Below are 112,108 nucleotides of genomic sequence, written 5' to 3' on the forward strand. Positions count from 1 at the left end.
AGATCCGCCATCGCCAAAAGCGTGGCCTGTTGTTCGGCATCGACCCTGTCCGCAGGCAGCATGGTGAGCATCGCGCGGGCTTCTGCGCCAAACCCAAAATAGAGATACAACTTGGCCAGGGCGCGCACACCCGCCGGATTTACGTCGTCAAATTCGCGCACCAGCGCCCCACGCAGGGGACCAAGCTGATCGGCAAAGGAGCTTTCGTCATTGCCCCATTTTTGAATGGAGATCCGGCGATCCGGGATACAGTGGTCGTCCACATTGCTGTCCGATACCGACCGCGCAATCAGCCCCGTCTCGCGGTCGATAGCCGAGGTCACCGAAATATTGTCCAGCGGATTCAAAGGACGGTCCGCCCGACCCAATAGGTCGAGAGGCCGGGATCCTTCGCCCTCCCGGTCAGATTGCACCACATCCAGCAGACCCTGGTTAGCGGCGCGACCAATTTGCTGCAGCAGGCGATGCTCTGAGGCATTCACCGTTGCCGCCCGCGCGGTCTCATCCATGTTGAGCAACAGGTTGACCTCGGGCAATTCTTGATCGACCTCCGCTGTTTCCTGCTCAGTCACCTCCGCCTCTTGTGCCACTTCCGGCTTCAGAGGAGAGGGGCGCGGGGTCAGGCCAAGTTCAGCCTCCAACCCGGCCGCCAGTACTGCCGCCCCACGCGACCCCAGCTGTGCGGGTTCCGCCAGGCGGGAGGCTTCTGCAGCCATCTGCTGGGAGGTCGGAGCAGGGTCGTGCTCTTGCACCGGCTCGGCCTGCGATCGGCTGACCTGGCCACCCCGATCAGCGTTGATCGCGTTCTTCAGGTCCAAAGCCATACGGGCATCAGCAATGGCACCCTGCGACAGGTTAAAGCGGTAGCCAGAGGTCGCTGGGGCCACGGATGGCTCAGCGGCAGCGGTTTCAACTGGTGACCCAAGCGTCAGGCCACCAAAATTGCCCTGAATAGGATTGGAGGGCGCTGCCGCGCTGCGATTGTCTGTGATGTCGACAACCAGATAGCCATCACTTTGCAGATAGGATTGGATTTCACACTCACAGCCCAGCTCCATCCGCAGGGGCTGACCGGGGCCGCTTTGCGTCAGGCGTTCCAACCGATCACGTGGGATCAGGTCAAAAACTCGCGAGGTGTCAAATACAGCGGTAGACGAATTAATTTTTAGGCTTGCGGCACGCCCAGATTGGTTGAGCGTCCATTGAGCCCCCTCAGGCAGGCGCATGACCAGGCGCGAGAAGCCATCATGCTCACCGGAGCGGGCGACGATGGTCTCGGCCTGGGCAGAGGAGCCCGCCGCCAACGCTGTGGCGGCTATCGCAAATGCGCGCCAAATCATGCTGCGTCCTGTTTTACCGATCTAAGGGCTTCTTCCAGTTCAGAGAAACCGGGGCGAATATGCGAAGGCGTGTTCTGGCGACCAACTTCGATGCAGATGGCGGCCGCGTGGTTATGCAGATTCGCAACCAGCACTTCGCGGATCAATTTGTAGAAATGTGAGTCTTCCTCGGTGATGGTTTTCACCTTGTCGGCAAAGGGGCCGACCAGACCATAGGCCAGGAAAACGCCCAGGAAGGTCCCAACCAGAGCACCACCAATCATCTTACCCAAAACTTCTGGTGGCTGGTCGATCGAAGCCATGGTTTTGATAACACCCAGAACAGCCGCAACAATCCCCAGAGCCGGAAGACCATCCGCCATGGTTTGCAGGGCATGGCTGGAGTGCAGCGCATGGTGGTGATTGGCCTCCATGCGTTTCTCCAGCACCTCTTCGACCTGATGCGGGTCATCATAGTTCATCGAGGCAGAGCGCATGGTGTCGCAGATCAGGTTCACCGCTTCGCTATCCGCCAGGATTTTGGGGTATTTGTTAAAAACGGAGGAGTTCTCCGGGTCCTCGATATGCTGTTCCACTTCGACCGGGTTGGCTCGGGCGATTCGGATCAGCGAGAACAACAGGCACAAAAGGTCCCGATAATCATCGGACTTCCACTTGGCCCCTTTAAAGACCTTACCGAGGTCTTTCAGCGTGTGTTTGATGCCGCCCATATCGTTGCTGATCAGAAAGGCCCCAACCGCGGCTCCACCGATCATCATCATCTCAAAAGGAAGCGATTTAAGGATAATACCCATTTTGCCGCCGGCCAGTAGATACCCACCGAACACCATGACAAAAATTACCAGGATGCCTGCTATTCCGACCATAGGGTCACTCCAAATTTCGTTGCTTTATCTGAGCTTAGGCGAGTCGCATTAAGAAAGCCTGAGCGCGGGTCCCAAGTTATTCCTTGGGAACGCCGCTGTTACGACCAGCCATGACAACGCTGATTGTATAGGCCGCTTCCGGGCTCAGACCGGCCATAATGCCAGCCGCAGCCTCGGGCCGCATACGGGCCAGGAAACCGGCGGCAAAATTGGGATCCATCTCTTCAAACAGAGCTGCTGATTCTTTTGGCTTCATCTGTTCATAAACCGTGGTGAGACGATCTACATCCGCCTCTGTGGCGCCATCGGCCATAGCCAATGTGGTGCGCAGCTCTTCCTCGGCCAATTCCAGTGCCGCCAATTTTCGATCAATGGCTTCATCCGCGATTTCCAGGGCCTTCATGCGATCTTCGATCTCGGCTTCACGCGCTTCCAGGGCCGTTTCGCGTTCCTGAAAAGCCGCCAACATGGCCTGCAATTCCGCAGAAGAGGGCATACCCTCTGTTTGCATCCGCCCTGAATGATTGGGGGCTTCGCCCTCACCGTTTTGCAGGTTGGAGACTTCCCGCGCGATCGCAGGTCCGGCTTCCATGCCCAAACGCACCAGCGCAGAGCCAATCAAGAGCAGCGACAACAAGAGCAAGGCACGGCTGCGGCTGCGACCTGGCTTCTTTTCTTTTTTTGCCTTTGGGTTTTTTGCAGTCATCACGCCACCCGATTCTTGTCGCGGTTATGGCGGACAAACATCACACCCGCCGATTTGTTTGGGTCTTCGACCTGAACTTCGGGCTCGGGGGCTGCTTCGGTCTCATAGGCGACCGCCAGCGCATCGCTTTCCTCTGCGCGTGTGACAGCTGCGCGTGGAGGTTGTGCTGCTTCTGGCGCCACCTCCGGCAGGTCATGCATCGAGGCCATCATCAGTTCCAGTCGCTGCGCCACCGATTCGGCCCGCCCGGTGAGCTGATCCAGCGCCTGGCTGGAGCCCTCTGTGATTTGCCGTGCCGAGGCAAAAGATTTGTTCAGATCCTCAACCTGCGAGGAAAGCACGGCAACGGCTCCGCCGACGCCTTTCTCCAGGTCGTTGAACCGTTTCAGGCGCCGCGAAAGCACCAAACAATAAAAACCAGCCCCGAGGGCCCCTGCTGCAAGCAGGATATCAGCAATAAGGTCCATCCCGTTCTCCTAGTTCAGTACGAATTCCATAATCAGCAAATCACGCACACGCCCCTGACCGGTGGCTATGTTGATTCGCCGCAGCATCTGTGCGCGCAGTTTTGGAAGCGCCATGGGATCAGACAGATCCTCAATTTCCAAAGCGCGAAGATAGCTATTCAGAACATCGACCACACGCGGGAGAACTTTCTCGACCTCGGCCTGGTGGATTTGATCCACCTCGAGGTTTGCGCTGAACCGAAGATGTTTAATGCCGCTGGCTTTGCGCAGCGAAATAACAATCGGTTCCATTTCGATGAAGGCAAGCCCAGCGATATCCTCCGCCGACTCACCACTACCTACGCCTTCTGGCGCTACTTCAGCCGCATGAGTCTCTTCGGACTCTGCGGTTTGACTAAAGGGCAGAAGCCCTGACGAGACTGCAAAAAAACCGCCGCCGCCGCCTGCAATTGCAAGGACGACCCCAATGATGAGGGGCAGTTTGCTTTTTTTGACCGGTGCGTCTTCTTCCGCATTCACTACAGCGTCTGTCATGGCTTTCCCTAAAACGTCGTGCAAAGCCTTCATAACCCCTGAGGAACTAACCGAATGTTAAGGCCCCTCCGTCAAAAAGGGATCACGCCGGACAGAATGCCGGTGCGACGGAGGTTAAAGTGCAGCAGATCAAGAATGTCTGGACCGGGTTGGATATGCGGAAGCGACTCGTTGTGGTTGGCGCCACAGTGGCGGTCATCGCAAGTATCCTTGCCATGTCACATGTGGCGAGCAAGCCAACGATGAAATTACTCTATGCAGGGCTCGAAAGCGGCTCCGCTGGAGATGTTGTGCGGTCATTGGAACAGACCGGCACACAGTATGAAGTGCGGGGCGGTTCTATTTATGTACCGGCTGACCGGCGCGATGAGCTCAGAATGACCCTGGCAAGCGAAGGCCTGCCCGCCAATGGCGGTCGTGGCTATGAGCTGCTCGATTCGCTGACCGGTTTTGGCACAACATCGCAGATGTTTGACGCCGCATACTGGCGCGCCAAAGAAGGAGAGCTGGCCCGGACCATCGTTGCCAGCCCTCATATCAGCCAGGCGCGTGTCCATATCGCCAATACTGGCGCCAATCCTTTTCAACGCACGGTGGACCCAACAGCCTCCGTATCCGTCGTGCCTTTGGGATCCCCAATTACCCCAGCGCAGGCCAACGCGATTCGCTTCCTGGTTGCCTCCGCTGTCACCGGCCTGGCGGTGGATAATGTCGCCGTCATCGACGCCAATGGGGCGCTGATCGGATCTCCAGAAGCTGCAGCTGCTGCCGGCGCTGGATCTGATGATCGTTCGCAGTCAATTCGGGATCGGGTCATGCGCCTGGTCGAGGCCCGCGTCGGTCACGGCAATGCTGTGGTCGAAGTCAGCGTCGACACCGTCACCGACACCGAATCGATCCGCGAAAAGCATGTGGATCCGGCCAGTCGGGTCGCCATCAGTACCGATGTCGAGGAACGCGCCGATGTTTCCAGCAACCAATCCGGCGAGGTCACCGTTGCCTCAAACATTCCGGATGGGGATGCGGCCTCAGGTCAGGGGTCCAAGAACAACACCACCGCGACCCGCGAACGGGTGAACTATGAAATCTCGGAAACCGAGAAAGAAATCATTCGCGGCCCCGGAGCCATCAAACGCCTGACCGTTGCGGTCTTGATCAATGGTCAGACCGTCACCAATGACGCCGGAGAATCGGTTTTTGAACCGCGCCCCGAAGAAGAGCTTGGCGCTCTGCGTGAATTGATCTCGGCGGCCATCGGGTTTGATGAAACCCGTGGCGATGTCATCACTCTGAAGTCAATGGATCTTCCCACCATCGAACCTGCGGGAACCGAGGCCAGCTCGTCCTTCATGGACAATATCTACTTTGATGCCATGGGGCTTATTCAGATGGCGGCCCTGGCCATTGTAACCTTGGTGCTTGGCCTCTTTGTTGTGCGCCCCATCCTGTCTGGCAACAGCGAAGGCATGCCTGCCCTTGCGGCGCCAGGTTCGGGCGATATGCCAAGCTTGCCTGATCTGCCAGCCATGGGCACGGCACCTGGCATGGGTGACTTTATGATGAACCCGGATCTTGGCTCCAACATCGCTCTGGATGGTGAAATCCAGGATGGCGGCGGCCAGTTTGGCGGCATGGGTGACATGGGCGGCATGGGCGACATGGGTGGCCTGCCGGCCCTCGGCGCCGGTGGCGGTGAGAATCCGGTCGACCGTCTGCGAGAGATGATCGGCGAACGCCAAGAAGAAACTGTCCAGATCCTGCGGGGCTGGCTGGAAGAAAATGAGGAGCGGGCCTGATGGGCATTACACACCTGCTAGAAGATTTTGGGCCAGCGACAATTGTCCCGGCGGCCTCTTTTCCGGAAGTCTCGGAAGAGGTGATGGAAGAAGAACGTGCTGTCTCGTTTGAAAAGGGATACAGCGCCGGCTGGGATGATGCCGTGACCGCCAAGGACAAGGAATCAGCCCATATTTCAGCAACCTTGACCAGTTCGCTGGAGGATCTGAACTTTACCTACAAAGAAGCGCAGTCGCAGCTGATCGAATCCCTTGATCCAATGTTCAAGGTTCTGACCAGTGCGGTGCTACCTGATGCCATGGCGGCTACCTTTGGCCACCATATCGTCGATCAGATGACGGATATGGCCCGCACCCACACCGATGACCCGATGACCATCTTTGTGGCTCCCGGGGAAGGCTCCGCAGTGCGTTCGCTCTTGCCCGATTCTTTTGCCACTCCGGTTCAGGTGCAGGAAGACGAAGGCCTCACACCGGGCCAAGCCTATCTGCGCGCCGGCAATTCGGAGCGCGAAATCAACAGTTCCGGCCTGGTTGAATCCATTCAGGATTCGATTGACGCCTTCACCTACCACATCAGAGAGGAGAGCCAGTATGGATGATGCTGAGGATCTCAACATGAAAGCCACCGACACCAGCAACCCCTTTGTCTCCGTTCCGGTGGAGGTGGTTGTCTCGGTTGGCAAAGCCCGCCCGCTGGTCCGCGACCTTGTGGGGCTGAGTGAAAATTCGATCCTGTCGCTGGACAAGCGGGTAGAAGATCCTGTGGATCTCTATGTCGGGGACCGTCTTGTCGCCCGTGGCCAGCTGGAAGAAATGGAAGGCGATCAGGCCGGTCAACTGGCGGTTCGCCTGACCGAGATTGCCGATTTGCAAAACGGCCTGGGATGACACGCACAGCCTTTATCTTCACACTTGTTGTCTCCTGCGCGGCGCTGATGCTGCCGCAGGCGGCAATGGCGCAGGAGTTGAGCCTGTCGCTGGCCGAGGGGCAATCCATCTCGGCCCGCTCAATCCAGCTGATTTTGCTGATCACCGTGCTCAGCCTGGCGCCCGGCCTGCTGATCATGATTACCTGTTTCCCTTTTCTGGTGACGGTTCTGTCGATCCTGCGCCAGGGTCTGGGCCTACAACAGGCGCCGCCAAACATGATGATGATCAGCCTGGCGCTGTTTCTCACCTATTTTGTGATGGAGCCGGTTTTTGTCGAGGCCTGGCAGGTGGGCATCAGCCCCCTGATCGAGGAACAGATCGACATCGAAACTGGGATCATGCGAGGTCTGGAACCCTTCCGCGCCTTTATGGCCAATCGCCTGGATCCCGATACCTTCTATGCGATTTCTGATCTACGCCCTGAAATGGAGGCGATGAACCCCAGCCCCGAAGCCCCGCTTTCGGTGCTGATTCCCAGCTTCCTGCTGTCTGAAATCGCCCGCGCTTTTCAGATCGGCTTTCTGGTCTTCCTGCCGTTCCTGGTGATCGACCTGGTGGTGGCAGCGGTGCTGATGTCGATGGGTATGATGATGGTGCCGCCGGCGGTGGTCTCATTGCCGTTCAAACTGGCCTTCTTTGTGGTTGCTGATGGCTGGAGCCTGATCGCCACCGCCTTGGTGCGCAGCTATTATCCCTAGCCGCTAAAATATGACATAAATTCAGGCAATCCCCGCGCGGATCATGAGCAAGCCCCGGCCCAACGCCGGGGCTTTTTTGTTCTGCATTTAGGCTGACCCCAGCCCCTGACCTGCGGTGCGCGGGGTGAAATTCTTCTTGCGTTAAGTTATATCATAACATTACTAACATTCCCTAAGAATCTCCGCCACTCCCAGATATCCAAGGATCAAACCCATGCGCGACTCTGCCCCTGATGACGCCCGCCTCCCCGTAACCGTGCTTTCCGGTTTTCTGGGAGCAGGCAAGACCACGCTGTTGAACCGTGTCCTGAACAACCGTGACGGGCGGCGCGTGGCTGTGATTGTCAACGATATGTCCGAAGTAAACATCGATGCCGATCTGGTCCGCGAGGGCACTGAGTTGTCGCGCTCCGAGGAAACCCTCGTCGAGATGTCCAACGGCTGCATCTGCTGCACCCTGCGCGATGACCTGCTCAAGGAGGTTCGTCAGCTGTCAGAAGAAGGTCGGTTCGACTATCTGTTGATCGAATCCACCGGTATTTCCGAACCCCTGCCTGTGGCTGCCACCTTTGATTTCCGCGATGAAGAGGGCCAGAGCCTGTCTGACGTAGCGCGTTTGGATACCATGGTCACAGTTGTGGATGCTGTGAATCTGCTGGAGGATTTCTCCAGCCACGATTTCCTGACAGATCGCGGTGAATCCCTGGGCGAGGGCGACGACCGCAGCCTTGTCAGCCTGCTCACAGAACAGATTGAATTTGCCGATGTGGTGATCCTCAACAAGATCGCGGACGCAGGCCCCCAGCGTACAGAAAACGCCCGCAAGATCATCCGCGCCCTGAACGGTGACGCCAAGATCATCGAGACAAATCATTCCGAGGTGCCCGCCGAAACCATCCTCGATACCGGCCTTTTTGACTTTGACACCGCACATGAGCACCCAATGTGGGCCAAGGAGCTCTATGGCTTTGCCAACCACACGCCCGAGGACGAGGAATACGGCATTGAATCCTTTGCCTATCACGCCCGCGCACCTTTTGATCCGCAGAAGCTGCACGCCGTTCTGAATGGCACCCTCCCCGGTGTGATCCGCGCCAAGGGTCATTTCTGGATCGCAACCCGTCCTGACTGGGCCGCAGAATTCAGCCTGGCCGGTGCCCTGTCCTCTATCGCGCCCCTGGGACGTTGGTGGGCCTCGGTACCCGAAGACCGCCTGCCTACCCATCCGCAGGCGCAGGCTGAAATTGCCCGCAACTGGGTCGAGCCCTGGGGCGATCGTCGGCAAGAGCTGGTCTTTATCGGCTCCGGGCTGGAGCGCGAGGTAATCTGCGAACGCTTGAATTCCGCGCTGGTCAATGCCGATGAGTTCCTGCCCTGGGCCTGGGCCGATATGGCCGACCCCTTCCCCCAATGGGGACAGCGCTGATGCCGGATACCCTTCTTCGGAACACGCTGCAGCAGGTGCCTGCAGGTGTCAGTGTTGTAGAGCAGGCTGAGGATCTGTCGGTGATCCATCTCCCTGACTGCGCTGCTGCGATTTGGAACAAGGCACCCCTGCCAGGCTGCGAAGCCTGGCTCGATGCGTTGAACCCGAAGCAGCTGCCGCGGGCCCGCCTGATCCTGCGGCCAGATGCGGTAGAGCGCAGCATAATCCATCTGTTTGAAGGGGCAGAGATTCCAGCCTGCCCGGAACAGGACCTGCTGACAGCGGATATCGCTGCATTGGCAGAGCAGTTTTCGCAGATGATGACAGTAGACTATATCCGGCTGCGACTGGATGTGGTGCAAACCAATGCCTGCAGAAAGTTCCATGTGGATGCGGTGCAGGCCCGTCTGGTCTGCACCTATCGCGGCACCGGAACCCAATTGGGCATGCAGGACCAAAACAATGAACCACGGTGTTTGCTAACGGTCCCCACCGGCGCGCCTATTGTTCTGCGCGGCACAAAATGGCCGGAGTCCCCGCGCTCAGGCCTGTTGCACCGATCTCCGCCAATCGAGGGCACCGGCGAGACCCGGCTGGTTGTTGTCATTGACCCGGTAATAGATCCAGAAATGGAAATCTAACAGCAAATGAAAAACCCCGGACCAGAACTCAGGTCCGGGGTGCTTTTTTAGTCTGCCGTTTGTGCATTGATAGCCGGATCAGCGCACCACAAATTCAGCGTGTAGCGCCCCTGCGGCCTTCAGGCTTTTGAGGATATCGATCATATCGCGCGGCGACACGCCCAGCGCGTTCAAGCCCGCCACAACCTCAGAAAGGGATGTGGTTTCGCGCACCTCTGCCAGCTGGATGCCTTCTTCTTCGTCGATGGCAGCGACGGTCCGCGGCACCACAACGGTTTCGCCATCGGTAAAGGGGCTGGGCTGCGACACCAGCGGGGCTTCTTCGATGCGCAGGGTCAGATTGCCCTGAGCGACAGCCACGCGAGAGATGCGCACATCGCTGCCCATGACAATAGTGCCGGATCGTTGATCCACCACCACACGGGCCTTGCGCTGCGGCTCTACCCGCAGGTTTTCCATCCGCCCAACCGCATGGGCTGTTGAGCGCGTATTGGTGCGGGTGATGTCGATCTCGACGGTGCCGGAATCCCGCATCAGGGCAACGCCCCGACCAAACTCATCATTCACCGCACGTTCGATCCGCTCGGCCGTGGTGAAATCCGGCTCACGCAGGGCCAGTCGCATGGTGCTCAGAGAGGAGAGATCAAAGTCGATCTCGCGCTCAACCCGGGCTCCCGCAGGAATTCCCCCTGAGGTCGGAACCCCCTGGGTAACGGTGGCTCCGTCGCCCTCGGCCACGGCGCCACCTGCCAGAATGGTGCCCTGGGCCACCGCATAGATCTGACCATCCGCTGCGTTCAGGGGCGTCATCACCAGGGTGCCGCCCAGCAGACTTTTGGAATCACCAATGGCGGAAACCGTGACATCCACGGTTCCGCCAACCCGCGCGAAAGGCGGCAGGGTTGCGGTCACGATAACCGCGGCCACGTTTTTGGGCCGGAACTGTTCGCCGGTCACATTGACCCCAAGCCGCTCCAGAATATTGGACATGATCTCTTCGGTGAAGGGCGAGTTGCGCAACCCGTCCCCGGTGCCGTTGAGACCGACCACAAGGCCATATCCCACCAGATCATTGCCACGCACCCCGTCGAACTCGACAAGATCCTTGAGACGGATTGCATTGGCCTGGGCCAGGGTTGGCAACAGCAGGCAGGCGATCAGAAGGCGAAAGAATTTCATCATCACATGTGCTTCACAAGGCTGAGTTGGGCGCTGCGCGCAGTCACCGTATAAAGGATCTCCAGCTGGGTCTCGGTGGTCTTCATCTTGGCGGAGACCTCGTACTGATCGGCCAAAACGATGTCATTAAAGGCAAGGCTGAGAGCCGTTTTGCTGGCCAGATTTCGGGCGCTTACCCGTTCCAGCTGGGCCTCCATAAAGCCAATGTCAGCCTGGGCCGTGATCAGGCGTTCCGTGCTATCCGCCAATTCCCCACCTCCCTTATAGGTCAGGTCGGTTTTAGTATCCGCGGACAGTCCAAGAGCCGGTTCATCGAGCAGAGCAATGATAGCATAGCTTTGCAATGCGCTCTTCAGATTGTCGTCGTCAGCCCGCAAACTCAGCGACACTTTCTCCCCCGCGCCCACTTCAACCGGTGCGATATCCGTGGTGGATCCGTTGTACATTGCGGTGTCAAACCCTGTCGGATCCGCAAACCAATCCTTTACCGCCTGGATAATGTCATCGGCATCCGTCAGGCCGGAAACCTCTCCGATGAGTTCCGTCATCAGGGTGTCAGCACTGTTCAACGGGCTGGTTCCCGTGGCGGTTCCGGCAAAAAGGCTGCGCCCACCGGCCCAACCGTTAAAGGAACCGATAGCGGCTTCCAGCTTGCGCTCCGCCTCTTTGGCAAACTGCGTTGCATCGTTTTCAGTCAGGGCGGGTGAGACGGAATAGATGTCATCCCGCAACTGCTGTGTTCCTTCCTGCACACGCGCCAAGCTGTCCTGAATGCTGAGCGCGAACAGTTTGGTCTCACCAGTAGCAACTGTCTGGCTTTCGATCCGCTTCAGGCTGTTCTCAATATCTGCCAGATAAGAGAAGTCGCCGCCCAACTCCTCGGTCAGGTTGGATTTTTTGCCAGTCGAGACCTCTTCGGACAGAGTGGCAAGATCCAGCTTCAGCTCCGCATTGCGATTGCGCAGGAAGCTATGCGTGGTCAGGTCACCGTAGGAATTATAGATCATTCATTACATCCTCAAAAGAGTTTGCATCATCTCATCAATAGCTGAGAGCATTTTTGCATTTGCTGCATAGGCATTCTCGATGAGCATCATGTTTTGGAGTTCGGCGTCCGAATCCACACCAAGGGCCAGCTCTGCCTGGGCCAGCTCGGTGTAGCTGGTGGCGGCATAGCTCAGTGAATTGTTGGCGCTATCGCTGTCGCGGGCAAAACGCGACATCAGAGAGGCGCTGAGCGTGTTGAGATCCGACGAAATGGTGCCCAACTTGGTTGTCGAAACGGTCCGGTTTTCGCTGATGGCTTCTGAATAGGCGATCAATTGGCTGGCGTCACCGGGATCCCCCTGAGCCGCAGCATAAAGACCGTCGCGCAGGCGCCAGGTTTCCGCTTGCCCGTCCAATGAAACCAGATCATTCAACTGCAGCCGCGCAGACAGGCCAACTGTGTCAGCTGGATCAAACGCGCCGCCGCCGTCGGTAAAGATCCCGGCATCCGTGGCACCAATTGTGGCGTCCAGTGCCGGATCCTGAAACCTCTCGACCAGATCACGGGCCATGGCATCCAGATCAGTCTGCGCCTCAACAGCAACATTGTCGCGGATATCAAAGGCCGCGACCAGAGTTCCGCCTCGCAAAGGTCCGGATGCAGAGGTATCCATTGCCAGGCCATTGATTTCCAAACCGGACAACAGCCCGTTGGCCTGGGTCATCTGTGGCTCAATCGTGCGTTTGGCATCAAAAGTCAGCTCAGCAGCTTTCCCATCCAGCAGGGCAACACCGCCAACCGTATAGAGGGCAACGCGCCCCTGATCACGCTGAACGACATTTACCGGAATCGACTGGTTTACCGAATCAATCAGCTTATCCCGCTGATCTTCCATCGCTGTGGTGCTGCTGCCCGCCGCTTTGGACACCACAATACGCGCATTGATTTTTTCCAGTTCTTTCAACTGATTGTTCAGTTGATTGACCTGCACATCAATGGAAGATTCAGCCGCTTCGCGTTGCTTGTTCAATCCTTCAGCCGCGTCCGTGATGGATTGAACAATCAGACCCGCCTTTACCGAGAGATCATGCAATCGCTCTGTTGAATCCGGACGCGAGGTTGCTTCAACCAGGGCTGCATCAAAATTCGAGATCTGAGCCGAGATCGAAGTACTGTCGTCAACGGTCCCTACATAGCCGGACATTCGGGCGTAGAAATCCGAATAGACTCCAACCTTGGCATGTTCTGCTTGAGCCTTGCGAGTGGTGGATTGCAAGGCCGGGTCGACATTGCGTTCCACGTCCCCGATCCTGACACCAGCCGCATATTGGCTGGTGGACAGGTTCAGCTTTTGAGAGGAGTAGCCAGGCGTCAACGCATTGGCGAGGTTCTCCGAGGTCACTTGGGACAGCCGCGCATTCGCAGTCAGTCCGGTCATCGCGGAGTTAAGTGCACTTGTGATGGACATATCAGGCGCTCTTTCTAAGCCGGTGTCAAAAAATCAGCGGTGATTACCGCTTGATGTTGGTGGTTTCCTGAAGCATCTCATCGACGGTCTGGATCACTTTGGCATTAGAAGAATAGGCCCGCTGCGTCTTAATCATATCCGTCAGTTCGGTGGCCACGTCGGTGGCAGATTCTTCCTGCGCATAAGAGGCAACTTCGCCAGTTGGTCCATCACCCGCATCCCACAGGAAATAGGATCCGCTGTCCGATGATGGCAGATAAGTCTGATTATCCAATGACTTAAGGCCGTTCAGATTGGGAACATCCACCAGTGGAACCTTGAAGATGACGCGGCTGGCACCGGAATCATAATTGGCGCGGACATAGCCCTGCGGGTCAACTTCGACGCCAACCATAGTGCCAACTTCAGAACCATCTTTGGTCACAGAGGCCGGCGCAAAGGTATCAGAAAGCTGCGTAAACCCATCGCTTTCGCCAATCATGCCCAGATTGATTTCCATCGGACCGCCATCCACGTTCACCACAACGCTGCCGGTTGTAGCATCATAGGCGCCACCTGAAACGGCGGTCACAGAGGCCAACGAGCCGCCCGCAGTCCGGGAATCATTGAACGTCATGGTGTATTCACCAATCACAGCACCGCCAGAGGCGCTATCAGTGATCTGCATTGTCCATTCATTCGAAGTCCCGGTCCCAGGTACGGTAGGGGTATAGGTGATCCCCAATGTCTGCGAGCTGCCGAGGTTGTCATAGTATTCAACCGTCATGTTGCGCACTGTGCCGGCACTACCGGCCTCGGTGTCGGTGGCAGGCAGGTTTACCCCAAGCGACACTGTGGTTGTCGGCTCGCCGGTCAGCTGGTTCATGTTGTACTGAACAGGCTCAAGACCTTCGGCGGTGTCGCGTGGGCCATCAGAAACCGTGCCATCCGGGTTGGCAGGCCAGCCGAGCAGAACCAAACCCGAGCTTGTGGTCAGATAGCCTTCCGCATTGGTGCGGAACGACCCGGTCGAGGTCATCATCATGGTCGGAGAACCATTGTTGCCTTCGATTTCGGTCAGCGAAGCCACTGGCAGCATGCCCCGGCCACTGACAGCCAGGTCAGTCGAGTTATTGGTGCCAACCAGTGGGCCGCGCTGGTCAATCAAACGCATATTGCTGGCGGACACACCGCCGGCAGAGTATCGGCCACCAGAAGAGCCAACCACCATGGACTGGAAGTCGGTCTCTACACGTTTGTATCCGCTGGTAGAAGAATTCGCGATATTGTCCGAAATTGCGGCCAATGAACTCGCATTTGCGCTCAATCCGGAAACACCGGCATTCAGGGCGGAAGAAATGGTCATGTTGCGCCTTTCTGCTGCAATAAGTCGTTCTTGGAGCAACAGCTAGCGCATCAGCACTTAACGGGCGGCTAACAGATAAAATGCAATTCATCTGCGCCGCCCGAGGGTGGTAATTTATGGGGTTATTCGCGCAATAGGATGATTTCCACCCGGTTATTGCGAACCGCCATCGGGTTGGTAACGGCGAGTTTTCGATCCGCATGCCCGGTCACGCGATGGACGCGGCTGGATCTCATGCCGCCCGATTCGAGCAGGGTCCGGGTTACATTTGCGCGCGCATGGGACATCTCCCAAACTGGGTTCTGCGCCAATACAACCGGATGCGATTGAATGTGACCGCTGATCGCGATGTTATTCGTCACACTGCCGCTAACGCGCGCCACCATACGGACCAGATCCCGGAAAAGCGGCGTTGGCTCAGCCTCACCCGAGGCAAAGAGATTAACCCCATCCGTCTCGAACAATTCGATGATCAGCCCTTCGTCAGTGACACGGGTAATGATGTGGCGCGACATCTCGACCGAGACCATGCTTTCCCCGCCACGACCCTGTAGCTGTTCTTCGATGGCGCGGAATTTGCTGTCTTCCTCGGCCTTTTCGGCATCACTCACACCCGTCTCGCCCTGGGCTTTCTGCGTATCCATCGGATTGATGTCAGAAGCACCTGTACCTGACTGCGGTTGAATGTCTTCGGTGAACATGCTGTCGCCCTGGAAGGCGCCATTGCCGCCACCGGAAATCCGGCTCAGCGGGATCGATGGCGAGAAATAGTCCGCCAGACCTTTACGTTGTTTCTCAGTTGTTGCGTTCAACAGCCACATCAACAAGAAGAACGCCATCATGGCTGTCACAAAGTCCGCATAGGCCACCTTCCAGGCGCCCCCGTGGTGGCCACCGCCACCGCTGACTTTTTTCCTCTTGATGATAATGGGCGCCATTCCGTTTTGTGCGCTCATATCCACCACCACTAATTTTCACCCACTATTGGGATATCAGTTGGGGTGTTAATTGGCCCTTAACAGTTAAATTTGCCGGCAGTTAAGACCTGTAAAGAGCGGGTTTCACCTGCGCCACGACCAGTAACGGGCCAAAACCAGCTCCAGAATGGGGGAGCCGTGGTAAAGGGAGAGTGAACATCCTGCGCCCCAACTGCAAAACAGCGGGGCGCAGAACGGTTTAGTTGTCTTCGAGCAGAATCGAGCCAAAGGATTCGCGCAGTTTGTTTTTCAAAACCTTGCCGGTCCCGCCCAGAGGCAGATCGGTGACAAAAACCACCTTGTCAGGGATCTGCCAGCTGGCCACCTTGCCCTCATAATGCGTCAGCAGCTCTTCTTCGGTGAGTGCGCTATCAGATTTTATGGCAATCACCACTGGGCGCTCGTCCCATTTTGGATGCTGCGCCGCGATGGCAGCCGCCTGTGCCACCTGCGGGTGCGACATAGCGATATCTTCCAGCTCAACAGTCGAAATCCATTCGCCACCGGATTTGATGATGTCCTTGGAGCGGTCACGGATGATCATATAGCCGTCGCCATCAATAGTGGCGACATCTCCGGTATCAAACCAGCCATCCATGGTCAGGGCGCTGTCTTCCTGGCCAAAGTAGGTGTCGATGATCCAGTGTCCACGGATTTGCAGCTCACCCTGGGTCTCTCCATCATGGGGCAGCACATGGCCAGACTCATCAACAATGCGCAGCTCAACGCCATAGGGCGGACGGCCCTGGCCTTCGCGAATGGCGCCTTTTTCGGTATCAGACAGATCCTGGTGCTTTTGCAGCAAATGGTTCAGCGTCCCCAGCGGACTGGTTTCGGTCATGCCCCAGGCATGGATCAGCTCGACGCCGTATTTGTCGCGGAAGGCCGGGATCATCACGGTTGGCAGCGCCGAGCCACCCACAACCGTGCGTGTCAGGCTTTCGGCCTTGCTGCCGGTTTTCTCCAGCGCCTGCAGCAGCCCCATCCAGATGGTGGGAACGCCCAGCGCCAATGTCACCTGCTCACCGTCGATCAGACGCACCAGGCTTTCACCGTCCAGATTTGGCCCCGGCAACACCAGCTTGGCGCCGACACCGGCAGCGATATAGGGCACGCCCCAGGCATTGACGTGGAACATCGGGACCACTGCCATGACGGTATCACGCGCCGAAATCGCCAGGCCATCCGGCTGGTTGCCACCCAGCGAATGAAGCACTGTGGTCCGGTGGGTATATTGCACACCCTTTGGATTGCCGGTGGTGCCCGAGGTATAGCACAGGCTAGAGGGCATATTCTCATCCAGCACGGGCCAGCTATAGTCGTCAGCCTCAGCGCCAATCAGCTCGTCATAGAACAGGATACCCGGCACCGCCTCGGTCGCGGCCTCATCGCGGGGACCCATCAGAACGATATGTTTGATGGTCTTGAAGTGTTCTTTCAACTGGCCCACAGCGGGTACAAAAGTGGCATCAATGAACAAGACCTGATCTGCAGCATGATTGATGATGTAGATCAGCTGCTCAGGCTTCAGGCGCGGATTGATCGTGTGGCAGATCATGCCTGCCCCTGCGACACCAAAATAGATCTCCAAGTGGCGACGATTGTTCCAGGCAATGGTCCCGCAACGCTCCCCTTGGGCCACACCCAGACGCTCCAGCGCGGCGGCCAGTTTTCGGGCGTTGGCCTCGATCTCACCCCAGCTGGAATGCACCACCTCACCCGAGGTCTCTACCGACGTCACTGTGGTTTCGCCGTGATAACGACCCGCATGTTCAACCAGAGAACTGATTGTCAGCGGCTTGTGCATCATTTTACCAAGCATTTCGCCTGTCTCCTCATATTTATTCTGCAGCCAACGCCGCATGGCCACGGATCATATCCGCAGCCTTTTCAGCAATCATAATGGTGGGCGCGTTGGTATTGCCCCCAATCAGCCGTGGCATGACAGAGGCATCGACAACACGCAGCCCCGCCAGGCCCCGCACCTTCAATTCCGGATCGACAACAGCCATGTCATCCTGCCCCATCTTGCAGGTTCCCACCGGATGATAAATCGTATCCGAGCGCGCCCGGATGTGCTGCTCCAACGCTGCGTCATCCGGCTCTTCTTTGATAAAGAGTTCTTTATGAATATAACCCGCCAATGGTGCAGTCTGCATCAGCTGCCGCGTTTTGCGCGCGCCCTTCATCAGCACCGCCAGATCTTCGGGATCCGACAGGAACTGCGGGTCAATGCGTGGCGGTGCCATCGGATCAGCCGAGCTCAGCCCCACCGAGCCCCGCGATTTTGGTCTGAGCACACAGACATGACAACTGAAGCCATGGCCCATGTGCAGTTTGCGTGCATGATCATCGACAATTGAGATGACAAAATGCAGCTGGATATCAGCGCGTTCTAGGTGGCTTTCGGTTTTGAGGAAGGCCGCCCCTTCGGCAAAGGGCGTAGAAAGCATACCCGTTCCAGATTTGCGCCAATCGGCCATATGTTTCAGCAGAGACACACTGCCTGGCAGCGAGATGCCAAAATTGTCGCGATCTTTGCTTTTGTAGGCCAGGGTGAAATCCAAATGGTCCTGCAGATTCTGGCCAACGCCGGGCAGCTCATGCACCAACGTGATGCCATGGGGCTCGATATCCTCGGCCCGGCCAACACCGGAGAGTTGCAACAATTGTGGCGAATTAAATGCTCCGCCACATAGGATCACCTCACGCTTTGCTGTGACCTGCTTCTCCTGGCCGCCCTGGCGATAGGCAACGCCCGTGGCGCGCTTTCCCTCAAGCAACACGCGGGTTGCATGGGCCTTGGTCAATACGGTCAGATTAGGACGGTCCATCACCGGATGCAGATAGGCCGCCGCCGCCGAGCATCGCTCACCATTCCTATCCTTGGCGTGGAACTGAGTGACCTGATATTCGCCAATGCCTTCGTTGTCGCCGCTGTTGAAATCCGCAACCTCGCGGATCTGCAACGCCTGCCCAGCCTCGACAAAGGCCCGGGTTATAGGGCGTGGGGATTTCTGATTGCTGACCTGTAGCGGACCACTGCCCCCATGGGCATCATCACCGCCGCGCTCGTTGTTTTCCGCCCGTTTAAAATAGGGCAACACCGCGTCCCAGTTCCAGCCGTCACAGCCCAGATCGGCCCATTCGTCATAGTCCTTGGCGTGGCCACGCACATAGAGCATGGCGTTTATGGCACTGGAGCCGCCCAGCGCCTTGCCGCGCGGCTGATAGCCTTTGCGCCCGTTTAACCCCGGTTGCGGCACCGTTTCAAAAGCCCAGTTGTTGATCTTGGGGCGCCCAGGCAGCATGGCAACAACCGCAGCAGGGGCACGGACCAGAATACTGTCGCCCTTGCCGCCTGCCTCAATCAGGCAAACCGTGGTGGCAGAATCCTCGCTCAGACGCGCGGCCAATGTGGACCCCGCTGAGCCGCCTCCGACAATCACATAGTCAAACTGCATTGCTTCTCTCCCCCTACAACCCTTTGGGGATGAGCAGAGCCAAGCCGACAGGCTCTGTCCAGACTTACACAGCGTAATTCGGCAGCTGAGCACAGAGGGATGTGCCAAAAAATGGAGCCGCACCAAAGGAAAGGGCCGCAGCGGCTAAGATTTGCCCGCTGCGGCCCTTTCGCTTAACTCAGTTAAGCCTTCGCTTCGCTGCTGTCTTCTGAACGTGAGCTTTCAGAGGTTGGATCGCTCTCGCTTATGTCATCGAGCTCTTCGGCGTCGATGACATCTTGCACCACCACAGCATCAGAAGCACTCGACGCGCCAGTAATCAGCGGCAGCATATGCACGCCTGTGGCGCTGGCCACCTCTGGGGTTTCAGGCCGCTGCCAGCTTAGGGTGTCAAAGCTGGTGCAATGTTCACAGACTGGCGCCCATTCCGCGTGGATATGGTTGCAATTGGTGCAGAGCCACTGTGGCCCGCGTGGTGCTGTCAGCGCCCGGGCCAGCCAGGCCTGGGTCACCGCATTATCCGCGCCCTCGCCCTTCTCGATTGCTGCCATCAGGGTCAGCACCCGTGCATCCGGCGCCCGTTCGACCAGATCCCCCAGAACTCGACGCGCTTCGGGGAAGTCTTCGGCAACGATATGCAGCTCGGCCATGACCAACCGGGTTTCGTCATCCTGGGGCTTGAGCCGCGCCAGTTGATCAAAACGTTTCACCCGCTGCGGGGCGGTTTCTTCTGGCTCAACCTCAGCAAAGACATGGGCCAGATCCGGGTGCGGCTGCGCCTCCCAGGCTTTTTTCAGCACCTTGATGGCATTGCGTTTCTTGCCCTGCTCCAGATAGGCGCGCGCTGCCATAGCCGCCGCCGGAACCAGATCAGGCGAAAGTCGGTTGGCTTCAATCGCCTGTTCGCGCTGCTCTATAGTGGCTGCCTCATCTGCAACTTCGCGCGAGGCCGACAGGGCCAGCACCGCATCGCGCCGCTTAAAGACATCGCGCGGCAGTGAGCCGGATTTCAGCTTGGCCGACAGGGTCTTGCGCGCACCTGCCCAATCCTCGGCCTGGGCTTGCAGCTGCAACAGGGTGTCCTGAACCTCTTCGTGTTTGGGACGCAGGGCCAAGGCCTTTTCAGCCAGTTGCAGCGCCGTGTCCTTGTCCCCTTCTGAGAGTTTTTGCTTCATAATGCCACGCACGCCAACAAAGCGGGTGCTCTGATCGCTCAGCAAGCGTTTGTAGGCCTCGGCAGCTTTATGAGTATCCCCGGCCATCTCTGCGGCCTGGGCGGTCAACAGATCAGTGAGTTGCGGATTATCAAGATAGCGCGCCGCTTTTGACGCCTTGGTCAGCGCTAGGCGCCCCTCGCCGGAGGCCAGCGCCATCATGCCGTCAGACAGCGCCTGATAGCCCTTGCGCTCGCGCCCCTTGTCAAAATAGCGCGACATCGCCGTCTCATCGCCATTGAGGAACTTGAGCGTCGCCACCAGCAGCGTCAGCAGCTTGAGGAAGATCCAGACTGACAGCACCAACAGGCCCAGCGCCAGCACCGATTGCAGCGCCCCAAGGGTGTATTCGGTGCCCGCAACGGTGATCTGCACCCCGCCTGCGGTTTCCATCAAAATACCCGCCCCAAAGGCGATCAGCGCCACCAGGGCAACAAAAACCAGAATTTTCAACAATGACCAGAGCATGGCGGCTTCCTTATTTGGCGTTCAGGCTTTGGGCCAGGTGATCAACAGCCGCAATGGCTGCCAGACGTGTTTGGGCGGAGGCCTGCCAAGCGGCAAAAGCCGCTTGGGCCGCCTCGGGCAGGGTCTCTATCTCTGCGAGCGCATCGGCAATTGCGCCAGACTGAACTGCGGCCTCAGCGCGGGACAAAACCGCATCAGCGCCGTCGCCCTCTTGTCGTGTCACCGAACGGGCGCCAAGGTGACGATTGACATAATCCATCAGACCACCGCTGCCCTTGGTTTCCTGCCGCGCCAGCGCCAATGCCTCACGCGCGAGCGGCGCATAGCCGGCTTGCAGGCCAGACAGCGTGGCAACACCAGCCTCGCCACTTCCGGACAGATCCTGAGGAACAACAACCTGCAGGCTGTGCAGCTCCGCCAGAGGTTCGGCAAAGCTGCCGCCTGTATCCAGAGAGATACGGATTTTTGCCAGTGCCAGTTGGGCTGCAGCGATGCGTGCCGCCTCCAGACTTGCCTTCTCCGTGAGACGGGCCTCGGCCAGCATCTCTTCAACCTCAGAACGCTGGGTTGCCAAGCTTTGCTGCAACTTGGCCAATTCGCCCTCAAAGGCGGCAACCGCCTCGGGAGAAGCCGCATCGGTCAGCGGGCGTGCCTCTATCTGTTCCAGCCGGGCATTTAGATCCGTGATCTCGGCAGAGCTTGCAGAACCCGGCGCCGGAGCATCACGCAGGGCTGATACGGCAGATTCGAGCACATCAAGACGTGTATTCAAAGGCGCAACATCTGGCAGATCAATACTACCAAGTTGCCCCTGAAGTCCGGCAATCTGTTCTTTCAAGGCTGCTTGTTCCTTGGCATTGGCTGCCATATCGGCCTCATAAGCCGCCTGGTCTATGCCGCCAGTGCCCAGAAGGCTGGCAGGCATAACCGAGTTGAGGAACCCGCCCTGGCCAACAACAAAACCAAGCACAGCAGCCACGGCGCCGCCGAGCACAGCCGAACCAAACCCACCGCGTTTTTCGATGATGCGTTCCACTTCTGGCTGGGGGGCAGGTGGTACTGACGCTTCTTCGACTGCGTCACGCTTTTCAGCAGTCTCAGTCTCAGTCTCAGTCTCAGTCTCAGTCTCAGTCTCAGTCTCAGTCTCAGTCTCAGTCTCAGAGGGGGCCTCAGCCTCAACCTCTTCTTGGTCAAGCACCTCGGCTTCGATTTGATCCTCGGTCAGCTCCTCAGTGGCCAAGCTCTCGGTCTCAGAGGATGGCGCATCCTTTGCCCCAAGGTCCTGCGTGTCAGCCTCTGGCTTGATCACATCATCCGCAGTTGTCTTGTCAGCCACACTGGCCTCCCCTTGATTCTCAAATCACTTAAACTCAGCACAACGCCCTGACCCTACTGCGCCGGATTGCCACCCTCAAGGTGCGCCAACCGAACTGCGGCATCACGGACCATCACAGCCATATTGCGAGCATCCGGCATCTTACTTACCTGCAAGTCCTTGTAGTGCAAGCCCTTCACCTCTGTTGCCACGGCGTGACTTAACGCAATCAAAGTCAAATTGGCTTGATCCAACCCCAGACTGGCAAAATGCCGCGCAGTGCGTGGTGAAAAAAGCGGCGCAATGATCCTGTCCTGCGCCCGGATTTTTTGCAGGATCTCATCTGTTGGCGTCACAAGCTGCTGCTCATAGATTGCCTGCGCCTCGCAGGGCAGGCCAGCGGCCGCCAGGTTTCGCGCAATATCGCCACGGGTATGACGCCCGTGCATATGTAACAGGGGTACGGCTGGTCTGGCATCCCTAAGATACGCAATCAGCTCGGCTGCTGTGGCTCCGCAACATTGCGCGCGCCACCCAGCCTGTTCTGCGGCTCTGGTTGTACGCTGCCCAACACAAAAGGCTGGCAAGGAGGTCGGCGCCTGACCTGCCGCCAGAACTCCATTGCTGGAAGAGAAAACCACTCCTTTGTGTCCGTCAATAGCAACCGGCACATCAAGCGCCCGTATCCGCATTAAAGGGGCGTAAATCACATCCAGCTGTGCTTGCAGTTCAGCCGGCAGCTGCGCCACAAATCCCTGCGATGCTTCGAGTGGTCGTGTCATCAACAGGGCAATCTTGGTGGGTTCAGCACGGCGTTCAGAGACCGGGGCGTTGGTCATGCTTTGGGCTCCTGGGATTGTTTGCCTGCCCTATAGGTGCTAGCTCCACCAGCAATCTGATGCAACGGGTAGACCATGACACAAAGCCTGACACTTTTGGGGCTGGAAAGCAGCTGTGACGATACTGCCGCCGCCGTGGTGCGGCAAGAGCCAGGCCAGCGCGCCGAGGTGCTTTCGTCGATCGTCTTTGGCCAGACCGAATTGCACAGCGCCTTTGGCGGTGTCGTTCCGGAAATCGCCGCCCGTGCCCATGCGGAGAAACTCGACCACTGCGTTGTGGATGCGCTGGCCGCTGCCGGGGTGACCCTACAGGATCTGGATGCCATTGCAGTCACCGCCGGGCCGGGATTGATTGGCGGGGTAATGTCTGGGGTGATGTGTGCCAAGGGCATTGCTGCCGCAACCGACCTGCCGCTGGTCGGCGTCAACCATCTGGCGGGTCATGCGCTGACGCCTCGGCTGACCGATGATGTGGCCTACCCCTATCTGATGCTGCTGGTCTCTGGTGGTCACTGCCAATATCTGATCGCCCGTGGGCCTGAAGATTTCACCCGCCTGGGCGGCACCATAGACGACGCCCCGGGCGAGGCCTTTGACAAGACGGCGCGCCTGCTGGGTCTGCCACAGCCTGGCGGACCTTCGGTGCAGAAAGAGGCCGAGAACGGCGATCCCAAGCGATTCCGCTTTCCCCGACCGTTGATCCAGCGCGCAGATTGCAACCTGTCCTTTTCCGGTCTGAAAACCGCACTGATGCGAATGCGCGATCAGATCGTAGATGAAAAATCGGGCCTGACGCGGCAAGACCGCGCCGATCTTTGCGCCGGGTTTCAGGCGGCTGTGGCGGATGTTCTGGCCTCCAAAACCCGCCGCGCCCTGGCGATCTATCTGGCTGAAACCCCCGCCACACCGACTTTGGCTGTGGCAGGGGGCGTGGCTGCAAATACGGCCATTCGCGCTGCATTAGAGACTGTTTGTGCAGAATTGGACACTCAGTTTGTGGCCCCACCTTTGGCGCTGTGTACGGATAATGCCGCGATGATTGCCTATGCTGGTCTCGAGCGTTTCAAAGCAGGTGCCCGCGACGGAATGGATCTAACCGCCCGCCCCCGCTGGCCCCTGGATCAAAGCAGCCCGGCGATGCTGGGATCAGGACGCAAAGGAGCCAAGGCATGAGCCTCTCTGTGCTTGGTGCCGGCGCCTTTGGCACTGCTCTGGCGATTTCATTGGCCAAACAAGCGCCAGTCACCCTGTGGGCCAGAGACGCCCGGCATGCCGCTCAGATGCAGGAAAACCGCTGCAACGCCGCCCGACTACCGGATGTTACCCTGCCGGAAGCTTTGACGCCCACCAGCGATTTCCACCTGGCTGCCAGTGCCGAGGTGCTGCTGCTGGCGGTGCCCATGCAGAAACTGCGTTCGGTTTTGGAGGCCAACCGCGAAGCATTGGACGGCAAAGTTCTGGTGGCCTGCTGCAAAGGCATTGAGCTGAAAACCGGGCTGGGCCCAATTGCAGTGATCTCTGAGGTGCTGCCAGATGCCAGATCCGCCCTGCTGACCGGCCCCAGTTTTGCCGCCGATATTGCCCGTGGCCTGCCCACAGCTCTCACCCTAGCCTGCGCCGATGCGGATCTGTGCCGCCGCTTGCAGGAACAACTGACCACCAAAAACCTGCGCCTGTATCGCACTACGGATACCTGTGGCGCCGAATTGGGCGGGGCGCTGAAAAATGTCATCGCCATAGCCTGTGGCGCCGTGATTGGCGCCGGACTGGGCGATAGCGCCCGAGCGGCGCTCATGACGCGTGGCTATGCTGAAATGCAGCGTATGGCGCTGGCCTGTGGGGCAAAGCCAGAAACCCTGGCCGGTCTCTCCGGCTTTGGCGACCTGACCCTCACCTGCAGCTCAACCCTGTCGCGCAATTACCAATTGGGCCTGTCCATCGGACGTGGTGACGGGTTTGACCCCACGGTCACCGTCGAAGGGGCCGCCACTGCGCGTGCCACCGCAGCCAAGGCCAAAACCATGGGCCTGGACATGCCCCTGACCAAGACCGTCGTCGGATTACTGAATGGTGACTTGACGATTGCTACCGCCAGCGCTCAACTGCTGGCACGCCCTTTGAAAGAGGAATGAAATGCTGATTGCCCTGATCGCCCGTGACAAGCCCGGCCACCTGCAAACCCGTGTGGACAACCGCGCGGCGCACCTTGCCTATATCGAAGAGACCGGCGTTGTGGCCCAGGCCGGCCCTTTGCTGGATCAGGATGGTGAGATGGCCGGCTCTTTGGTCATTCTCGACGTCGAAGACATGGCCGCCGGTGAAGCCTGGGCCGCTGCGGACCCCTATAACAAGGCCGGTTTGTTTGAGGCGGTTGAGCTGATCACCTGGAAGAAGGTTATCGGCTGATGCGCTACTGGCTGTTCAAATCGGAACCCTCCACCTGGGGATGGCCGGATCAGGTCGCCAAAGGTGAAACGGGCGAGGAATGGGACGGCGTGCGCAATTATCAGGCGCGCAACTTCATGCGCGAAATGCGCCTTGGCGATCGCGGCTTCTTCTATCACTCGCAAAAGGAAAAATCGGTGGTGGGTATTGTCGAGGTCTGCGCCGAATCGCATCCCGACAGCACCACCGCGGATGACCGCTGGGACTGTGTGGATATCAAAGCCCTGCGCGCATTTACCCAGCCAGTAAGCCTAGACCAGATCAAGGCAGATCCCCGGCTGGATGAGATGATCCTAGTGCGGAACTCGCGCCTGTCGGTGCAACCGGTGACAGAGGCCGAATGGCGTGCGATCTGCGCATTGGGGCAGACAGAGGCGGATTGATCTGCCAATCTTTTCACCAAACGAATTTGTTTGGGAGGAGATGAACCTTGGAAATTCTGAACGTTCTGGTGGCCGCTGCAGCAGGTTTTGTCCTGGGCGCGGTCTATTACGGCATCTTGGCAGAGCCCTGGATGGTAGCCGCCGGGATCAAGCGAGGCACCGATGGCAAGCCGGAGAGCGGCCAGACCCCGATGATCTTTGCCCTTAGCTTTGTGCTGCAATTGGTGGTGGCCGGAATGATGCGCCACGTCTTCGCCCTGTCGGGGGTCACCACATCGGGTGCTGGCTTGATTGCAGGCCTCGGGGTTGGGTTGTTTTTCATCAGCCCCTGGATTGCGCTCAACAACCTATACGCGGGGCGGCCGATCAAACTGACCTTGATTGATGCGGGTTATGCCAGTCTGGCCTGCGCTGCAATGGGATTGGTTTTGTCACTGTTTTAACGCCGTGCCTCGGCAGCAATACCAGCGTGAAAAATCGCCTTTAGCTAAGGTCTTGAACGAAAAAAGGGAAGATCCTGCCAAACCGGTAGGATCTTCCCTTCCACCCCGCGTGCTCCACAGTCCACCACACGCGTATGAAAATTCCGTCCTAGCCGTCCTGGCTGGTCCTTTGTAGATAGCCCACTTCTGGTTGTCTTTGCAAATCATATGCTTGGACAATACCATTCAAATGCAAAACACCTGGCGACCAGGCCAGGTGTTTCACAAAGGCCCAGTACTGGGCTAGATCAGTAACTTTTTGGACTTAGCCGTAAACAGCTTCTTTGCCAAAATGTTTGGTCAGCATGTAATAGACCACGGCGCGATACTTGTTGCGCTCGGATTTCCCATAGATTTCAACAACTTTGTTGATTGCTTCCATCAGTTCCGGCCCATCAGAGAGACCCAGCTTCTTGATCAGGAAGTTCTGTTTCACGGTGTCCAGCTCGCTTTCCTGGCTGGAGGCCACTGTGGAGGCATCTGCATTGTAGATCGCCGGACCACAACCAATGGTAACCTTGGTCAGCAGGTCCATATCTGCGTCCATGCCGCATTTGTTTTTCAGATCGTCAGCATATTGCGCGATCAGATCGTCTCTCTTACCCATAAACGTTCTCCAGCTACTGTGTTGTGGTCGGCCAAAATCAAGAAATTGCAGAGGCTTAACGAAAGACTAACGCCAGACCGAGAAGAGACAAAGGAAAAGTTTTGCCAGCTTTTCCCCGCTGAAGATATTCTGAGGCTCTTATGATGGGCGGCAAGGATCGGACGGAGACCAACCATGACAGCAAGCAACAGAGACATCGCAATCTCATATTTGGACATGGAAGCTGCTGAGGATGTCGCTTGGGTAAAACAACGCGTTCAAAAAGCGTTGAAAACGAAGAGCAACGCTGAGCTGCCATTTAACACTTTTTCTTTGGAATTAGACTCCAAAAAGCAGACAGTCACCCTCCACCAAGACTGGTTCGACTGTCAGCCAGAAGTCTTTTCTGCCGACGAGTTTTTCAACCTGGTTAGCACCAGTCGTTCTCGAAGAAAGAATGCATAGAGAGAAGCGCTTCGGGACAGTGCAAAAGCGCTGAAAACCCAAACGCCACCCAAGGTCTCCCCTGGATGGCGCCATTTTTCAGATCTGGATCAGATCTTAGTAGCGGTAATGCTCTGGCTTGAACGGACCTTCTGGGGTCACACCGATATAGGCGGCCTGCTCAGGGGTCAGGCTCGACAGTTTCACGCCGATGCGCTCCAGGTGCAGACGAGCCACTTTCTCATCCAGGTGCTTGGGCAGGATGTAGACCTCGTTCTTGTACTCATCGCCGCGCAGCCACAGCTCGATCTGAGCCAGAACCTGGTTGGTAAACGACGCCGACATCACAAACGACGGGTGACCGGTGGCGTTGCCAAGGTTCAGCAGACGGCCCTCAGAGAGCAGGATCAGACGGTTGCCCGAAGGCATCTCGATCATGTCGACCTGTTCTTTGATGTTGGTCCATTTGTGGTTCTTCAGGTTTGCGACCTGAATTTCGTTGTCGAAGTGACCGATGTTGCCAACGATGGCCATGTCCTTCATCTCGCGCATGTGCTCGATGCGGATCACGTCCTTGTTGCCGGTGGTGGTGATGAAGACATCAGCGCTGTCGACAACGTCTTCCAGACGCACAACTTCAAAACCGTCCATGGCGGCCTGCAGGGCGCAGATCGGATCAACTTCGGTGACTTTGACGCGGGCACCAGCACCGGCCAACGAGGCAGCCGAACCTTTGCCGACATCGCCGTAACCACAAACAACGGCAACCTTGCCGGCCATCATGGTGTCGGTGGCGCGGCGAATACCGTCAACCAGCGATTCCTTGCAGCCGTATTTGTTGTCAAACTTCGACTTGGTGACCGAATCGTTCACGTTGATCGCAGGGAAGGGCAGCTGGCCGTTTTTCTGCAGCTCATACAGGCGGTGCACGCCGGTGGTTGTTTCCTCGGACACACCCAGGATGGCTTCGCGGGTCTTGGTGAACCAGCCGGGGCTTGCCGCCATACGCTTTTTGATCTGCGCAAAGATGGCTTCTTCTTCTTCCGAAGTTGGCACTTCGATCAGATCGGTCTCACCGGCCTCAACACGGGCACCCAGCAACACATAGAGGGTCGCGTCACCACCATCATCAAGGATCAGGTTGGCTCCTTCGGGGAACATGAAGGATTTATCCAGGTAATCCCAATGCTCTACCAGGGTCTGGCCCTTGATCGCAAAAACCGGAACGCCGGCTTCAGCGATGGCAGCGGCGGCGTGGTCTTGGGTCGAGAAGATGTTGCAGGAGGCCCAGCGCACATCCGCGCCCAGCGCGACCAGTGTTTCAATCAGAACAGCCGTCTGAATGGTCATGTGCAGCGAGCCAACGATGCGCGCGCCCTTCAGCGGCTTTTCTTCACCGTATTCCGCGCGCAGTGACATCAGGCCCGGCATTTCGGTTTCCGCGATGTCCAATTCCTTGCGACCGAATTCAGCCAGCGCAATGTCTTTTACAATGTAGTCCTCGGCCATAGTCCGCTCCGTTCTGGTTACGAGTTATCTTGCTGCCGCAGGTAGCACTGCAATAGTTTATAAGCAACGAAGATGGGCGCATTGCGCAGGCAGAAGCCAACTATGGCCGAGGTAAGCGGCCAGTTGCCAACGGATCAGCTCGGCAAACCGGGCAAATTGGCCGGGGTGGCCACTTCGAAATAGTGTTCACCGGCGGCAACAATGCAGCTGATTCCCGTTGGATGGGTCACCAGCACCGTAAAGCTGCCGGTTTCCGCCGAGGACCAAACCTCTACCACTGTGTTGACCGACTGGGACTGTTGCAATCCCCCTGCGGTGAGGTTTTCGGAATAGGTCTGTTGCAGCCGTTCCACCACTCCGTCGCGGGGAGCACAGCTGGCAGCAAAGGCCGGCGGGGCTATGGCCGCCATTCCAAAGATCAATGCAGACGAGAGAAGACGTTTAAACATGACAGACTCCTTTTTTGTTGAGCGTCGTCTCATAAAAAGGGCCATGCCAATTGGGCGTCTTGGGCCCCTGAGGTCATATAAATATTGGGTCTGAGCGCCCTGGTTTCAATCTCACGGCTGTTCAACTTCCCTTGGGCGGTAGGCCCGAGGTAGCAACCGGATCGGTGAAACGCAGCGCAAAACTGCTTTTGCCCGCAGCTCTGAAGGGCTAGGCAGAAGCAAGTTGAATTCACTGGACCGACCGCAATGCCCACCAAACCCGCCCGCGCCTGGCAACGTATGCTCTCTGGCCGCCGACTTGATCTATTGGACCCAACGCCGATGGATATTGAAATCAGCGACATCGCCCATGGGCTGGCTTTTGTGGCCCGCTGGAACGGGCAGACGCGAGGGGAGTTTGCCTATTCGGTGGCTGAGCATTCGCTCTTGGTCGAAGAGCTCTATTCGCGGCTTTACCCCAAGGCTCCGGTGAAATGGAAATTGGCCGCTCTGCTGCACGATGCGCCGGAATATGTCATTGGTGATATGATCTCCCCGGTGAAAGCCGCCGTGGGGCCGGGCTACGAAGATCTGGACCAGCGCCTGACGGCCGCCATTCACATCAAGTTTGGCCTGCCCGCTCTGCTGCCCAAGACCATCAAAGCCCAGATCAAACGGGCCGACAAAATCAGCGCCTGGATGGAGGCGGTACAGATCGCCGGATTTTCCGAAACGGAAGCCAATAAGCTATTTGGGCGGCCAAGAAGCGAAGTGATCGACGGTCTGGCCATTGATCTGCGCCCACCTTTGCAGGTGCGTCAGGCCTTTGTGGCGCGTCATGCGGATCTGCTGCAGCGCCTGTAACCGTCACTCCAAAGACGCCCCGCGCAGAACGCAGTAAAACCCAAACGGTTTAGGAAACCATTTTGTTGCGTTTACGCTTTGGCTTGGCTTCGACAAACCCATCCGGGCCGCCCAGACCCTTTTTCTCCAGGATCACAGCCCGTTCATCCTCGGACAGGGAAATCCAATCGCCGGTGCCTTTGATGAATCCCAGGCTCGACAGGGTTTCGCCGATGATCTGGTGGTTCAACTCGCCAAAGCTCAGCCGGTTGGATTTTGCACCCTCTTCCGGCACCCATTCGGCGCGCAGCCCGTCAATCACCACCGGATTGCATTTGCAAAAGCTTTCAACGTGTTTGGCCAGCAGGTTGTTGGCACCGGAACTGCGGCGCAGGATCATCGCCACCTCCTGTTCCGGACGGCCCACCATGGCAAAGAGATGCAGCGCCGAACCATCGGCAGCAATCACGTGTTTGGCCGCTTTGTAGCGGGCCACCTGAACCGTCAGGCTGTGTTCTTGCGGATGGAAAATCTCATAGCCCTCTGCCTCGAGCAGGGCCTCCATCTTTTCCTCCCCCAACAGACCGCCTTTGCCAAGGCCCAGTTTGGAGCGCGAAATATAGATTTTATCCGGGCCTTCTGGCGCCACATGAGTGGCAAAACGGTCGTGCACAGCCTGGCGGAACTTGCGCGTGCCCACGGTGATCTTGCCCAGGCCAAAGCCCTGCCCGGGAATCACCAACTCTTCGACGCAGGTGGGCTGATCCACCACCTGAATGGGCAGGTCCGTGCCAAAGAGCGACAGATACTCGCGCTGAAACCCACGCACTTCTTTGCCTACCTTTGGACGTTTGGGCATGAACAAAACGCCCCTGATGTCCTCTTCTACGTCAGGCAAGGCCCAGAGGCGCGACGAGCTTTCGACCAGGAAATGTCCAAAATGCGCCCAGAGCACCCCGCCCCAGAGCCAACGACCCTCGAGGGTTTCCACCACCTTTTTGGGCCGTTCCGGTTCGATGGTGATGGGGCGGAATTTGCGCCAGAGCGCCGCCTCGGGACAATAGCTGCCATCGGCGTAGAACACCCCTGCGGGTTGTACCAAAGCACTGATCCTGGGTGGCACGACGCAGGCATCCCCAAGCGTCAGAATTTCTTCGGACCATCCGCCTGTGGGCATAGGCTGATCATCTGGATCAATCTCCAGGCCGCTTGCGTCTTTTGACATGACGATCCCTACCGAGGACTGCGTTTCGCCAGAATGCGCTGCAGCGTCCGACGGTGCATATTGAGCCGCCGCGCTGTCTCTGAAACATTGCGGTCACAGAGCTCGTAGATACGCTGGATATGTTCCCAGCGCACCCGGTCTGCGCTCATTGGATTTTCCGGGGGTGGCGGCAGCTCGTCATCACCGCTCAGCAGTGCATTCATGATATCCGCCGCATCAGCGGGTTTTGACAGGTAATCGGTTGCGCCAATTTTCACTGCAGCTACGGCGGTGGCAATGGCGCCATAGCCAGTCAACACCACAACCCGGCTGTCGGGACGTTTTTCGCGCAGGATTTCGACAACATCCAGCCCATTGCCATCCTCGAGCCGCAGATCCACCACCGCAAAGGCTGGGGGACGGGCTGTGGCAATGGCGCTGCCGCCAGCAACTGAGCCTGCAGTTTCAACTTCAAAACCGCGTTTTTCCATTGCCTTGGCCAGGCGTCGCAGAAAGGGCTCATCATCGTCGACAAGCAAGAGTGACTTATCTGGTCCAATTTCCTGCATTGCATTATCGGCCATGCCCGGTCCTCCGCCTGGTTCCGCGTATAGTTATACGCACGTTCTTGAATTTGATACTAGCGACCCGACCGGGAAGGTCAAACAGCTCGTCCTTGCTGCATGTTTTCCTATCACATGTTTTCGACAAAACAGCTGACTTTATCTGCAACCTGTTCAGGGGTCTCATCCCGGCGGAAAAAGTCGACAAAACCGATTTCAGGCAGCACCAGATAGGCAAAGGTCGAATGATCGACCAGATAGTAATCATCATCACCAGGCTGGCGCTTGAAATAGGTCTTATAGGCCCGGCTCGCCGCCTTGACCTGCTCCAGAGAGCCGGTCAGGCCGATCATCTTTTCATGCATGTTGAAAGCAAAATCGCCGACAACTTCCGGAGTGTCACGTTCGGGGTCGATCGAAACAAACAGTGGTGTAGCGCTAATGCCGCGCTCAGCCAGAACATCAATCGCTTCTGCATTGCGCGACACATCCAACGGGCAGACATCCGGGCAGAAGGTATAGCCAAAGTACAGGATCGTCGGTTCGGTAAAGACATCCGCGTCGGTCACGGTTTCACCCTTGCTGTTTACCAACTCAAACGGGCCGCCAATTGTATCCCCGCCGCTGGCGATCGAACTGCCGCGACACTGGGCGAACTGATCCGCGTCGCCGCCGCGTGTTAAAAACCAGGTACCACCGGCCAGGGCGGCGACAAAGACGACAGCAAGGATTGAATAGAGGCGAGCCATGTGATCACACTTTATGTTGCAGGAGGAGAGTTGATCGTTTTCACCGCCAGACCTATCAAGAAACGCGGGCAATGCAAGCCGACCACATGGTCACAGGCCTGTGAACCGGGCACCACTTACCCCAAGCTCCAGGAGCTTTAGCATGAGCGACACACAATTTGGTCTGATGCAGGGCGAAGACCGCAGCCATTGGATCCGCCTGCGCACCCTGATTATGTTGCGCTGGGTAGCCATCGCGGGCCAATTGGTGGCAATCACCGTGGCGCAGTCGCTGTATAACCTGCAACTGGAGCTCGGTCTGTGTATTCTGGCTGTTGGCGTTTCAGTGATCAGTAACCTTCTGGCGATTTTTGTTTTCCCGGAAAACAAACGCCTGTCGGAGTTTGAAAACTTCCTGATGGTGCTGTTTGACCTGCTGCAACTTGGGTTCCTGCTCTATCTGACCGGCGGGCTGCACAACCCCTTTGCCTTGCTGGTGTTGGCCCCGGTGACTATTTCTGCTGCCATGATGGGATTGCGGTCGACCCTGATCATTGGCGGCACCGCCATCATCCTGGTCACCTTGATGGCCGAATTCCATATGCCGCTGCGCACAGCACAGGGGTTTATCCTGCGCATTCCGGATGTGTTCATCTTTGGCAACTGGACCGCCATCGTCATCGCCATCGTGTTTATCGGAGCCAATTCCTTTCGCATTAGCACCGAGATGCGGCGCATGTCCGATGCGGTCTCTGCCACCCAGCTGGCCCTGTCGCGGGAACAAAAGCTCACCGATCTGGGCGGCGTGGTGGCTGCCGCGGCCCATGAGCTGGGCACCCCGCTGGCAACGATCAAATTGGCCAGCGGCGAGCTGATCGACGAATTGGAAGAGCAGCCGGATTTGCGCGAAGACGCTGAACTCATTCGCGAACAGGCCGAACGCTGCCGCCATATCCTGCGCGACATGGGCCGCGCCGGAAAAGACGACCTGCATCTGCGCCAGGCACCGCTTTCGACCGTCATTCACGAAGCCGCTGAGCCCCATCTCAACCGCGGCAAGGAAATCCAGTTTGACGAAGGACCGCTGGAAGACGGCAGCTTTCAGCACCCGACCATTTTGCGCAAACCCGAGATCATTCACGGCCTGCGCAATCTGGTGCAGAATGCCGTCGACTTTTCCCGTTCAACCGTCTGGATCGATGCCGCCTGGAATGATGAACAGATCTGCCTCACCATCTATGATGACGGTCGCGGCTTCCCGCCACATCTGATCGGGCGCATCGGAGATCCCTTTATGCGTAAACGCCGCAGTGAAAATGATCGCAAGCAACGGCCCGAGTACCAAGGCATGGGTTTGGGATTGTTCATCGCCAAAACCCTGCTAGAGCGTACTGGCGCCGAGCTGACCTTTACCAATGGCACCGGAAAGCCTCTGCCGCACCCTCAGGAACGGCGCGGAGCCATCGTTGGGGTGGTCTGGCCCAGAGACCAAATTGACGCATTGGTCGGAGAAAATGCCGTGCCAACCGGGGAAAATAAATGGATAGAAGTTTAACTATTCACTTTTAGGTAATTAATTAAACTACAGTTAACCATTTACGCGTCATCATGGGGAAAACAAGGACTGACTAGAGGCAGGACATTATGCAGAATATCATCTCGATCGAGTGGTTGATGCTGGCCACACTTTGCTGCGCCACGGCAGCCGTAGCCGTTTGGTGGCTCTCGCCTGAGCAGCGCTCCAAAGGCATGGAACAGGATCTTTTGGTTGGCGATGGCCGCACCGATGCGGTGTTTCTGTTTGATGACACCAATCTTATCGGCTGGTCCTCTGGCGCGCGCAAATTCATCGGCGAACATGCCGAGCATTTCAGCTGGAACATGCTGCGGGACCAATTGGCCCGCAACTACCCCGGCCTGCCGCAAAGCCCCGGTTTTCTCAAAGACGTTGGTCCATTGGTTCTGTCCGGCACTGCCTCTGCCGAAAGCCGCGAAGCCCATTGCGAATGGATTGATGGCATCACCCGGGTGCAGCTGCGCCGCAGCACTCTGGAAGAGCAGAACAAGAGCCTGGATCAGGAGCTCACCACCCTGCGGGCCGCCGTACATCAGGCGCCCTACCCTGTTTGGCTGCAATCGGATGAGGGCGCGGTGACCTGGTCGAACCTCGCCTATGATGATCTCAGCCACAAGATCCGCGGACGTGATGCGGAATTCTCTGATCCCCTGTTTGAAAACCTGGACGAGCCAAAATCCAGCGGCAAGGCCGAGCGGATCTCGATCCCGATGCCCGAAAGCACCAAGCGCCTGTGGTACAATATCTCCACCACTGAGACCGAGGCCGGCTGGCTGTGTCACGCTGTGGATGTGAATGCGGTGGTTGACGCCGAAGTGGCCCAGCGCAATTTTGTGCAAACCCTGGCCAAGACCTTTGCCCAGCTCTCCATTGGTCTGGCGATCTTTGACCGCAACCGTCAGCTGGTGCTGTTTAACCCGGTGTTGATTGATCTCACCGCTCTGCCGGCGGGCTTTCTCAGCTCGCGCCCAACCCTGATGACCTTTTTCGACCGGTTGCGCGACCAGCGCATGATGCCCGAGCCTAAGAACTATTCCAGCTGGCGTCACCAGATCGAAGACCTGTTGGAGGCCGCAGCCGAAGGCCGCTATCAGGAAACATGGTCCCTGCCCTCGGGCTCTGTTTACTCAGTCTCGGGTCGTCCCCACCCCGATGGTGCCATTGCCTTTTTGTTCGAGGACATCACCGCCGAGGTCACCCTGACCCGTCAATTCCGTTCTGAGCTCGAGATGGGTCAGTCGATCATGGACCAAATGGGCGAAGCCATCGCAGTCTTTGCCAATGACGGTACCATGACCTTCTCGAACGAGACCTATCATGAGCTGTGGAAAATGGATCCCGATGCCAGCTTTGCCAAGGTTTCCATCATGGACGCCGCCCGCGTCTGGCAGGATACCTGTAGCGCCACACCAGCCTGGGGTGAGATCCGCGACTTTGTTGCCGGCAGTGAGGGGCGCACCCCCTGGTGGGCACAGGTTCAACTGCGCGATGGGACGCCGCTGCTGTGCAAGGTCACAGCGATCCAAAGCGGCGCGACCATGGTGAGCTTTCAAACACCAGAACCGGGTCTGCCGCCTCTGGATCAACAGAAATTCGCCATCACCGATCAAAGCGGCTCTGCCTGATCGGCAGAGGCCAATCCTCCCTCACCTTTTGCAAACCAAACGACCCAAAAGGGCGTGATCATCCAGCCGGGTGACGCGCCCTTCGCGCTTGCAGCCAGCGCAGCCCAGAGGCATTGTGCGGCCATGACCAAACCCAGCGAAACAACCCCCTCTGCCTCGATCTCTGCACCCATTGCGCCCAGCCCGATACATCTCAGGCTGGACACCCCCGACGCGACGACAGATCTGGCGCAACAGCTTGCCCACCAGCTGAACCCCGGTGATTGCCTATTGCTAGAGGGGCCAATTGGCGCTGGAAAAACTCATTTTGCCCGCAGCCTGATCCAATCGCTGATGGTCCAGGCCGAGGATGTGCCCTCGCCCACTTTTACCTTGGTACAGACCTATGATGTGGCTCAGGGTGAGCTCTGGCATGCAGATCTCTACCGGCTTTCTGCCCTGGAAGAGATCGAGGAGCTGGGCCTTTTTGAGGCCTTTGACGAAGCCATCTGCCTAATTGAATGGCCCGATCGGTTAGCAGAGCTGACCCCAGCCCATGCCCTGCATCTGCAACTGGCACTGGACCCGGCAGAAGAAGAATGCCGCCACCTGACCCTCAGCTGGCGAGACGCCAAATGGCAAGACCGTATGGATGTGATCGCAAATGACAAATCGTGAAAGCCAGATTTCGGCCTTTCTGCAGCGTATTGGCCGTGGCGATTGGCGCCGAGCTCCGCTGGCGGGTGACGCTTCGGCGCGGCGCTATGAACGGCTGAGCAGTCCCGATGGGCGCAGCCTGGTCCTCATGGATGCGCCACCCGCCAGTGGTGAAACCATTCGCCCTTTTGTACGCATCGCCAATTACCTGCGTGCGCTTGATTTCAGTGCCCCGGCAATCATCGCCGAGGACGCGGACAACGGCTTTTTGCTGACCGAAGACCTCGGCGATCGGCGCTTTTACGAAGTGCTCAATCAGGATCCGAAACAGGAAAAAGCGCTCTACTCCCTCGCCACCGATTTTCTGGTCCAACTGCACAAGACTGGCAACTCTGTGGCAATGCCCAGTCTCGCGCATCTTGGTCCCCGCGTTATGGCCGAAATGTCCTCTTTGGTGATTGACCGCTATCGCGGAGGCATCACCGGTCAGGATGATCCGGATCTGCAAAGCCGCTTTGAAAACCAGTTCGAAGACATCCTGCGTCAGACGCTCAATGACCAGATGGTCTTTGTGCACCGGGATTTTCACGTGCAGAACCTGATGTATCTGCCGGACCGTGACGGGGTGGCGCAGGTTGGGGTTATTGATTTCCAAGACGCGCGTCTGGGGCATCCGGCCTATGATCTTGTGTCTTTGTTGCAGGACGCGCGCCGCGATGTGCCAGCTGGCATCGAAGCCCGGATGATCAATCGCTACCTGACGGCCACCGACCTGGAGGCCTCTGGCTTTCGCAGCGCCTATGCGGTCATCGGCGTGCAGCGCAACCTGCGCATTCTGGGCGTTTTTGCCCGGCTCTCGCAGGATTTTGGCAAACCCCAATACATTGATCTGATCCCACGGGTCTGGAGCCATGTCGTCAATGGCCTGGAACACCCTGCCCTCGCCCCAATGGCCGATTGGTTGTTAAAGGAATTGCCAGCCCCAACCCCTGAAAACCTGGCAAAGCTGCGCGGATGAGATCTACCATGCCCCATAGTGTCATGCTCTTTGCTGCCGGTTTTGGCACCCGGATGAAAGCGCTGACCAAGACCTGCCCAAAACCGATGATCCCGGTCGCTGGTCGGCCGCTGATTGATCACACCCTGGATCTGGCACAAGCAATCCAGCCAGACCGGATCGTCGCTAATCTGCATTATTTGCCACAGGTGCTCGAGGCACATCTCACGCCCAAAGACGTGCTGCTCAGCCCTGAAAGCCCGCAGGTTCTGGATACCGGCGGCGGGTTGCGCCAGGCCCTGCCGCTCCTGGGGGATGATCCGGTTTTCACCGCCAATACCGATGTGATCTGGAAAGGCGAAAACCCCTTTCAAACCGCGCTGAGCGCCTGGGATCCGGGGTGCATGGATGCGCTTTTGGTCTGTATCCCCATTTCGCGCTGCCGTGGCCGCCAAGGCGCCGGTGATTTCAGCCGCGACAGCGCGGGGCGCATCAACCGGGGCGGTGATCTGGTCTATGGCGGCGTGCAGATCCTCAAGACCGAGGGGCTACAAGACATTGAAGAAGAGGTGTTTTCCCTCAATCTTCTATGGAACGTGATGGCCCAGAAGGACCGGTTGTTTGCGGTGGAATACCCCGGCCATTGGTGCGATGTGGGACACCCCGAAGGGATCGCCATAGCCGAGGAACTGATTGCCGATGATGTTGTTTGAACCTCAGGACAGCCCCCGTGTCTTTGCCGTTCCAATGGGCGTTGATTTTCCGCGCGCCCTGGCACAGGGGCTTATTCAGCGCGGGCACCCCCTGCCGCCCGAAGATCTGGCACGGGTCGAAGTGATCCTCAACACCTCGCGGATGATGCGCCGTTGCCGCAGCCTGTTCGAGGAAGGCCCCGCCCTGTTGCTGCCACGCATGCGTCTGCTCACCGATCTGGCGCAGGAGGCCAGCCTGCAGGGGCTGCCCCCGGCCCTGCCGCCATTGCGCCGCCGGCTGGAACTGTCACAGCTCATCGCCCGGCTGCTGGATGCCCAGCCTGATCTTGCAGCGCGCTCTTCGCTATATGATCTCTCCGATAGCCTCGCCAATCTGGTCGATGAAATGCAAAGCGAAGGCATCAGTACCGATGTGATCCGCAACCTGGATGTCTCTGACATGTCTGGCCACTGGTCGCGGGCGCAGCAATTCATCGGCATCGTGGATCAATTTGTTGATCTGCACAGCGGCGCCACCGATGTTCAGGCCCGGCAACGCCAAATGGTCGAGAACCTCATCGCCAAATGGCAGGTAGAGCCGCCCCAGCATCCGGTGATCCTGGCCGGCTCCACGGGTTCGCGCGGGACCACCCATATGCTGATGGAGGCCATCGCCCGCCTGCCTCAGGGCGCCGTGGTACTGCCCGGATATGATTTTGAACAACCCGCCGAGGTCTGGACCCATCTACGCGATGCGCTCACCTCCGAGGATCACCCGCAGTATCGCTTTGCCAAACTGCTGTCCGACCTCGACATGACTCCCCGCGAGGTGCAGCGCTGGAGCCCAGATGCGCCGGTCTCGCCTGCCCGCAACCGGTTGATCTCGCTGGCGCTGCGCCCGGCACCTGTTACCCATGCCTGGATGAGCGAAGGCCCAAAGCTCACCGAGCTGGACCAGGCCTGCGCCGATGTCACCCTGGTCGAAGCAGCAAACCCGCGCGCCGAGGCTCTGGCCATCGCCCTGCGGCTGCGCCAGGCTGCCGAGGAGGGCAAAACAGCCGCGCTGATCTCGCCCGACCGAATGCTGACTCGGCTGGTGTCCGCGGCGCTGGATCGCTGGGGAATTCTGCCGGATGATTCCGCCGGCCTGCCGCTGCAGCTGACCCCTCCGGGGCGGTTCCTGCGCCATGTGGCAGAGCTGTTTTGCCGCCCGCTGACGGCAGATGCGCTGCTCACCCTGCTAAAACACCCGCTGACCCATGATGGCAGCAGTGCCGAGGCGGCCCGTGGGGACCATCTGCGCCATACCCGCGATTTTGAGCTGGACCTGCGCCGCAATGGGCCTCCCTTTCCCGATGCTGCCAGCTTTGAAGCCTTTGGCACTGAACGCGATTTAACCTCCGGTTGGGTCGACTGGCTGTCGCAGAACTTTGCCGACCAACAGGTGACTGCACCGCTCAATCTCATCGATTGGGTGGCGCTACTGCGTGCTCGGGCCGAAGCGATTGCCGCCGGCAGTCAGATACAAAGCGCAGGCGAAAGTGGCACGCTGTGGGACAAAAAGGCTGGCATTGAGGCGCTCAAGATCTTTTCCAATCTGGAGGCTGAGGCCGAACACGGTGGCGCGATGTCAGCCCGCGATTTTGCCGATCTTTTGTCAGCCATCCTGTCTCAGGGCGAGGTGCGCGACCGGGACACCCCCTATGGATCCATCATGATCTGGGGCACGCTCGAGGCCCGGGTGCAGGGCGCAGATCTGGTGATCCTGGGGGGCCTCAATGAGGGCAGCTGGCCGGAAGCCGCCAAGCCTGACCCTTGGCTGAACCGGCAATTGCGCCATCAGGCCGGGCTCTTGCTGCCCGAGCGCCGCATTGGCCTATCGGCCCATGATTTCCAGCAGGCCGTGGCCGCGCCCGAGGTTTGGCTCACCCGTGCGGCGCGCTCGGATGAGGCTGACACGGTGGCCTCGCGCTGGCTCAATCGCCTGACAAACCTACTCTCCGGCCTGCCCGATCAGGGTGGCAAATCCGCTTTGGATGCGATGCGGGCACGTGGGCAGGAATGGCTAGACTGGGCCGATGCTCTGGAGCAGCCCAGCGAAATACCCGCAGCTCCGCGTCCCTCTCCGCGTCCGCCCGTTGCCAGCCGCCCGCGTCGGCTGACCATCACCGAAATCCCGCGCCTGATCCGTGATCCCTATGCGATCTATGCCAAACATGTGCTGCGTCTGCGGCCGCTGAACCCGCTGGTGCAGGAACCGGATGCATTGCTGCGCGGTACTGTGGTGCATGAGGTCTTTGAGGTTTTTATCCGCGACAGCCTGGAAGATCCCAGCCGCCTGACCTCCGATTACCTGATTGAAACCGCCCGTGCCCTGTTGGAACGGGACGTGCCCTGGCCCGTAGCGCGCCTATTGTGGCTCAGCCGTATCCAGCGTCTGGCCGGCGATTTCATCCTGGCCGAACAATCCCGGCAGAGCCGCGCCACACCGCTCAAACTGGAGGCTATGGGCGAGGCCCGGCTGGAGCCGCTGGATTTTGCCATTGCCTGCCGCGCTGACCGTATTGATCAGGACGAACGCGGCTTTCTGCATCTCTATGACTACAAGACCGGCGCGCCGCCCTCAGAAGCGCAGCAGAAGAAATTTGAAAAACAGCTGCTGATCGAGGCCGCCATGGCAGAGGAGGGCGCGTTCAAGGAAATTGGACCAGCAGAGGTGGCCCGCGCCGCCTTTATTGGGTTGGGCAGCAATCTGAAGGAAGTGCCAGCCCCGTTGCAGGATCAGCCCCCGGCCAAGATCTGGGAAGAGCTGAAACAGCTGATCGGCGCCTATTTTGAGCAGGATCAGGGCTATTCCAGCCGCCGCATGGTGCATCGCGATGATATTGCAGGCGACTATGACCACCTCGCCCGCTTTGGCGAATGGGATCGCAGCGCCACACCTGAGCCCGAGGATCTGACATGAGCACCCCCTCTGCAAAACCCCGCGATGACGCCTCTGAGGCGCAGTTCCGTGCCGCGCGCCCTGATGCCTCGACCTGGCTCGCGGCCAATGCCGGCTCCGGTAAGACAAAAGTTCTGACCGACCGCGTGGCGCGGTTGTTGCTCAAGGGCGTGCAGCCGCAGCACATTCTGTGCCTCACCTATACCAAGGCCGCCGCCAGCGAGATGCAGAATCGTCTGTTCCAACGTCTGGGCGAATGGGCAATGCTGCGGGACCCCGAGCTGACAGCGGCGCTCAGTGAGTTGGGCGAGGTCAACACGCAGGCCGAGGATCTGGCCCAGGCGCGCACGCTCTTTGCCCGCGCCATTGAGACCCCCGGCGGGCTCAAAATCCAGACCATCCACTCCTTTTGTTCCTCCCTGCTGCGGCGTTTCCCGCTGGAGGCCGGCGTCAGCCCGCAGTTTTCCGAGATGGAAGACCGCGCCGCATCCCTGTTGCGGGCCGAGATTGTCGAAGACATGGCCAAGGGTGAATTGGCGCATCTGGTGGGACCTCTGGCCCGCCATGTGGGCGGCAGTGATTTTGAAGATTTGACTTCGGCCCTGTGCCAACGCCGCGCCGAGTTTGAAACTATTCTGGACTGGTCCGCGCTACTGGCCCGCTTTGATCTGCCGGATGGGTTTGATCAGGCAGAGCTTGAGGCCATGGTGTTTCTGGGCGGCGAGGCAGAATTGCTGTCGCGCACCCGTGCCATGCTGGAAACCGGCGGTACCACCGATCAACGCGCCGCTGCCAAACTGGCTGGGATCTCCACGCCGACACTGACCGACCTTGCCACATTGGAAGGCATTTTTCTGACCGGCGCCGGAGCTGCGGATCCTTTCACTGCCAAGGTAGGGAAATTCCCCACCAAGAAACTGCGCGAAGCCAATATTGCCCTGATGGACCAGCTGGAGCCTCTGATGCTGCGGGTGGAAGACGCCCGCGCCAAACGGCTGGCGCTGGTGGCGGCGCGGAAATCCCAGGATCTGCACCAGTTCGCACAGGTCTTTCTACCGGAATATGAAGCCCGCAAGCAGCAACGCGGCTGGCTCGACTTTGACGATCTGATCCTCAACGCGCGCCATCTGTTGAATGACCCGGCGGTGGCCGCTTGGGTGCTGTACCGTTTGGACGGCGGCATCGATCATATTCTGGTGGATGAGGCCCAGGATACCAGCCCGGTGCAATGGAACGTGATCGAAAAACTGGCGCAGGAATTCACTGCTGGGATCGGCGCACGATCCGATGTCGAGCGCACCATCTTTGTGGTCGGCGACAAGAAACAGTCGATCTATTCCTTTCAGGGTGCCGACCCGGATGCCTTTGATCGCATGCAGGTGGAATTCGCCAATCGGCTATCGGAATCTGGATCGGGGCTGCAAAACGCCGCGCTGGAGTTTTCCTTCCGCTCCTCGGCGGCGATCCTGCGGCTGGTGGATCTGGTGTTTAAGGATAGCCCGCGCGCCGGCTTTCACAGCGATGCCCTGCACCGCGCCTTTAAATCCGACCTGCCCGGGCGGGTGGACCTGTGGCCTGCAGTGGACAAGAGCGACGAGGACGAAGAGAGCGACTGGACCGATCCGGTGGATCGCCCCGGCAAGCGTCACCACACTGTCATTCTGGCCGAACGCATTGCCCGCCAGATCAAAGACATGATCGACCACAAAGTCACAATTCCCGAGGATGGCCCAACGCGCGGCACATTTCAGCGCCGCCCCGTGCATGCGGGCGATTTCCTGATTCTGGTGCAGCGCCGCTCGGAACTGTTTTCAGAAATCATCCGCGCCTGTAAAAACGCCGACCTCCCCATTGCCGGGGCTGATCGGCTCAAGGTTGGGGCGGAGCTAGCAGTCAAGGACATCGCCTCGCTGCTGTCCTTTCTGGGTACGCCCGAGGATTCGCTGGCCCTGGCCGAGGTGCTGAAATCGCCCCTGTTTGGCTGGTCCGAGCAGATGCTGTTTGATCTCGCCCATCACCGCAGCAGCAAACACCTGTGGCCGGCGCTGCGCGAGCGTCGCGATGACTTCCCCGAGACCATGGCGGTGCTGGATGATCTGCGCGATCAGACCGATTTTCTGCGTCCCTTTGATCTAATCGAGCGCATCCTGACCCGCCATCAGGGGCGGCAAAAACTGCTGGGCCGACTGGGACCTGAAGCTGAGGATGGCATCAATGCGCTACTGTCGCAGGCCTTGGCCTATGAGCGCTCTGACATTCCCAGCCTCACCGGATTTCTGGTCTGGATGCAGACCGATGATCTGGAGATTAAGCGACAGATGGGGGCCTCGGGGGATATGATCCGGGTGATGTCAGTCCATGGCTCCAAAGGTTTGGAAGCGCCGATTGTGATCCTGCCAGATACCGCCAAACGCAACGCCCCCAGTGATGCGGAGATCATGGTGGCGGAGGGCACACCTCTGTGGAAACTGCCCAAGGATCAGATGCCGGATCTGCTGGCCAATGCCCGCGAGGCGGCGCAGGAGAAACAGCAAAACGAACGCCTGCGCCTGCTTTATGTGGCGCTGACCCGGGCCGAAAAATGGCTGATCGTCGCCACAGCCGGGCAGTTGTCGAAAGAGGGGGACAGCTGGTATCAGCGGGTTGAGGCGGCCCTGCAGGAGAGCGGCGCCACAGCCTGCGATCTGCCGGGTGGGGAAGGCTTGCGTCTGGCGCATGGCGATTGGGAGGGCTTGGAGCTGGTCTCGCGTGAGATCCAGGACAAAACCCTGCCCAGCCTACCCGCAGTCTTTACCCAGCCCGCGCCTGCCTATCTGGCCCCGGAACCTGCGCTAAAGCCTTCGGATTTGGGGGGAGCCAAAGCCCTGCCCGGGGAACAGGGTCTGAACGAAGCGCAGGCAATGGCCCGCGGCAGTCGACTGCATCTCTTGCTGGAACATCTGCCGGCAAGGCCCCACGCTCAATGGGGGGACCTGACGGATCGGTTGTTGCTAGATGCTGCGGATCGCGCCGAACTTCTGGCCGAGGCCGAAGCGGTGTTGACCAATCCAGACCTGTCCCACGTCTTTTCTCCTGATGCCCTGGCCGAGGTTCCGGTCACGGCCTGGCTGGGTCATCGGCGAATCTACGGCATCATCGACCGGCTGGTCGTGACTCCGCGGCGGGTGCTGGCAGTGGATTTCAAATCCAATGCCGAAGTGCCGCAAAGCCTGCAGAACTGCCCCAGGGGTCTGCTGCGCCAGATGGGCGCCTATGGTCATGCCCTGCGCCAGATCTACCCGGACCGTCAGATTGATTGCGCGCTGCTATGGACCCGGAACGCCAGCCTGATGATGTTACCGCACGATCTTGTGACAGATGCGTTCAAGGAGGTGTTGGAACCTTGACGATCTGTTACGCTCTACCTAGGTTCCCAGTCCAGTTGCCATAGATCTCAGGAGACATTCCCATGTCCACCGTAGCCGTCACCGACGAAACATTTGACGCCGAAGTCAAGAACTCCTCTGTCCCCGTTGTGGTGGATTTCTGGGCCGAATGGTGTGGTCCCTGCAAACAGATCGGCCCCGCTCTGGAAGAGCTGGCGGCCGAATATGGCGACAAGGTAAAGGTTGTTAAGGTTGATGTTGACAGCAACCCGAACTCTGCCGCTGCCATGGGCGTGCGTGGCATTCCGGCGCTGTTCATCTTCAAAGACGGTCAGGTTGTTTCCAACCGCGCCGGCGCAGCCCCAAAGGCCGCGCTGCAGAGCTGGATCAACGAATCGATCTGATAGATCAAAGCTCAGAATTCTTTAAAGGCGCCCTCGATTGAGGGCGCTTTTTTATTTCAAGGACTCCCTTTATGACCCCAGTATTTCGCCAAAAAGCTATTGCCATCTGTAGTGACAAGATTGACAAAAAAGGCGAGGGCGTCGGCCTATCCTTTTATGCCTTTTTCAAGAACCAAAATGAGGATCCTGAACTGCTTATGCAGGTTGCGACCTGGTGGATCCAGACCCATCGGCTGGACCATTTTGAGAAGGCTGTGAAAATCCGGGAGATGCTGCGGTCCGATCTGTAGCCCGATCGGAGAGAGGCCCATCTGATGTTTCAATCGGGATCTAAGGGGGCGCTGCCCCCATCGGCCCTGGCGGGCCTCTTCCCCCGGGATATTTTAGGCCAAATGAAGAATGGGGGTTTTCTTTTGGCCCTGGGCGCGGAGAGTGGCGGAGCGGAGAAACAAGGGGGCTGGCATGGCCAAGACACGGGTATTGGTGGAGTTTGGAATGGGCAGCTCGCTGCGGCGGCAGGATTATACCGAGGCCGCAATACGCGCAATCAAAGATGCGCTCTGGCATAATTCGGTCAATATGGCGGAGCTGTTTGATTTTCCAAAGGAAGCGATGATCATCGATGCCGAGATTGGCGTGGCCCAGCCGGATCAGGTGGATGTGGCGGCGCTGAAGGCGATCTTTCCCTATGGGCAGCCCAGCGTCACGGTGCGTGAAGGCGGGCTGGATGTGGCAAAGCCCCAGGGTGGGGGCGTCACGGTGATGGCCAATGCCGCCGTCATTGTCTCCTTTGATATGGAGCAGGTGTCATGAGCAAGAAACGGATCATTTTGGAAATGGGCACCGGCAATGATCTCTATGGTCAGGACTATACCAAGGCGGCGCGGCGGGCGGTGCAGGATGCTCTGCATCATTCCTCGATCACCCTGTTTTCCAAACTGGGGCTAGATCACACTGAAATGCAGGTGGATGTCACCATTGCGGTACAGGACCCCAATCAGGTGGATTGTGATTTGGTGGCCGAAGATCTGCCGCGCGGGCGGGCCAGGGTGCGGGCGGTCAAGGGGGGGTTGAACGTCACGGATCCGGACTCCGACGCTGTTCATGTGATCGCCACCGCTGCGATTGAAGCCTGGGTGCCGGATCAGGCGGGTCGCTACAAGCTCAAGCGCTGAAAAAGACAAAGCCGCCCCGGATTGGAGCGGCTTATCTGCTTTGGTGCATGCTGCACCTGGTCTACAAAACTTACAGTTTGTCGATATCTGCCCGCGCGAGGCCGATGTCTTCCAGCTGTGCCGCAGTGAGCTGAGACAGCGCCTTGCGGGTCTGGCGGGATTCATTCCATTCAACCATGTTGGTTTTGAAGTTCATGAGTCCGTCTACCAAACGAAGAACGGAGACTGCGCCCAGCGGCGCATGGAGGTTTGCGGTCGTCATTGCACTAGTCCTTTAAATTCGTGTGTATTCACGTTGTCTGCTTGTAGGCTTCATGTAGGAGAGCTTGCTGAGTCCTACAATTGCCCATTAAACAGCCCCGTTTTGCGCTCTGTGCATAGCGCCTAAGCAGTTGGTTAACGCCCTGCCCGAGTTTGAACGCGGTGGCCAGGGTCTGCAGCATCCGGCTGAGCCTTGTACCGGATCGGAGATAGATCCATATAGAAGGCAACAAAACTGGAGGCATAAATGGCAAATGATCAATTCCCAGGCTGGCACGGAACCACCATCATTGGTGTCAAAAAGGGTGGTGAAGTGGTCATTGCCGGCGATGGGCAGGTCTCTCTCGGGCAAACGGTGATCAAGGGCACAGCCCGTAAGGTGCGCCGCCTGTCTCCGGGAGGGTTTGACGTGGTTGTCGGCTTTGCCGGCTCCACCGCCGATGCTTTTACCCTGTTGGAACGCCTGGAAGCCAAGCTGGAAGCCACCCCAGGTCAATTGGCGCGGGCCAGCGTTGAACTGGCCAAGGATTGGCGAACCGATAAATACCTGCAAAAACTTGAAGCCATGCTGATCGTCACTGACGGGACCGAGCTCTTGGTGATCACCGGAGCCGGGGATGTGTTGGAGCCCGAACATAATGTGGCGGCGATTGGATCTGGCGGTAATTTTGCGCTGGCGGCAGCGCGGGGCATGATAGACAGCGACCGCAATGCCGAGGCTGTGGCCCGCGATGCCATGGCGATTGCTGCTGATATCTGTGTCTATACCAATGGCCGTTTGACCGTCGAAAGCATTGCTGCCGACAGTCGCGCCGCAAACCCCACCTCGGAGAGCTGATGTGAGCCAGATCGACCAGGATGACATTCGCGCCGCCGTCGGCTCTGGCCTGATCAGCGAGGCCCAGGCGGCCTCCTTGCTGGCAATATCTCATAGCCGGCGCGGAGCGCGTGAAGACTTGGCGCCTGGAGATGAACCCTTTGAGCTGTTCAAAGGGTTCAATGAGATTTTCATCGTCATCGGCATGCTCATTCTGGCCTCAGGCTGGGCTGCCGTCACCGCGGCCTATATCGCAGGCTCTCTGGGTGGATATATAGACAAGACCATCTATTCTGCGGCCCTGGGGGCTGTGCTGCTCTGGGTCTTTGCCGAATATTTCATTCGCCGTCGCCGGATGATCGCCCCAGCCATCGCGCTGTCACTGCTTTGGGCTGCCAATGCCGGGACCGGCATGACCGCCTTTTTCTCGGAACCCTTCATGGTGGCACAGAATGATCTGTCCAGCCTGCCGCTGCCTATGGCGCTGACCACGGCTGCAGTAGCGCTGTTCTGGCTGCGCTTTCGGGTTCCCTTTGCCATGGCTCTGATTGCGCTTGGGGTTTTTGCCCTTACCCTGATGATGGCCGCGGAACAGGCCGGCCGCCCAGAGGGGATCAGCGATTTCTTCCTGTTTTCTGCCTCTGGCCCCTTTGCCTGGGTGACCCTGGTGGTGGGAATCGCCGTCTTTGCTGTTGCGATGATGTTTGACCTCAGCGATCCGCACCGCGTCACCCGGCGCGCGGCGCAGGGGTTCTGGCTGCATGTTGTGGCCGCGCCTGCCCTGGTCAATACCATTGCGCTGAGCCTGCTGGACCAGGGCACTTCTGGCGCGCAGCTGACGCTGGTTGCTGTGCTGTTTGCCTTTGCCCTGGTGGCCATCGTGATTGACCGGCGCTCCTTTCTGATTGCCGCCATCGGGTATAGCGTGACCCTGGCAGGCACTGTGTTTGACGGTGATGGTGCTGCCATGACCATTCTTTTGCTGGGTTTCTTCCTGGTGATCCTTGGCGCCTTCTGGGCGCGGATCCGGGCCGCCCTGCTTTCTCCTTTGGGTGCTGTGCTGCCGCTGCACCGCCTTCCTCCTTCTCACTGAAACGAGACATCCCATGACTGACCTGACACCCCGCGAAATCGTTTCTGAACTGGACCGCTTCATCATTGGCCAGAACGACGCAAAACGCGCCGTAGCTGTGGCCCTGCGCAACCGCTGGCGCCGCAAGCAGCTGCCGGATGATCTGCGCGATGAGGTATACCCCAAGAACATCCTGATGATCGGACCTACCGGCGTGGGCAAAACCGAAATCTCGCGCAGGCTGGCCAAACTGGCGCGCGCGCCGTTCATCAAGGTAGAAGCCACCAAATTCACCGAAGTGGGCTATGTTGGCCGGGACGTAGAGCAGATCATCCGCGATCTGGTGGATAGCGCCATTGTTCAGACCCGCGAATTCATGCGCGAAGACGTCACCGCCAAGGCACAAAAGGCCGCCGAGGACCGGGTGATTGACGCGCTGGCAGGCGAGAGCGCCCGGGAAAGCACCCGAGACGTTTTCCGCAAAAAGCTGAAATCTGGGCAGCTTGACGATGCGCAGATCGAATTGGATGTCGCCGATACCGCAAACCCGATGGGCAATATGTTTGATATTCCTGGCCAGCCCGGCGGCGGCAACATGGGGGTGCTGAACATCGGCGATCTCTTGGGCAAGGCCATGGGCGGGCGCACGGTACGCAAAAAGATGACCGTGGCCGAAAGCTATGAAGTGCTGATCAGTGACGAGGCCGACAAGCTGCTGGATGATGAGGTTGTCACCCGTGCTGCCATTGAATCGGTTGAGCAAAGCGGCATCGTCTTTCTGGATGAGATCGACAAGGTCTGCGCCCGTTCGGATGCGCGTGGTGGCGATGTCAGCCGCGAAGGGGTGCAGCGGGATCTGTTGCCCCTGATTGAAGGCACCACCGTCAGCACCAAACACGGGCCCATCAAAACAGACCATATCCTGTTCATCGCCTCCGGCGCCTTTCATGTCGCCAAACCGTCGGATCTGTTGCCCGAATTACAGGGCCGCCTGCCGATCCGGGTCAACCTGCGCTCGCTGAGCGAGGCGGATTTTGTCCGCATCCTGACAGAAACCGACAATGCGCTGACACTGCAGTATACCGCGCTGATGAAAACCGAAGAGGTCGAAGTGACCTTTACCGAGGATGGTATCGCCGCGCTTGCCAAGATCGCTGCCGAAGTCAATCACACGGTTGAAAACATCGGCGCCCGGCGCCTTTACACAGTGATTGAACGGGTGTTCGAAGAGCTTTCCTTTAACGCCCCCGACAAGGGCGGAGAGAAGGTCACCATCAACGCCAGCTTTGTCGGCAAACATCTGGGTGAATTGGCCAGCAAAAGCGATCTTAGCCGCTATGTACTGTAAAACACTGCGACGCGCAAATGCGGCGCGTTGCAGACCGGTTTGCATCTGGCTGTGGGCTTGTTAGCCTGCAGCCGGATCATCCGGATTTAGGTCTTCTACAAAGGTTGTTTATGTTTGTCCTCCGTTTGGCTGCCGGGATCAGCCTCCTTTTGGCCCTCGGCTGCACGGATCGAAGCCTGTCTCCGGTCACCCCCGAAGCCCTGAATGTGGGCACGCCAAAAACCATCTTTGTCGCCACAAACAGGGCCGAACTGCCCGATGGGTCTTTTGGGCCGGCCCGCAGCGAAGACTACAGCCTGCTGGAGCTAACGGTTTCCATTCCGCCAACCCATACCCCTGGCAAGCTGGAATTCGGCTACGCAAACCCTGATCCCCAAACTGAATTCACCCTGGCTGCACGCAATCAATTTCAGGATATTGCGGATTTTGATCGCCGTATTAAATCCGAGCTGAGCCAATATGCGCCAAATGAGCGGGACGTGCTGGTCTTTGTACATGGCTACAACAGCACCCAGGCCGAAACCGCCTTTCGGGCTGCCCAGCTGACCCATGATCTGGATACTCCGGGGGCCACGATTGTCTATTCCTGGCCAAGCCTCGGCAGCCCTCTGGGCTATGCCTACGACGGTGACAGCGTCTTGTTTGCCCGTGATGGATTAGAGCGACTTTTGCGGCATCTAGAAAAGGCCGGTGCCCGGAGAATTGTTCTGGCAGCGCATTCCATGGGATCCGTGCTGGCCATGGAGGCTCTGCGCCAGATGGAGATCAGATCCCCAAATTGGTCAGACCAGAACCTTGCCGGCGTCATCCTTTTGTCCCCCGATCTGGATCTGGATGTTTTTCGCAGCCAGATCAGACAGTTCAAAAAGGTGCCGGAACCCTTTGTGGTATTTGTGTCGAGCAAGGACCCGATCCTGGGCATCTCCCGGCGCATCCGGGGAACCCACAGCCGCGAACGTCTCGGCAGTCTCAGCTCCATTGATGCGGTCTCTGACCTGCCGATTGAAATTATCGACACCAGCGCCTTTGCCAAAAACGCCGAATCCGGTCATTTCATAACCGCAACATCGCCAACGTTTCTTGCCCTGTTGAATGAGGCGCAGGCAACCGAGGATGCTTTTGATGCCCGCCCCCAAGCGGTAGCAGAATTTACCCAGATCCTGCCAGACGCGGCGGTTGATCATGACATGGTAGGCGAGGCCCTGTTAGTGACCTTTACCGGCGGCGAGCGCTGAACGGCTGCTTTGACCTGTTAGCGGGTACGACGCAAATAGACGTAATAGGCCCCTTCGCCACCATGGGTCACATGAGATTGGCTGACCTGCAGCACCGCCTGTGCTAAAGGCGGCAGCGCCAGCCATTGTGGCACGTGATGGCGCAGAATTCCGCGCGGCACTGGGATGGGCCCAGGTTCATCCCGGTCCTTGCCCTTGCCTGTCACCACCAGAACCAAACGCTTGCCCGAGGCCTGCGCCGATAGAATGAACCGGGTCAGCGCTGGATGAGCGCTGTCCACCCGCATACCATGCAGGTCCAGTTTGCCTTCGGGTTTCAGCTTGCCACGCTTCATCCGGCGAAAGGCCTTTTCGTCCATCTGCAATGGGCTTGCTGCCAGGGCCTTTCCCGGTGTGGGTTTCAATGCATGGCGTTGTGGCTTTGGCTTGGCCTTGCTGCCCAGTTCAAAGACCTCCAGCAGGTTTTCCGAGCGAACCTGCGGCTGCTTTGCTGGTTTGGGCTTAGGCAGGGGCAGGGCGGGCGGCGTGGAATGGCTGCCGGGATGCAGGCGCTCGGCGTGTTCCACCACCTGATGCCAAAGCTCCACCTCTTCAGAAGTCAGTTTGCGCCTGCTCATCAGTACTCATCCGGAACCAGCGCAAAGGCGCGTTGAATTGGCAGCAGAACCACCATCCGGCCCGGATCGCGCAGCCGGCCTGCTGCCTGACCTGCGCTATCGCCGGTACCATAAAAAACATCAGCGCGCTGCGCGCCTTTGATCGCGGATCCCGTGTCCTGTGCAATCATCAGCCGGCGCATCTGCGTTTCGCCGTCCTTTTCCATCCAAACAGGGGCGCCCAGGGGCGTAAATTTGGGGTCCACCGCCAATGTGCGCAGGGTTGTCACCGAGCGATTCATGGCGCCAACCGGGCCTTTTGAGGGGCGGATTTTGCGGATTTCACGAAAGAACACATAGGAGGGGTTGTGCAGCAACAGCTCGCGCCCGGCAACCGGATTGCGCCGCACCCAGGCCTTGATCACCTGAGCACTGACCTGATGCGCCTTGTAGATGCCACGGCGCACCATTTCCGTACCCACCGAACGATAGGGATGCCCATTGGCGCCGCCATATCCAACCCGGAGCATACCACCACCATTCAGACGAATACGGCCCGATCCCTGAATTTGCAGAAAAAACAGCTCGACCGGGTCATCCACCCAGGCAATTTCCAAGCCACGCCCCTGCATCACCGGCCCCGTCAGGATATCGCGACGGGGCAGCCAGGGATTGGCCTGCTTGGCCTCGGGGGGCATCCGATAGACCGGATAGCGAAACCGGGATGTACGATAGCGGGAGCCATCCAGCTCGGGCTCGAAATACCCTGTAAACAGCGCCGGGGTGCCGTCTTCGACCAAAACGGGACGAAAGAAAAGCTCAAAAAAGCTGCGCGCACCGGCCCTTGCTTCATCCTCTGGCAACGCCTGAGATTGTGACTGTGCCAGCGCGCATAGGTTCTGCCAGTCCTGATCCTTAAGATCGGGGCATGTTTCCAAAAATACCTTGAGCGCTGCTGCATGATTGTCCTTCTCCCAGCCGTTCAGCTGAGAGAAGTCCAACATCTTATAGGTGGTTTCAGCACCTGCTCCCGTAGCCGTCATCGCGGCCCCCATAAGAGCCGCTGCCCGGAAAAGCCTCCCGAGCATTGCACTCACCCGTCCGTGGCGATCAACTGCCAGTTTGGATCATCACCACCCATGCTACGGGCAAAAACCCAAACATCTTTTTGACGTTTGATCGCCTTGGCATCACCTTCGACGATTTCGCCTTCGCGATTGCGCACAACTGAGGTCAGCTCGCCGACAAAACGCATGGTCAGTTCGGCAACGCCGGTGGTTTCATCGAAGATCGCATCCACCACTGCAGTTTCGCGCACGCCGATGAATTCGGCCTCAATGGTCAGCCCCTGATCTTCACGCTGTGCGACGGCCTCGACAAAGCTGTCAAAGACGTCTTCAGCCAGAAAGCCCTGAAGATCATCCAACTCGCCGCGCTCAAATCCCATCAGGATCATTTCATAGGCACCGCGGGCACCCTGAACAAATTCCCCGACCTGAAAGGCGGGCTCGACCCGCTTCATCGCAGCCAGCGCTTTGGCCTGATCCGATCCTTCTTCGACATAATCGGTGATATCGCGATCTGGCCCGCCCTCGATCACTTCGAGATCGGGTCCGTTGCTGCGCCTTTGTGCAGGAGCGACAGGAGGTTTTTCAAATCCTTCGCGGGTGCCCAGAACGCTTCTGAGACGCAGGATCAAAAATACCGCAATGCCGGCCAATACCAAAAGACTAATCAAAGGCGACTCCATAAGAACCTCTCGCTGGATATTCCGTGCCCGGTTTGAAACCTGGGCGTTCTCTCCTTATGTAGGGGGTCAAGGGTGGCAAGTCTACCGTCCAGCGTATGTTCAGAGGAAACCGCTAAATGTATCTTTTTCTCGCCTTTCTGATGGTGCCTCTTATTGAAATTGGCCTGTTTATTCAGGTTGGCGGCGCGATCGGCCTCTGGCCGACTTTGGCCATTGTGGTGTTGACTGCTGTGCTGGGCACAACCTTGGTGCGCTCACAGGGGCGGCTGGCACTGGGACAGATGCGAAATTCGTTTCAGACCCTGTCTGATCCCGCCGAACCCCTGGCACATGGGGCGATGATCCTCTTTGCCGGCGCGCTGCTGCTGACGCCTGGCTTTTTCACTGATGCCTTTGGCTTTGCCCTGTTGATGCCGCCGGTGCGGATCGCGGTCTATCGCTACATCAGCAAGCGGGTCACGGTGGCACAGTTCCAGATGGGGTCTGGCACCGTGCATGGATCCGGTATGCCGGGGCAGGGGCAGGGCCAGCCGCGCAGCAGCCACAACGCTCAGCCTCCTCGTCAGGGCGATATCATTGATGGTGACTTCGAAGAGGTAAGGCCAAGAAAGCCCAATCAAAAGCCTTCTGGTTGGGTCGAAGGTCCAAAATAACCTGCCGCAGACTTGCGAGACTTCCTAGCCGTTGAGATACCGGAACCAAGCTGTTAAGCACGGGTCAAACTGATTTTTTAGGAGTATCTCAATGGCCGAAAATGGCGCAAACGGGGGCGCACAGCAGCCCCAGGTCCAGATGAATATCCTGGGTCAATACATCCGTGACATGTCCTTTGAAAACGTCATGGCCCAAAAAGGCGCCGGTGGTGAAGTTCAGCCCGACGTCAATGTTTCGGTCAACCTGGATGCCAAGAAACGCTCGGTTGAGAACCAGTATGAGGTCATGACCAAGCTGAACATCGAGTCCAAAAACAAAGAGGGCGGCGACGTTCTGTTTGTACTGGAACTGGAATATATCGGCGTCTTCAACATCGAAGGTGTTCCAGAAGACCAGCTGCATCCCTTCTTGCTGATCGAATGCCCACGCATGACCTTCCCCTTCCTGCGTCGCATCGTGTCCGATGTCACCCGTGACGGCGGTTTCCCACCGCTGAACCTCGACAACATCGATTTTGTTGCGATCTACCGCAACGAGCTGGCCCGCCGTCAGGCCGAGGCTGTTCCGCAGCAGTAATCTGCTCGCGTTTCACAACAAAAGGCGCCGCTGACCTTGGTCGGCGGCGTTTTTGTTTGCGGTCATCAGATAGGGTTTAGCCCGCTTTGAGGTTCCAGAGCGCCTCTTCGCCCATTTTGGCAACAAAGGCTTCATGCGCTTCTGCCTCTTGTGCTGTCAGCCGGGACGGCAGCGGGGCAGGACGCGGGGCCGGGCGCCATTCTTCGACAATCTGACCGCCGGAACTGGCGTTGGTGGAGAGGCCAAAGTCTGGCTGACGCCCGCCAATGAGCTCCAGATAGACATCCGCCAAAATTTCGGAATCGAGCAGAGCGCCGTGCAGGGTCCGATTGCTGTTGTCGATATGGAACCGACGGCACAGTGCATCCAGCGTCGCGGGCGAGCCGGGAAAGCGCTTGCGCGCCATTGCCAGAGTATCCAGCGCCTGTTCCATCGGCAGCGTGCGCAGCCCCATCCGGTCCAGCTCAAAGTTGAGAAACTTCATGTCAAAGCTGGCGTTGTGGATCACCATTCGCGAGTCGCGCACAAAATCCAGAAAAGCCTGACCAAATTTGGCAAAGACCGGTTTGTCACGCAGGGTGACCTGGCCTTTTTCCGGCTGTTGCGGTGGCTCCAGCAGGTCCGGACCAATCCCGTGAACGCCAAAAGCCTCCTGCGGCATGCCGCGTTCGGGGTTGATATAGACGTGGAAGGTCTCGCCGGTTGGCATGTGATTGAGCAGCTCAACCGCCCCGATTTCGACAATGCGGTCGCCCGAAAAGGGATCAAATCCGGTGGTCTCGGTATCGAGAACGATTTCACGCATCTTTTGCTGTCTTTCTGATCTGGTCCAGGATGGCACGCACCTGAGTTTCTGCGTGGTCCAGAGTATCCGTTTCTATAATGAAATCCGACCGCGCAGATTTTTCGTCGATGGGCATCTGTTTTGCCAGGATCTGTTCAAACTGCGCTTCACTCATGGTGCCGCGTTCCAGCACCCGGGCGCGCTGGGTCTCGGCATCGACCCGCACGCAGGCCACCGCATCCATTGCCGCGTCACCACCGGTTTCAAACAACAGCGGAATATCAAAAACCAGAACATCACTTGTCGCCTGATCACGAAAGGCCTGCCTGTCCGCGGCCAGCAAAGGATGCACAATTGCTTCGAGCCGGGCAAAGGCGGCGGGATCTTTGGCCAGGATCTGTTTCAGGGCCGCGCGGCTCACCGCGCCGTCAACCACCGCGGTCGGGAAATCCTTTTGCATTGGAGCAACTGCTGCGCCACCGACAGCGTACAGCCGGTGCACTGCCGCATCGGCATCCCAGATGGCGCAGCCCATCTGCGCAAACAGGCCGGCGGTGGTGCTTTTGCCCATGCCAATGGATCCGGTCAGCCCCAGATGAAATGTCATCGCAGCGCAGCCGCGCGTGTTGCGGTATCCACATCGGGGCGTTGGCCAAACCAGCGTTCAAAACCCGGCACGGCCTGATGCAGCAACATGCCCAACCCATCAACCACGGTGCAGCCAACCTCTTCTGCTGTTTGCAGCAAATCCGTCTTGAGCGGTGAATAGATCAGATCGGTGACAACCTTGTCCGGGGTCAGCCCATCCAAAGGCACCCGCAGGCGGGGTTTCCCAACCATGCCAAGTGAGGTGGTATTGACCACCAGCAAGCCTTCTTCGACGATATTCCCGGCATGGAGCCAGTCCACAACAGTGATGCGCTTGCCAAATTCCTTTTGCAGCTGTTCAGCTCGGTCGCGGGTCCGGTTGGTCAGCAGGATCTCGGGCACGCCGGCTTCGATCAGTGAGGCTACAACCGCACGGCAGGCGCCACCTGCACCCAGTACAGCCGCCGGACCATCGCCAGGAACCCAATCCGGCGCGCCCTGTTGCAGATTGGTGATAAACCCATAGCCATCTGTATTGTCTGCCAGAATGGAACCGTCACTGCGAAAGATGATGGTATTGGCTGCCCCCATTAGCTTCGCCCGATCAGTCACCTTATCCGCGATCTGCATCACCGCTTCTTTGTGCGGGATGGTGACATTGACCCCGACGAACCCGGCCTTGGGCAGGGTTCGGATTACGGTCTCCAGGTCGTCAGGTTCCACATGCATGGGGATGTAGTGGCCAGCAATGCCATGGGTCTTGAGCCAATGCGTTTGCAACTGTGGCGATTTGGAATGCGCGACCGGACAGCCAATCACACCGGCCAGCGGGATTTTCTTGTCACTCATTGATCAATTGCACCCTGTAGTCCCAAATAGTTGAGCAGTTCCACCAGAGGTAGTCCCAGAACATTAAAGTAACTCCCTTCAATGTTAGAAAACAAGCGCACGCCTTCCTCTTCCAGCTTATAAGCCCCAACGGCATGTCGAATACTTTGCCAGTTGCGCGTGACATAGGCGGAAAGATAGCCATCCGAGCACTCATGCATCCGCAGCCGCACCTGACCGACATGGCGCCAGATCGGCTCGCCGTCACGGTAGATCACTGCGGCGGACAGTAACATGTGTCGTTTTCCGCGCATGGCGCTAAGCTGCGCCAGAGCTTCCTCTTCGCTTTTTGGCTTGGACAAGAGCCTACCTTCAAAGTCGAGCACTTGATCACAGCCGAGAACCAGCGGCCCTGGGTTTTTCATACTCACTTTGCGCGCCTTTGCTTCGGCCAGGGCATCAGCGATGTCACGGGGTCCAGCGCCTTCGGCCAGCAAGGCCGCTTTGATCGCCTCTTCATCGACGCGGGCTGGTTGCACGTCGAAGGGCACGGCGGCCTGACGCAGCAGCTGCGCACGGATTTCGGAACCAGAGGCCAGCAGGATGTGGGCAGACATGTGGAAAACCCCATGGAAAAGACGCGCAAGTTTATAGGATGGTTTGTATGGTTTTCAGCGCTTTTGGCAAGTGCACAGGCAAAGTGGAAATTCCAGGAAAGGATCCGCTGATTCCTCCGCCGGGGATTGGGATAACTCGCCAAAGCGGGATATCTGCGATCTCCCTGATTCCTCCAAAGGATATCCCCAAGGTAATCTAAGTTAACAAACCGTTAATTTCCCTTATTTACAAAGGCGTTAACCAAAGTGTCACCAATGTGGCGACTTTGCTGCGGGCTATTCATTCACACTGGGGATAAGCCCGTGAAGGACTGAATAATCCACCGAAATTGGCCACACTACAAAAACATCATCCTTTAAATCTTTCTTTATTATTATAAGGGTGAGCCATCGAAGCCTGAGAGAGAGACCGATGGACCTGACAGACTGGATGTTCACCCTCTACCCATATGCGAAATCGCTGCACATCATGGCTGTGCTCAGTTGGATGGCAGGTTTGTTCTATCTCCCGCGTCTGTTTGTGTATCACGTGGAGCAGGCAGAGAAGGTTCCTGAAAGCCTCTCGATCTTTGTCACCATGGAATACAAACTGCATCGTTTCATCATGCGTCCTGCCATGATGGTGAGCTGGGGCGCAGGGCTGTTTATGGTGGCGACGCCTGGTATCGTCGACTGGAGCTATATCTGGCCCTGGACCAAGGGTCTCTCGGTGCTTGCGATGACATGGTTCCACTACTGGCTCTGGCAGCGTCACAAAGACCTGGAAATGGGTCAGAACCGGCTTAGTGGCAAATACTATCGCATGATGAACGAAGTCCCGACCCTGCTGATGGTGGTGATCGTGGTCTCGGTGATCTTCAAGTTCTGATGCCTTCGCAACAGCGAGGCCTTGGCTGTGCTTACAGCGCTTCTGAGAGGGGCAGGAGGGGGTATTTGACTTATCAGGCCTCAGCCCCTATGTATGGCGCCCAACAGGCCCGTCCGGGCACTTGTGTTCTCCGAACTTGATAATAGCAGCACTCCCCAAACCGCCGGGGCAAAAAGGCCATATATTGATGACCGTCGAATCCCTTAATCTTTCTGATCTCAAGGCAAAGAGCCCTAAAAACCTTCTGGCCATGGCCGAAGAGCTGGAGATCGAAAACGCCTCGACCATGCGTAAGGGCGAGATGATGTTCCAGATCCTGCGTGAACGCGCGGATGAGGGCTGGGAAATCGGCGGTGATGGGGTGCTGGAAGTGTTGCAGGATGGATTCGGTTTTCTGCGCTCGCCCGAGGCCAACTATTTGCCTGGCCCGGATGATATCTATGTGTCGCCTGACATGATCCGCAAACACGCGCTGCGCACCGGTGACACCATCGAAGGCCAGATCAAGGCGCCGCTGGAGGCCGAGCGTTACTTTGCCATGACCAGCGTCACCAAGATCAACTTTGAAGATCCTGAAAAGGCGCGCCACAAGATTGCCTTTGACAACCTCACGCCGCTCTACCCGGATGAGCGTTTGAAGATGGAAGTCGAAGATCCAACACTGAAAGACCGCTCTGCCCGGGTTATCGACCTGGTTGCCCCCATCGGCAAAGGTCAGCGTTCGCTGATCGTGGCGCCGCCACGTACCGGTAAGACGATGATTTTGCAGAATATTGCAAACTCGATCGAAAAGAATCATCCGGAATGCTACCTGATCGTCCTGCTGATCGACGAACGTCCGGAAGAGGTCACCGACATGCAACGATCGGTCAAGGGCGAGGTCGTCTCCTCCACCTTTGACGAGCCCGCAACCCGCCACGTTGCCGTGTCCGAAATGGTCATTGAAAAGGCCAAGCGTTTGGTCGAACATAAGCGAGATGTTGTTATCTTGCTCGATTCGATCACAAGACTTGGTAGAGCCTTCAACACAGTTGTTCCCTCCTCTGGCAAGGTTCTGACGGGTGGTGTGGATGCAAATGCTCTGCAACGCCCCAAGCGTTTCTTTGGCGCCGCCCGGAATATCGAAGAGGGCGGTTCGCTCACCATTATCGCCACCGCACTGATCGATACCGGCAGCCGTATGGATGAGGTTATCTTTGAAGAATTCAAAGGTACCGGTAACTCCGAACTGGTTCTGGATCGCAAAATTGCCGACAAACGGGTCTATCCTGCCATTGACATCCTCAAATCCGGCACCCGGAAGGAGGAGCTCTTGGTCGATAAGGGCGATCTGGCCAAGACCTTTGTGCTGCGCCGTATCCTCAACCCGATGGGCACCACGGATGCTGTTGAATTCCTGCTGGGCAAGTTGAAACAAACCAAATCCAACTCGGATTTCTTTGATTCGATGAACACCTAACCGCCAAGGGCCAATAAAAGAGGACGGCCAAGATGGACACGATCTTTGCATTGGCCTCCGCACAGGGGAAGGCTGGGGTTTCAGTCATCCGTATTTCCGGCCCGCTGGCCCTGGATGCAGCCAATCAGATCTGTGACCGGCCCTTGCCCGCAAAGGGACGGGGGCTGCGCTGCCTGTTGGATCTAGATGGTGGGCATCTGGATGAAGCCCTGGTTCTTACCTTTGCCGCGCCGGCCAGCTTCACAGGCGAGGACAGTGTTGAGTTTCAAGTTCACGGCAGTACCGCTGTTGTGTCCGCTGTTCTGGGCCGTTTGACCAAATCACCTGACTTGCGTCTGGCAGAACCAGGAGAGTTCACCCGTCGTGCGTTGGAAAACGGCAAACTGGATTTGGCACAGGTCGAAGCCCTGGCAGACCTGATTGATGCCGAGACAGAAGCCCAGCGTAAGCAGGCCCAGGTGGTTCTTGCCGGCGCATTGGGGGACCTGGCGGAAAGATGGCGGGCTGATCTGATCCGTGCCGCCTCTTTGATCGAGGTGACGATTGACTTCGCAGACGAAGATGTTCCGGTTGATGTCACACCCGAGGTCACATCGCTGCTAGACAATGTTGCCAGAGATCTGAAGGCGGAAACAGAGGGTGTCAAAATCGCCGAGCGCATTCGCGATGGGTTTGAAGTCGCCATCATTGGCGCGCCAAATGTTGGAAAATCTACTCTTCTCAATATGTTATCTGGTCGTGAGGCGGCAATTACCTCCGAATTCGCCGGCACAACCCGCGATGTGATCGAAGTCCGAATGGATCTCGCCGGCCTGCCTGTGACCCTGTTGGATACCGCTGGTCTGCGAGAGACCGACGATCATGTCGAAGGGATCGGCATCGAGTTAGCGCGCAAACGGGCAGAACAGGCCGATCTGCGTGTTTTCCTGGTTGAACCCGATGAGGTCCTTGAACTGGAGATGAAGCCCGGGGATATTCGCCTGCGTCCCAAAGCTGACAGGCGTGAGGATGATACCGGTAGTATTTCTGGAAAAACCGGGCAGGGGATTGATCATCTGGTCTCTCACATCTCGGATGTCTTGAAAGACCGCTCGACCCAGGTCGGCATTGCCACGCGCACCCGTCATCGCGAAATGATGCTATCCGCGCTGATTAGCCTGAACGAAGCGCAGACTGTTTTGCAGCGGGGCGCCGAATTCTACGAAATTGCGGCCGAAGATATTCGCTCTGCCGTCAGGTCTCTGGAAATGCTTGTAGGCCGTGTCGGTGTTGAAAACCTGCTTGATGAGATCTTCTCAAGTTTTTGTCTTGGAAAATAGGGAGTGTTTCACGTGAAACATTCAGACTTTGATGTTGTTGTCATTGGCGGCGGCCACGCTGGCACCGAAGCTGCACATGCTGCAGCCCGCATGGGGGCGCGCACGGCTCTGATCACTCTCACCCGCGACGGTATCGGTGTCATGTCTTGCAACCCGGCCATTGGTGGCTTGGGGAAGGGTCATCTCGTCCGTGAGATTGACGCGATGGATGGGGTCATGGGCCGGGTTGCGGACCTTGCCGGTATTCAATTCCGTTTGCTAAATCGCCGCAAGGGACCCGCAGTACAGGGGCCGCGGGCTCAGTCGGATCGCGGCATCTATCGGAATGAAATGCTCAAGCTGACAGAAAACCAGCCGAATCTGGAGATTATCGAAGGCGAGGCAACCGACTTCCTGATGGAGGGTGACCGGGTTTGTGGGGTTGTTCTGGCTGATGGCAGCGAGATCCATAGCAAACAGGTCATCCTGACCACTGGAACCTTCCTGCGTGGGGTGATCCACATCGGTGATGTTTCCAAGCCGGGCGGAAGGATGGGAGATCGTCCCTCCGTCAAATTGGCAGAACGGTTGGATAGTTTTGCCCTTCCTATGGGACGCCTCAAGACAGGTACACCGCCTCGCTTGGATGGGCGCTCGATCAACTGGGATATCCTCGAGGGTCAGCCCGGCGATGAGGAACCAACCTTCTTCTCTTTCATGACGACCAAATTGTCGGCTAAGCAGGTTGTCTGTGGAATCACTCACACAAACGAACAAACCCACGAGATCATTCGGGAGAACCTCTCCCGATCAGCGATGTATGGTGGGCATATTGACGGTGTGGGGCCCCGCTATTGCCCGTCAATCGAAGACAAGATTGTACGGTTTGCGGATAAGGCATCACATCAGATTTTTCTGGAGCCAGAAGGGGCTTCGGATCATACGGTCTATCCAAATGGAATTTCGACCAGTCTGCCTGTCGATGTTCAACTGGATTACGTCCGTTCCATTGTTGGGCTGGAGACGGCCGAAATCCTTCAGCCCGGATATGCGATTGAATATGATTACATTGATCCCAGAGCGTTGTCTCTGGATTTGTCGCTAAAGGATGTCCCCGGACTATTTCTAGCAGGCCAGATCAACGGGACCACAGGATATGAGGAAGCCGCCGCGCAGGGGATGGTTGCGGGGCTAAGCGCAGCTGCCAAGTGCAGGGGGCAAGAGCCGATCCTGTTTGGCCGCTCAAACAGCTATATTGGCGTCATGGTTGACGATCTTACGACCCATGGTGTGACAGAGCCTTATCGCATGTTCACATCGCGCGCTGAGTTCCGTCTGTCCCTACGCGCGGACAACGCGGACCAAAGATTGACGCCATTGGCTCTGGAAGCTGGCTGTGTCTCCGCTGAGCGGAAACATGCTTTTGAGGGTAAGATGGAGCGCTTGGTGACGACAAAATCCACATTGGAATCGGCTGTTTTTACACCAAAGCAAATCTCTGGATCAGGAATCTACGTTAACCAGGATGGAAACAAGAGAACAGGTTTTGAAGTACTGGCCTTTCCGGATGTTACCTTTGATGATCTGATTCCACTTATCCCCGAATGTTCCGAGGCTGATGAGGTGACAAAACGGCAGCTAGAGCGGGATGCGCTTTACGTCCACTACATTGCTCGTCAAGAAAAGGAAATCGCCGCAGTCAAACGCGACGAAGGATATGTGATTCCCGAAGGATTTGACTATGGTTCGATCGAAGGCTTGTCGGCTGAGCTGCAGCAAAAGCTTTCTGCAGCCCGTCCAGAAACCCTCGCCAAAGCTGGTCGGATCAACGGGATGACTCCTGCCGGCCTGGCTTTGGTTTTGGCAAGACTTCGGAAAAATATGCGTTCACAGGAGAAAACCGGATGAATGGACGTGGCTTGCTCGATCAAATGAATGTTTCACGTGAAACAATATCGAGATTGGAGCGGTTTGAGGAGATTCTGCTGAAGTGGAATCCCAAGATCAATCTGGTTTCCAAGGCCAGCCTCGAAAACCTTTGGCACCGACATATTGTTGATTCGGTGCAGGTCTTTACCTCTGTTAAAGATCCTGGCGACTCTTGGGTTGATATCGGCAGCGGTGGCGGGTTTCCTGGGATTGTGGTTGCAATCATGGCAGCTGAGTATTTTCCCAAAACTAAAGTCACCTTGATCGAAAGTGACCAACGCAAGTCGGCTTTCCTACGTACAGCCGCACGGGAATGTGGAGTTCCCGTCACTGTTCTGAGCCAGAGGATTGAACAGGCCACGCCACAGAACGCACATATCCTGTCGGCACGGGCGCTGGCAGAGCTCGATACGCTTCTAGAATTTTCAGAACAACACTTGGCCAAGGATGGCCTGGCTGTGTTCCCAAAGGGTGCGAATTGGAAAAAAGAAGTGGATAAAGCTGCAGAGCGATGGAGTTTCGATGTTGAACCGATTACAAGTTTGACTGAGACTGAAGCAGTTATTCTTAAGATCAAGGGAGTCGTTCGTGTCTGATTTATCCCGCCCAGAGGGGCCTCGAATTATCGCGGTTGCAAATCAAAAGGGCGGAGTAGGTAAGACAACGACAGCCATAAATCTGGCTGCGGCTTTGGTAGAGACCGGGCTACGGGTTTTGGTCGTTGATCTCGACCCTCAGGGAAATGCTTCTACCGGGCTTGGGATTGAAAGCGCGGATCGCGAATCTACCACATATGACCTTTTGGTCGATGATGCCCCGCTAGATGAGGTGATTCGAACTACAGAAATCGAAGATCTCTGCGTGATTCCGGCTACCGTTGATCTGAGCTCGGCCGATATTGAACTCTTCGCCAATGAAAAGCGTAGCTTCCTGTTGCATGACGCGCTGCGGCAGACTGCGATGGATGAATATGATTGGGACTATGTCCTGATTGATTGTCCACCTTCTCTTAACCTTTTGACAGTGAACGCCATGGTTGCAGCGCATTCTGTCCTGATCCCATTGCAAAGTGAGTTCTTTGCTCTGGAAGGGGTGTCGCAATTGTTGCTAACCATTCGGGAGGTTCGTCAGTCGGCCAATCCAAATTTGCGGATCGAAGGCGTGGTGTTGACCATGTTTGATCGCCGCAACAACCTGTCCCAGCAGGTCGAACAGGATGCACGGGACAATCTGGGCGAACTGGTATTTGAAACCAAGATTCCGCGGAATGTGAGAGTCAGTGAAGCGCCGTCCTATGCTTTGCCTGTCCTCAGCTATGATGGCAACTCTTTGGGTGCGCAGGCCTATCGCGCCTTGGCAGAAGAGTTGATCTCTAACAACCAAACAGTCGCGGCGTGAGAGCGGAGTAGAAAATGTCTGAAAAAAGAAACAAACCCCGTGGATTGGGTCGTGGTCTGTCTGCCCTGATGGCGGATGTTAATCCCGAGCCCGTCAGCACCGAGGTGCAATCGCCGCGCAATGCAGAGATCCTGGTCCCGATCGAAAAGGTCGTAGCCAATCCAGATCAGCCCCGTCGCCAGTTTCTGCAGGAAGATTTGGATGATCTAACGGCCTCGATCAAGGAAAAGGGCGTTCTGCAGCCCCTGATCGTGCGACCTCGGGAGGGGGGCAACTACGAGATCGTGGCGGGTGAACGCCGTTGGCGTGCGGCCCAGGCGGCACAATTGCACGAGGTCCCGGTGCTCGTTCGGGACTATTCGGATGTTGAGATGATGGAAGTGGCCATCATTGAAAACATCCAGCGCTCGGACCTGAATGCAATGGAAGAAGCGCATAGCTACAAACAGCTGATGGAACGGTTCGGCCATACCCAGGAGCGCATGGCAGAGGCCCTGGGAAAGAGCCGTAGCCACATCGCCAATCTGGTGCGTCTGTTGCATCTTCCAGAGGACGTGAGAGCGCTGGTTCATGAGCGTAAACTATCTGCCGGACATGCGCGGGCTTTGATCACCTCTGACAACGCTTCGGACCTGGCCAGCAAGATTGTAAAAGGCGGGTTGTCGGTCCGCGCCACCGAAGCGTTGGTCAAAAAAGATGCGGCCGGGCTGCAGGCTGCGGCGCCACGTAAATCGCGCCCGGCAGCAGATAAGGATGCAGACACTAAGGCGCTGGAGGGCGATCTGTCGGCAATGCTTCGGATGAAGGTTTCGATTGATCACAAGGCGGGAGGCGAATCTGGGTCTGTCACCATCAGCTACGAGACGCTGGATCAGCTGGATGAACTTTGCAACATCCTGAGCAAGTGATCAGATGCTGGGGCGGGTCCAGATAAAGGTCAGGACTGCTGTCAGAACGACGATTTGAATCAGGATGACATGGGAGGGAGCTCCCAAGACCAGCGAGAGCAATAGAACGGCGGCAATCGATACGGTTGCCGCCTTTTTTGCGGCTGGTCGTATGGCGCCGCGTTCGTTCCAATCTAAAATCATTGGCCCAAAGATCCGATGGCTGATCAGCCAGGAATGTAGGCGTTCGGAGGAATTGGCAAAGAAGAAGGCGGCGAGCAGAAGGAAGGGAACGGTTGGCAATAGCGGGAGAACAATTCCGATGACGCCAAAAGCCAGAGAGAGTATTCCGAGCCCGGCATAGAGAAATCTCATCTGTTCAATCCAACTCTAAATGGGTCAATCAACCAATAGCTCACGCAGCACCGCGTTCAGGACTGCACGGCCTTGATCCGTCGCGCGAATTACCTGATCCGATGTAGTCACCATGCCGAGATTAACAAGGTCCTTAACCCGGTCTTGCGGCAGTTCTTGACCTGATAGGGCAGTATAGCGTGGGATGTTCATGCCCTCGGCCAGGCGCATCGACATCATCATGTATTCAATCGCTGTGTCTTCTCGCGGCAGGGCCTGACACAGGCTTTCGCCTGAGCCCTCTGACACCGCTTTGAGCCAAGCACCCGGGGCACGATGGGTCTCCGTGGCATAGCGTTGACCCCGGTGTGTCACACGGCCATGGGCCCCGGGTCCGATGCCGAGGTAATCGCCATAGCGCCAGTAGATCTGGTTGTGCCGTGAGGCTTCACCGGGGCGGGCGTGGTTGGAGATTTCATAGGCTGGCATGCCATGGGCAGCGCAGATCTCTTGGGTGGCCTGATACATATCAGCGGCGCTGTCATCCGTGGGAAGATCACGCAGTTTGCCACGGGCATAGCGATCGCCAAAGGCGGTGCCTTCTTCAATGGTCAGCTGATAGAGAGACAGATGATCAATCGCCATGTTCAGCGCTTCAGTGAGTTCGCTTTTCCAATGGGTCAGGTCCTGACCTTGGCGGGCATAGATCAGATCAAAGCTGACCCGGTCAAAACAATTGCGTGCAATGTCGAAGGCCGCGCGGGCCTCCGCGACGGAATGAATACGGCCCAAGAAACGCAGATCTACGTCGTTCAGCGCCTGGACGCCCATGGAGATCCGATTGACGCCGGCATCGCGGTAGCCTGCAAAACGGCCAGCCTCGACCGATCCGGGGTTTGCCTCAAGGGTGATTTCGATGTCATTGGCAAAGGGCCAGATTTCACGTGCGCCTTCGATCACCGCTGCGACGGTTTCTGGCATCATCAGTGACGGTGTGCCGCCGCCAAAGAAAACCGAGTTCAAAACCCGGCCTTCCATTCCTTGAGAGACTCTTTTGAGTTCACTCAAGTAGGCTCTGACCCAGGCCTTTTGATCTATTTTTGCGGTGACGTGACTGTTGAAGTCGCAATAGGGGCATTTGGCCTGACAGAAGGGCCAGTGAACGTATAGGCCAAAGCCCCCATGACGCCAATCATCCACTGAAGCAGCCTTTGACAAAGGCGCTGACCGCATGGCCACGGTGGCTGATGCGGTTCTTCTCTGCTTTGTCCATCTGGGCACAGGTCACGTCATAGCCTTCGGGCATGAACATCGGGTCATAGCCAAAGCCGCCTTCGCCACGAATGGGCCAAACCAGCTCGCCGGCCATGACGCCTTCAAAAACCTCGTCATGGCCATCGGGCCAGGCCAGAACCAGAGTGCAGCGAAACTGTGCAGAGCGTGGGGCATCGGGGCCTTTTGCGGTGATTTCATCATTGGCACGGGTCATCGCCATCATAAAGTCGCGACCATTCCCGGTCTCTGCCCAGTCGGCAGTATTGACACCGGGCGCGCCATCCAATGCATCAATGGTGATGCCGCTGTCGTCAGACAGGGCAGGGAGGCCAGTGGCCTTGGCGGCTGCATGGGCCTTGATGCGGGCATTGCCGACAAATGTGTCTTCGGTCTCTTCGGGTTCCGGCAGGTTCATTTCTGCGGCGCCCACAACCTTGACGCCAAAGCGCGCCAGGATTTCGGTGATTTCTTGCAGCTTTCCTGCGTTGTGAGTGGCGACCAGAATCTGGTCGCCTTCAAACTTGCGGGTCATGCGCAGGCCGCCTTTTGCAATTCGGCCAGCTCCTGGGTGCCTTTTTCGGCCAGGTCCATCAGCTGGTTCATCTGATCGCGCGAAAAGACAGAACCCTCGGCGGACATCTGCACTTCGATCAATTTGCCAGAACCGGTCATGATGAAGTTGCCATCAACGCCGGCCTCAGAGTCTTCGGGGTAGTCCAGATCCAGAACAGGCTGACCCGCGTAGATGCCACAAGAGATGGCCGAGACCGGATCCATCAGCGGGTCGATTTTGACCTCGCCGGCTTTCATCAGCTTGTTTACCGCTAGACGCAGAGCCACCCAGCCACCGGTGATTGCGGCACAACGGGTGCCACCATCGGCTTGCAGCACGTCACAGTCGATGGTGATCTGGCGCTCGCCTAGAGCGACGCGATCAACGCCAGCGCGCAGGGCACGGCCGATCAGGCGCTGAATTTCCACGGTGCGGCCACCCTGTTTGCCGGCCGCGGCTTCACGGCGCATCCGGGTATTGGTGGCGCGGGGCAGCATGCCATATTCGGCAGTGACCCAGCCGAGGCCGGACCCCTTGATGAAAGAGGGCACCCGGGGCTCCAGGCTGGCAGTGCACAGCACATGGGTTTCCCCTATTTTGATCAGGCAGGAGCCTTCGGCATGTTTGGTGAAACCGGTCTCAATCGAGACGGGGCGCATTTCGTTCAGTTCTCTATTGGAGGGGCGCATGGGTTCTTCCTTTTTTGCTGCTTCCCCGATAGCCGCCGGGACAGCGGAGATGCAAGCATGATTGACCTTTTCCCTTGTGGCTCTTTAATGCAAATTGAGCCTTGAGCTTTCTCAAAGTAACGCGCTTGACCGTAGAATTGCAGATGACCGACGCCAAAGAAATTCTGAGTGACATGAATGACCGCTCCCGCGAGGTGTTCCGGACGGTTGTCGAAAGCTATCTGGAAAGCGGCGAGCCGGTGGGAAGCCGGACCCTGACGCGATCCTTGAACGAAAAGGTCAGCGCGGCGACGGTGCGCAATGTGATGCAGGATCTGGAATTTCTAGGCTTGCTGGACAGCCCCCATGTCAGCGCCGGTCGCATCCCAACCCAGCGGGGATTGCGGATGTTTGTTGATGGGTTGCTGGAGGTCGAAGATCTGAAATCTCAGGACCGGGAGAAAATTGACGCGACCCTCGGCAAAAACGCGGGCGATGTTGGTGGTATGCTGGACCGGGTCGGTTCAGCCCTGTCTGGGGTCACCCAGGGGGCGTCTTTGGTGCTGACGCCAAAGCAGGAAAGCGAAATCCGCCATATCGAGTTTGTCTCGCTGGCGCAGGATCGCGCGCTGGTGGTTTTGGTGTTCTCCGACGGTCATGTAGAAAACCGCCTGTTCACCCCACCGCCCGGTCAGACCCCCAGTTCGATGCGCGAGGCGGCCAATTTCCTCAACGCGCTGATCGAGGGACGCACGCTGAGCGGGGTGCGGCGTGACATGCAACAAGAGATTGATGCCCGTCGCCAGGAGATCGACGTGCTGGCGCAGGACATGATTGAAAGCGGGTTGGCGGCTTGGGAAGACGACGACAGCGAAAAGGCGCGGCTGATCGTGCGGGGTCGGGCGAATCTGTTGGGCGAGGGCGGTGGTGAGCCGGCGGAGCTGGACCTCATTCGCAGCCTGTTTGATGACCTGGAGCGCAAGCAGGATATCGCAGAATTCCTGGAACTGACCGAAGATGGCGAGGGTGTGCGCATTTTTATCGGTTCAGAGAACAAACTTTTCTCACTTTCGGGTTCCTCTTTGGTGGTCTCTCCCTATATGAACTCGGATCGAAAGATCATTGGCGCGGTTGGGGTGATTGGCCCGACTCGCCTGAATTACGGACGGATTGTGCCGATTGTGGATTACACGGCGCAACTGGTTGGGAAGTTGCTTTCTGACCGGAGCTAGAGGTTGAAAAAATGGCAGAGCCCAGAAACGACGATTTTTTGGACGACATCGAAAATGTCGAGGCGGAAGAGCTGGCGGCGGAAATGGCTGAAATGGACGATGCTGCGATTGAGCTGGATGAGCTGCGGGCTGAGCGGGATGAATACAAAGACCGCTTTATGCGCGCCCTGGCCGATGCTGAGAATTCTCGCAAACGTGGCGACAAGGCCCGTCGCGAAGCCGAGCAATACGGCGGCTCAAAACTGTCGCGCGATATTCTGCCGGTCTTTGACAACCTGAAACGTGCGGTCGAATCGGCCACCGATGAGCAAAAGGAAGTTTCCGCCGCTCTGATCGAGGGTGTTGAGTTGACCATGCGCGCACTTTTGGGTGTGTTTGAAAAACACGGCGTGCGCATTGTGTCGCCACAGGTTGGCGATCGCTTTGACCCGCAGGTGCATGAGGCGATGTTTGAAGCTCCGGTGCCCGGAACCAAGGCTGGCGATATCATTCAGGTCTCGGCTGAGGGCTTTATGTTGCATGACAGGCTGCTGCGTCCGGCGCAGGTTGGTGTGTCCTCGACCCCTGCCTAAAACGGCAGCCAGGGAGAACGGGCCCAAGGGCCCGTTGCCTGCGGCGCGAATATTTTTGGAAAGATGATGAGCGGCGCCAGGTGGCAGCCGCTCATTTCTATTTGCCGGCCTCTTTCAGGCGGTAGAGCGCCTCCAGGGCTTCACGTGGGGAGAGCTCATCCGGGTGTAGGTCCTTCAGCAGCTCATCCACTGGGGAAGGCGCGGTCTTGGCCTTGGGCTGTGGCGGCGGGGCTGCGGCAAAGAGGGGGAGGTCGTCGATCTGGATCTTGGCGCCCGCACCTTCGCGACTGCCCTGTTCCAGTAGATCGAGCACGTCGCGGGCGCGGGCAACTACAGAGGCAGGCAGGCCGGCCAGCTGCGCCACCTGCACCCCGTAAGAGCGATCCGCCGCGCCCTTTTTGACCTCATGCAAAAAGATCACCTCGCCCTCCCATTCCTTGACCGAAACGGTTGCATTGTCGACGCCGGTCAGCTTGTTCGAGAGCTGGGTCAATTCGTGGTAATGGGTGGCAAAGAGAGCGCGCGACTGGTTGACCTCGTGCAGATGTTCCAGCGTGGCCCAGGCGATGGAAAGCCCATCATAGGTGGCGGTGCCGCGGCCGATTTCATCCAGGATAACCAGGGCGCGATCATCGGCCTGATTGAGGATGGCGGCGGTCTCCACCATTTCGACCATGAAGGTTGAGCGCCCCCGGGCCAGATCATCCGAGGCGCCGACACGGCTGAACAGCTGGCTGACCAGACCGATGTGGGCGGATTCGGCTGGCACATAGCTGCCCATTTGGGCCAGCAGAGCGATCAGCGCATTCTGCCGCAGGAAGGTGGATTTACCGGCCATATTGGGACCGGTCAAAAGCCAGATGGCGGCACCGTTGCTGGCGGAGAGGTCACAGTCATTGGCGACAAATCTATCCCCACCCTGTTGCCGCAGGGCCCGTTCCACAACTGGGTGTCGCCCGCCGGTGATGGCAAAGGCGCGGGAGGCATCCACATGGGGGCGGGCCCAGGCTTCGCCGCGCGCCAGATCGGCCAGCGCGGTCAGAAGATCCAGCTCAGCCAGTCCACGCGCCGCAGCGTTCAACCGCGCAGCCTGGTCCATGATCGCCCCAGAAAGGGCTGAATAGAGCCGCTTTTCGATCTCAAGCGCGCGATTGCCGGAGTTCAGAATCCGGGTCTCAATCTCGCTGAGCTCTACCGTGGTGAAACGCACCTGGTTTGCGGTAGTTTGACGATGGATGTATTTTTCCGACAGCGGAGGCGAGAGCATTTTATCCGCATGGGTGGCGGTGGTTTCGATGAAGTATCCCAGCACATTGTTGTGTTTGATCTTCAACGAGGTGATGCCGGTATGGGCGGCATAGTCCTGTTGCATGCCCGCAATGACCGTTCGACCTTCGTCGCGCAGGGTGCGGGCCTCGTCGAGTTCCTCGTCATAGCCCGAGGCGATGAAACCACCATCGCGGGCCAGGAGTGGTGGTTCTGCGACCAGGGCGGCATCCAACAGATCCAGCAGCGCATCAAACCCGGTGAGATCAGCGGTGGCCGCAGCAATCAGCGGCGGCAGATCCTCATGTGCGTTGCGTTCTGCGATGGCGGCGGCCTGGGCCAGCCCATTGCGGATTGCGGCAAGGTCACGCGGACCGCCGCGATCCAGCGCCAGGCGCGACAAGGCCCGATCGAGATCCGGGGTTTTGCGCAGGGCGTCGCGCAGTTCTTCACAAAGCTGATCGCGTTCGACCACAAAATCCAGGGCCGCTAGCCGGGCATTGATCACATCGAGGTTGCGCGAGGGGCTGGACAGGCGTTGCTCCAGCAGACGGGCCCCACCGGGAGTGACGGTGCGGTCTATCACTGAGAGCAGCGAGCCGGCGCGTGCGCCAGAGAGCGACCGGGTAAGTTCCAGACTGGCGCGGGTAGAGGCATCGATCTGCACCACCCGGTCTTCCGCTTCCTGAACGGGCTGTTGCAGAAGCGGCAGTTTGCCTTTCTGGGTGATCTCCAGATAGTCGATCAAGGCGCCCATGGCCGAGATTTCAGCCCGAGTGAAGCTGCCAAAACCATCCAGAGCGCTGACACCAAAGAGCGAACAGATGCGTTTTTCCGCGGCGGTGCTGTCAAAGCTGGCCTTGCCCAGTGGGGTCAGCGGAATTTTATACTCTTCGGCCAGGGGAGAGGTTGCCTCATAGGTGGCCCCATCTGCCACGATCAGCTCGGATGGGGCAAGCCGTGCCAGTTCGGGCGAGAGCCGTACCTGGCTGATGGGCATCACATGAAAGGCTCCGGTCGAAATATCGGCCCAGGCCAGGGCGGAGTCTTCGCGCAGTTCGGAATAGGAAACAAGGAAGTTGTGACGGCGGGCTTCGAGCAGGGAGTCCTCGGTCAGGGTGCCGGGGGTGACCAGCCGTACCACGTCGCGTTTGACTACCGATTTGCCACCGCGTTTCTTGGCTTCGGCGGGGGTTTCCAGCTGTTCGCCAACGGCCACGCGAAAGCCCTTGCGGATCAGGGTCAGCAGGTAGCCTTCGGCGGCATGAAAGGGCACGCCGCACATCGGGATGTCTTCGTCATTGTGCTTGCCGCGTTTGGTCAGGGCGATGTCCAGGGCCTCGGCGGCATTGACGGCATCGTCAAAGAACAGCTCGTAGAAATCTCCCATCCGGTAAAACAGCAGGGCATCTGGATACTGTGCCTTGATGTCGAGATATTGCGCCATCATCGGCGTGACTTTGGACAAGAGGGATCTCCGCGCATTCGGTATTTTTATCGTCGCGACCATACAAACCGGCGACCTGCGGCGAAAGGTGAAAACGTATAGTCGTTGTGGCAGCTGGATGGCTGAGCTATTAAGTTCCAGCCCGCCTAGAAACGCCCCATGGAAAAGAACGCAAAACGATGCCCAAAGCAAAGATCACCGACGAAGAAGCTCTCGCCTTTCACCTGGACCCGACGCCCGGAAAATGGGAGATCAATGCAACCGTCCCGATGACGACGCAGCGGGATCTGTCGCTGGCCTATTCGCCCGGTGTTGCAGTGCCCTGCGAAGCGATCGCGGCCAATCCCGAAACCGCCTATGACTATACCAACAAGGGCAACCTTGTTGCGGTGATCTCCAACGGGACTGCGGTTCTGGGTCTGGGCAATTTGGGCGCTCTGGGCTCCAAACCGGTGATGGAGGGGAAATCCGTTCTCTTCAAACGCTTTGCCGATGTGAACTCGATCGACATCGAGCTGGACACCGAAGACCCGGACAAATTCATCGAGGCGGTGAAGCTGATGGGGCCAACCTTTGGCGGTATCAACCTCGAAGATATTAAGGCGCCGGAATGTTTCATCATTGAGCAGAAGCTCAAGGAAGAGATGGATATCCCGGTTTTCCACGACGACCAGCACGGCACGGCGGTGATCTGTGCGGCCGGGTTGATCAATGCGCTGCATATCTCGGGTAAAAAGATTGAAGACGTAAAGATCGTTCTCAACGGTGCCGGGGCGGCGGGCATTGCCTGCATCGAGCTGTTGAAACGCATGGGCGCGCGGCATGAAAATTGCATCGTCTGTGACACCAAAGGCGTGATCTATCAGGGCCGGACCGAGGGCATGAACCAGTGGAAATCGGCCCATGCCGTCACCACTGAGCTGCGCACTCTGGAAGAGGCCATGGATGGGGCGGATGTGTTCCTGGGGGTGTCTGTCAAAGGCGCTGTGACTCAGGAGATGGTTGCCAAAATGGCCGACAATCCGGTGATCTTTGCCATGGCGAACCCCGATCCGGAAATCACCCCGGAAGAGGCCCATGAAGTTCGCGTTGATGCCATCGTTGCCACGGGTCGTTCCGACTATCCAAACCAGGTCAATAACGTCCTTGGTTTCCCTTATCTCTTCCGCGGTGCGCTGGATATTCATGCCCGCGCCATCAATGACGAGATGAAAATCGCTTGCGCCCACGCCTTGGCGGCTCTGGCGCGCGAAGACGTACCGGATGAGGTGGCTCTGGCCTATGGAAAGTCACTGACCTTTGGCCGCGACTATATCATCCCGACGCCGTTTGATCCGCGCCTGATCTACCGTATTCCGCCTGCCGTGGCCAAGGCCGGCATGGATACAGGGGCGGCGCGTCGTCCGATCATTGATATGGAGGCCTATGAGATTGGTCTCAAAGGTCGGATGGATCCAACCGCCTCGATCCTGCGTGGCTTGAATGCGCGGGCCCGTTCGGCGCAAAGCCGGATGATCTTTGCCGAAGGCGATGATCCGCGGGTTCTGCGGGCCGCTGTCAATTATCAGCGCTCCGGCTTTGGCAAGGCCCTGGTTGTTGGTCGCGCCGATGATGTAAAAGCAAAACTCGAAGCCGCAGGTATGGGCGATGCAGTCCGCGAACTTGAAATCGTCAACGCCGCCAATACCACCCATCTGTCGAGCTACAAGCAGTTCCTCTACAAGCGTTTGCAGCGCAAAGGTTTTGACCGTCACGACATTCACCGGATGGCGGCCCGCGACCGGCATGTCTTTGGAGCCTTGATGCTGGCCCATGGTCATGGCGATGGGCTGGTGACGGGGGCCACCCGTAAATCCGCCCATGTGATGGATCGCATCAATCACGTCTTTGACGCCGACCAGCAACACGGCGTTGCTGGGGTAACCGCGCTGCTGCACAAGGGCCGCATCGTTCTGATGGGCGACACATTGGTACATGAATGGCCGGACGAAAATGATCTGGCCAATATCGCTGAGCGTGCCGCTGGGGTGGCCCGCCACATGGGGCTTGAACCCCGCGTGGCCTTTGTCAGCTTCTCCACCTTTGGCTATCCGGTCTCGGAACGGGCGGAAAAGATGCATATCGCGCCCTCGGTCCTGGATGCCCGCGGCGTTGATTTTGAATATGAGGGCGAGATGACCGTGGATGTGGCGCTGAATGCCACCTCACAAGAGGCCTATCCCTTCCAGCGCCTCACCGGTCCGGCTAATATCTTGATCGTGCCTGCCCGGCACTCGGCCTCGATATCGACCAAACTGATGCAGGAAATGGGCGGCGCCACCGTGATTGGTCCGATCCTTTCGGGCGTGCCAGAGCCGATCCAGATCTGCTCCACCACCTCGACCGCCAATGATATCCTGAACATGGCGGTGCTGGCCGCCTGCAACATCGGATAACAGCTATGGCAATTTGGAATCTGGGCTCAATCAATGCGGATATGGTTTATGCCATGCCGCATCTGCCGGTGGCGGGTGAAACCCTGGCGGCCACAGGATTGGACCAGTTCCTGGGCGGTAAGGGAGCCAATATGTCGGTCGCTGCCGCCCGCGCCGGCTCCACGGTGCATCACATCGGCGCGGTTGGGCCTGAAGGTGGCTGGGCAGTGAGCCGTTTGATGGAATATGGCGTCGACACCCGCCATATTGCGACACAGGATCTACCCACCGGACATGCCATAATCTCTGTGGACCCGTCCGGCGAAAACCAGATCATCCTGTTTCCGGGTGCCAATCATGCAATCTCAACGGGTCAGATCGGTCAGGCGCTCAGTGCCGCTCATGCCGGGGATCTTCTGATCTTGCAGAACGAGACCAACCTGCAGGCCGAGGCCTCCAAGATGGCGCGGGATCTTGGGCTCAAAGTGGCCTATGCCGCTGCCCCCTTCGAGGCCAGCGCAGTTCAGGCGGTTCTGCCTTTCCTGGATCTCCTATTCCTCAACGCGGTTGAAGCAGAGCAGTTACAGCAGGCAATCGGCAAGGCGCCACAGGATCTTGGTGTTGCGGATGTCATCGTTACTCTGGGTGCCAAGGGTGCGCGTCACTTTAACGGGGCCACGGGGAACACCAGGGATGTTCCCGCCCTGCCGGTCACTCCAGTTGATACTACAGGGGCTGGCGATACTTTCACCGGCTATGTGCTCTCCGGGCTCGACCGGGGTCTGCCCATGCCCCAGGCCATGGCCCAGGCGGCCCGCGCTGGGGCTCTGATGGTCACGCGCCACGGCACTGCTGATGTAATCCCCGACCTGAAAGAGGTGCAAGAGGCTCGCTTCTAAAGCGCCGCTTACCCTTTTCATTTGGCCTGAAATATCCCGGGGGTGAATTGCGCCGTGGCGCAAGAGGGGGCTGGCCCCCTCATTCTGATGCCTAGAGAGTTTAATAGGCCTTGGCAAAGGGCGCTGCATCGCCCCAGAGCTGGATGACACGACTGTCCCGGCCGCAGGCCTGGCGATACCGCTTGTAAGCGGCCGCCTGGCGCTTGGGACCAAAACGTGTCAGCACCAGTTTGCTGCCCTTATAGTAATCCTGGTGGTAGTCTTCTGCGTGATAAAACGTTGCACTCTCCAGAATAGGTGTGACGATTTGTTGTCCCAGCGCGGAGGCTGCTTCGGCCAATACCGTCTTTGCCAGAGCCTTTTCTTTTGGGTTAGAGACAAAAATTGCCGTGCTATAGACATAGCCACGATCGCAGAATTGTCCATCTGCATCGGTGGGGTCGACGGATCTGATGAACAGTTCCAGCAGATGTTTGCGACTGACACGCGCGGGGTCAAAATGGATCTCAACAGCCTCGAGATGCCCGGTATTGCCCTTTCCAACTTGACCATATGTTGGGTTTTTTGTGGTGCCGCCCGTATAGCCGGAAATGGCTTCGATCACGCCGGGCACCGATTCAAAATCGCTTTCAACACACCAGAAACATCCCCCCGCAACGATGAGCTTTTCCTGGGTTTGGGCCTCGGCCTCATGCCCTCGCAGCACCATGGCGAGCAGCATAAAAACGGTGAGGGCAATGGGTTTCAAGGTTTTGAAAATCTGCATGGGTGACCTCCGGTATTGCACCCTGTTCGGGGCGATATCTGCACCCTGACGGGAGGGCTGCTTTGGCTCAACCCTGTGTCATCAAATGTCACGCGGAGGTGAGCGCAAGTTACCGCTTGGAAGTTGTATCCAATCCTTTTAGCGTGCCGCCAAGGAGGACCCGATGACCAAAAAAATGAGCACCCATCAGGCAGCGGAAGATCAGCGCAACGAAGAGATTCTGATTTATCTGAATGGCAAGATCGTGCCCAAGGCAGAGGCAACCGTCAGCGTCTATGACAGCGGCTTCATGCTGGGAGATGGTGTCTGGGAGGGGCTGCGCCTTTACAATGATACCTGGGCCTTCATGGATGCGCATATTGGTCGACTGTTCGAGGCGGCAAAAGCGATTGATCTGGACATTGGTTTAGATCCGGAAGGCGTCAAGAATGCTTTGTTAGAGACGCAAAAGGCCAATCAGATGACATCGGATGCCCATGCGCGGCTGATGGTGACACGGGGGCCCAAGACACGGCCATTTCAGCATCCGTCGCTGTCGCAGCAGGGACCAACCATGGTGATCATCATGGAACATTCCACGCCCAATCTGCCGCGGCCTATTCGGTTGGCAACGGTGCCGCATCTGCGGGGGCTGCCGATGACTCAGGATCCCAAGCTCAATTCCCACTCCAAGCTCAATTGCATCCTGGCCTGTATCGCCGCTGAAAAGGCTGGCGCGGATGAGGGGCTGATGTTGGATGTGAACGGCTTTGTGAACACCACCAATGCCTGCAACTTTTTTATTGTGCGCAACGGCGCGGTTTGGACCTCGACCGGGGATTACTGCATGAATGGCATTACTCGGCAAAAGGTCATCGACCTGTGCCGTGCCAATGACATCCCCGTTTTTGAGCGCAATTATTCACTGGTTGATACCTATGGCGCCGATGAGGCCTTTCTTACCGGCACCTTTGGCGCTCAGACCCCGGTTGGCGAGATCGACGGGCGCCAGATCGGTACCGGCGAGATGGGGCCGATGACCAAGCGCATTCGATCCCTGTACAAGGCCCTGATCGATGCGGAATGCGCCTGATGCGGATTGCCATGTGGTCGGGGCCGCGCAACCTGTCGACGGCGATGATGTATGCCTTTGGCAACCGCAGTGACTGCGCTGTTGTGGATGAGCCCTTTTACGCCGCCTATTTGGCCCTGACCGGCCTGCAGCATCCGATGCGCGAAGAGATCCTGGACAGCCAGTCTCAGGATGCAGGTGACGTTGCCCAGGCGCTGCTGGGGCCGGTGCCGGCTGCCAAACCCTATTTTTATCAGAAACACATGACCCAGCACATGATCGCGGGGGTGCCACGCGATTGGATGCGGGAGGTGACGAATGTTTTCCTGATCCGTCACCCGGCACGGGTGATTGCCTCTTATGCCCAGAAGCGGGAAAACCCGACACTGGAGGATATCGGCTTTCGCCAGCAGGCGGAGCTGTTTGATTTGTGCCGCAGCTGGGGGCAGACGCCGGTTGTTGTCGACAGCCATGACATTCGCGCCGATCCCGCAGGCAAACTGGAGCAGCTCTGCGAGGCCATTGATCTGCCGCCATCGCCAAGGATGCTGAGCTGGCCCAAAGGTGGCCATTCCGAGGATGGCGTCTGGGCACCGGTCTGGTACGGGGCAGTGTGGAATTCCAGCGGCTTTTCTGGGCCGGAGGGTGATCTGCCAACGGTGCCAGAGCAACTGCAGCCTGTGCTGGCAACAGCCATGCCCTATTATGAAGCAATGAAAGCGCAAAAAATCTGAGGAGCGGAGGGGGCTTTGCCCCCGCGCCACAGGCGCTCCCCCAGGATATTTGCAGCCAAATGAAAGGCCTGAATGCGGCGTTCGGGAGGCTATCCGATCAGCTTGCCCAGCTTTAAGGCTGTGGCCATATCGCCAGAGATTTTTAGTTTACCCATCATCACCCCGGTCATCGGGTTCAGCTTGCCCTTGAGCAGTTTGAGCAGATTGTCCTGACTGAGGGCAATGGTGCAATCTGTCTCGCGGTCCTCCGTCGAAGCGCCGCCCTCGGCCAGAATGATGACACCATCGGCGCCGCAGTCAAACTTCAGCGAGCCCTCAAAGCTCTTGCCTTGAAGGGCCTCAGATATGCCCTGTGCAATGTCAGCTAGCGCCATTGGATTGCCCCTTTGAAACATTTCCGCGTTTGAAACACGGTCAATGGGGTAGGCAAGCGCTGGGCAGCTGGCAAGCCTGACGGGGCGGCAAGCACCAGCCTAAGGGGCGCAAGACTGCAGGCGGCGCCTTAAGAAATGGCTTCTACTGTCACATCGCAGGGCGTGGCTGCAAAAAACGTGGCGAGCACCTCGGCAAAGATGTCTGGTGCGCCTGGAACGGCGGCAAAGAGGGTCATAGAGGAGCAGAGTTTCTTTGCATCTGTCGCGCCCAGGATTGCTGCGGGGTCTTGCCCCTGATGGGTCAACATCAATTCGGAGACCTCGATCAGGCGGGCGCGCAGCACCTCATGGCCCAGATAGGCACTGGCCTCGGAGAGGTCTTCGATTCCATAAAGCTGCGCCATATGGGATTGGCCAAGTTCTGCCAGCTGGGGAAAGACAAACCACATCCAATGGCCGGTCTTTTTGCCGGCTTTCAACTCGGCCAGCACGTCAGCCCAGACGGTGTCCTGAGCTTCGATAAACATTTCCAGCTCTTCCGCGAAATCATCTTCAAAGAGGTCATCCTCTTGATCAGTCATCCTAAACTCCGTCTGCGGCGATATCTGGCAGACCCTAGCGGATGCGGAACTACTGCGCCAGACGCTCTTTGAAACTGTCGATGTGTCTGAGCCAGTTGCGAGGGAGCGGAGGGGCAAATTTGACAGAGATGCCTTTGGTCGCCGTCAAAACACATTGAAGGGGACAAAAAAGGGCCGCTCCCAGTGGTGCGGCCCCTCGTGCAAATCTCTGATGTTCCAGAGTGTTACTTTTTCAGGCGACGCTCGCGCGCAGCCAGCAGCTTCAGACGCAGGGCGTTGAGCTGGATAAAGCCCGCCGCATCGGTCTGGTCATAGGCGCCGGCATCTTCTTCGAAGGTCACATGGGCCTCGGAGTAGAGCGTGTGATCCGACCAGCGGCCAACGCAGGTGGCGGAGCCTTTGTAGAGCTTCAGACGCACGGTGCCGGTGACATGGGTCTGGCTGGCGTCGATGGCGGCCTGCAGCATTTCGCGCTCGGGGGAATACCAGAAGCCATTGTAGATCAGCTCGGCATATTTTGGCATCAGCTCATCTTTGAGGTGCATCGCGCCCCGGTCCATGGTGATGGACTCGATGCCGCGGTGCGCTTCCAGCAGCAGGGTGCCGCCGGGGGTCTCGTAGATGCCGCGCGATTTCATGCCAACAAAGCGACCTTCAACCAGGTCGAGACGACCGCAGCCGTGCTTGCCACCGTATTCATTCAGCTTGGTCAGGATGGTGGCGGGCGACATGGCCTCACCATTGATCGAGACCGCATCGCCCTTTTCAAAGCCGATTTCGATGAATTCGGGCTCGTTGGGGGCATCCTCGGGGTGGACTGTACGCTGGTAGACGTAATCCGGTGCCTCGACGGCGGGATCTTCCAGAACCTTGCCCTCAGAGGAGGTGTGCAACAGGTTTGCGTCCACCGAGAAAGGCGCTTCGCCACGTTTGTCCTTGGCAACTGGGATCTGGTTTTGCTCAGCGAACTCCAGCAGCCGGGTGCGCGAGGTCAGATCCCATTCACGCCAGGGCGCGATCACCTTGATGTCGGGGTTCAGCGCATAGGCGGCCAGTTCAAAACGAACCTGATCGTTGCCCTTGCCGGTGGCGCCATGGGCCACGGCATCAGCGCCGGTGGCTTCGGCGATCTCGACCAGACGTTTGGAGATCAGCGGACGTGCGATCGAGGTGCCCAGCAGATACAGGCCTTCGTAGACGGCATTGGCGCGGAACATCGGGAAGACAAAATCACGCACGAACTCTTCGCGCACGTCCTCAATATAGATGTTTTCCGGCTTGATGCCGAGCAGTTCAGCCTTTTTGCGGGCGGGCTCCAGCTCTTCACCCTGGCCGAGATCGGCGGTGAAGGTGACAACTTCGCAGCCATATTCGGTCTGCAGCCATTTCAGGATGATTGAGGTATCAAGGCCACCGGAATAGGCCAGCACAACTTTCTTGGGCGCGGACATAGAATTTCCTCTCAGTCAGATCGACTGGGCGATAGCGGGTTTCCGCCGCGAGGGCAAGCTTTGCAGGGCTTTTCATTCAATTGCCTCTCGCTTAGCGTGCGGCCAAATTGATGCATTCGTTTGAAGGGGTGTTGTGTGCGATGGGCTGGAAGATTTTCTCACATTCGGTGTTTTTGCTGAATCACAATCTGAAGGATGCCCTGCGCATTTCTTCGCCGCTGATTGTCACCATGCTGCTGAACCTGTTTCTTGGGGGCGCTATGGCGATCGACAATTTGGAAGCCGGGACACCGCAAGGTACTGGGCCCAATCTGTTTCTGACACTCCTAAGCGCAATTGCCGGCCTGTGGGTCGCTGTGGCCTGGCACCGTTTTGTGCTGCTGGAAGAACGGGGCGGCAGCCTGCCGACCTTCCATGGCAGCCGTATGGTTTCCTATTTTATTGTCATTTTGCTTATGATGATTGGTTTGGCGCTGGGCGCCGGGGGGGCGGGCGCCATCGCTGGCATTGCGCTCAGCAACATCACCCCGCTGTTTGTCTTGGCCATGCTGGCAATTGTCGTGACGACCCTCTGGGCCTTTTACAGGTTGTCGCCGCTTCTTCCGGCTGCGGCCCTGGGGGAAGCTATGGGCGTGAAACAGGCCTGGGAGGCAACCGCCGACATGTCCGGCGCAGTGCTGGGTGCGGCCCTGCTGCTGATCGTATTTGCCTTGCTTTGTGGTGGGGCTGCCATGCTGGTCCTGTTTCAGGTCAACATTTTGATCGGGGTGATCCTGATGGGGGTGGTGCAATGGGCCTATACCATGGTCGGGATCAGTGTCCTGACCACGATCTACGGAATTGCCGTGGAGGGCCGCGATATCTGATCTCCCTGGGTTGTTCAGGACATTTGTTTTGTACAGGAGATCCCTATTGCCGAATTTGGATATGGCTTTGTGGTCAACGGGGAAGGCCTGAATAGACAGATCCTTTGGGTATTCTTCGGTATGCTTTGACCCTGCCCTCTTGCCATGAAGGCAGGCTTGGTTCAGTCAGGGGATATGACGGATTTCATGACCCAGGCCCGCGCGGCCGAGGCGGCGATGCGCGATGTGTTTCCGCCCACGCCGCTTCAGAAAAACCTGCATCTCTCCGATCGTTACGGAGCGGATATCTACCTCAAGCGTGAGGATCTGAGCCCGGTTCGCTCTTACAAAATTCGCGGTGCGCTCAATGCGATGCGCAAGCAGCAGGATCAGCAGCTTTTTGTCTGCGCCTCGGCGGGAAATCATGCACAGGGTGTGGCCTTTATGTGCAAGCACATGAGCGTCAAAGGCGTGATCTTTATGCCGGTGACCACACCGCAGCAGAAGATCCAGAAAACCCGGATCTTTGGTGGGGACAATGTCGAGATCCACCTGGTGGGCGACTATTTTGACGACACGCTGGCGGCGGCACAGGAGTGGTGTTCCCGCGAAGGCGGTCATTTTCTGTCGCCTTTTGACGATGCAGATGTGATCGAAGGCCAAAGTTCGATCGCGGTGGAAATCGAGGCTCAGTTGGGGCAGGTGCCGGATCACGTCATCCTGCCCGTGGGCGGCGGGGGTATGTCCGCCGGGGTGACCAGCTGGTTTGGCGAACGGGTGCATAGTCTTTATGTCGAACCCGCGGGTGGCGCCTGTCTGCGGGCGGCGCTGACAGCCGGGCATCCCGTCTCGCTGGACAGGGTCGATACCTTTGTGGATGGCGCTGCGGTTGGCCGACTGGGAGAACGGCCCTTTGAACTGTTGAAGAATGTACCCCTGCCGGATGTTATCGCCCTGTCCGAGGATCGGGTCTGCACCACCATGATCGAGATGCTGAACGTCGAGGGAATCGTTCTGGAGCCTGCCGGGGCTTTGGCAGTCGAGGCGCTGGGCGATCTGCGCACATGGATTCGCGGCAAGACAGTTGTCTGCGTCACTTCAGGCGGAAATTTTGATTTCGAACGCCTGCCTGAGGTCAAAGAGCGGGCGCAGCGATACTCCGGCGTAAAAAAATATTTTTTATTGCGGCTGCCACAGCGCCCCGGAGCCTTGAAAGAGTTCCTGAATATTCTGGGGCCGGAGGATGACATTGCCCGATTCGAGTATTTGAAAAAGTCTGCACGCAACTTTGGTTCGGTCCTGATCGGGATCGAAACCAAACGCCCAGAGAACTTTGCGGATTTCTTTGCGCGTCTGGATGGCGCAGGCATGGCCTATACCGATATCACCAATGACGAGACCTTGGCACAGTTCCTGATTTGACGGAGCCAGGCTAGCCATCAGGCCTGACAGCCCTGTTTGGCGTCAGGGTTTGGGAGGCAGCGCTTTTGCGAGACTGTCCGAGGCTTCGCCAAACTGTGTTGCGCTGTTGCCCGCCTTTCACTGATCAGTAGATGCGGAGAAAACTTCCTGCAATTCCGATCTTATGTATCTGAGATACATTATTTTCTCAGATCATAGGATCTGGCTGTATTTTAGCCCAGCTTGGGAAGTTCAGCGATAAAACTTTGTTTGGACGCCTCAAACATATTGAGGATTGCTGGCAGGTCGACCTGCGCGGCTTGGCCTTCCGCTGATTGGCGTTCTCCCTGCAGGCAGAGTTCGGCAAAGCTTTCAAAGCCGAGATTCAGCGCGCAGCCCTTGAGGAAATGCAGGTCCTGTTCTAGCTGACCACGGTCGTTGCTCCGCAGCTTCTGGATAATTTCTTCGACTTCTTCCAGGAAAAGCTCCACAACTTCGGTGAAGTCATCAGGCCCGATTTCGTCTCTCAGTTCTTTTACTCGAGGCCAATCAATCATGACGTGTTCCTATTTGCCTTCAGTTTGAAAGGGACTCATAGGTTGTATGTAGTAAATTTATGGTGAAAACGTGTTCAGAGACATTTTTCAAAATTCATATCCTATTAAAGGTCTGGCCTGATAGTGACAGCAGAGACTAGCCCACGACTATTTTGTATGAGGAACCGAAGGTGCTGCCAGACAGTTCACTGGAGAACGAGGAACACGCGATGAGCGGGTCAATCAGCCGAGTATTGGTTGTTGATGACAGCCGTTTGCAGCGCCGTATTCTGGTGGCCTCTCTGCAAAAGTGGGGTTTTGACGTCGTTGAGGCTGAAAGTGGCGAGGCCGCGATGGAGATCTGTCGCCAGGAGCCCCCCGATCTGATTCTCAGCGACTGGATGATGCCGGGAATGAATGGGCTGGAATTTTGCCAGGCCTTCCGGGAGCAGTCCAAGGACAACTATGCCTATTTCATTCTGCTGACCTCGAAGAGTGAAAAGAACGAGGTGGCCGAAGGTCTGGATGCCGGCGCCGATGATTTCCTGACCAAGCCTGTGAGCTCGGACGAGCTGCGCGCGCGGATTTCTGCTGGCGAACGCATTCTGAAAATGCAGCGGGAGTTGTCGGAGAAAAACCGCATTGTTTCCGATACGCTGGATGAGCTGCAGAATGTCTATGACGCCATCGACAAGGATCTGATTCAGGCCCGCAAGATTCAGGAATCATTGGTGCCCGAACTCTCCAAGGAGTTTGGGTCTTCGACCGTCAGCCTGCTGCTGAAACCCTGTGGTCACATCGGCGGCGATCTGGTTGGGATGTTCTGTCCTGGCGTGAATCGGATCGGGTTTTATTCGATTGATGTCTCTGGGCACGGTATTACCTCGGCGATGATGACTGCCCGTCTGGGCGGCTATCTTTCCTCGACTTATTTTGATCAGAATGTCGGCATGGAGCAGCGCTTCAAACGGTTCTATGCACTGCGCCAACCGGATGAGGTGGCCCGGTTGCTGAATGCGCGGCTGATTGCGGATACCGGCATCGAAGAATATTTTACCATGGCCTATTGCATCGTTGATCTGCGCAGCGGTGTGTTGAAGATGGTGCAAGCTGGGCATCCACATCCGCTGCTGCTGCGCCGGGATGGCAGTACCGAATTCCTGGGCAAGGGCGGCGTGCCCATCGGCCTGGTGCCGGATATCAGCTACAGTCAGGAAGAGGTCGTTCTGGAAAAGGGGGACCGCTTGTTGCTCTATTCCGACGGCTTTACCGAAGCGCGGCTTGAGAATGGCGAGATGTTGGAGGTCGAAGGCCTGCTGGATCTGATCGGCAAATGCGACACCCGTCAGAGCGGCAAGGAATTCCTGGATGACCTCTATTGGAACCTCACTCAGATCATGTCGCAAGAACATGGGCTTGAGGATGATGTTTCGGCCACCCTGTTTGAATATGAAGGCCCCTAAAGCCTGATCGGAAAGATTTTCAAGTCCCCAAGCACAGATGACGTAGGGGATAGTCAGGGGGAGGCGAGGCTCCCGCCAATCGTCAAATTATCAGAGATAATTCGCTCTTGTTGGGCCCGGCAGACCGCAAAAGCGGTCTGCGGTTGCGCATCTTTGTGAGCTCGTTCAATCAAAACCCGGCTTTGCACGGGTCCGGCTTCGCGACAGGTAGAGTTGGGTAAAATGGCGGTCTCCGTCATTGCCGAGCGCCTGAAGAACCTCGGCGGGCTGCATCCAGATGGCGTGATGACCGGCTTCGCTGGGAGGTCCCATCCTGCGTAGAGGGCGCGCCAGGTAGATGTGACAGATTTTTTCCGCCCAGAGGTCATATTCAGGCATGTAGGTATACCGGCGGAATGCGCCGAGTCTCTTGGGGGTCCTGATAGACCAGCCGGTTTCCTCAAAGACTTCGCGATGCAGGGCCGGCAGAGGGGATTCTCCGGGGTCGATACCGCCGCCGGGCAGTTGGATCTCTGGCTGTGGATCCATCTGACGGGTCACCAGAAACCTGCCATCACGGGGCAAAATCGCATAGGCGCCAGGACGCATGCGATATCTCTGTTTCTGCTGCGGAACCTCACCAAATCGCCTGATCATCTGCGCCCCCTTCACTCTATCGTGGAAAACCCTATATAGGCTCGATATGCCAATCACCGGCGCTTAAGGAAACCCCCATGACCGTTGGATCAGAAATGTCTCTTGGATCAAAAATTGCATGGGACGATACCGTCCTGCCTTTTCAGCTTGATGCCTCCGATATGCGGGGCCGCGTGGTGCGGCTTGATTCGGCGCTTGATGGCATTCTGAAGCAGCACAACTACCCCCCCCAGGTCGAGGCCCTAGTGGCTGAGATGGCTTTGCTGACTGCCATGATCGGGCAGACGATGAAACTGCGCTGGAAATTGTCGCTGCAGGTCCAGTCCAAAGGGCCGGTACGGATGATTGCCACCGACTACTACGCGCCTGAGGCAGAGGGCGAGCCGGCCCGGATTCGCGCCTATGCCAGCTATGACGCGGATCGGCTGACGCCAGGCGCGCCATTTGATCAGGTGGGCGAGGGGTATTTTGCGGTGATGATCAATCAGGGCGAGGGCACCAAACCCTATCAGGGCATCGCTGCGCTGGATGGCGAATCGCTGGCGGCCTGTGCTGGCGCCTATTTTGCCCAGTCCGAGCAGCTGCCGACGACCTTTACCCTGACCTATGGGAAATCCTCTGGCCCTGGCGTTGCCGAACATTGGCGTGCAGGTGGCGTGATGCTGCAGCATATGCCAAAGGCCTCCCCCTTTGTGGCTTCGGATGCTGCGGGCAATGGCGCCACGCTTCAGGCCGCAGATCTGGTTGATGGCGAGACTGAGGAGAACTGGAACCGCGTCAACACGCTGCTGAACACCGTCGAGGAGCTGGAGTTGATTGGTCCCTCGATCACCCCGACCGAGCTGTTGCTGCGTCTGTTTCACGAGGAAGCGCCACGAGTATATGAAGCACAGACGGTTCACTTTGGCTGTACCTGTTCCGAAGAGCGTGTGCGCCAAAGCCTGTCGATCTATTCGGCCAAGGACATCGCCACCATGACCACAGAGGAGGGTCGGGTGACAGCTGATTGCCAGTTCTGTAGCGCGCACTATGATCTGGACCCTAAAACGGTTGGCTTTGAAGCGGAAACAGCAGCAGGTGACTGACCTGCGGCAAAAGCTGAAGGCGGCATTGGCGCAGCAAGGGGCGGGATCGTCTGATTTTGATCTCAACCCCGACCTGGTGCTCCCCGGCGCCCGCAGGCTGCGCCCTGCGGGGGTTCTGGTGGCAATTTCTCTGTTTGAAGAGGCGCCTCGGGTCATCCTGACCAAACGGTCTTCGGCCCTGAAACACCACCCCGGTCAGATTGCTTTTCCTGGTGGCAAAGTGGACCAGAGCGACGCTGATGTCACCGCTGCTGCGCTGCGGGAAGCCTGGGAAGAGATCGGCCTGCCGCCTGAATTGCCTGAGGTGATTGGTCATCTGCCCAACCATGAGACCGTGACCAGTTTTCAGGTGACGCCAGTGGTGGCGCTGCTGCATGAATGCTTTCAGATACGTCCCGAGGCGGGCGAAGTGGCCGAGGTGTTTTCGGTGCCGCTTGCCCATCTGCTGGAACCTGCCAACTATATCATTGCCTCGCGCAGCTGGCGTGGCACCCGGCGGCATTACTACACCGTGCCGTTTGGGCCCTACTACATCTGGGGCGCAACCGCGCGTATGCTGCGGAACCTGGCCGGGGCGCTACAGTCATGACGCTGGCTGCTGAAGCCTGGCTGAATGATCCGGCAACACAAAGCGTCTGTTCCGCGCTGACCGCAAATGGCGCCCAGGCCCTGTTTGTCGGCGGCTGCGTGCGCAATGCCCTTATGGGAGTTGCTGTATCTGATATTGATATCGCCACGGATGCCACCCCAGAGGAGGTTCTGGCATTGGCGAAGGCTGCTGGGATCAAGGCGATCCCGACTGGGATTGAGCATGGCACCGTGACACTGGTGAAGAATAAGATCCCGCATGAGGTGACCACCTTTCGCAAGGATGTGGCCACCGATGGCCGTCGGGCCGTGGTGGCCTTTTCCAAAGAGATCGCGGAGGACGCGGCGCGGCGCGATTTCACCATGAACGCGATCTACGCCCACCCGGATGGCACAATCGTTGATCCCCTTGGGGGGCTCGCGGATCTCCTGGCGCGACGCCTGCGCTTTATCGGTATCGCCGAAAACCGCATTCGCGAGGATTATCTGCGCACCCTGCGCTATTTCCGCTTTCACGCCTGGTATGGCGATCAGGAAGCAGGATTTGATCCTGAGGCTTTGGCGGCAATTGCAGCCAATCTTGACGGGCTGTCACAGCTGTCTTTGGAGCGGGTCACGGCTGAATTTTTGAAACTTCTGCGGGCCCCGGATCCAGCACCGGCCATTGCGGTGATGCGCCAGATTGGTGTTCTGGGGCAGGTCTTGCCGGGTGCGGATGACCGGGCTTTGGCACCCCTGGTCCATCTACAGGGGCAGTTTCCGGACAGAGATGCCTCTTTTGATCCGATCTGCCGGTTGGCTGCGCTGGGCGGCGCGGCGTTGCAGGATCATCTGCGCCTAAGCAAGGCAGATGGCCGACTGTTGGTACAGCTGCGAGAGGCGGCAGTGGATACAATGGCAGCCGCTGAGCTGAGCTATCGGTTCGGGCGAGAGGTGGCACTTCAGGTGGTAGTGCTGCGCGCGGCCCTGCTAGAACAGCCGGTTTCGCTCGGTTTGGACCCAGATCTCAGGCTTGGAGCGACTGCAGCCTTTCCGCTCAAAGCGGCTGACCTGATGCCGGGTCTGTCCGGTGCTGCCCTCGGGGCGGCGCTGAAACAGCTGGAAGCTGCCTGGGTGAGCTCAGGCTTTCGGCTTAGCCGTGCAGAGCTATTGCAACAGTTGAAATAACGCCACAGCTGCTGAGATCTGCCCGCCTAACGGACAATCCGGTGGTGACAGGGGGCAGAATCTATGGCTAATTCCGCCTAGCCAAAACAATCATGCCGGGAGGAATGCGAATGTACTACGGGATCTGGTTTAGCTAAAGCCGTACCGCCCGTTTCAGAACGGGGGCGCGGCGTCGCCTCTTGTCTGCATTTTTGCATTCCCTATCTGCTCAAGTAACTGGAGCGCCCTGTCATGTTTCGTTTTTTTGAAAATCTCATTGATCCTTATTGCGACTACCCGGAAACGGATCAGCCACCGACCCGGCTCTGGCCCTTTCTCAAGGCCTATTCTCAGCCGTTCAAAGCCGTGTTCATCTTGACCGCCTGTATGTCTGTGGTGGTGGCGGCGATTGAAATTGGCCTGATCTACTACATGGGGCGGGTGGTTGACCTGCTGTCGAACCCGCCGGAACAGGTTTGGCAGAACTACGGAACCGAGCTGATCCTGGTGGCGCTGTTCATTCTGCTATTGCGGCCTTTGCTGCAGCTGGCGGATGTCTTGCTGCTCAACAACAGTATTCTGCCGAACTTTGGAACACTTATTCGCTGGCGGGCCCATAAACATGTGTTGCGCCAATCTGTCTCTTGGTTTGAGAATGACTTTGCCGGCCGGATTGCCAACCGGATCATGCAGACCCCACCGGCCGCAGGTGAAGTGGTGTTTCAGGTCTTTGACGCCATCACCTTTTCGCTGGCCTATCTGGTGGGCGCGGCGATCATGCTGATGGTTGCGGATGCGCGCTTGATGCTGCCTTTGCTGGTCTGGTTTGTACTCTACGGGTTCTTGGTGCGCTGGACGATTCAGCGGGTGGGGCCTGCCAGCCAAGCGGCCTCTGATGCGCGATCAACGGTGACGGGTCGGGTGGTGGACAGCTATTCCAACATCCATTCGGTCAAGATGTTCGCCCATGATAATCGGGAACTCGACTATGCAAAAGACGCCATCGAGAACACGCGGCTGACCTTCCAGAAGGAAATGCGCATCTTCACGGTGATGGACGGTGTTCTCGTCTCGTTGAACGGGCTGCTGATTGTTGGGGTGGTCGGCTGGGCGCTGCATCTGTGGATGATTGGCGCCGCCTCGGCTGGAGTGGTTGCGGCGGCAACCGCGCTGACATTGCGGCTCAATGCCATGACCGGCTGGATCATGTGGGCGCTGACCTCGTTCTTTCGCCAGCTTGGTGTGGTGGCCGAAGGGATGGAGACAATCGCCCAACCCATTGATCTGGTCGATGTCGCGAAAGCCAAACCGTTGCAGCTGTCCCAGGGTGAGGTCACGCTCAAGGATCTGTCGCATCACTATGGCCGCGAGGCGGGCGGTTTGGATCAGCTGAATCTGGTGATCAAACCCGGGGAGAAGATTGGCCTTGTGGGGCGCTCGGGTGCGGGCAAGTCGACTTTGGTCAAGCTGTTGTTGCGGTTCTATGACCCAGATGCGGGGCAAATCCTGGTGGATGGTCAGAATATTGCTGCCGTCACCCAGGATAGTCTGCGCAGCAAAATTGGCATGGTGCAGCAGGACAGTGCGCTTCTGCATCGCTCGGTGCGGGACAACCTGCTTTATGGGCGGCCCGATGCCAGCGAAGATCAGATCATCGCTGCCGCCAAACAGGCGCAGGCGCATGAGTTCATTCTGGACCTTGAGGATCCCCAGGGGCGGTGTGGCTATGACGCTCATGTGGGCGAGCGCGGTGTCAAACTGTCCGGCGGCCAGCGTCAGCGTATCACCCTGGCGCGGGTGATCCTGAAAGATGCGCCGATCCTGCTGCTGGATGAGGCCACCTCGGCCCTGGATTCCGAGGTGGAGGCCGCCATTCAGGAGACCCTCTATGGCATGATGGAGGGCAAGACGGTGATCGCTATTGCACATCGCCTGTCCACCATCGCACGGATGGACCGCATTCTGGTACTGGATCAAGGCCAGATCGCAGAGCAGGGTAGCCATGAAGAGCTATTGCAGGCCCAGGGGCTATATGCGCAGTTCTGGGCGCGCCAGTCCGGCGGATTCTTGAATATCGAGGCAGCAGAATGAAACTAGGCAATCTGATCGACGCGTTTCAGCCCGCCAAGGGCCCGCCGCCGCAGAACCTGGGCGGGTTCCTGCGCTGGGTGCTGGCCGGAGCCTGGCCGATGCTCATCCTGGCGGCTGCGATTTCGGGCTTTGCCGGCGCCATGGAGGCAGGGACCGCCTATTTCCTGGGATTGGTGATTGATACCGCTCTCTCCAGCGGGCCAGAGGCCTTTTTTACCAGTGGCAATCTCTTGGTAATCCTGGGCGCGCTGGGCTTTTTCATGCTGGTGCGGCCGGTTCTCTTTGGTCTGTCGGCGGCGTCCAATGCCATTGTGGTGCAGCCCAATGTGAATCCGCTGGTGCTGTCACGGCTTAATCGCTGGACCCTGGGCCAATCGGTGCGGTTTTTTGACGATGATTTTGCGGGCCGCATTGCGCAAAAGCAGATGCAGACGGCCTCGGCTGTGACCTCGGTTGCGACCGAGATGATCAATGTGGTGGCCTTTGCTCTGGCCTCTCTGGTTGGCTCTCTTGCGCTACTGGGCGCGATTGATTTTCGCATTACCTTGCTGTTTCTGATCTGGCTGATTGGGTATTTTGCCCTGATCCGATTTTTCCTGCCACGGGTAAGACAGCGGTCTGGAAAGCGTGCCGGGGCGCGGGCGATGGTCTCGGGGCAGGTGGTGGACAGCATCACCAATATCAAGACAGTGAAGCTGTTCGCCCATGCGTCGCATGAGGAACGCAGCGCCCAGAACGCCATGGTGAAGTTCCGCGAAACGGCGCTGGAGTTTGGCTATCTGGCTGCCAGCTTCCGCTTTTGCCTGATGACCCTCGCGGGTCTGTTGCCTGTCCTGCTGATCGGCGCGACCTTGTTGCTGTGGCGCAATGGCATGGCCAGCGAGGGCGACATCGTTGCCGCTGGCGCAGTGTCGATCCGCATTGCCCAGATGACAGGCTGGGTCAGTTTCACCCTGATGGCGATCTATTCCAACGTGGGCGAGATTGAGAACGGCATGAAGACCCTGACCCGCCCCGATAGGGTCGAAGACCTGCAAGACGCAGAGACTTTGCGGGTCACGGAAGGGGCGATCACTTTTGACTCAGTTGGCTTTGCTTATGGGCGTGATGTAGGCGGCATTCGTGATGTCTCTCTCGCCATAAAACCCGGCGAGAAACTGGGCATTGTGGGGGCTTCCGGTGCGGGAAAATCCACCCTCGTTTCGCTCTTGTTGCGGCTCTATGATGGGGAGGGTGGCCGGATCTTGATTGATGGGCAGGACATCGCCGGGGTGACGCAGGATAGTCTGCGCGGTCAGATCGGTATGGTCACCCAGGAAACTGCCATGTTCAATCGCTCGGCGCGTGAAAACATTCTGTACGGGCGACCTGATGCCAGCGAAGAAGAGCTGGTGGCGGCGGCCAAACAGGCCGAGGCGCATGAGTTCATTCTGGACCTCGAAGACGGGCAGGGACGTCAGGGCTATGACGCCTTTCTGGGTGAGCGGGGGGTCAAACTCTCCGGAGGTCAGCGGCAACGCATTGCCCTGGCGCGGGCAATCCTGAAGGACGCGCCGATCCTGATCATGGACGAGGCCACCTCGGCGCTGGATTCCGAGGTTGAGGCGCTGATCCAGGCGGCGCTGGAGCGGGTGATGCAGGGCAAAACCGTGCTGGCCATCGCCCACCGCCTGTCCACGCTCAGCGAGATGGACCGGATCATCGTGATGGAGCAGGGCCAAATTGCCGAGGTCGGCAGCCACGCGGAACTATTGGCTTCGGGCGGGCTCTATGCGCAGTTCTGGGCGCGTCAGTCCGGCGGCTTCATCTGCACGGATGAGGCAGGCACCGAAGCAGCAGAGTGATTTTGCCAAGAGCGGCGTCTCAGCATAGAAAACCCGGCTTTCTCCTGGATTGTCGGGTTTTGTCCTTTTTTCATTGGGCCACAGTCGCTATCTAGCCCGAATGACAGATGTAGCCAGAACCACAGCAACCATCCTTCGACTCGGCCATCAAGGCGACGGAGTCGCCCATGGCCCAATTTATGCCCCCCGCACCCTGCCAGATGAGCAGGTCAGCGGAATTTTGGAGGGTGCGCAGCTCACCGATATTCGGATTGAGACCCCGTCCGAGAACCGCATTCAGGCGCCGTGCCGCCATTACAAATCCTGCGGCGGCTGCCAATTGCAGCATGCCAGCGAGGGTTTTGTTGCGACCTGGAAGCAGGGCATTGTGGAGAAGGCGCTGCAGGCCCAGGGGCTGGAAAGCACGTTCCGCCCGATCCATACCTCGCCCGCCCAGTCACGCCGCCGTGCGACCTTGGCAGTGCGGCGCACCAAAAAGGGCGCCATGGCCGGGTTTCACGGTCGTGCCTCGGGGGTGATTACACCGATCCCGGATTGCCAGCTGCTGGACCCGGATCTGATTGCTGCCATTCCCCTGGCCGAGGCCCTGGCGATGGCAGGCGCGAGCCGCAAGACGCCGCTGTCGGTGACACTAACCACCTCCGAAACCGGGCTGGATGTGTTGGTGCGCGAGGGCAAACCTTTGGATAGCGAGTTGCGCAGTGCCCTGGCCGCGCTGGCCGGGCAGCACGGGGTAGCGCGTCTGACCTGGGAGGACGAACAGGTGGCGATGGAACAGCCGCCTCTGCAGGCCTTTGGGCCGGCGCGCGTCTGCCCGCCTGCTGGATCCTTTTTGCAGGCCACGCGGGATGGTGAAGCCGCACTGTTGGCTGGCGTTCTCGAGATCACCAAGGGCGCCAAGCGCATCGTGGATTTCTTTGCCGGTTGCGGCACCTTCTCGCTGCCATTGGCGGCGCAGGCCGAGGTTCTGGCGCTAGAAAGTGAGCCTGCAATGATCGAGGCGCTGGAGACTGGCTGGCGTCAGGCCAGGGGGCTGAAGAAGATCACTGCTGAGGTGCGGGATCTGTTCCGCAATCCTCTGCTGCCTGAGGATCTGAAACCCTTTGGGGCCTTTTACGAGGCGGCCGTGATTGACCCGCCCCGCGCCGGTGCTGAGGCCCAGGTGGCACAGCTGGCCGCAGCCCGGATGCCGGTGATTGCCTATGTCTCTTGCAATCCTGTGACCTTTGCCCGGGATGCAAAGACGCTGGTCGTAGCTGGCTATCGCCTCAACTGGGTGCAGGTTGTTGACCAGTTCAGATGGTCGGCCCATACCGAACTGGTTGCCAGTTTCACGCTGGATGACTGATCCCGACCCTAATTCGACTGTAGAGCTGAACGGAGCCTGACGACTGTGATTGAACGCCTGAACGGACTTTTGGAAGACACCCGATTCACCCGCTTCATCATGGCGGTGATCATGGTCAATGCGGTGACTCTGGGGCTTGAGACCTCTGAGGTCGCGATGGCGCGGGCTGGCGGGTTGATCCATCTGATCGACAAGATCTGCCTGGGGGTCTTTATCGTGGAGATCGCCATCAAGCTCATTGTGCGCCGTTTCAAATTCTTCCTCAGCGGCTGGAGCCTGTTTGACTTCGTCATCGTTGGCGTGGCCCTGGTGCCTGGCGCGCAGGGATTCTCGGTGCTCCGGGCGCTGCGTATTTTGCGGGTGTTGCGGGTGATCTCCGTCGCGCCCAGCCTGCGCCGTGTGGTTGAGGGCTTTGTCACCGCGCTGCCGGGTATGGGATCTGTCTTTTTGCTGATGGCGATCATTTTCTACATCGGGTCGGTGATGGCGACCAAGCTGTTTGGCGCCAGCTTCCCACAGTGGTTCGGCACACTGGGGCAATCTGGTTATTCGCTGTTTCAGATCATGACCCTGGAGAGCTGGTCCATGGGTATCGTACGTCCGGTGATGGAGGTCTACCCTTATGCCTGGGCCTTCTTTGTGCCCTTTATCATGGTGACAACATTTGCTGTGGTGAACCTGCTGGTGGGTCTGATTGTGAACTCGATGCAGGATGCACACTCTGCCGAGGAGGGTGAGCGCACGGATGCCTATCGCGACGAGGTACTGGAGCGTTTGAAGAGCATCGAGGCGCAGCTCAATGCGGTCAAGGTTTCGGAGGCTGGGCCAGTTGACGCTCCAAACAGCAAGTTGTGATTTTGAATTTTTGGCGATTCGGGGTATGGCGCTAAAAAAGGCGAGCAGGCCAAACAGGAAAAAGACATGGACAGACGCGCATTCGGACTAACGGCAGCTGCCAGCCTGGCAGTGGCTGGCTGCGGTAGAGGCCCGCAAGTGAGCCGGTTTAAAACCTATGACGGCCCAGAGGTGACCAGCATTGTGGTCAACAAGGGTGCCCGTAAGGTCTATCTGTTGCACGGAGAAGAGATCCTGCGCGAATACAAAATGGATCTCGGCTTTGCGCCACTGGGGCACAAACGTATCGAGGGGGATGGCAAAACGCCCGAGGGGCTGTATCGCATCGACCGGCGCAATCCCAATAGCGCTTTTCATCTGTCCATTGGTATCTCCTATCCGAACGCCGAGGACCGCGCCCATGCGCGGGCCATGGGCAAACGTCCCGGTGGCGAGATCTTCATTCACGGCGAGCCCAACAATGAAAAAGATCGCAAACGCGCAGCGCGGGTCTCTGACTGGACTGCGGGCTGTATTGCAGTAAAGAACGACGAGATCGAAGAGATCTATGCGATGGTGCGCGATGGCACGCCCATCGCGCTGCGCGCCTAGGCGCAAGCGGTTCTGACAAAGATGAAGGGGCCCTCAGAGGCCCCTTTTTGCTGCGCTGGTTTTGTTTGTTGCACCGTTGTGCTGGGGTGTTGGACCCTTTGGATGGCCTAGTTGGCCATAACCAATGTCCACCAGATCTTGCCATTGGCCTCCTGGAACCACGAAAAGCCCATGTTTGTGGCCTTAGGGTCCAGGATTACTGCACGGGTGCTTGGCGCTTCCATCCAGGCCGTCAGGGTCTGCAGCTCGTTTTCATAGGTCTCCGAGATGTTTTCCCCCTGCACCGTGCCAGTATAGCCAGCGCGCATGACACGGTCCAAAGGGGAGGAGCCGTCGGAGCCAAAATGCCAGGGTCGGTTCTGGACGGACATGTCGCGGGAGTGGGTGGCGGCTGCCGCGTTCAACTGTGCGTTCAGCTGAACCTGTGGCGCAGCTGCCGCCTGACGCAGGGCATTGACGGAATCCAGCATCCGCAGCTGTACTTTGTCGGCGTTCCGAATGCGGTAGGCCGAGCTGCCGCCGTTTTCTGGTGTTGGCGTGCAGGCCGCGGCCAGTGCCAGGGTGGCGGCCATCAGGATCAGAAATACACGCTTCATCGCAAGTCTCGCTCTATCGTTTGTCCAAGCACTTAGCCTATCCTGTGGCAGCTGCGCAAACAGGCGCGGGGAAATCCGCACAGAAAACGCATGGTTTGATTTGCGACTGCGGCTTTCCGGCCATACTATGCACATCAGCCGGATTAAAACGCGCAGGATATATTTCAGATGACACGATCTCTTTTTAACGGCGGCACCCGTCGTCAGTTTCTGGCCGGTTCTGCGGCCCTGATAGCCTCACCCGCTTTGGCGCAAGTGGCTCCAGAACCTGAGGAAGAACAGGCCTTTGACCCCCTGCGCCCGCCCCCTGAACCAGAGCCGCCAGTGAAGCGGAATATCTCGGCTTTCCGGTCAAAACGCTGGCAGCCTTACTTTGATCATCTTCGCAAAGGAGCGATTCTTGTCGACATCGACAGCCGGGCTTTGCACTATTGGTCTGAAGATGGGAATAACTACAGACTTTTCCCCTCTTCTGTGCCGTTGTCTGATGACCTGACGCGGCGCGGGCGGACCAGGATTACCCGCAAGGTGGACGGACCCGGCTGGGCGCCCACACCCAATATGCGCAAGCGCAATCCAGAGTGGCCGGCCTATATCCCTCCTGGACCGGATAACCCATTGGGAACACATGCTTTGTACCTGGGTTGGAAGTACTATCGCATCCATGGAACCCATGACACCCGCAAGATTGGGCGTAAATCTTCCAATGGCTGTATCGGGCTCTACAACGAGCATATCGCCGAGTTGTTTGAGGTGGCCAAGGTAGGCACCCAAGTGTTGCTAATTTGACGACATGTGGCCTTTCGCAGGCCGGAAAATGGCAACAAGCAATTGCAATTCCGAAGCTTTACTGGTTAGAAAAAATCACGAGGTAAGTCTTGGGTGCGTAGGCCATTTTTAGGTCTGCGCTAATTCTGGAGGTTAACATGAACAAACTTGTACTCGCAGCCGCACTGACCGCCGCTGCTTCCACCGCGACTGCTGGCAACCTGGCCGAGCCAATCGTTGAGCCCGTAGTGATCGAAGAAGCTGCAACCAGCTCTTCCAGCGGCATCCTGCTGCCACTGCTGCTGCTCGTCCTGGTTGGCGCGGCTGTTGCAAGCAGCTAATTGCTTAGCATAAGAATTTAAAAAGGCGGTGGTTTTCCACCGCCTTTTTTATTGTCTCGGCTCTGGCTGGTGGCAGGCGTGTCGGCTGCCTAGGGCAGCACGACCTCGGATAATATGCTGTCCAGGGATGCAAGGATCATTTCGACCCCCTCCGCATCAATGGTCAAAGGCGGACGGATTTTGAGGATATTGTCCTTGGGACCTTCGCTGCCGATCAAGATACGGTGGTCGCGCATGCGGTTTTTCACATAGGAACAGATCTGCGTGGCTTCCGATCCATCTGTCTGGATCAGCTCCAGCCCCAGAAACAGACCCATGCCGCGCACATCGCCAACGCAAGCGTATTTGGCCTCCAGGGTTTTGAGCCCCTCGATCAGCTTTGCGCCCATGTCGCGGGCATTGTCCTGCAGGCCCTCATCATCAACGATATCCAGCACCTCTTTGCCCATACGGCAGGACAGAGTCGATCCGCCAAAGGTGGAGAAGAACTCAATGCCGTTGTTGAAGCTCTCGGCGATTTCCCTGGTGGTGACCAGCACTCCCAGGGGGTGGCCATTGCCGATGGGCTTACCCATGACAACGATGTCGGGGCTGGCGCCCTGGTGTTCAAAACCAAAGTAATAGTCACCCAGGCGCCCTAGACCTGTCTGCACCTCATCGGCAATACAGATCCCTCCGGCAGCGCGGATCTTTTCATATACCGCAGGCAGATAGCCCTGTGGCGGGATGATTTGCCCCCCGACCGACGGGAAGGTCTCGGCGATGAAGCCCGCAATCCCTTGGCCACGTGCTTGCAGGGCTGCAATGGCCGGATCCACCAGATCGGCAAACTTCTGGGCCCGGTCCGGGTCATCGCGCTTGAAACTACCGCGATAGTCATCGGCCACTTCAACCAGTTCCACCCAGTCAGCTTTGCCCACGCCGCCGGGTTTGTTGAACTTATAGGCCGAGACATCGATTACCCCGGTGGTATTGCCGTGATAACCATGATCTGGCGTCACCATCCCCTTGGCACCAGTATGGGCGCGGGCCAGGCGCAGGGCCAGCTCGTTTGCCTCGGTGCCCGAATTCACAAAGAAGCAGACCTCTAGATGGTCTGGCAGTTTTGACAGGACCTTGTCGGCAAAGGCGGTTTGCGCCGGGTGCAGGTAACGGGTGTTGGAGTTCATCCGCTTGAGCTGATCCGCCGCCACCGCCTGAATGCGGGGGTGGGCGTGACCGACATGGGGCACATTGTTATAGGCGTCCAGATAGGGGCGGCCCCATTCATCAAACAGGTGGTGTTTCCAACCGCGCACCAGCATCACCGGATCAGAATAGGTGAGGCTGAGGTTGCCGCCAAAATGATCCTGACGCCCCTGGCGGATTTCGTCCTTGTTGGTGGGGGCATAGCGGCATTTGTCATCCGGCAGGTTCAGCAGCGCCGCTGGGTTCGGGCAGATGGCCCGCCACATATACATCTCGTCCGGGTCGCCAACGCCGGGCCAGTCCGCCTCGATGCCTTCGGTGGTGAGGGCCAGTTGAAAATGCACATGCGGCGCCCAGCCACCATTCATGCTGGCATCACCCAGACGGCAAAACTCTTCACCCTTGGCGATCATGTCTCCGGGGCTCAGGCGGTCGCAGCACTCAGGGTCGAGGTGACCATAAAGCGTGTAGAACGGATCACCCGCCGGGGTCTCGTGACGTAGGATGATCACCCCGCCGTAATCCAGATGGCCATTGCGGTTTTCAACCACAAAGACTTCGCCATCCAATGGCGCGTACATTGGGGTGAAATCGGGGGCAAAGGCATCCACCGCCAGGTGCACGGTACGGCGGTTGCTGGCCTTAAAGGGACCTTTGCGAAAGGCGGGTTCGGCGTAGATCAGCCGCGGTTCGTGATAATAGCCGAGCCAAATCCTTCCCTGGTCTTCGAATTCTTCACCGACGCGGGCGGCCTCTTCCAGTGGCATGTGAAAGGGGTTTTGCGGCCAGGTGGAATTTTCCACTGACAGCGATCCCATCGGGGCATCCTTTAGATCGACGCCCATGAGGGGGGCAAAATTGCCGCGTTCTGCCTCCAGCCAGCCCATCACGCGGTCGGCGCCATCGACCACGGGCAGGTCGCAGGCGGCGCGCAGGCGGGCCGCAAGCAATCCGGGATGCAGATCATGGGTTTCCAGGAAGCGCCAGGCTGGGGCCTGGGAAATGGTCACATAGGGGTCATCCGGATTTTCGACAGCCATCAGAGTGGAATTCACCACACTGACCGCAAGACGAGCGCGCAGCAGCGGGTAGATCAGGTCGACCTCTTGCGGGGTCAGCGGATAGGCGCTGTGATAGCCCGCCACCAGGGCAGCCAATGCGCCTTCGGGGTCGGAATGATCCAGCACGATATAGGCCGCAGCAATGGCCAGGTCACAGATCCGGGGGGCGGCGCACATGTCGCCCAGATCGATCAGCCCAGAGACCTGACGCGGTTCAGTGTGCTCCCCGGCCACCATGATGTTGTAGTCATTGGCGTCATTGTGGATCGCCTGTTTTGGAAGAGTCCCTAATACAGGCTCTAACTTGGAAAATTCAGTCTCGATTTCTTGGATTAGGGTCTGTTTGGCCGGATCGGTGATAGAGTCGATTTCGGCGCTGATCCAACCCGCCTGCATCAGATCCCATTTGAAATCACGCGCCAATCCGGGGTGCTGAAAATCGACCAAAGCCTTGCCCGCGCCGCCCAAAACCGCGCCGACCTCATGGATCAGATTCAGTGTCTTTGGGGCGCTTTTTGCATAGCATTGTCCCGGCAGGCATTCGAGCATCCAGCACAGGCGCTCAGAGCCTGTTTCATCGGCAATAGAGAGCATTGCAGAGCCCTGCGCAGACTCGATCACCCGCGGGCAGGGCAGCTCTGGCGCGGCTTTGGCAATATGCTGAAAGGCCAGGACCTGCATTTCAACCAGAGCGGCTTCGCAGCCGGGGCGCATGGCTTTGAAGATATAGGCGCTGCCATCACTGGCCTCGGCGCGGAAGTTCAGATCATATTCGCCATCTAGCTGGCGTAGCTCCGCCGTGATGCCCCAATGGGTTCTAAGGGCATCGGCCCAGTGCAAAAGGTTCATGTCTCAAGGCTCCCCGTTTGCCGAAATATGGCAATCCAATATTGGATCCTATTTGGACCGGGGAGGTTGGTTTAGTCCAGCCAACCTTTGAGGTTTTCCTCAATTACGCCCGCGAGCGCCGCAATATGATCCTCATCATCGTTGAGGCAGGGAATATAGAGAAAGTCTTCGCCGCCGGCCTCTTCAAAGCTCTCTTTGATCTCTTCGTTGATCTCTTCCAGTGTCTCGATGCAATCGGCGGAAAAGGCAGGTGCCATCACAGCGATGTTTTTCTTGCCTTCTTTTGCCAGGGCGGCAACGTGATCCACGGTATAGGGTTTCAGCCATTCCTCGGGGCCAAAGACCGACTGGAAGGTGGTGGTAATCTCGGTGTCCTGCCAGCCCAGCCGTTCGCGCAGCAGCCGCGTGGTTTTCTGGCACTGGCAATGGTAGGGATCGCCCTGCATCAGATAGCGTTTTGGCATGCCGTGATACGAGACCACCAGGATGTCGGGGCGTTTGTCGGCCTCTGCATAGGCTTCTTCCACCGAGCGGGCCAATGCCTCGATATAGGCGGGTTGGTCAAAGTATGGCGCGATGGTGCGCGCGGCGGGCTGCCATACCTCCTCCATCAGGGCGCGAAAGAACTGGTCATTGGCAGTGCCCGAAGTGGCGCCGGCATATTGCGGGTAGAGCGGCATAAAGAGGATCTTTTGGCAGCCGGCTTCGACCATGGCGCGGACTTTGGATTTGGTAGACGGGTTACCATAGCGCATGCAGAAATCCACCATGACCTGATCGCCGTAGCGCTGGCGCATGACCTCGGCAATCTTTGTGGTCTGATCCTTGGTGATGGTCATCAGCGGGCTTTCACCCTTGTCATGGTTCCAGATCGACTTATAGGCCGCGCCCGATGAAAACGGGCGTTTGGTCAGGATGATAAGCTGCAGCAACGGCTGCCATTTCCAGGCGGGGTAGTCGATCACTCGTTTATCCGACAGGAACTCGCTCAGATAGCGGCGCATGGGCCAATAGCTATAGTCATCCGGCGTGCCCAGATTGGCCAGCAGGATGCCAACCTTTTCGCCCTTGATCTTGGGGTGATCGGCTGGCGCATGGGCGGGGCAGGTGGCGGTCATGGAAGAATCCAGCATGGCGTTGGGAGGTCCTGTATCTGCAGCGTGATCTAGCGAATTGAAGTAAAGGCGAAAACCATATTTCGCCACAAGATAGGGTGTTACGCATCCAAAGGCCAATTGGATCACATTGGCACAGTGATTTGTTTTTGTTATCGCGCGTGCGCTGCTACTCGGGTAGTTTTTTCTCTGGCACCTTCAGGGCCTCGGCCAAGCGCATCTTGGCTGAACCGGGGCGCAGCGGTTGCTGCTGGCTCTCCGAGGGCGACCAGCCAGTGAGGCAGACCAGCTCGAAAGTGGCGGGCAGTTTGCCATTTTCTAGGGCAAAATGCGCGCGGTAGATGGCTTCGGTCTGGGCAAAGAGCGCGCGGGGGCTGGGGTGTTTCAGGCGCTGTGCCATGGCATTGCCTTCGCCCATGGCGCGCAACTCCTGCATCAGGTGCAGGCTGTCGCGGTACTGCGCTGTCAGAGGCACCACATCGGCAACCGGCAGGGCAAAACCGGCGCGTTGCAGCAGCCCGCCCAGATCCCGGACCTCTCCCATTGGGGCGATACGCGGCGACAGCCCGCCGGTGACGTGGGTCTCGGCCTCGGCAAGGGCGCTGCGCAGCTCGTGCAGAGTACGCCCGCCTAGGGCCACCGCCAGCAGCAGACCATCCTCGACCAGGGCGCGGCGGCATTGAATCAGCTGACCCACCGGGTCATTGGCCCAATGTAGCGCCATGGCGTGAATCACCAGATCATAGGCCCCGGGTGCGAGATCCAGCAGATCGTCATCCGGCACAATTCGGGCATCGGGAAAGGAATTTTGCCAAATATGAGCAAAAGGTGAAACAATCGCTACCTTCGTAAAGGTCCTGTTAACCATTGTTAAGCGATCTTCAACCTCGTCCCGGGCCAGGTCGTGAAGGAACAAAGCTTCAGGCTGGTGGCGGGCGCGATGGATCGCCAATACCTGGCGGTCGAACAGCTCTGGCTGTGATTTGGGTGTTTGCGTCATGGGGGCTATTTAGATGTTGCGGACGCAGTTTCAAACCGCTGTTTCACTTGTCTACCCCCCCAAATGTCTGGGCTGTGACGAATTGGTCGAACAGGACTTTGGCCTCTGCGGCACATGCTGGGGCGAGGCACATTTCATCAGCGGTACGGTCTGTGAAAGCTGTGGCGTGCCGCTGCCGGGGGATGGCGATGGTCATCGGCTGGACTGTGATGAATGCATGGCGGTGGCGCGCCCCTGGAGCCAGGGCCGGGCTGCGATGTTGTACAAGGGCAAGGCCCGCAATCTGGTGATGGCGCTGAAGCATGGGGATCGCACTGAACTGGCCGCTCCGGCCGCAGCCTGGATCGAGCGGGCAGCTGGGCGTTTGCTGCGCGATAATCCTTTGGTTTGTCCGGTGCCACTACATTGGTCCCGCTTGCTCAAGCGTCGATACAACCAGTCGGCTTTGCTGGCTGACCATCTGTCCAGGCAGGCGCGTCTGGACTATTGGCCCGACATGTTGAAACGTGTCAAGGTGACGCCCAGCCTGGAGGGCAAAACCCGGGCGCAACGGTTTTCGGTGCTCAGCCGGGCTATTGTTGCGCATCCGCGCCATCGGGCTCTGATGCAGGGGCGTGTGGTTTTGCTGGTGGATGATGTGATGACCTCTGGTGCGACCCTGACCGCCTGCGCCGATGCCTGCCGCGCAGCAGGGGCTGCAGATGTGCGGGTGGCGGTCCTGGCCCGGGTCACACGGGCGTGATCTGCCGCCGCTGACACTGGCAATGATTGCAATGCGGCCCCATATGGCGCAAAACATCGCAATCAGACAATTGGAGACCCGCATGAAATCGGTCGAAATCTACACCTCGCCTCTTTGTGGCTTTTGCCACGCGGCCAAACGCCTACTGAAACAAAAGGGCGTGGAATTTTCCGAGGTCAACGTGCTGACCAATCCTGGGCGTAAGCAGGAAATGATTCAGCGGGCCAATGGCGGCTATACCGTGCCGCAGATCTTTATTGGCGAAACCCATGTGGGGGGCTGTGATGATCTTTATGCGCTGGAGCAGGCGGGCAAGCTGGACCCGCTCCTCGCCGCCTGACCACAAGAGACCAAGACCCAAAGGGGAGTTCTGATGCGCGCCGCCCTGTTGCAGATCACATCAAGTGATTCCCCGAACGAAAACCTGGACCTGCTTCAGCGCCTGATCGCTGAGGCGGTTCAAAATGGGGCTGGGTTTGTCCTGACCCCAGAGGTGAGCAATTGTGTTTCGCTGAGTCGCGCGCATCAGCAGGAGGTTCTGTGCCACGAAGAGGAGGACGCAAGCCTTGCGGCTCTGTGTCAGACGGCGGCCCAGCATCGGATCTGGCTGTCTCTGGGCTCCTTTGGGGTCAAGACCCATGATGCTGACGGCAGATTTGCCAATCGTCAGTTCCTGATCTCGCCGCAGGGAGAGATCGTGGCACGCTATGACAAGATCCACATGTTCGATGTGGAGGTTACCCCGCAAGAGACCTTTCGCGAATCCGATGGCTACCGGCCCGGAGATCGCGCTGTTATCGCCGAAACGCCCTTTGGCACTCTGGGGCTGACCATCTGTTATGATCTGCGCTTTCCACAGCTGCACCGGGCGCTGGCCAAGGCCGGGGCCGAGATCCTGATTGCGCCGGCGGCCTTTTCTCCAGTCACAGGTGCGGCTCATTGGCACGCACTGCTGCAAGCCCGCGCGATTGAAACCGGCTGCTATGTGTTGGCGGCGGCTCAGACAGGCAGCCATAAAACCAGCCGGGGCGCTGTGCGCAAAACCTATGGTCATTCGCTGGTGGTGGCACCCTGGGGCGAGATCCTATTGGATGCGGGCAGGGATGCGGGGATAAGTTACGTTGATCTTGATAGGGAAAAAGTGGCAGAAGCACGCAGGCGTGTGCCCTCCCTGACCCATGATCGAGAGTTTGACGGACCCTGATGGAAGAAACCCACTCCCTGGCGGTCTCGCTGTTCAGCGAGATTTTGATGGCGGATCAGCTGGCGCGCTCACGCCTGGGCAAGGCCCTGCCCAAGGGAATGGAACTGTCGCATTTCTCGGTGCTCAACCACCTGACTCGCACCGGGGTTGAACGCTCTCCGGCGCAATTGGCCAAGGCCTTTCATGTCACCCGTGGTGCCATGACCAATACCCTGAACAAGCTGGAAGTGGCGGGCTATATCCATATTCGCCCGGATTGGGATGATGCTCGGCGCAAAATGGTGGCGATCAGCCCGGCCGGTAGGCAGGCCCGAGATGCCGCCCTGGCCAGCATCGTGCCGCTGATTTCAGAGGTGGTGAATGATCTTGGGGGAGACCGCGTGCGGGCGACACTGCCAATTCTGCGGGAACTGCGCGCCAAGCTGGAATCAACCGCCTGATCCGAGCAATAGTGATACTGAAAAAGGGGATGCCTGTTGCAGGCATCCCCTTTCGCCCATCAGAGCCCTCTGTCGAGATGTGAGTGGTGGCAGAGCCAAAGCGCATTCAAGCTTTGGCGAGAGGCTCTAATGGGTGTCTGGATCAGAGCGCATTCTGTCGCCGGGCTGACCCCTTGGTGGTGATCGCTGAAGTTGTGTTCGTTAAAGGGTAACTCAAATTCACCTTATCTCTTTGCGACTCATTTCCCAAGGTTGCAAAAGATAGGAGGCACCTATCCCTAAGGCTAGGTGCCCGACTGCTGGAACTGCTCTAGAGCCCCTATGCGATCTCAGTGGTCTTTGATGCTGGCGGTGACATAGTTGACGGAAAGATCGCGATCCGAAATAGACCAGTTCCAGCTAAGGGGATTAAAAACAAACCCTTTGCGGTCAACTGGCGTCAGGCCAGCTTTGCTCAGCAGATCACACAACTCGTCCGGGGTAATGAACTTGTGCCATTCATGGGTGCCGCGTGGCAGCCAGCGCATCACCACCTCGGCGCCAAAAATGGCCATGGCATAGCTTTTGGGATTGCGATTGATGGTCGAACAGATCTCCAACCCGCCCGGTTTCAGCAGATCTTTGGTGGCGGTGAGATAGCTGAGCGGGTCAGCCACATGTTCCACCACCTCCATATTCAGCACCACGTCAAACTGTTCGCCTGCGGCGGCCATATCCTCGGCGGTGGTATGGCGGTAGTCGATTGTCAGCCCAGTCTGTTCGGCGTGCAGCCGCGCAACCGGCAAATTTCCCGCAGCCGCATCTGCGCCGGTCACTTCGGCACCCAGCCGCGCCATGGGTTCACACAACAGCCCGCCGCCGCAGCCGATATCCAAAAGGCGCAGCCCTTTGAACGGCTCTGGATCTGTCAGGTCCCGGTCGAACTCCCCGGCAATCTGGCTGGTGATATAGTCCAGACGGCAGGGGTTCAGCATATGCAGCGGCTTGAACTTGCCATTGGGATCCCACCACTCTGCGGCCATGGCTTCGAACTTGGCGATTTCCGCCAGGTCGACTGTGGATTGAGGCGCTTGCATTCCTGTCTCCGTATGTTCTTTTGTAGGCTCAGGTTTCATCTAGGTCAGTAATGGACAAATTCTCGGATCAAAAGCGCGCAGTGCATTATCTTTACCCCCCGATCGATACATTTGATCAGCGGATGCTCGAAATGGGGCAGGGTCACAAGGTCTATGTTGAACAATCGGGGAACCCCCGTGGCATCCCTGTGGTGGTCTGTCATGGGGGGCCGGGCGGTGGCAGCAGCCCGGCGATGCGGCGGTATTTTGACCCGCTTGTCTACCGGATTATCCTTTTCGATCAACGTGGTTGTGGGCGTTCGCAGCCCCATGCCTCCTGCGAGGACAACACCACCTGGCATCTGGTCGCCGATATGGAGGAAATCCGTCGGCAGCTGCAGATCGAACGCTGGCTGGTCTTTGGTGGCAGCTGGGGCGCGACACTTTCGCTGATCTACGCGCAGACCCACCCGGAGCGGGTGATTCAGATTGTTTTGCGTGGCGTCTTTTTGATGACCAGTGCCGAGCTGGACTGGTTTTATGGCGGCGGGGCAGGTCGGTTCTGGCCGGAACCCTGGGCCAAGTTTGTCGCCCCCATTCCCGAATCCGAACGGGGCGATCTGATCGCTGCCTATAACAAACGTCTGTTTTCCGGGGACAGAACCGAAGAGGTTCGGCTGGGCCGGGCCTGGTCTGCCTGGGAAAATGCTTTGGCCTCGATCCATTCCAACGGCACCTCGGTTGAGGGGCCGGGTGATTATGCCCGTGCCTTTGCCAGATTGGAGAATCACTATTTCATAAATCGTGGGTTTCTGGATTTTGATGGACAGATCCTCGCCAATATGGGCCGGATCTCGCATATCCCGGGCACCATCGTGCAGGGGCGCTATGACATGATCTGCCCGCCGGTCTCAGCCTGGAAGTTGAATGAGCTGTGGCCAAATGCGGAATTGATCATGGTGCGCAATGCGGGGCATGCTTTGTCGGAGCCGGGAATCAGCGCAGAGCTGGTCCTGGCCATGGACCGCATTGCCGAGGAACTCTTGCCTTGACCCGTATTGACCGTCGCGCCCTGTTCACCTCTGGTGCCGCCGCCGCCCTTCTGGCGGCCACGGGCACGTCACTTGCGGCTGCGCCGCGAGCGGGGGGCGTGCTCCGGCTGGCCTTGCCACGGGAAAGCGGTCTGCTGGATCTGGTGGCCCGTGGTGCCGTGTTGGATTGTCTGACCGAAATTGCTCCGGATGGGCTGTTGCGGGCCGAACTGGCCACAGCCTGGGAGAGTGTTGAGGATGCGCGCATCTGGCGGTTTGATCTGCGCCGGGATGTGCTGTTCCATGATGGCACAGCCTTGCAGGCCACAGATGTTGTGGCCTCGCTGCAGGGACGTTTTGTGGCGGGTGGGGAACAGATGTCGATTGTGGCGCTGGATTCGCAGCGGATTGAAATCCAATTGTCCAAGCCCAATCCGCATTTGCCCTATCTGCTGGCAGGTCCCAGCTATGCGATTGCCCCGGATGGCGCGGTTGATCTGCCCCTGGCGCGATTGGTGGGCAGTGGCTGTTACCGGGTTGAACGCGCCCAGGAGGCCCGGCATTTCCGCGCCGCCAAGGTCGTAGGCCACTATAAGGACGGTCAGGCCGGCTGGGTCGACAGCCTGGAGGTGATTGTCATTCCCGATGCAGCCGTCCGGGCCGAAGCTCTGCGTGATGGTTTTGTCGATGTGGCGGCCCTGCCGCAACCGGCTGAGCTGCTCAAACGGGGTGGTTTTCTGTTTCACCCCTCGGCCGAAGACATGGCGCTGGCGGCGCGATCGGATGTCGGCCTGCCGCGGGTGGTTGGTCAGCAATCCGCCCTGGATGATGGCCGTATCGCCGAACGCTGGTGGCGGCTTTGATCCTGGGCTTTTCCCTCGCTGGGGATGCGCAAATTGGGGGGTGTTTTTGACAGCTCCCCGTTGCTGTTCGGCAGATCGCAACACAAGACTTGCAGATTCGTAGCAAGGGGCGTATATGGCTTTTCAACAGCGGCGTGTTGAGCTCTGGTTCAAGACACCTCCGGATTAGTTCAACGGGCCGCGCGCCCGTTTTTTTGTGTCCAAATGGACGCCGAATCCAACGCCCAGCCCGATAGGGACCAACCCGATTGTGGGAAGCTTAATGACGAATGACCTGATTGCCAAAGCCGCGATTGATCGCCGCCTGGCCGAAATCCTTATCCCTGTGATCGAGGATCTCGGCTATGAGCTGGTGCGCATTCGCCTGATGTCCGGCAAAACCACCACGTTGCAGATCATGGCTGACAAGCCTGAAGGCGGTATTGAGGTGGATGATTGCGCTGCTATTTCCAATGCTGTCAGCGCCTCTCTGGACGTCGAGGATCCGATCTTGGATGCCTATACGCTGGAGGTCTCCAGCCCCGGTATCGACCGGCCGCTGACCCGGTTGAAAGACTTCGACATGTTCGAGGGCTATGAGGCCAAACTGGAAACAGATGAGCTGGTTGGCGGCCGCCGCCGCTTTAAGGGTGAGCTGGCGGGCACCGAAGAGGACGAGGTTCTGATCAATATCGAAGATCAGGGCAAGACTGTTACCATTGGTCTGAAATTTGATTGGCTCTCGGATGCCAAGCTGGTTCTGACCGATGATCTGATCACGGAAATGCTGCGCCAGCGCAAAGCTGCCGGCACATTAAACGAAGACGCATTCGACGAGATCGAGGCCGAAGGGTCCGAAGAGGAGAACAAGTAATGGCTATCACCTCTGCAAACCAGCTAGAGCTGTTGCAAACTGCCGAAGCCGTGGCGCGCGAAAAGATGATCGACCCCGGTCTGGTGGTTGACGCGATGGAAGAAAGCCTCGCCCGGGCCGCCAAGAGCCGCTACGGCAGCGAGATGGATATCCGCGTGTCGATCGACCGCAAGACCGGCAAGGCGACCTTTACCCGTGTGCGTTCGGTGGTTGAGGATGAGGCTCTGGAAAACTACCAGGCCGAAATGACCGTCGAGCAGGCCAAGCAGTATATGGCGGACCCCGTGGTTGGTGACACCTTTGTCGAAGAAGTGCCCCCGGTGGAAATGGGCCGCATCGCGGCACAATCGGCCAAGCAGGTCATCCTGCAGCGCGTGCGCGAAGCGGAACGTGATCGTCAGTTCGAAGAGTTTCAGGATCGTGCAGGCACCATCATCAATGCGCTGGTCAAGCGCGAAGAATACGGCAACGTTATCGTCGATGTGGGCGCCGGCGAAGGCATCCTGCGCCGCAACGAGAAAATCGGCCGCGAGAGCTATCGCCCCAATGACCGTATTCGCTGCTACATCAAAGATGTGCGCCGCGAACCGCGTGGCCCGCAGATCTTCCTGAGCCGGACCGCGCCAGAATTCATGGCCGAGCTGTTCAAGATGGAAGTGCCGGAAATCTATGACGGTATCATCCAGATCAAAGCCGTGGCCCGGGATCCCGGTTCGCGCGCCAAGATTGCTGTGATCTCTAACGACGGCTCAATCGATCCGGTTGGCGCCTGTGTCGGTATGCGCGGCAGCCGTGTGCAGGCCGTTGTGAATGAGCTTCAGGGGGAAAAGATCGACATCATTCCATGGAATGATGATCAGCCGACCTTCCTGGTCAACGCGCTGCAGCCTGCCGAAGTCTCCAAGGTTGTTCTGGATGAAGAAGCTGGCAAGATCGAAGTTGTGGTGCCCGAAGAGCAGCTGAGCCTGGCGATTGGCCGTCGTGGTCAGAACGTGCGTCTGGCCTCGCAGCTGACCGGCCTTGATATCGACATCATGACCGAAGAAGAAGAATCGGCCCGCCGTCAGAAGGAATTCGAAGCGCGCACCGGGTTGTTCATGGAAACTCTGGATCTGGACGAATTCTTCGCTCAGCTGCTGGTCTCCGAGGGCTTTACCAATCTGGAAGAGGTCGCCTATGTCGAGCTCGATGAGCTGACCGTCATCGACGGTGTTGACGAAGGCACAGCCGAAGAATTGCAGGCCCGTGCCCGTGACTACCTGGAAGCCAAGGCCAAGGCTGCTATCGACGCTGCCATCGCATTGGGAGCAGAGGACAGCCTGATCCAGTTTGACGGGTTGACCCCGCCCATGATCGAGGCTCTGGCCAAAGACGACATCAAGTCGCTGGAAGATTTTGCGACCTGTGCCGACTGGGAACTGGCGGGTGGCTGGACCACCGACAATGGTGAGCGGATCAAGGATGACGGCATCCTGGAGCCCTTTGGCATGAGCCTGGAAGAGGCGCAGACCCTGGTGATGACCGCACGGGTCCTGCTGGGTTGGGTTGACCCTGAAGAACTGCTTGGCTCGGAAGAGGGCGAAGAAGATCTGGTCGAGGGTGAAGACGGGGAAGCCGAGGCGTAAGCCTCGGGTTTCCGAGTAGGAGAAAGACAGCATGGGTCGCGCAGGCGCCAAAAAAGATCACGACGACGGGCCGGAACGCAAATGCATTGCGACTGGCGAGACCCAGCCAAAGCAGGGTCTGCTTCGTTTTGTGATGGGGCCTGATTCTCAGGTGGTTCCCGACATCTTTGGCAAATTGCCAGGACGTGGGGTCTATGTGACGGCCAGTCGTGCGGCGCTGGAATTGGCGGTAAAGAAGAAACTCTTTGCCCGCGGCTTCAAGGCCCCGGTGACCCTGCCCGATGATCTGGCAAATGAGGTGGAGCGCCAAACGCTGCGCCGATTGGTGGACCTGCTGAGCCTGGCCCGCAAATCGGGGCAGGCTGTTGGTGGCTATGAAAAAGTCAAGGATTGGCTAGGTAAAGAACAGGCCTCAGTTCTGATTCAAGCAAGTGATGGATCAGGGCGTGGCAAATCGAAATTGAGTACCCCGCATCGGGGAAATTTTATCGGATGTCTCACTGCGGATGAGCTGGGGATGGCATTTGGGCGTCAAACTATGATACATGCGGCGCTCGCCTCTGGTGGACTCAGCAAACGTGTTGTAGACGAGGCGCAACGGTTGCAGGGTTTGCGTGAAATGGTGGGCGGCAGCGGCCGCACAGAAGGATAAAGAGCTTTATGAGCGATAGTGACGGCAAAAAGACCTTGGGTCTGCGTGGCGGCGGTTCCCGGCCTGGGAACGTAAAACAGAGCTTTAGCCACGGGCGGACCAAGAATGTCGTGGTGGAAACCAAGCGCAAGCGCGTTGTGGTGCCCAAACCCGGTGGCAACAAGGGCGGCAATGCCGCGCCTGCAACCGACGGTTCGCGTCGGCCCGCCGGGATCACCGATGCAGAGATGAGCCGCCGCCTGAAGGCGTTGCAGGCTGCCAAGGCCCGCGAGGCCGAAGACGCGGCAAAGCGTGCTGCTGAAGAGAAAGCCCGCGAAGAAGAGCGCGCCCGTCGTCGGGCCGAGGCTGAGGCCAAGGAACGCGAGCAGCGCGAAGCGGAAGAAAAGGCCCGCCAAAAGGCCGAAGACGAAGAGCGTAAAAAGCGCGAAGCTGCGGAAGCTGCAAAGCGCGCAGCCGAGCCTGCCGCCAAAAAAGCTGCGCCTGCCGAGGGTGCGCCTGCGCGCAACCCCGCCTCCAAACCAGCACCTGCGCAGACACCGCGCAAGTCTGACCGCGAACGCGAAGAGCGTGGCCGCAGCGCCAAGGCGCGTACCGGCGACGACAACCGTCGTTCCGGCAAGCTGACACTGGGTCAGGCCACAGGGGGTGCGGGCAACCGTCACCGCTCCATGGCTTCGATGAAGCGTAAGCAAGAGCGGGCACGTCAAAAAGCGATGGGTGGCACGGTTGAGCGCGAAAAGGTTCTGCGCGAAGTGCAGCTGCCAGAAGCAATTCTGGTGTCTGAACTGGCAAACCGCATGTCTGAACGTGTTGGCGCGGTTGTGAAATCGCTGATGAACATGGGCATGATGGTCACGCAGAACCAGACTATCGATGCCGATACCGCCGAGCTGATCATTGAAGAATTCGGCCACAAGGTTGTGCGCGTTTCCGACTCTGACGTTGAAGACGTGATCAACGAAGTGGCAGACAACGAAGACGATCTGCAGGGTCGCCCACCGGTGATCACCATCATGGGTCACGTTGACCACGGTAAAACCTCGATTCTCGATGCGATCCGCAACGCCCGCGTTGTGGCGGGTGAAGCCGGTGGTATTACCCAGCACATTGGTGCCTACCAGGTCACCACCGAAAGCGGCACTGTGCTGAGCTTCCTCGACACCCCTGGCCACGCGGCCTTTACCTCCATGCGCTCCCGTGGTGCACAGGTCACGGATATCGTGGTTCTGGTTGTGGCGGCGGATGACGCGGTGATGCCGCAGACCATCGAAGCGATTGCGCATGCCAAGGCGGCCGAAGTTCCGATGATCGTGGCGATCAACAAATGCGACAAGCCAGCCGCTGATCCGATGAAAGTGCGCACAGATCTGCTGCAGCACGAAGTCATCGTGGAAGCCATGTCTGGTGATGTTCAGGATGTCGAAGTCTCGGCCCATACCGGCCAGGGCCTGGATGAACTGCTCGAAGCCATTGCACTGCAGTCAGAAATTCTGGAACTGAAAGCCAACCCCGATCGCGCTGCTCAGGGTGCCGTGATTGAGGCGCAGCTGGATGTGGGCCGCGGCCCCGTTGCCACTGTTCTGGTTCAGAACGGGACACTGCGCCAGGGTGACATCTTTGTTGTGGGTGAGCAGTACGGTAAGGTCCGCGCGCTGATCAACGACAAAGGCGAACGCGTCAAGGAAGCCGGTCCGTCGGTTCCTGTCGAAGTTCTGGGTCTCAACGGTACGCCCGAAGCGGGTGACGTGTTGAACGTGACCGAGACCGAAGCGCAGGCCCGTGAAATCGCCGAGTACCGGGCGCAGGCCGCCAAGGACAAGCGCGCAGCGGCTGGTGCGGCGACCACTCTGGAACAGCTGATGCAGAAGGCCAAGGATGACGAAAACGTCTCTGAGCTGCCAATTCTGGTCAAAGCTGACGTGCAGGGCTCTGCCGAAGCCATCGTTCAGGCGATGGAGAAGATCGGCAACGACGAAGTCCGCGTCCGCGTGCTGCATTCCG

111 protein-coding genes (2 of these 111 cut by a window edge) are annotated in these 112,108 nt (G+C 58.1%); 66 read left to right on the top strand and 45 right to left on the bottom strand.

Annotated elements, in window-relative coordinates; all coding sequences use genetic code 11:
• From AN476_RS00850 to fliL, 5 genes are all read right to left on the bottom strand, one after another.
• Window positions 1-1,340 carry the 5' portion of a hypothetical protein gene (locus AN476_RS00850; protein WP_172684782.1) on the bottom strand. The gene continues 1,234 nt to the left of window position 1, outside the view, so the window shows 1,340 of its 2,574 coding nt (coding positions 1-1,340); it begins with the start codon at window positions 1,338-1,340; the stop codon falls past the left edge of the window.
• On the bottom strand, window positions 1,337-2,206 hold the full coding sequence (gene motA / locus AN476_RS00855) for a flagellar motor stator protein MotA (protein ID WP_054458609.1): 870 nt from the start codon (window positions 2,204-2,206) through the stop codon (window positions 1,337-1,339). The genes AN476_RS00850 and motA overlap by 4 nt, the downstream gene beginning before the upstream one ends.
• Window positions 2,207-2,282: 76 nt before the next feature.
• Window positions 2,283-2,912: a MotE family protein gene (locus AN476_RS00860; RefSeq protein WP_054458612.1), complete on the bottom strand. Its 630-nt coding sequence runs from the start codon at window positions 2,910-2,912 to the stop codon at window positions 2,283-2,285.
• Window positions 2,912-3,379 carry a hypothetical protein gene (locus tag AN476_RS00865; RefSeq protein ID WP_054458614.1) on the bottom strand — a complete coding sequence of 156 codons (468 nt, stop codon included), beginning with the start codon at window positions 3,377-3,379 and terminating at the stop codon, window positions 2,912-2,914. Before AN476_RS00865 ends, AN476_RS00860 begins: the two co-directional genes overlap by 1 nt.
• 9 nt (window positions 3,380-3,388) lie before the next feature.
• Window positions 3,389-3,913 carry a flagellar basal body-associated protein FliL gene (fliL, locus tag AN476_RS00870; protein WP_054458616.1) on the bottom strand — a complete coding sequence of 175 codons (525 nt, stop codon included), beginning with the start codon at window positions 3,911-3,913 and terminating at the stop codon, window positions 3,389-3,391.
• Between the two features lie 119 nt (window positions 3,914-4,032).
• Here fliL and fliF point away from each other — a divergent pair, with 119 nt between their 5' ends.
• The 6 genes from fliF (at window position 4,033) to AN476_RS00900 (ending at window position 9,407) form a co-directional block, all read left to right on the top strand.
• Window positions 4,033-5,709: a flagellar basal-body MS-ring/collar protein FliF gene (gene fliF / locus AN476_RS00875; protein ID WP_054458618.1), complete on the top strand. Its 1,677-nt coding sequence runs from the start codon at window positions 4,033-4,035 to the stop codon at window positions 5,707-5,709.
• On the top strand, window positions 5,709-6,311 hold the full coding sequence (locus AN476_RS00880; protein ID WP_054458620.1) for a hypothetical protein: 603 nt from the start codon (window positions 5,709-5,711) through the stop codon (window positions 6,309-6,311). Before fliF ends, AN476_RS00880 begins: the two co-directional genes overlap by 1 nt.
• Window positions 6,304-6,600, top strand: coding sequence for a FliM/FliN family flagellar motor C-terminal domain-containing protein (locus AN476_RS00885; RefSeq protein ID WP_054458622.1), 297 nt, complete (start codon window positions 6,304-6,306; stop codon window positions 6,598-6,600). Before AN476_RS00880 ends, AN476_RS00885 begins: the two co-directional genes overlap by 8 nt.
• Complete coding sequence (gene fliP / locus AN476_RS00890; RefSeq protein WP_054458623.1) at window positions 6,597-7,340, top strand: flagellar type III secretion system pore protein FliP; 744 nt, start codon at window positions 6,597-6,599, stop codon at window positions 7,338-7,340. Before AN476_RS00885 ends, fliP begins: the two co-directional genes overlap by 4 nt.
• Window positions 7,341-7,554: 214 nt before the next feature.
• Complete coding sequence (locus tag AN476_RS00895; protein WP_054458625.1) at window positions 7,555-8,766, top strand: GTP-binding protein; 1,212 nt, start codon at window positions 7,555-7,557, stop codon at window positions 8,764-8,766.
• Complete coding sequence (locus AN476_RS00900; RefSeq protein WP_054458627.1) at window positions 8,766-9,407, top strand: DUF1826 domain-containing protein; 642 nt, start codon at window positions 8,766-8,768, stop codon at window positions 9,405-9,407. Before AN476_RS00895 ends, AN476_RS00900 begins: the two co-directional genes overlap by 1 nt.
• 78 nt (window positions 9,408-9,485) lie before the next feature.
• Here AN476_RS00900 and AN476_RS00905 read toward each other — a convergent pair whose 3' ends face one another.
• From AN476_RS00905 to AN476_RS00950, 10 genes are all read right to left on the bottom strand, one after another.
• On the bottom strand, window positions 9,486-10,586 hold the full coding sequence (locus AN476_RS00905) for a flagellar basal body P-ring protein FlgI (RefSeq protein WP_371257265.1): 1,101 nt from the start codon (window positions 10,584-10,586) through the stop codon (window positions 9,486-9,488).
• 2 nt (window positions 10,587-10,588) lie between these two features.
• Complete coding sequence (locus AN476_RS00910) at window positions 10,589-11,593, bottom strand: flagellin (RefSeq protein ID WP_054458631.1); 1,005 nt, start codon at window positions 11,591-11,593, stop codon at window positions 10,589-10,591.
• Window positions 11,594-11,596: 3 nt separating this feature from the next.
• Window positions 11,597-13,042, bottom strand: a complete 1,446-nt coding sequence (gene flgK / locus AN476_RS00915; protein ID WP_054458633.1) for a flagellar hook-associated protein FlgK — start codon at window positions 13,040-13,042, stop codon at window positions 11,597-11,599.
• A gap of 43 nt (window positions 13,043-13,085) precedes the next feature.
• Window positions 13,086-14,387 (bottom strand): flagellar hook protein FlgE, encoded by a 1,302-nt coding sequence (locus AN476_RS00920; RefSeq protein ID WP_054458635.1) that lies wholly within the window; start codon window positions 14,385-14,387, stop codon window positions 13,086-13,088.
• Between the two features lie 122 nt (window positions 14,388-14,509).
• Window positions 14,510-15,343 (bottom strand): flagellar motor protein MotB, encoded by an 834-nt coding sequence (locus AN476_RS00925; protein WP_054458636.1) that lies wholly within the window; start codon window positions 15,341-15,343, stop codon window positions 14,510-14,512.
• 220 nt (window positions 15,344-15,563) lie between these two features.
• Window positions 15,564-17,186 carry a long-chain-fatty-acid--CoA ligase gene (locus AN476_RS00930; RefSeq protein WP_054458905.1) on the bottom strand — a complete coding sequence of 541 codons (1,623 nt, stop codon included), beginning with the start codon at window positions 17,184-17,186 and terminating at the stop codon, window positions 15,564-15,566.
• 19 nt (window positions 17,187-17,205) lie between these two features.
• Window positions 17,206-18,828, bottom strand: a complete 1,623-nt coding sequence (locus AN476_RS00935; RefSeq protein WP_054458638.1) for a GMC family oxidoreductase — start codon at window positions 18,826-18,828, stop codon at window positions 17,206-17,208.
• Window positions 18,829-19,010: 182 nt separating this feature from the next.
• Window positions 19,011-20,510, bottom strand: coding sequence for a heme biosynthesis protein HemY (locus AN476_RS00940; protein WP_054458640.1), 1,500 nt, complete (start codon window positions 20,508-20,510; stop codon window positions 19,011-19,013).
• 10 nt (window positions 20,511-20,520) lie between these two features.
• Complete coding sequence (locus tag AN476_RS00945; RefSeq protein WP_054458642.1) at window positions 20,521-21,846, bottom strand: COG4223 family protein; 1,326 nt, start codon at window positions 21,844-21,846, stop codon at window positions 20,521-20,523.
• A 53-nt stretch (window positions 21,847-21,899) separates the two neighbouring features.
• Entirely contained in the window at window positions 21,900-22,664 is a 765-nt protein-coding gene (locus AN476_RS00950; protein WP_054458644.1) for a uroporphyrinogen-III synthase, read from the bottom strand.
• Window positions 22,665-22,739: 75 nt separating this feature from the next.
• On the opposite strand from AN476_RS00950, the gene tsaD reads away from it, so the two are divergent.
• The 5 genes from tsaD to AN476_RS00975 are packed head-to-tail and all read left to right on the top strand — an operon-like array spanning window position 22,740 to window position 25,935.
• Window positions 22,740-23,837: a tRNA (adenosine(37)-N6)-threonylcarbamoyltransferase complex transferase subunit TsaD gene (gene tsaD, locus AN476_RS00955; RefSeq protein ID WP_054458646.1), complete on the top strand. Its 1,098-nt coding sequence runs from the start codon at window positions 22,740-22,742 to the stop codon at window positions 23,835-23,837.
• Window positions 23,834-24,796: an NAD(P)H-dependent glycerol-3-phosphate dehydrogenase gene (locus AN476_RS00960; protein ID WP_054458648.1), complete on the top strand. Its 963-nt coding sequence runs from the start codon at window positions 23,834-23,836 to the stop codon at window positions 24,794-24,796. The genes tsaD and AN476_RS00960 overlap by 4 nt, the downstream gene beginning before the upstream one ends.
• Window position 24,797: 1 nt before the next feature.
• Window positions 24,798-25,070 carry a YciI family protein gene (locus tag AN476_RS00965; RefSeq protein ID WP_054458650.1) on the top strand — a complete coding sequence of 91 codons (273 nt, stop codon included), beginning with the start codon at window positions 24,798-24,800 and terminating at the stop codon, window positions 25,068-25,070.
• Window positions 25,070-25,492 (top strand): EVE domain-containing protein, encoded by a 423-nt coding sequence (locus AN476_RS00970; protein WP_054458652.1) that lies wholly within the window; start codon window positions 25,070-25,072, stop codon window positions 25,490-25,492. The genes AN476_RS00965 and AN476_RS00970 overlap by 1 nt, the downstream gene beginning before the upstream one ends.
• A 47-nt stretch (window positions 25,493-25,539) precedes the next feature.
• Window positions 25,540-25,935 (top strand): DUF1761 domain-containing protein, encoded by a 396-nt coding sequence (locus AN476_RS00975; protein WP_054458653.1) that lies wholly within the window; start codon window positions 25,540-25,542, stop codon window positions 25,933-25,935.
• Between the two features lie 304 nt (window positions 25,936-26,239).
• Here the strand turns inward: AN476_RS00975 and AN476_RS00980 are convergent, their stop codons facing one another.
• Window positions 26,240-26,581, bottom strand: a complete 342-nt coding sequence (locus AN476_RS00980) for a DUF2853 family protein (protein ID WP_054458656.1) — start codon at window positions 26,579-26,581, stop codon at window positions 26,240-26,242.
• A gap of 174 nt (window positions 26,582-26,755) precedes the next feature.
• Here AN476_RS00980 and AN476_RS00985 point away from each other — a divergent pair, with 174 nt between their 5' ends.
• Window positions 26,756-27,025 carry a hypothetical protein gene (locus AN476_RS00985; RefSeq protein WP_054458658.1) on the top strand — a complete coding sequence of 90 codons (270 nt, stop codon included), beginning with the start codon at window positions 26,756-26,758 and terminating at the stop codon, window positions 27,023-27,025.
• Window positions 27,026-27,121: 96 nt separating this feature from the next.
• Here AN476_RS00985 and ahcY read toward each other — a convergent pair whose 3' ends face one another.
• Both ahcY and AN476_RS00995 read right to left on the bottom strand, forming a co-directional pair.
• Window positions 27,122-28,513, bottom strand: a complete 1,392-nt coding sequence (ahcY, locus tag AN476_RS00990) for an adenosylhomocysteinase (protein ID WP_054458660.1) — start codon at window positions 28,511-28,513, stop codon at window positions 27,122-27,124.
• A 134-nt stretch (window positions 28,514-28,647) separates the two neighbouring features.
• Window positions 28,648-28,962, bottom strand: coding sequence for a hypothetical protein (locus tag AN476_RS00995; protein WP_054458662.1), 315 nt, complete (start codon window positions 28,960-28,962; stop codon window positions 28,648-28,650).
• A 246-nt stretch (window positions 28,963-29,208) separates the two neighbouring features.
• Here AN476_RS00995 and AN476_RS01000 point away from each other — a divergent pair, with 246 nt between their 5' ends.
• Entirely contained in the window at window positions 29,209-29,805 is a 597-nt protein-coding gene (locus tag AN476_RS01000; protein WP_054458664.1) for an HD family hydrolase, read from the top strand.
• Between the two features lie 49 nt (window positions 29,806-29,854).
• Here the strand turns inward: AN476_RS01000 and AN476_RS01005 are convergent, their stop codons facing one another.
• The 3 genes from AN476_RS01005 to AN476_RS01015 form a co-directional block, all read right to left on the bottom strand.
• Window positions 29,855-31,009, bottom strand: coding sequence for a DUF563 domain-containing protein (locus tag AN476_RS01005; RefSeq protein ID WP_054458666.1), 1,155 nt, complete (start codon window positions 31,007-31,009; stop codon window positions 29,855-29,857).
• 8 nt (window positions 31,010-31,017) lie between these two features.
• Window positions 31,018-31,572, bottom strand: coding sequence for an ActR/PrrA/RegA family redox response regulator transcription factor (locus tag AN476_RS01010; RefSeq protein WP_054458668.1), 555 nt, complete (start codon window positions 31,570-31,572; stop codon window positions 31,018-31,020).
• A 110-nt stretch (window positions 31,573-31,682) separates the two neighbouring features.
• The gene (locus AN476_RS01015) at window positions 31,683-32,300 is read right to left on the bottom strand and encodes an SCO family protein (RefSeq protein ID WP_054458670.1); all 618 of its coding nucleotides are present in this window, start codon (window positions 32,298-32,300) and stop codon (window positions 31,683-31,685) included.
• Between the two features lie 142 nt (window positions 32,301-32,442).
• On the opposite strand from AN476_RS01015, the gene regB reads away from it, so the two are divergent.
• The 11 genes from regB to AN476_RS01070 all read left to right on the top strand — a co-directional run bounded on the left by regB (window position 32,443) and on the right by AN476_RS01070 (window position 45,693).
• The gene (regB, locus tag AN476_RS01020; RefSeq protein ID WP_054458673.1) at window positions 32,443-33,834 is read left to right on the top strand and encodes a sensor histidine kinase RegB; all 1,392 of its coding nucleotides are present in this window, start codon (window positions 32,443-32,445) and stop codon (window positions 33,832-33,834) included.
• Between the two features lie 89 nt (window positions 33,835-33,923).
• A complete protein-coding gene (locus AN476_RS01025) occupies window positions 33,924-35,480 on the top strand; it encodes a PAS-domain containing protein (RefSeq protein WP_054458676.1) in 1,557 nt (518 codons plus the stop codon).
• 123 nt (window positions 35,481-35,603) lie between these two features.
• A complete protein-coding gene (gene tsaE / locus AN476_RS01030; protein ID WP_083464180.1) occupies window positions 35,604-36,137 on the top strand; it encodes a tRNA (adenosine(37)-N6)-threonylcarbamoyltransferase complex ATPase subunit type 1 TsaE in 534 nt (177 codons plus the stop codon).
• A complete protein-coding gene (locus AN476_RS01035) occupies window positions 36,124-37,134 on the top strand; it encodes an aminoglycoside phosphotransferase family protein (RefSeq protein WP_054458678.1) in 1,011 nt (336 codons plus the stop codon). The genes tsaE and AN476_RS01035 overlap by 14 nt, the downstream gene beginning before the upstream one ends.
• 8 nt (window positions 37,135-37,142) lie before the next feature.
• Window positions 37,143-37,826, top strand: coding sequence for a nucleotidyltransferase family protein (locus AN476_RS01040; RefSeq protein ID WP_253279811.1), 684 nt, complete (start codon window positions 37,143-37,145; stop codon window positions 37,824-37,826).
• Window positions 37,816-40,770 carry a double-strand break repair protein AddB gene (addB, locus tag AN476_RS01045; RefSeq protein WP_083464182.1) on the top strand — a complete coding sequence of 985 codons (2,955 nt, stop codon included), beginning with the start codon at window positions 37,816-37,818 and terminating at the stop codon, window positions 40,768-40,770. The genes AN476_RS01040 and addB overlap by 11 nt, the downstream gene beginning before the upstream one ends.
• Window positions 40,767-44,135, top strand: coding sequence for a double-strand break repair helicase AddA (gene addA / locus AN476_RS01050; protein WP_054458683.1), 3,369 nt, complete (start codon window positions 40,767-40,769; stop codon window positions 44,133-44,135). The genes addB and addA overlap by 4 nt, the downstream gene beginning before the upstream one ends.
• 62 nt (window positions 44,136-44,197) lie before the next feature.
• Window positions 44,198-44,518 carry a thioredoxin gene (gene trxA / locus AN476_RS01055; protein WP_054458685.1) on the top strand — a complete coding sequence of 107 codons (321 nt, stop codon included), beginning with the start codon at window positions 44,198-44,200 and terminating at the stop codon, window positions 44,516-44,518.
• A gap of 71 nt (window positions 44,519-44,589) precedes the next feature.
• A complete protein-coding gene (locus tag AN476_RS01060) occupies window positions 44,590-44,808 on the top strand; it encodes a DUF6500 family protein (protein ID WP_054458687.1) in 219 nt (72 codons plus the stop codon).
• Between the two features lie 172 nt (window positions 44,809-44,980).
• Window positions 44,981-45,331 (top strand): Lin0512 family protein, encoded by a 351-nt coding sequence (locus AN476_RS01065; protein WP_054458689.1) that lies wholly within the window; start codon window positions 44,981-44,983, stop codon window positions 45,329-45,331.
• Window positions 45,328-45,693 (top strand): Lin0512 family protein, encoded by a 366-nt coding sequence (locus tag AN476_RS01070; protein ID WP_054458691.1) that lies wholly within the window; start codon window positions 45,328-45,330, stop codon window positions 45,691-45,693. Before AN476_RS01065 ends, AN476_RS01070 begins: the two co-directional genes overlap by 4 nt.
• A gap of 70 nt (window positions 45,694-45,763) precedes the next feature.
• On the opposite strand, the gene AN476_RS01075 is transcribed toward AN476_RS01070, so the two are convergent.
• On the bottom strand, window positions 45,764-45,955 hold the full coding sequence (locus AN476_RS01075; protein WP_054458693.1) for a DUF1127 domain-containing protein: 192 nt from the start codon (window positions 45,953-45,955) through the stop codon (window positions 45,764-45,766).
• A 246-nt stretch (window positions 45,956-46,201) separates the two neighbouring features.
• Here AN476_RS01075 and hslV point away from each other — a divergent pair, with 246 nt between their 5' ends.
• From hslV to AN476_RS01095, 4 genes are all read left to right on the top strand, one after another.
• On the top strand, window positions 46,202-46,792 hold the full coding sequence (hslV, locus tag AN476_RS01080; protein ID WP_054458696.1) for an ATP-dependent protease subunit HslV: 591 nt from the start codon (window positions 46,202-46,204) through the stop codon (window positions 46,790-46,792).
• 1 nt (window position 46,793) lies between these two features.
• Window positions 46,794-47,864 carry a hypothetical protein gene (locus AN476_RS01085; protein ID WP_054458698.1) on the top strand — a complete coding sequence of 357 codons (1,071 nt, stop codon included), beginning with the start codon at window positions 46,794-46,796 and terminating at the stop codon, window positions 47,862-47,864.
• A gap of 13 nt (window positions 47,865-47,877) precedes the next feature.
• Window positions 47,878-49,191 (top strand): ATP-dependent protease ATPase subunit HslU, encoded by a 1,314-nt coding sequence (gene hslU, locus AN476_RS01090; RefSeq protein WP_054458700.1) that lies wholly within the window; start codon window positions 47,878-47,880, stop codon window positions 49,189-49,191.
• Between the two features lie 110 nt (window positions 49,192-49,301).
• Window positions 49,302-50,426 (top strand): alpha/beta hydrolase, encoded by a 1,125-nt coding sequence (locus AN476_RS01095; protein WP_054458702.1) that lies wholly within the window; start codon window positions 49,302-49,304, stop codon window positions 50,424-50,426.
• Window positions 50,427-50,443: 17 nt separating this feature from the next.
• Here the strand turns inward: AN476_RS01095 and AN476_RS01100 are convergent, their stop codons facing one another.
• From AN476_RS01100 to AN476_RS01110, 3 genes are read right to left on the bottom strand one after another with little or no spacing between them, the layout of a single operon-like run.
• Complete coding sequence (locus AN476_RS01100) at window positions 50,444-51,043, bottom strand: Smr/MutS family protein (protein ID WP_054458704.1); 600 nt, start codon at window positions 51,041-51,043, stop codon at window positions 50,444-50,446.
• On the bottom strand, window positions 51,043-52,110 hold the full coding sequence (locus AN476_RS01105) for a murein transglycosylase A (RefSeq protein WP_054458706.1): 1,068 nt from the start codon (window positions 52,108-52,110) through the stop codon (window positions 51,043-51,045). Before AN476_RS01105 ends, AN476_RS01100 begins: the two co-directional genes overlap by 1 nt.
• A gap of 5 nt (window positions 52,111-52,115) precedes the next feature.
• A complete protein-coding gene (locus AN476_RS01110; protein WP_054458709.1) occupies window positions 52,116-52,772 on the bottom strand; it encodes a Tim44/TimA family putative adaptor protein in 657 nt (218 codons plus the stop codon).
• Between the two features lie 116 nt (window positions 52,773-52,888).
• Between AN476_RS01110 and AN476_RS01115 the strand changes: the two genes are divergently transcribed.
• Both AN476_RS01115 and secB read left to right on the top strand, forming a co-directional pair.
• The gene (locus AN476_RS01115) at window positions 52,889-53,425 is read left to right on the top strand and encodes an FxsA family protein (protein WP_054458711.1); all 537 of its coding nucleotides are present in this window, start codon (window positions 52,889-52,891) and stop codon (window positions 53,423-53,425) included.
• 91 nt (window positions 53,426-53,516) lie between these two features.
• The gene (secB, locus tag AN476_RS01120; RefSeq protein ID WP_054458713.1) at window positions 53,517-54,002 is read left to right on the top strand and encodes a protein-export chaperone SecB; all 486 of its coding nucleotides are present in this window, start codon (window positions 53,517-53,519) and stop codon (window positions 54,000-54,002) included.
• A 76-nt stretch (window positions 54,003-54,078) separates the two neighbouring features.
• Here secB and dnaQ read toward each other — a convergent pair whose 3' ends face one another.
• Genes dnaQ through AN476_RS01140 form a run of 4 tightly spaced genes read right to left on the bottom strand, consistent with a single transcriptional unit; the run spans window position 54,079 to window position 56,819 of the window.
• Complete coding sequence (dnaQ, locus tag AN476_RS01125; RefSeq protein ID WP_054458715.1) at window positions 54,079-54,807, bottom strand: DNA polymerase III subunit epsilon; 729 nt, start codon at window positions 54,805-54,807, stop codon at window positions 54,079-54,081.
• On the bottom strand, window positions 54,800-55,393 hold the full coding sequence (coaE, locus tag AN476_RS01130; RefSeq protein ID WP_054458718.1) for a dephospho-CoA kinase: 594 nt from the start codon (window positions 55,391-55,393) through the stop codon (window positions 54,800-54,802). The genes dnaQ and coaE overlap by 8 nt, the downstream gene beginning before the upstream one ends.
• A complete protein-coding gene (locus AN476_RS01135; protein ID WP_054458720.1) occupies window positions 55,390-56,223 on the bottom strand; it encodes a shikimate dehydrogenase in 834 nt (277 codons plus the stop codon). The genes coaE and AN476_RS01135 overlap by 4 nt, the downstream gene beginning before the upstream one ends.
• Complete coding sequence (locus tag AN476_RS01140) at window positions 56,220-56,819, bottom strand: nucleoside triphosphate pyrophosphatase (RefSeq protein ID WP_054458722.1); 600 nt, start codon at window positions 56,817-56,819, stop codon at window positions 56,220-56,222. Before AN476_RS01140 ends, AN476_RS01135 begins: the two co-directional genes overlap by 4 nt.
• A gap of 412 nt (window positions 56,820-57,231) precedes the next feature.
• On the opposite strand from AN476_RS01140, the gene AN476_RS01145 reads away from it, so the two are divergent.
• The 7 genes from AN476_RS01145 (at window position 57,232) to AN476_RS01175 (ending at window position 64,679) form a co-directional block, all read left to right on the top strand.
• On the top strand, window positions 57,232-57,687 hold the full coding sequence (locus tag AN476_RS01145) for a CopD family protein (protein ID WP_054458724.1): 456 nt from the start codon (window positions 57,232-57,234) through the stop codon (window positions 57,685-57,687).
• 187 nt (window positions 57,688-57,874) lie between these two features.
• Window positions 57,875-59,146 carry a transcription termination factor Rho gene (gene rho, locus AN476_RS01150; protein ID WP_054458726.1) on the top strand — a complete coding sequence of 424 codons (1,272 nt, stop codon included), beginning with the start codon at window positions 57,875-57,877 and terminating at the stop codon, window positions 59,144-59,146.
• 32 nt (window positions 59,147-59,178) lie between these two features.
• Window positions 59,179-60,465, top strand: coding sequence for a tRNA uridine-5-carboxymethylaminomethyl(34) synthesis GTPase MnmE (gene mnmE, locus AN476_RS01155; protein ID WP_054458729.1), 1,287 nt, complete (start codon window positions 59,179-59,181; stop codon window positions 60,463-60,465).
• 12 nt (window positions 60,466-60,477) lie between these two features.
• Entirely contained in the window at window positions 60,478-62,352 is a 1,875-nt protein-coding gene (gene mnmG / locus AN476_RS01160) for a tRNA uridine-5-carboxymethylaminomethyl(34) synthesis enzyme MnmG (RefSeq protein ID WP_054458912.1), read from the top strand.
• Window positions 62,349-62,969 carry a 16S rRNA (guanine(527)-N(7))-methyltransferase RsmG gene (gene rsmG / locus AN476_RS01165; protein ID WP_054458731.1) on the top strand — a complete coding sequence of 207 codons (621 nt, stop codon included), beginning with the start codon at window positions 62,349-62,351 and terminating at the stop codon, window positions 62,967-62,969. The genes mnmG and rsmG overlap by 4 nt, the downstream gene beginning before the upstream one ends.
• A complete protein-coding gene (locus tag AN476_RS01170) occupies window positions 62,962-63,771 on the top strand; it encodes a ParA family protein (RefSeq protein WP_054458733.1) in 810 nt (269 codons plus the stop codon). The genes rsmG and AN476_RS01170 overlap by 8 nt, the downstream gene beginning before the upstream one ends.
• A gap of 14 nt (window positions 63,772-63,785) precedes the next feature.
• Window positions 63,786-64,679 carry a ParB/RepB/Spo0J family partition protein gene (locus AN476_RS01175; RefSeq protein ID WP_054458734.1) on the top strand — a complete coding sequence of 298 codons (894 nt, stop codon included), beginning with the start codon at window positions 63,786-63,788 and terminating at the stop codon, window positions 64,677-64,679.
• Here the strand turns inward: AN476_RS01175 and AN476_RS01180 are convergent, their stop codons facing one another.
• The 4 genes from AN476_RS01180 to rph are packed head-to-tail and all read right to left on the bottom strand — an operon-like array spanning window position 64,680 to window position 67,529.
• On the bottom strand, window positions 64,680-65,033 hold the full coding sequence (locus tag AN476_RS01180) for a YbaN family protein (RefSeq protein ID WP_054458737.1): 354 nt from the start codon (window positions 65,031-65,033) through the stop codon (window positions 64,680-64,682).
• A 24-nt stretch (window positions 65,034-65,057) separates the two neighbouring features.
• Window positions 65,058-66,212 (bottom strand): radical SAM family heme chaperone HemW, encoded by a 1,155-nt coding sequence (gene hemW / locus AN476_RS01185; protein WP_054458739.1) that lies wholly within the window; start codon window positions 66,210-66,212, stop codon window positions 65,058-65,060.
• Window positions 66,205-66,819: an RdgB/HAM1 family non-canonical purine NTP pyrophosphatase gene (rdgB, locus tag AN476_RS01190; protein ID WP_054458741.1), complete on the bottom strand. Its 615-nt coding sequence runs from the start codon at window positions 66,817-66,819 to the stop codon at window positions 66,205-66,207. The genes hemW and rdgB overlap by 8 nt, the downstream gene beginning before the upstream one ends.
• Window positions 66,816-67,529, bottom strand: a complete 714-nt coding sequence (rph, locus tag AN476_RS01195; protein WP_054458745.1) for a ribonuclease PH — start codon at window positions 67,527-67,529, stop codon at window positions 66,816-66,818. Before rph ends, rdgB begins: the two co-directional genes overlap by 4 nt.
• A gap of 143 nt (window positions 67,530-67,672) precedes the next feature.
• On the opposite strand from rph, the gene hrcA reads away from it, so the two are divergent.
• Window positions 67,673-68,740, top strand: coding sequence for a heat-inducible transcriptional repressor HrcA (hrcA, locus tag AN476_RS01200; RefSeq protein WP_054458913.1), 1,068 nt, complete (start codon window positions 67,673-67,675; stop codon window positions 68,738-68,740).
• Between the two features lie 11 nt (window positions 68,741-68,751).
• Window positions 68,752-69,312 (top strand): nucleotide exchange factor GrpE, encoded by a 561-nt coding sequence (locus AN476_RS01205; protein WP_054458747.1) that lies wholly within the window; start codon window positions 68,752-68,754, stop codon window positions 69,310-69,312.
• A gap of 97 nt (window positions 69,313-69,409) precedes the next feature.
• Here the strand turns inward: AN476_RS01205 and mutS are convergent, their stop codons facing one another.
• Entirely contained in the window at window positions 69,410-72,028 is a 2,619-nt protein-coding gene (mutS, locus tag AN476_RS01210; RefSeq protein WP_172684783.1) for a DNA mismatch repair protein MutS, read from the bottom strand.
• A 176-nt stretch (window positions 72,029-72,204) separates the two neighbouring features.
• On the opposite strand from mutS, the gene AN476_RS01215 reads away from it, so the two are divergent.
• A complete protein-coding gene (locus AN476_RS01215; protein WP_054458752.1) occupies window positions 72,205-74,460 on the top strand; it encodes an NADP-dependent malic enzyme in 2,256 nt (751 codons plus the stop codon).
• A 5-nt stretch (window positions 74,461-74,465) separates the two neighbouring features.
• Window positions 74,466-75,338 (top strand): ribokinase, encoded by an 873-nt coding sequence (locus AN476_RS01220; protein ID WP_054458754.1) that lies wholly within the window; start codon window positions 74,466-74,468, stop codon window positions 75,336-75,338.
• 100 nt (window positions 75,339-75,438) lie between these two features.
• Here AN476_RS01220 and msrA read toward each other — a convergent pair whose 3' ends face one another.
• Window positions 75,439-76,104: a peptide-methionine (S)-S-oxide reductase MsrA gene (msrA, locus tag AN476_RS01225; protein ID WP_054458756.1), complete on the bottom strand. Its 666-nt coding sequence runs from the start codon at window positions 76,102-76,104 to the stop codon at window positions 75,439-75,441.
• Between the two features lie 163 nt (window positions 76,105-76,267).
• On the opposite strand from msrA, the gene AN476_RS01230 reads away from it, so the two are divergent.
• A complete protein-coding gene (locus AN476_RS01230; protein WP_054458758.1) occupies window positions 76,268-77,176 on the top strand; it encodes a D-amino acid aminotransferase in 909 nt (302 codons plus the stop codon).
• Window positions 77,176-77,889 carry a hypothetical protein gene (locus tag AN476_RS01235; RefSeq protein WP_054458916.1) on the top strand — a complete coding sequence of 238 codons (714 nt, stop codon included), beginning with the start codon at window positions 77,176-77,178 and terminating at the stop codon, window positions 77,887-77,889. The genes AN476_RS01230 and AN476_RS01235 overlap by 1 nt, the downstream gene beginning before the upstream one ends.
• An 89-nt stretch (window positions 77,890-77,978) precedes the next feature.
• Here AN476_RS01235 and AN476_RS01240 read toward each other — a convergent pair whose 3' ends face one another.
• The 3 genes from AN476_RS01240 to AN476_RS01250 form a co-directional block, all read right to left on the bottom strand.
• Complete coding sequence (locus AN476_RS01240) at window positions 77,979-78,263, bottom strand: SCP2 sterol-binding domain-containing protein (protein ID WP_054458918.1); 285 nt, start codon at window positions 78,261-78,263, stop codon at window positions 77,979-77,981.
• A gap of 128 nt (window positions 78,264-78,391) precedes the next feature.
• Window positions 78,392-78,844, bottom strand: coding sequence for a DUF1810 domain-containing protein (locus tag AN476_RS01245; RefSeq protein WP_054458760.1), 453 nt, complete (start codon window positions 78,842-78,844; stop codon window positions 78,392-78,394).
• A gap of 224 nt (window positions 78,845-79,068) precedes the next feature.
• On the bottom strand, window positions 79,069-80,295 hold the full coding sequence (locus tag AN476_RS01250) for an argininosuccinate synthase (RefSeq protein WP_054458763.1): 1,227 nt from the start codon (window positions 80,293-80,295) through the stop codon (window positions 79,069-79,071).
• Window positions 80,296-80,435: 140 nt separating this feature from the next.
• On the opposite strand from AN476_RS01250, the gene AN476_RS01255 reads away from it, so the two are divergent.
• A complete protein-coding gene (locus tag AN476_RS01255; protein ID WP_054458765.1) occupies window positions 80,436-81,161 on the top strand; it encodes a hypothetical protein in 726 nt (241 codons plus the stop codon).
• 174 nt (window positions 81,162-81,335) lie between these two features.
• Window positions 81,336-82,562: a threonine ammonia-lyase IlvA gene (ilvA, locus tag AN476_RS01260; RefSeq protein ID WP_054458767.1), complete on the top strand. Its 1,227-nt coding sequence runs from the start codon at window positions 81,336-81,338 to the stop codon at window positions 82,560-82,562.
• Window positions 82,563-82,774: 212 nt separating this feature from the next.
• Here ilvA and AN476_RS01265 read toward each other — a convergent pair whose 3' ends face one another.
• Window positions 82,775-83,098 carry an Hpt domain-containing protein gene (locus AN476_RS01265; protein ID WP_054458768.1) on the bottom strand — a complete coding sequence of 108 codons (324 nt, stop codon included), beginning with the start codon at window positions 83,096-83,098 and terminating at the stop codon, window positions 82,775-82,777.
• A 170-nt stretch (window positions 83,099-83,268) separates the two neighbouring features.
• On the opposite strand from AN476_RS01265, the gene AN476_RS01270 reads away from it, so the two are divergent.
• A complete protein-coding gene (locus AN476_RS01270; RefSeq protein WP_054458920.1) occupies window positions 83,269-84,540 on the top strand; it encodes a PP2C family protein-serine/threonine phosphatase in 1,272 nt (423 codons plus the stop codon).
• A 165-nt stretch (window positions 84,541-84,705) separates the two neighbouring features.
• On the opposite strand, the gene AN476_RS01275 is transcribed toward AN476_RS01270, so the two are convergent.
• Entirely contained in the window at window positions 84,706-85,176 is a 471-nt protein-coding gene (locus AN476_RS01275) for an NUDIX hydrolase (protein ID WP_054458771.1), read from the bottom strand.
• Between the two features lie 95 nt (window positions 85,177-85,271).
• On the opposite strand from AN476_RS01275, the gene AN476_RS01280 reads away from it, so the two are divergent.
• The 8 genes from AN476_RS01280 (at window position 85,272) to AN476_RS01315 (ending at window position 94,724) form a co-directional block, all read left to right on the top strand.
• Window positions 85,272-86,261, top strand: coding sequence for an Hsp33 family molecular chaperone HslO (locus AN476_RS01280; RefSeq protein WP_054458922.1), 990 nt, complete (start codon window positions 85,272-85,274; stop codon window positions 86,259-86,261).
• Window positions 86,254-86,850 carry a CoA pyrophosphatase gene (locus AN476_RS01285; protein WP_054458773.1) on the top strand — a complete coding sequence of 199 codons (597 nt, stop codon included), beginning with the start codon at window positions 86,254-86,256 and terminating at the stop codon, window positions 86,848-86,850. The genes AN476_RS01280 and AN476_RS01285 overlap by 8 nt, the downstream gene beginning before the upstream one ends.
• On the top strand, window positions 86,847-88,016 hold the full coding sequence (locus tag AN476_RS01290) for a CCA tRNA nucleotidyltransferase (protein WP_054458775.1): 1,170 nt from the start codon (window positions 86,847-86,849) through the stop codon (window positions 88,014-88,016). The genes AN476_RS01285 and AN476_RS01290 overlap by 4 nt, the downstream gene beginning before the upstream one ends.
• A 231-nt stretch (window positions 88,017-88,247) precedes the next feature.
• Window positions 88,248-90,086: an ABC transporter ATP-binding protein gene (locus AN476_RS01295; protein ID WP_054458776.1), complete on the top strand. Its 1,839-nt coding sequence runs from the start codon at window positions 88,248-88,250 to the stop codon at window positions 90,084-90,086.
• The gene (locus AN476_RS01300; protein ID WP_054458778.1) at window positions 90,083-91,930 is read left to right on the top strand and encodes an ABC transporter ATP-binding protein; all 1,848 of its coding nucleotides are present in this window, start codon (window positions 90,083-90,085) and stop codon (window positions 91,928-91,930) included. The genes AN476_RS01295 and AN476_RS01300 overlap by 4 nt, the downstream gene beginning before the upstream one ends.
• A gap of 100 nt (window positions 91,931-92,030) precedes the next feature.
• A complete protein-coding gene (locus tag AN476_RS01305) occupies window positions 92,031-93,278 on the top strand; it encodes a class I SAM-dependent RNA methyltransferase (protein WP_054458780.1) in 1,248 nt (415 codons plus the stop codon).
• A 45-nt stretch (window positions 93,279-93,323) separates the two neighbouring features.
• Window positions 93,324-94,133, top strand: coding sequence for an ion transporter (locus AN476_RS01310; RefSeq protein ID WP_054458782.1), 810 nt, complete (start codon window positions 93,324-93,326; stop codon window positions 94,131-94,133).
• A gap of 66 nt (window positions 94,134-94,199) precedes the next feature.
• Entirely contained in the window at window positions 94,200-94,724 is a 525-nt protein-coding gene (locus AN476_RS01315; protein WP_054458784.1) for a murein L,D-transpeptidase family protein, read from the top strand.
• Between the two features lie 107 nt (window positions 94,725-94,831).
• Here the strand turns inward: AN476_RS01315 and AN476_RS01320 are convergent, their stop codons facing one another.
• Window positions 94,832-95,320, bottom strand: coding sequence for a CAP domain-containing protein (locus tag AN476_RS01320; protein WP_054458786.1), 489 nt, complete (start codon window positions 95,318-95,320; stop codon window positions 94,832-94,834).
• 168 nt (window positions 95,321-95,488) lie between these two features.
• Here AN476_RS01320 and AN476_RS01325 point away from each other — a divergent pair, with 168 nt between their 5' ends.
• Together AN476_RS01325 and AN476_RS01330 are read left to right on the top strand one after the other, a co-directional pair.
• Window positions 95,489-96,109 (top strand): L,D-transpeptidase, encoded by a 621-nt coding sequence (locus AN476_RS01325; RefSeq protein ID WP_054458789.1) that lies wholly within the window; start codon window positions 95,489-95,491, stop codon window positions 96,107-96,109.
• Between the two features lie 137 nt (window positions 96,110-96,246).
• Window positions 96,247-96,429 (top strand): hypothetical protein, encoded by a 183-nt coding sequence (locus tag AN476_RS01330; protein ID WP_054458790.1) that lies wholly within the window; start codon window positions 96,247-96,249, stop codon window positions 96,427-96,429.
• Between the two features lie 89 nt (window positions 96,430-96,518).
• Here the strand turns inward: AN476_RS01330 and AN476_RS01335 are convergent, their stop codons facing one another.
• The 3 genes from AN476_RS01335 to AN476_RS01345 form a co-directional block, all read right to left on the bottom strand.
• Entirely contained in the window at window positions 96,519-99,527 is a 3,009-nt protein-coding gene (locus tag AN476_RS01335; protein WP_054458792.1) for an aminotransferase class III-fold pyridoxal phosphate-dependent enzyme, read from the bottom strand.
• 71 nt (window positions 99,528-99,598) lie between these two features.
• Complete coding sequence (gene hemH / locus AN476_RS01340; RefSeq protein ID WP_054458794.1) at window positions 99,599-100,660, bottom strand: ferrochelatase; 1,062 nt, start codon at window positions 100,658-100,660, stop codon at window positions 99,599-99,601.
• A gap of 151 nt (window positions 100,661-100,811) precedes the next feature.
• Window positions 100,812-101,642: an SAM-dependent methyltransferase gene (locus AN476_RS01345; protein ID WP_054458796.1), complete on the bottom strand. Its 831-nt coding sequence runs from the start codon at window positions 101,640-101,642 to the stop codon at window positions 100,812-100,814.
• Between the two features lie 13 nt (window positions 101,643-101,655).
• Between AN476_RS01345 and AN476_RS01350 the strand changes: the two genes are divergently transcribed.
• The 4 genes from AN476_RS01350 (at window position 101,656) to AN476_RS01365 (ending at window position 104,028) form a co-directional block, all read left to right on the top strand.
• On the top strand, window positions 101,656-102,384 hold the full coding sequence (locus AN476_RS01350) for a ComF family protein (RefSeq protein ID WP_054458798.1): 729 nt from the start codon (window positions 101,656-101,658) through the stop codon (window positions 102,382-102,384).
• Window positions 102,385-102,466: 82 nt separating this feature from the next.
• Window positions 102,467-102,724, top strand: a complete 258-nt coding sequence (gene grxC, locus AN476_RS01355; protein WP_054458924.1) for a glutaredoxin 3 — start codon at window positions 102,467-102,469, stop codon at window positions 102,722-102,724.
• A gap of 33 nt (window positions 102,725-102,757) precedes the next feature.
• Window positions 102,758-103,588 (top strand): carbon-nitrogen hydrolase family protein, encoded by an 831-nt coding sequence (locus AN476_RS01360; RefSeq protein WP_054458800.1) that lies wholly within the window; start codon window positions 102,758-102,760, stop codon window positions 103,586-103,588.
• Window positions 103,588-104,028 carry a MarR family winged helix-turn-helix transcriptional regulator gene (locus tag AN476_RS01365; RefSeq protein ID WP_054458802.1) on the top strand — a complete coding sequence of 147 codons (441 nt, stop codon included), beginning with the start codon at window positions 103,588-103,590 and terminating at the stop codon, window positions 104,026-104,028. The genes AN476_RS01360 and AN476_RS01365 overlap by 1 nt, the downstream gene beginning before the upstream one ends.
• Window positions 104,029-104,357: 329 nt before the next feature.
• Here AN476_RS01365 and ubiG read toward each other — a convergent pair whose 3' ends face one another.
• Complete coding sequence (ubiG, locus tag AN476_RS01370) at window positions 104,358-105,104, bottom strand: bifunctional 2-polyprenyl-6-hydroxyphenol methylase/3-demethylubiquinol 3-O-methyltransferase UbiG (protein ID WP_054458805.1); 747 nt, start codon at window positions 105,102-105,104, stop codon at window positions 104,358-104,360.
• Between the two features lie 50 nt (window positions 105,105-105,154).
• Between ubiG and pip the strand changes: the two genes are divergently transcribed.
• The 6 genes from pip to infB all read left to right on the top strand — a co-directional run.
• Window positions 105,155-106,135 (top strand): prolyl aminopeptidase, encoded by a 981-nt coding sequence (pip, locus tag AN476_RS01375; protein ID WP_054458806.1) that lies wholly within the window; start codon window positions 105,155-105,157, stop codon window positions 106,133-106,135.
• Window positions 106,132-106,977: an ABC transporter substrate-binding protein gene (locus tag AN476_RS01380; protein WP_054458808.1), complete on the top strand. Its 846-nt coding sequence runs from the start codon at window positions 106,132-106,134 to the stop codon at window positions 106,975-106,977. The genes pip and AN476_RS01380 overlap by 4 nt, the downstream gene beginning before the upstream one ends.
• A gap of 262 nt (window positions 106,978-107,239) precedes the next feature.
• A complete protein-coding gene (gene rimP / locus AN476_RS01385; protein WP_054458810.1) occupies window positions 107,240-107,830 on the top strand; it encodes a ribosome maturation factor RimP in 591 nt (196 codons plus the stop codon).
• On the top strand, window positions 107,830-109,455 hold the full coding sequence (gene nusA / locus AN476_RS01390; RefSeq protein ID WP_054458812.1) for a transcription termination factor NusA: 1,626 nt from the start codon (window positions 107,830-107,832) through the stop codon (window positions 109,453-109,455). Before rimP ends, nusA begins: the two co-directional genes overlap by 1 nt.
• Window positions 109,456-109,486: 31 nt before the next feature.
• Window positions 109,487-110,107, top strand: coding sequence for an RNA-binding protein (locus AN476_RS01395; protein WP_054458814.1), 621 nt, complete (start codon window positions 109,487-109,489; stop codon window positions 110,105-110,107).
• 8 nt (window positions 110,108-110,115) lie between these two features.
• Window positions 110,116-112,108, top strand: the 5' portion of a protein-coding gene (gene infB / locus AN476_RS01400; protein WP_054458816.1) for a translation initiation factor IF-2. 503 nt of this gene lie beyond the right edge of the window; the window shows 1,993 of its 2,496 coding nt (coding positions 1-1,993); it begins with the start codon at window positions 110,116-110,118; its stop codon lies off the right edge, out of view.

The organism is Phaeobacter sp. 11ANDIMAR09 (genome assembly GCF_001294455.1).
Lineage (GTDB): Bacteria > Pseudomonadota > Alphaproteobacteria > Rhodobacterales > Rhodobacteraceae > Pseudophaeobacter.

What these genes read in the sequence shown, in the direction of transcription:
- motA (WP_054458609.1), bottom strand. Translation starts at nt 2,206, where the DNA reads ATGGTCGGAATAGCAGGCATCCTGGTAATTTTTGTCATGGTGTTCGGT.
- AN476_RS00860 (WP_054458612.1), bottom strand. Translation starts at nt 2,912, where the DNA reads ATGACTGCAAAAAACCCAAAGGCAAAAAAAGAAAAGAAGCCAGGTCGC.
- AN476_RS00865 (WP_054458614.1), bottom strand. Translation starts at nt 3,379, where the DNA reads ATGGACCTTATTGCTGATATCCTGCTTGCAGCAGGGGCCCTCGGGGCT.
- fliL (WP_054458616.1), bottom strand. Translation starts at nt 3,913, where the DNA reads ATGACAGACGCTGTAGTGAATGCGGAAGAAGACGCACCGGTCAAAAAA.
- AN476_RS00880 (WP_054458620.1), top strand. Translation starts at nt 5,709, where the DNA reads ATGGGCATTACACACCTGCTAGAAGATTTTGGGCCAGCGACAATTGTC.
- AN476_RS00885 (WP_054458622.1), top strand. Translation starts at nt 6,304, where the DNA reads ATGGATGATGCTGAGGATCTCAACATGAAAGCCACCGACACCAGCAAC.
- fliP (WP_054458623.1), top strand. Translation starts at nt 6,597, where the DNA reads ATGACACGCACAGCCTTTATCTTCACACTTGTTGTCTCCTGCGCGGCG.
- AN476_RS00895 (WP_054458625.1), top strand. Translation starts at nt 7,555, where the DNA reads ATGCGCGACTCTGCCCCTGATGACGCCCGCCTCCCCGTAACCGTGCTT.
- AN476_RS00900 (WP_054458627.1), top strand. Translation starts at nt 8,766, where the DNA reads ATGCCGGATACCCTTCTTCGGAACACGCTGCAGCAGGTGCCTGCAGGT.
- AN476_RS00905 (WP_371257265.1), bottom strand. Translation starts at nt 10,586, where the DNA reads ATGAAATTCTTTCGCCTTCTGATCGCCTGCCTGCTGTTGCCAACCCTG.
- AN476_RS00910 (WP_054458631.1), bottom strand. Translation starts at nt 11,593, where the DNA reads ATGATCTATAATTCCTACGGTGACCTGACCACGCATAGCTTCCTGCGC.
- flgK (WP_054458633.1), bottom strand. Translation starts at nt 13,042, where the DNA reads ATGTCCATCACAAGTGCACTTAACTCCGCGATGACCGGACTGACTGCG.
- AN476_RS00920 (WP_054458635.1), bottom strand. Translation starts at nt 14,387, where the DNA reads ATGACCATTTCTTCCGCCCTGAATGCCGGTGTTTCCGGATTGAGCGCA.
- AN476_RS00925 (WP_054458636.1), bottom strand. Translation starts at nt 15,343, where the DNA reads ATGAGCGCACAAAACGGAATGGCGCCCATTATCATCAAGAGGAAAAAA.
- AN476_RS00930 (WP_054458905.1), bottom strand. Translation starts at nt 17,186, where the DNA reads ATGCTTGGTAAAATGATGCACAAGCCGCTGACAATCAGTTCTCTGGTT.
- AN476_RS00935 (WP_054458638.1), bottom strand. Translation starts at nt 18,828, where the DNA reads ATGCAGTTTGACTATGTGATTGTCGGAGGCGGCTCAGCGGGGTCCACA.
- AN476_RS00940 (WP_054458640.1), bottom strand. Translation starts at nt 20,510, where the DNA reads ATGCTCTGGTCATTGTTGAAAATTCTGGTTTTTGTTGCCCTGGTGGCG.
- AN476_RS00950 (WP_054458644.1), bottom strand. Translation starts at nt 22,664, where the DNA reads ATGACCAACGCCCCGGTCTCTGAACGCCGTGCTGAACCCACCAAGATT.
- tsaD (WP_054458646.1), top strand. Translation starts at nt 22,740, where the DNA reads ATGACACAAAGCCTGACACTTTTGGGGCTGGAAAGCAGCTGTGACGAT.
- AN476_RS00960 (WP_054458648.1), top strand. Translation starts at nt 23,834, where the DNA reads ATGAGCCTCTCTGTGCTTGGTGCCGGCGCCTTTGGCACTGCTCTGGCG.
- AN476_RS00965 (WP_054458650.1), top strand. Translation starts at nt 24,798, where the DNA reads ATGCTGATTGCCCTGATCGCCCGTGACAAGCCCGGCCACCTGCAAACC.
- AN476_RS00970 (WP_054458652.1), top strand. Translation starts at nt 25,070, where the DNA reads ATGCGCTACTGGCTGTTCAAATCGGAACCCTCCACCTGGGGATGGCCG.
- AN476_RS00980 (WP_054458656.1), bottom strand. Translation starts at nt 26,581, where the DNA reads ATGGGTAAGAGAGACGATCTGATCGCGCAATATGCTGACGATCTGAAA.
- AN476_RS00985 (WP_054458658.1), top strand. Translation starts at nt 26,756, where the DNA reads ATGACAGCAAGCAACAGAGACATCGCAATCTCATATTTGGACATGGAA.
- ahcY (WP_054458660.1), bottom strand. Translation starts at nt 28,513, where the DNA reads ATGGCCGAGGACTACATTGTAAAAGACATTGCGCTGGCTGAATTCGGT.
- AN476_RS00995 (WP_054458662.1), bottom strand. Translation starts at nt 28,962, where the DNA reads ATGTTTAAACGTCTTCTCTCGTCTGCATTGATCTTTGGAATGGCGGCC.
- AN476_RS01000 (WP_054458664.1), top strand. Translation starts at nt 29,209, where the DNA reads ATGCCCACCAAACCCGCCCGCGCCTGGCAACGTATGCTCTCTGGCCGC.
- AN476_RS01005 (WP_054458666.1), bottom strand. Translation starts at nt 31,009, where the DNA reads ATGTCAAAAGACGCAAGCGGCCTGGAGATTGATCCAGATGATCAGCCT.
- AN476_RS01010 (WP_054458668.1), bottom strand. Translation starts at nt 31,572, where the DNA reads ATGGCCGATAATGCAATGCAGGAAATTGGACCAGATAAGTCACTCTTG.
- AN476_RS01015 (WP_054458670.1), bottom strand. Translation starts at nt 32,300, where the DNA reads ATGGCTCGCCTCTATTCAATCCTTGCTGTCGTCTTTGTCGCCGCCCTG.
- regB (WP_054458673.1), top strand. Translation starts at nt 32,443, where the DNA reads ATGAGCGACACACAATTTGGTCTGATGCAGGGCGAAGACCGCAGCCAT.
- AN476_RS01025 (WP_054458676.1), top strand. Translation starts at nt 33,924, where the DNA reads ATGCAGAATATCATCTCGATCGAGTGGTTGATGCTGGCCACACTTTGC.
- tsaE (WP_083464180.1), top strand. Translation starts at nt 35,604, where the DNA reads ATGACCAAACCCAGCGAAACAACCCCCTCTGCCTCGATCTCTGCACCC.
- AN476_RS01035 (WP_054458678.1), top strand. Translation starts at nt 36,124, where the DNA reads ATGACAAATCGTGAAAGCCAGATTTCGGCCTTTCTGCAGCGTATTGGC.
- AN476_RS01040 (WP_253279811.1), top strand. Translation starts at nt 37,143, where the DNA reads ATGCCCCATAGTGTCATGCTCTTTGCTGCCGGTTTTGGCACCCGGATG.
- addB (WP_083464182.1), top strand. Translation starts at nt 37,816, where the DNA reads ATGTTGTTTGAACCTCAGGACAGCCCCCGTGTCTTTGCCGTTCCAATG.
- addA (WP_054458683.1), top strand. Translation starts at nt 40,767, where the DNA reads ATGAGCACCCCCTCTGCAAAACCCCGCGATGACGCCTCTGAGGCGCAG.
- trxA (WP_054458685.1), top strand. Translation starts at nt 44,198, where the DNA reads ATGTCCACCGTAGCCGTCACCGACGAAACATTTGACGCCGAAGTCAAG.
- AN476_RS01060 (WP_054458687.1), top strand. Translation starts at nt 44,590, where the DNA reads ATGACCCCAGTATTTCGCCAAAAAGCTATTGCCATCTGTAGTGACAAG.
- AN476_RS01065 (WP_054458689.1), top strand. Translation starts at nt 44,981, where the DNA reads ATGGCCAAGACACGGGTATTGGTGGAGTTTGGAATGGGCAGCTCGCTG.
- AN476_RS01070 (WP_054458691.1), top strand. Translation starts at nt 45,328, where the DNA reads ATGAGCAAGAAACGGATCATTTTGGAAATGGGCACCGGCAATGATCTC.
- AN476_RS01075 (WP_054458693.1), bottom strand. Translation starts at nt 45,955, where the DNA reads ATGACGACCGCAAACCTCCATGCGCCGCTGGGCGCAGTCTCCGTTCTT.
- hslV (WP_054458696.1), top strand. Translation starts at nt 46,202, where the DNA reads ATGGCAAATGATCAATTCCCAGGCTGGCACGGAACCACCATCATTGGT.
- hslU (WP_054458700.1), top strand. Translation starts at nt 47,878, where the DNA reads ATGACTGACCTGACACCCCGCGAAATCGTTTCTGAACTGGACCGCTTC.
- AN476_RS01095 (WP_054458702.1), top strand. Translation starts at nt 49,302, where the DNA reads ATGTTTGTCCTCCGTTTGGCTGCCGGGATCAGCCTCCTTTTGGCCCTC.
- AN476_RS01100 (WP_054458704.1), bottom strand. Translation starts at nt 51,043, where the DNA reads ATGAGCAGGCGCAAACTGACTTCTGAAGAGGTGGAGCTTTGGCATCAG.
- AN476_RS01105 (WP_054458706.1), bottom strand. Translation starts at nt 52,110, where the DNA reads ATGCTCGGGAGGCTTTTCCGGGCAGCGGCTCTTATGGGGGCCGCGATG.
- AN476_RS01110 (WP_054458709.1), bottom strand. Translation starts at nt 52,772, where the DNA reads ATGGAGTCGCCTTTGATTAGTCTTTTGGTATTGGCCGGCATTGCGGTA.
- AN476_RS01115 (WP_054458711.1), top strand. Translation starts at nt 52,889, where the DNA reads ATGTATCTTTTTCTCGCCTTTCTGATGGTGCCTCTTATTGAAATTGGC.
- secB (WP_054458713.1), top strand. Translation starts at nt 53,517, where the DNA reads ATGGCCGAAAATGGCGCAAACGGGGGCGCACAGCAGCCCCAGGTCCAG.
- dnaQ (WP_054458715.1), bottom strand. Translation starts at nt 54,807, where the DNA reads ATGCGTGAAATCGTTCTCGATACCGAGACCACCGGATTTGATCCCTTT.
- coaE (WP_054458718.1), bottom strand. Translation starts at nt 55,393, where the DNA reads ATGACATTTCATCTGGGGCTGACCGGATCCATTGGCATGGGCAAAAGC.
- AN476_RS01135 (WP_054458720.1), bottom strand. Translation starts at nt 56,223, where the DNA reads ATGAGTGACAAGAAAATCCCGCTGGCCGGTGTGATTGGCTGTCCGGTC.
- AN476_RS01140 (WP_054458722.1), bottom strand. Translation starts at nt 56,819, where the DNA reads ATGTCTGCCCACATCCTGCTGGCCTCTGGTTCCGAAATCCGTGCGCAG.
- AN476_RS01145 (WP_054458724.1), top strand. Translation starts at nt 57,232, where the DNA reads ATGGACCTGACAGACTGGATGTTCACCCTCTACCCATATGCGAAATCG.
- rho (WP_054458726.1), top strand. Translation starts at nt 57,875, where the DNA reads ATGACCGTCGAATCCCTTAATCTTTCTGATCTCAAGGCAAAGAGCCCT.
- mnmE (WP_054458729.1), top strand. Translation starts at nt 59,179, where the DNA reads ATGGACACGATCTTTGCATTGGCCTCCGCACAGGGGAAGGCTGGGGTT.
- rsmG (WP_054458731.1), top strand. Translation starts at nt 62,349, where the DNA reads ATGAATGGACGTGGCTTGCTCGATCAAATGAATGTTTCACGTGAAACA.
- AN476_RS01175 (WP_054458734.1), top strand. Translation starts at nt 63,786, where the DNA reads ATGTCTGAAAAAAGAAACAAACCCCGTGGATTGGGTCGTGGTCTGTCT.
- AN476_RS01180 (WP_054458737.1), bottom strand. Translation starts at nt 65,033, where the DNA reads ATGAGATTTCTCTATGCCGGGCTCGGAATACTCTCTCTGGCTTTTGGC.
- rdgB (WP_054458741.1), bottom strand. Translation starts at nt 66,819, where the DNA reads ATGACCCGCAAGTTTGAAGGCGACCAGATTCTGGTCGCCACTCACAAC.
- rph (WP_054458745.1), bottom strand. Translation starts at nt 67,529, where the DNA reads ATGCGCCCCTCCAATAGAGAACTGAACGAAATGCGCCCCGTCTCGATT.
- hrcA (WP_054458913.1), top strand. Translation starts at nt 67,673, where the DNA reads ATGACCGACGCCAAAGAAATTCTGAGTGACATGAATGACCGCTCCCGC.
- AN476_RS01205 (WP_054458747.1), top strand. Translation starts at nt 68,752, where the DNA reads ATGGCAGAGCCCAGAAACGACGATTTTTTGGACGACATCGAAAATGTC.
- mutS (WP_172684783.1), bottom strand. Translation starts at nt 72,028, where the DNA reads ATGATGGCGCAATATCTCGACATCAAGGCACAGTATCCAGATGCCCTG.
- AN476_RS01215 (WP_054458752.1), top strand. Translation starts at nt 72,205, where the DNA reads ATGCCCAAAGCAAAGATCACCGACGAAGAAGCTCTCGCCTTTCACCTG.
- AN476_RS01220 (WP_054458754.1), top strand. Translation starts at nt 74,466, where the DNA reads ATGGCAATTTGGAATCTGGGCTCAATCAATGCGGATATGGTTTATGCC.
- msrA (WP_054458756.1), bottom strand. Translation starts at nt 76,104, where the DNA reads ATGCAGATTTTCAAAACCTTGAAACCCATTGCCCTCACCGTTTTTATG.
- AN476_RS01230 (WP_054458758.1), top strand. Translation starts at nt 76,268, where the DNA reads ATGACCAAAAAAATGAGCACCCATCAGGCAGCGGAAGATCAGCGCAAC.
- AN476_RS01235 (WP_054458916.1), top strand. Translation starts at nt 77,176, where the DNA reads ATGCGGATTGCCATGTGGTCGGGGCCGCGCAACCTGTCGACGGCGATG.
- AN476_RS01240 (WP_054458918.1), bottom strand. Translation starts at nt 78,263, where the DNA reads ATGGCGCTAGCTGACATTGCACAGGGCATATCTGAGGCCCTTCAAGGC.
- AN476_RS01245 (WP_054458760.1), bottom strand. Translation starts at nt 78,844, where the DNA reads ATGACTGATCAAGAGGATGACCTCTTTGAAGATGATTTCGCGGAAGAG.
- AN476_RS01250 (WP_054458763.1), bottom strand. Translation starts at nt 80,295, where the DNA reads ATGTCCGCGCCCAAGAAAGTTGTGCTGGCCTATTCCGGTGGCCTTGAT.
- AN476_RS01255 (WP_054458765.1), top strand. Translation starts at nt 80,436, where the DNA reads ATGGGCTGGAAGATTTTCTCACATTCGGTGTTTTTGCTGAATCACAAT.
- ilvA (WP_054458767.1), top strand. Translation starts at nt 81,336, where the DNA reads ATGACGGATTTCATGACCCAGGCCCGCGCGGCCGAGGCGGCGATGCGC.
- AN476_RS01265 (WP_054458768.1), bottom strand. Translation starts at nt 83,098, where the DNA reads ATGATTGATTGGCCTCGAGTAAAAGAACTGAGAGACGAAATCGGGCCT.
- AN476_RS01275 (WP_054458771.1), bottom strand. Translation starts at nt 85,176, where the DNA reads ATGATCAGGCGATTTGGTGAGGTTCCGCAGCAGAAACAGAGATATCGC.
- AN476_RS01280 (WP_054458922.1), top strand. Translation starts at nt 85,272, where the DNA reads ATGTCTCTTGGATCAAAAATTGCATGGGACGATACCGTCCTGCCTTTT.
- AN476_RS01290 (WP_054458775.1), top strand. Translation starts at nt 86,847, where the DNA reads ATGACGCTGGCTGCTGAAGCCTGGCTGAATGATCCGGCAACACAAAGC.
- AN476_RS01295 (WP_054458776.1), top strand. Translation starts at nt 88,248, where the DNA reads ATGTTTCGTTTTTTTGAAAATCTCATTGATCCTTATTGCGACTACCCG.
- AN476_RS01300 (WP_054458778.1), top strand. Translation starts at nt 90,083, where the DNA reads ATGAAACTAGGCAATCTGATCGACGCGTTTCAGCCCGCCAAGGGCCCG.
- AN476_RS01305 (WP_054458780.1), top strand. Translation starts at nt 92,031, where the DNA reads ATGACAGATGTAGCCAGAACCACAGCAACCATCCTTCGACTCGGCCAT.
- AN476_RS01315 (WP_054458784.1), top strand. Translation starts at nt 94,200, where the DNA reads ATGGACAGACGCGCATTCGGACTAACGGCAGCTGCCAGCCTGGCAGTG.
- AN476_RS01320 (WP_054458786.1), bottom strand. Translation starts at nt 95,320, where the DNA reads ATGAAGCGTGTATTTCTGATCCTGATGGCCGCCACCCTGGCACTGGCC.
- AN476_RS01325 (WP_054458789.1), top strand. Translation starts at nt 95,489, where the DNA reads ATGACACGATCTCTTTTTAACGGCGGCACCCGTCGTCAGTTTCTGGCC.
- AN476_RS01330 (WP_054458790.1), top strand. Translation starts at nt 96,247, where the DNA reads ATGAACAAACTTGTACTCGCAGCCGCACTGACCGCCGCTGCTTCCACC.
- AN476_RS01335 (WP_054458792.1), bottom strand. Translation starts at nt 99,527, where the DNA reads ATGAACCTTTTGCACTGGGCCGATGCCCTTAGAACCCATTGGGGCATC.
- hemH (WP_054458794.1), bottom strand. Translation starts at nt 100,660, where the DNA reads ATGCTGGATTCTTCCATGACCGCCACCTGCCCCGCCCATGCGCCAGCC.
- AN476_RS01345 (WP_054458796.1), bottom strand. Translation starts at nt 101,642, where the DNA reads ATGACGCAAACACCCAAATCACAGCCAGAGCTGTTCGACCGCCAGGTA.
- AN476_RS01350 (WP_054458798.1), top strand. Translation starts at nt 101,656, where the DNA reads ATGTTGCGGACGCAGTTTCAAACCGCTGTTTCACTTGTCTACCCCCCC.
- grxC (WP_054458924.1), top strand. Translation starts at nt 102,467, where the DNA reads ATGAAATCGGTCGAAATCTACACCTCGCCTCTTTGTGGCTTTTGCCAC.
- AN476_RS01360 (WP_054458800.1), top strand. Translation starts at nt 102,758, where the DNA reads ATGCGCGCCGCCCTGTTGCAGATCACATCAAGTGATTCCCCGAACGAA.
- AN476_RS01365 (WP_054458802.1), top strand. Translation starts at nt 103,588, where the DNA reads ATGGAAGAAACCCACTCCCTGGCGGTCTCGCTGTTCAGCGAGATTTTG.
- ubiG (WP_054458805.1), bottom strand. Translation starts at nt 105,104, where the DNA reads ATGCAAGCGCCTCAATCCACAGTCGACCTGGCGGAAATCGCCAAGTTC.
- pip (WP_054458806.1), top strand. Translation starts at nt 105,155, where the DNA reads ATGGACAAATTCTCGGATCAAAAGCGCGCAGTGCATTATCTTTACCCC.
- rimP (WP_054458810.1), top strand. Translation starts at nt 107,240, where the DNA reads ATGACGAATGACCTGATTGCCAAAGCCGCGATTGATCGCCGCCTGGCC.
- nusA (WP_054458812.1), top strand. Translation starts at nt 107,830, where the DNA reads ATGGCTATCACCTCTGCAAACCAGCTAGAGCTGTTGCAAACTGCCGAA.
- AN476_RS01395 (WP_054458814.1), top strand. Translation starts at nt 109,487, where the DNA reads ATGGGTCGCGCAGGCGCCAAAAAAGATCACGACGACGGGCCGGAACGC.